This window comes from Acidovorax sp. 106, assembly GCF_003663825.1.
Lineage (GTDB): Bacteria > Pseudomonadota > Gammaproteobacteria > Burkholderiales > Burkholderiaceae_C > Acidovorax.
Genome location: NZ_RCCC01000001.1, coordinates 3,638,388 through 3,753,730, shown reverse-complemented (window position 1 = coordinate 3,753,730; position 115,343 = coordinate 3,638,388). Strand labels below are relative to the sequence as shown.

General features: G+C 64.3%; 98 protein-coding genes and 1 pseudogene (1 of these 99 only partly in view). 60 read left to right on the top strand and 39 right to left on the bottom strand.

The features are described from left to right. The 7 genes from nirB to C8C98_RS16590 all read left to right on the top strand — a co-directional run. Positions 1-1,663: the 3' portion of a nitrite reductase large subunit NirB gene (nirB, locus tag C8C98_RS16620; protein ID WP_121455191.1), read on the top strand. Its footprint begins 782 nt before the window's first position; only the last 1,663 of its 2,445 coding nucleotides appear in the window; its start codon lies beyond the left edge, outside the window; the stop codon is at positions 1,661-1,663. A gap of 52 nt (positions 1,664-1,715) precedes the next feature. Further along, positions 1,716-2,519: a type IV pili methyl-accepting chemotaxis transducer N-terminal domain-containing protein gene (locus tag C8C98_RS16615; RefSeq protein ID WP_370450447.1), complete on the top strand. Its 804-nt coding sequence runs from the start codon at positions 1,716-1,718 to the stop codon at positions 2,517-2,519. Between the two features lie 44 nt (positions 2,520-2,563). Then, positions 2,564-2,947 (top strand): nitrite reductase small subunit NirD, encoded by a 384-nt coding sequence (nirD, locus tag C8C98_RS16610; protein ID WP_121455189.1) that lies wholly within the window; start codon positions 2,564-2,566, stop codon positions 2,945-2,947. Between the two features lie 159 nt (positions 2,948-3,106). Further along, positions 3,107-6,007 (top strand): nitrate reductase, encoded by a 2,901-nt coding sequence (locus C8C98_RS16605; protein WP_121455188.1) that lies wholly within the window; start codon positions 3,107-3,109, stop codon positions 6,005-6,007. 180 nt (positions 6,008-6,187) lie between these two features. After that, positions 6,188-7,111: a DNA-binding protein YbiB gene (ybiB, locus tag C8C98_RS16600; protein ID WP_121455187.1), complete on the top strand. Its 924-nt coding sequence runs from the start codon at positions 6,188-6,190 to the stop codon at positions 7,109-7,111. Then, the gene (gene cobA / locus C8C98_RS16595; RefSeq protein WP_121455186.1) at positions 7,108-7,944 is read left to right on the top strand and encodes a uroporphyrinogen-III C-methyltransferase; all 837 of its coding nucleotides are present in this window, start codon (positions 7,108-7,110) and stop codon (positions 7,942-7,944) included. Before ybiB ends, cobA begins: the two co-directional genes overlap by 4 nt. Before the next feature lie 258 nt (positions 7,945-8,202). Further along, positions 8,203-9,663 (top strand): cellulase family glycosylhydrolase, encoded by a 1,461-nt coding sequence (locus C8C98_RS16590; protein ID WP_121455185.1) that lies wholly within the window; start codon positions 8,203-8,205, stop codon positions 9,661-9,663. A gap of 114 nt (positions 9,664-9,777) precedes the next feature. On the opposite strand, the gene C8C98_RS16585 is transcribed toward C8C98_RS16590, so the two are convergent. Continuing rightward, the gene (locus tag C8C98_RS16585) at positions 9,778-10,266 is read right to left on the bottom strand and encodes an acyl-CoA thioesterase (protein WP_121455184.1); all 489 of its coding nucleotides are present in this window, start codon (positions 10,264-10,266) and stop codon (positions 9,778-9,780) included. A 129-nt stretch (positions 10,267-10,395) separates the two neighbouring features. Between C8C98_RS16585 and C8C98_RS16580 the strand changes: the two genes are divergently transcribed. From C8C98_RS16580 to C8C98_RS16570, 5 genes are all read left to right on the top strand, one after another. Further along, entirely contained in the window at positions 10,396-11,529 is a 1,134-nt protein-coding gene (locus C8C98_RS16580) for a sterol desaturase family protein (protein ID WP_121456329.1), read from the top strand. A gap of 161 nt (positions 11,530-11,690) precedes the next feature. Next, positions 11,691-13,898: a TonB-dependent siderophore receptor gene (locus C8C98_RS16575; protein WP_121455183.1), complete on the top strand. Its 2,208-nt coding sequence runs from the start codon at positions 11,691-11,693 to the stop codon at positions 13,896-13,898. 409 nt (positions 13,899-14,307) lie between these two features. Next, entirely contained in the window at positions 14,308-15,345 is a 1,038-nt protein-coding gene (locus tag C8C98_RS21605) for a hypothetical protein (protein ID WP_147436384.1), read from the top strand. An 80-nt stretch (positions 15,346-15,425) separates the two neighbouring features. Beyond that, complete coding sequence (locus tag C8C98_RS21600) at positions 15,426-16,571, top strand: hypothetical protein (protein WP_147436382.1); 1,146 nt, start codon at positions 15,426-15,428, stop codon at positions 16,569-16,571. A 41-nt stretch (positions 16,572-16,612) separates the two neighbouring features. Beyond that, complete coding sequence (locus C8C98_RS16570) at positions 16,613-17,875, top strand: NAD(P)/FAD-dependent oxidoreductase (RefSeq protein WP_121455182.1); 1,263 nt, start codon at positions 16,613-16,615, stop codon at positions 17,873-17,875. A 63-nt stretch (positions 17,876-17,938) separates the two neighbouring features. Here the strand turns inward: C8C98_RS16570 and C8C98_RS16565 are convergent, their stop codons facing one another. Then, complete coding sequence (locus C8C98_RS16565) at positions 17,939-21,208, bottom strand: EAL domain-containing protein (protein WP_121455181.1); 3,270 nt, start codon at positions 21,206-21,208, stop codon at positions 17,939-17,941. A 281-nt stretch (positions 21,209-21,489) separates the two neighbouring features. Between C8C98_RS16565 and rpsU the strand changes: the two genes are divergently transcribed. Together rpsU and C8C98_RS16555 are read left to right on the top strand one after the other, a co-directional pair. Continuing rightward, complete coding sequence (rpsU, locus tag C8C98_RS16560; RefSeq protein WP_007833691.1) at positions 21,490-21,702, top strand: 30S ribosomal protein S21; 213 nt, start codon at positions 21,490-21,492, stop codon at positions 21,700-21,702. Positions 21,703-21,907: 205 nt separating this feature from the next. Then, positions 21,908-22,354 carry a GatB/YqeY domain-containing protein gene (locus C8C98_RS16555; RefSeq protein ID WP_099655073.1) on the top strand — a complete coding sequence of 149 codons (447 nt, stop codon included), beginning with the start codon at positions 21,908-21,910 and terminating at the stop codon, positions 22,352-22,354. 154 nt (positions 22,355-22,508) lie between these two features. Here the strand turns inward: C8C98_RS16555 and C8C98_RS16550 are convergent, their stop codons facing one another. Beyond that, positions 22,509-23,465 carry a DMT family transporter gene (locus tag C8C98_RS16550; RefSeq protein ID WP_121455180.1) on the bottom strand — a complete coding sequence of 319 codons (957 nt, stop codon included), beginning with the start codon at positions 23,463-23,465 and terminating at the stop codon, positions 22,509-22,511. Continuing rightward, the gene (locus C8C98_RS16545) at positions 23,462-24,397 is read right to left on the bottom strand and encodes a LysR substrate-binding domain-containing protein (protein ID WP_199726606.1); all 936 of its coding nucleotides are present in this window, start codon (positions 24,395-24,397) and stop codon (positions 23,462-23,464) included. Before C8C98_RS16545 ends, C8C98_RS16550 begins: the two co-directional genes overlap by 4 nt. Before the next feature lie 97 nt (positions 24,398-24,494). Here C8C98_RS16545 and C8C98_RS16540 point away from each other — a divergent pair, with 97 nt between their 5' ends. Then, entirely contained in the window at positions 24,495-25,583 is a 1,089-nt protein-coding gene (locus C8C98_RS16540) for a tartrate dehydrogenase (RefSeq protein ID WP_121455179.1), read from the top strand. Between the two features lie 229 nt (positions 25,584-25,812). On the opposite strand, the gene C8C98_RS16535 is transcribed toward C8C98_RS16540, so the two are convergent. Then, positions 25,813-26,433 (bottom strand): TetR/AcrR family transcriptional regulator, encoded by a 621-nt coding sequence (locus C8C98_RS16535; protein ID WP_199726605.1) that lies wholly within the window; start codon positions 26,431-26,433, stop codon positions 25,813-25,815. A gap of 100 nt (positions 26,434-26,533) precedes the next feature. Here C8C98_RS16535 and C8C98_RS16530 point away from each other — a divergent pair, with 100 nt between their 5' ends. The 3 genes from C8C98_RS16530 (at position 26,534) to C8C98_RS16520 (ending at position 29,476) form a co-directional block, all read left to right on the top strand. Beyond that, positions 26,534-27,037 (top strand): HPP family protein, encoded by a 504-nt coding sequence (locus tag C8C98_RS16530; protein WP_121455178.1) that lies wholly within the window; start codon positions 26,534-26,536, stop codon positions 27,035-27,037. 248 nt (positions 27,038-27,285) lie between these two features. Beyond that, positions 27,286-28,074: a MetQ/NlpA family ABC transporter substrate-binding protein gene (locus tag C8C98_RS16525; RefSeq protein ID WP_121455177.1), complete on the top strand. Its 789-nt coding sequence runs from the start codon at positions 27,286-27,288 to the stop codon at positions 28,072-28,074. 520 nt (positions 28,075-28,594) lie between these two features. Next, positions 28,595-29,476, top strand: coding sequence for a LysR family transcriptional regulator (locus C8C98_RS16520; protein WP_121455176.1), 882 nt, complete (start codon positions 28,595-28,597; stop codon positions 29,474-29,476). Here the strand turns inward: C8C98_RS16520 and C8C98_RS16515 are convergent. Continuing rightward, positions 29,473-30,405, bottom strand: coding sequence for a LysR substrate-binding domain-containing protein (locus C8C98_RS16515; RefSeq protein WP_121455175.1), 933 nt, complete (start codon positions 30,403-30,405; stop codon positions 29,473-29,475). The two genes, C8C98_RS16520 and C8C98_RS16515, sit on opposite strands and share 4 nt — an antisense overlap. A 133-nt stretch (positions 30,406-30,538) precedes the next feature. Here C8C98_RS16515 and C8C98_RS16510 point away from each other — a divergent pair, with 133 nt between their 5' ends. The 12 genes from C8C98_RS16510 to C8C98_RS16455 all read left to right on the top strand — a co-directional run bounded on the left by C8C98_RS16510 (position 30,539) and on the right by C8C98_RS16455 (position 42,367). Then, positions 30,539-31,528 (top strand): tripartite tricarboxylate transporter substrate binding protein, encoded by a 990-nt coding sequence (locus C8C98_RS16510; RefSeq protein ID WP_121455174.1) that lies wholly within the window; start codon positions 30,539-30,541, stop codon positions 31,526-31,528. A 63-nt stretch (positions 31,529-31,591) separates the two neighbouring features. Continuing rightward, on the top strand, positions 31,592-33,121 hold the full coding sequence (locus C8C98_RS16505; RefSeq protein WP_199726664.1) for a UxaA family hydrolase: 1,530 nt from the start codon (positions 31,592-31,594) through the stop codon (positions 33,119-33,121). A 110-nt stretch (positions 33,122-33,231) separates the two neighbouring features. Further along, positions 33,232-34,701, top strand: a complete 1,470-nt coding sequence (locus C8C98_RS16500; RefSeq protein WP_121456326.1) for an NAD-dependent succinate-semialdehyde dehydrogenase — start codon at positions 33,232-33,234, stop codon at positions 34,699-34,701. 94 nt (positions 34,702-34,795) lie between these two features. Next, on the top strand, positions 34,796-35,800 hold the full coding sequence (locus tag C8C98_RS16495; RefSeq protein WP_121455172.1) for a tripartite tricarboxylate transporter substrate binding protein: 1,005 nt from the start codon (positions 34,796-34,798) through the stop codon (positions 35,798-35,800). A gap of 89 nt (positions 35,801-35,889) precedes the next feature. After that, positions 35,890-37,056 (top strand): exo-alpha-sialidase, encoded by a 1,167-nt coding sequence (locus C8C98_RS16490; RefSeq protein ID WP_121455171.1) that lies wholly within the window; start codon positions 35,890-35,892, stop codon positions 37,054-37,056. 177 nt (positions 37,057-37,233) lie between these two features. After that, a complete protein-coding gene (locus C8C98_RS16485) occupies positions 37,234-38,193 on the top strand; it encodes a D-isomer specific 2-hydroxyacid dehydrogenase family protein (RefSeq protein WP_121455170.1) in 960 nt (319 codons plus the stop codon). A 136-nt stretch (positions 38,194-38,329) separates the two neighbouring features. Next, positions 38,330-39,136 (top strand): 4-hydroxy-2-oxoheptanedioate aldolase, encoded by an 807-nt coding sequence (hpaI, locus tag C8C98_RS16480; protein WP_121455169.1) that lies wholly within the window; start codon positions 38,330-38,332, stop codon positions 39,134-39,136. A gap of 312 nt (positions 39,137-39,448) precedes the next feature. Continuing rightward, positions 39,449-40,203 (top strand): IS5 family transposase gene (locus tag C8C98_RS16475; RefSeq protein WP_121452668.1). Its coding sequence is split into 2 segments (ribosomal slippage): positions 39,449-39,782 and positions 39,782-40,203, totalling 756 coding nucleotides; the frame shifts between segments, so codons are not numbered across the junction. Between the two features lie 343 nt (positions 40,204-40,546). Beyond that, a complete protein-coding gene (locus tag C8C98_RS16470; RefSeq protein ID WP_147436380.1) occupies positions 40,547-40,999 on the top strand; it encodes a hypothetical protein in 453 nt (150 codons plus the stop codon). 88 nt (positions 41,000-41,087) lie between these two features. Beyond that, positions 41,088-41,369, top strand: coding sequence for a hypothetical protein (locus C8C98_RS16465; RefSeq protein WP_121455167.1), 282 nt, complete (start codon positions 41,088-41,090; stop codon positions 41,367-41,369). Between the two features lie 31 nt (positions 41,370-41,400). Then, on the top strand, positions 41,401-41,736 hold the full coding sequence (locus tag C8C98_RS16460; protein WP_121455166.1) for a hypothetical protein: 336 nt from the start codon (positions 41,401-41,403) through the stop codon (positions 41,734-41,736). Positions 41,737-41,851: 115 nt separating this feature from the next. Continuing rightward, the gene (locus C8C98_RS16455) at positions 41,852-42,367 is read left to right on the top strand and encodes a hypothetical protein (protein ID WP_121455165.1); all 516 of its coding nucleotides are present in this window, start codon (positions 41,852-41,854) and stop codon (positions 42,365-42,367) included. Positions 42,368-42,522: 155 nt separating this feature from the next. Here C8C98_RS16455 and C8C98_RS16450 read toward each other — a convergent pair whose 3' ends face one another. Continuing rightward, complete coding sequence (locus tag C8C98_RS16450) at positions 42,523-43,092, bottom strand: DUF4291 domain-containing protein (protein WP_233574575.1); 570 nt, start codon at positions 43,090-43,092, stop codon at positions 42,523-42,525. Between the two features lie 283 nt (positions 43,093-43,375). Between C8C98_RS16450 and C8C98_RS16445 the strand changes: the two genes are divergently transcribed. After that, a complete protein-coding gene (locus C8C98_RS16445; RefSeq protein WP_121455163.1) occupies positions 43,376-43,699 on the top strand; it encodes a hypothetical protein in 324 nt (107 codons plus the stop codon). A 261-nt stretch (positions 43,700-43,960) separates the two neighbouring features. Here the strand turns inward: C8C98_RS16445 and pmbA are convergent, their stop codons facing one another. Then, on the bottom strand, positions 43,961-45,394 hold the full coding sequence (gene pmbA, locus C8C98_RS16440; protein WP_121455162.1) for a metalloprotease PmbA: 1,434 nt from the start codon (positions 45,392-45,394) through the stop codon (positions 43,961-43,963). Positions 45,395-45,458: 64 nt separating this feature from the next. On the opposite strand from pmbA, the gene yjgA reads away from it, so the two are divergent. From yjgA to C8C98_RS16425, 3 genes are read left to right on the top strand one after another with little or no spacing between them, the layout of a single operon-like run. Beyond that, on the top strand, positions 45,459-46,124 hold the full coding sequence (gene yjgA / locus C8C98_RS16435; protein WP_121455161.1) for a ribosome biogenesis factor YjgA: 666 nt from the start codon (positions 45,459-45,461) through the stop codon (positions 46,122-46,124). Further along, the gene (mog, locus tag C8C98_RS16430; RefSeq protein WP_121455160.1) at positions 46,117-46,734 is read left to right on the top strand and encodes a molybdopterin adenylyltransferase; all 618 of its coding nucleotides are present in this window, start codon (positions 46,117-46,119) and stop codon (positions 46,732-46,734) included. The genes yjgA and mog overlap by 8 nt, the downstream gene beginning before the upstream one ends. Positions 46,735-46,788: 54 nt before the next feature. Beyond that, positions 46,789-47,145, top strand: a complete 357-nt coding sequence (locus C8C98_RS16425) for a PilZ domain-containing protein (protein ID WP_121455159.1) — start codon at positions 46,789-46,791, stop codon at positions 47,143-47,145. A gap of 71 nt (positions 47,146-47,216) precedes the next feature. On the opposite strand, the gene cysE is transcribed toward C8C98_RS16425, so the two are convergent. Together cysE and C8C98_RS16415 are read right to left on the bottom strand one after the other, a co-directional pair. After that, on the bottom strand, positions 47,217-47,996 hold the full coding sequence (gene cysE, locus C8C98_RS16420) for a serine O-acetyltransferase (RefSeq protein ID WP_121455158.1): 780 nt from the start codon (positions 47,994-47,996) through the stop codon (positions 47,217-47,219). Positions 47,997-48,028: 32 nt separating this feature from the next. After that, the gene (locus tag C8C98_RS16415; RefSeq protein ID WP_121455157.1) at positions 48,029-48,850 is read right to left on the bottom strand and encodes an RNA methyltransferase; all 822 of its coding nucleotides are present in this window, start codon (positions 48,848-48,850) and stop codon (positions 48,029-48,031) included. A gap of 151 nt (positions 48,851-49,001) precedes the next feature. Between C8C98_RS16415 and C8C98_RS16410 the strand changes: the two genes are divergently transcribed. Then, positions 49,002-49,931 carry an inositol monophosphatase family protein gene (locus tag C8C98_RS16410; RefSeq protein WP_121455156.1) on the top strand — a complete coding sequence of 310 codons (930 nt, stop codon included), beginning with the start codon at positions 49,002-49,004 and terminating at the stop codon, positions 49,929-49,931. A gap of 92 nt (positions 49,932-50,023) precedes the next feature. Here the strand turns inward: C8C98_RS16410 and C8C98_RS16405 are convergent, their stop codons facing one another. The 4 genes and pseudogenes from C8C98_RS16405 to C8C98_RS22235 all read right to left on the bottom strand — a co-directional run. Further along, entirely contained in the window at positions 50,024-51,154 is a 1,131-nt protein-coding gene (locus C8C98_RS16405) for a two-component system response regulator (RefSeq protein WP_121456325.1), read from the bottom strand. Between the two features lie 24 nt (positions 51,155-51,178). Further along, positions 51,179-56,062, bottom strand: coding sequence for a PAS domain S-box protein (locus C8C98_RS16400; protein ID WP_233574695.1), 4,884 nt, complete (start codon positions 56,060-56,062; stop codon positions 51,179-51,181). Positions 56,063-56,275: 213 nt separating this feature from the next. Then, the gene (locus C8C98_RS22240; RefSeq protein ID WP_370450446.1) at positions 56,276-57,886 is read right to left on the bottom strand and encodes a putative bifunctional diguanylate cyclase/phosphodiesterase; all 1,611 of its coding nucleotides are present in this window, start codon (positions 57,884-57,886) and stop codon (positions 56,276-56,278) included. A gap of 105 nt (positions 57,887-57,991) precedes the next feature. Then, positions 57,992-58,324, bottom strand: a pseudogene (locus C8C98_RS22235) (PAS domain-containing protein); the annotation flags it as partial. A 714-nt stretch (positions 58,325-59,038) separates the two neighbouring features. On the opposite strand from C8C98_RS22235, the gene mutS reads away from it, so the two are divergent. The 5 genes from mutS to C8C98_RS16370 all read left to right on the top strand — a co-directional run bounded on the left by mutS (position 59,039) and on the right by C8C98_RS16370 (position 67,364). Then, positions 59,039-61,666 (top strand): DNA mismatch repair protein MutS, encoded by a 2,628-nt coding sequence (gene mutS, locus C8C98_RS16390; protein ID WP_121455154.1) that lies wholly within the window; start codon positions 59,039-59,041, stop codon positions 61,664-61,666. Between the two features lie 208 nt (positions 61,667-61,874). Then, entirely contained in the window at positions 61,875-62,702 is an 828-nt protein-coding gene (locus C8C98_RS16385) for a proteasome-type protease (protein ID WP_121455153.1), read from the top strand. 30 nt (positions 62,703-62,732) lie between these two features. Continuing rightward, complete coding sequence (locus tag C8C98_RS16380; RefSeq protein ID WP_121455152.1) at positions 62,733-63,638, top strand: alpha/beta fold hydrolase; 906 nt, start codon at positions 62,733-62,735, stop codon at positions 63,636-63,638. Positions 63,639-64,043: 405 nt separating this feature from the next. Then, entirely contained in the window at positions 64,044-65,477 is a 1,434-nt protein-coding gene (locus tag C8C98_RS16375) for an oxygenase MpaB family protein (RefSeq protein WP_121455151.1), read from the top strand. A gap of 135 nt (positions 65,478-65,612) precedes the next feature. Next, positions 65,613-67,364, top strand: coding sequence for a diguanylate cyclase (locus C8C98_RS16370; protein ID WP_121455150.1), 1,752 nt, complete (start codon positions 65,613-65,615; stop codon positions 67,362-67,364). A gap of 186 nt (positions 67,365-67,550) precedes the next feature. On the opposite strand, the gene C8C98_RS16365 is transcribed toward C8C98_RS16370, so the two are convergent. Next, on the bottom strand, positions 67,551-68,375 hold the full coding sequence (locus C8C98_RS16365; protein ID WP_121456323.1) for an undecaprenyl-diphosphate phosphatase: 825 nt from the start codon (positions 68,373-68,375) through the stop codon (positions 67,551-67,553). A gap of 239 nt (positions 68,376-68,614) precedes the next feature. On the opposite strand from C8C98_RS16365, the gene C8C98_RS16360 reads away from it, so the two are divergent. The 7 genes from C8C98_RS16360 to C8C98_RS16330 all read left to right on the top strand — a co-directional run bounded on the left by C8C98_RS16360 (position 68,615) and on the right by C8C98_RS16330 (position 74,443). Next, positions 68,615-69,064: a DUF2306 domain-containing protein gene (locus C8C98_RS16360; protein ID WP_121455149.1), complete on the top strand. Its 450-nt coding sequence runs from the start codon at positions 68,615-68,617 to the stop codon at positions 69,062-69,064. A gap of 106 nt (positions 69,065-69,170) precedes the next feature. Further along, on the top strand, positions 69,171-69,458 hold the full coding sequence (locus C8C98_RS16355) for a 2TM domain-containing protein (RefSeq protein WP_121455148.1): 288 nt from the start codon (positions 69,171-69,173) through the stop codon (positions 69,456-69,458). A 7-nt stretch (positions 69,459-69,465) separates the two neighbouring features. Beyond that, complete coding sequence (locus C8C98_RS16350) at positions 69,466-70,572, top strand: dienelactone hydrolase (RefSeq protein WP_233574573.1); 1,107 nt, start codon at positions 69,466-69,468, stop codon at positions 70,570-70,572. A gap of 103 nt (positions 70,573-70,675) precedes the next feature. Next, complete coding sequence (locus tag C8C98_RS16345; protein WP_121456321.1) at positions 70,676-70,981, top strand: 2TM domain-containing protein; 306 nt, start codon at positions 70,676-70,678, stop codon at positions 70,979-70,981. Then, entirely contained in the window at positions 70,978-72,090 is a 1,113-nt protein-coding gene (locus C8C98_RS16340) for a sensor histidine kinase (protein WP_121455147.1), read from the top strand. Before C8C98_RS16345 ends, C8C98_RS16340 begins: the two co-directional genes overlap by 4 nt. Then, complete coding sequence (locus C8C98_RS16335; RefSeq protein WP_121455146.1) at positions 72,087-73,028, top strand: LytTR family DNA-binding domain-containing protein; 942 nt, start codon at positions 72,087-72,089, stop codon at positions 73,026-73,028. Before C8C98_RS16340 ends, C8C98_RS16335 begins: the two co-directional genes overlap by 4 nt. A gap of 146 nt (positions 73,029-73,174) precedes the next feature. Beyond that, positions 73,175-74,443 (top strand): putative Na+/H+ antiporter, encoded by a 1,269-nt coding sequence (locus C8C98_RS16330; RefSeq protein ID WP_121455145.1) that lies wholly within the window; start codon positions 73,175-73,177, stop codon positions 74,441-74,443. Here the strand turns inward: C8C98_RS16330 and C8C98_RS16325 are convergent, their stop codons facing one another. Then, positions 74,444-75,055, bottom strand: a complete 612-nt coding sequence (locus tag C8C98_RS16325) for a glutathione S-transferase family protein (RefSeq protein WP_121455144.1) — start codon at positions 75,053-75,055, stop codon at positions 74,444-74,446. A 124-nt stretch (positions 75,056-75,179) separates the two neighbouring features. Between C8C98_RS16325 and C8C98_RS16320 the strand changes: the two genes are divergently transcribed. Then, a complete protein-coding gene (locus C8C98_RS16320; protein WP_121455143.1) occupies positions 75,180-76,166 on the top strand; it encodes a YafY family protein in 987 nt (328 codons plus the stop codon). Next, positions 76,163-76,822, top strand: coding sequence for an SMI1/KNR4 family protein (locus tag C8C98_RS16315; RefSeq protein ID WP_121455142.1), 660 nt, complete (start codon positions 76,163-76,165; stop codon positions 76,820-76,822). The genes C8C98_RS16320 and C8C98_RS16315 overlap by 4 nt, the downstream gene beginning before the upstream one ends. A 13-nt stretch (positions 76,823-76,835) precedes the next feature. On the opposite strand, the gene C8C98_RS16310 is transcribed toward C8C98_RS16315, so the two are convergent. The 5 genes from C8C98_RS16310 to C8C98_RS16290 are packed head-to-tail and all read right to left on the bottom strand — an operon-like array spanning position 76,836 to position 81,121. After that, positions 76,836-77,384 carry a TIGR00725 family protein gene (locus C8C98_RS16310; RefSeq protein ID WP_233574572.1) on the bottom strand — a complete coding sequence of 183 codons (549 nt, stop codon included), beginning with the start codon at positions 77,382-77,384 and terminating at the stop codon, positions 76,836-76,838. Continuing rightward, on the bottom strand, positions 77,371-78,183 hold the full coding sequence (locus tag C8C98_RS16305) for an ABC transporter permease (RefSeq protein WP_121455140.1): 813 nt from the start codon (positions 78,181-78,183) through the stop codon (positions 77,371-77,373). Before C8C98_RS16305 ends, C8C98_RS16310 begins: the two co-directional genes overlap by 14 nt. 10 nt (positions 78,184-78,193) lie before the next feature. Continuing rightward, a complete protein-coding gene (locus C8C98_RS16300) occupies positions 78,194-79,285 on the bottom strand; it encodes an extracellular solute-binding protein (protein WP_121455139.1) in 1,092 nt (363 codons plus the stop codon). Positions 79,286-79,328: 43 nt separating this feature from the next. Beyond that, entirely contained in the window at positions 79,329-80,357 is a 1,029-nt protein-coding gene (locus C8C98_RS16295) for an ABC transporter ATP-binding protein (protein WP_121455138.1), read from the bottom strand. Then, entirely contained in the window at positions 80,354-81,121 is a 768-nt protein-coding gene (locus tag C8C98_RS16290; RefSeq protein WP_121455137.1) for an ABC transporter permease, read from the bottom strand. Before C8C98_RS16290 ends, C8C98_RS16295 begins: the two co-directional genes overlap by 4 nt. A 179-nt stretch (positions 81,122-81,300) precedes the next feature. Here C8C98_RS16290 and C8C98_RS16285 point away from each other — a divergent pair, with 179 nt between their 5' ends. Further along, positions 81,301-82,212 (top strand): LysR substrate-binding domain-containing protein, encoded by a 912-nt coding sequence (locus C8C98_RS16285; protein ID WP_121455136.1) that lies wholly within the window; start codon positions 81,301-81,303, stop codon positions 82,210-82,212. A gap of 28 nt (positions 82,213-82,240) precedes the next feature. Here C8C98_RS16285 and C8C98_RS16280 read toward each other — a convergent pair whose 3' ends face one another. From C8C98_RS16280 to C8C98_RS16255, 6 genes are all read right to left on the bottom strand, one after another. Next, positions 82,241-83,794, bottom strand: coding sequence for an efflux transporter outer membrane subunit (locus tag C8C98_RS16280; protein ID WP_121455135.1), 1,554 nt, complete (start codon positions 83,792-83,794; stop codon positions 82,241-82,243). After that, positions 83,794-86,955 (bottom strand): efflux RND transporter permease subunit, encoded by a 3,162-nt coding sequence (locus C8C98_RS16275; protein WP_121455134.1) that lies wholly within the window; start codon positions 86,953-86,955, stop codon positions 83,794-83,796. The genes C8C98_RS16280 and C8C98_RS16275 overlap by 1 nt, the downstream gene beginning before the upstream one ends. 871 nt (positions 86,956-87,826) lie before the next feature. After that, positions 87,827-90,934 carry an MdtB/MuxB family multidrug efflux RND transporter permease subunit gene (locus C8C98_RS16270; protein WP_121455133.1) on the bottom strand — a complete coding sequence of 1,036 codons (3,108 nt, stop codon included), beginning with the start codon at positions 90,932-90,934 and terminating at the stop codon, positions 87,827-87,829. Between the two features lie 72 nt (positions 90,935-91,006). Next, positions 91,007-92,485, bottom strand: coding sequence for an MdtA/MuxA family multidrug efflux RND transporter periplasmic adaptor subunit (locus C8C98_RS16265; RefSeq protein ID WP_121455132.1), 1,479 nt, complete (start codon positions 92,483-92,485; stop codon positions 91,007-91,009). 126 nt (positions 92,486-92,611) lie between these two features. Then, entirely contained in the window at positions 92,612-93,244 is a 633-nt protein-coding gene (locus tag C8C98_RS16260; RefSeq protein ID WP_121456320.1) for a LysE family translocator, read from the bottom strand. A gap of 146 nt (positions 93,245-93,390) precedes the next feature. Next, the gene (locus C8C98_RS16255; RefSeq protein WP_121455131.1) at positions 93,391-94,026 is read right to left on the bottom strand and encodes an ATP-binding cassette domain-containing protein; all 636 of its coding nucleotides are present in this window, start codon (positions 94,024-94,026) and stop codon (positions 93,391-93,393) included. A gap of 128 nt (positions 94,027-94,154) precedes the next feature. Between C8C98_RS16255 and C8C98_RS16250 the strand changes: the two genes are divergently transcribed. The 4 genes from C8C98_RS16250 to C8C98_RS21925 all read left to right on the top strand — a co-directional run bounded on the left by C8C98_RS16250 (position 94,155) and on the right by C8C98_RS21925 (position 96,513). Further along, positions 94,155-94,523 carry a hypothetical protein gene (locus C8C98_RS16250; RefSeq protein ID WP_121455130.1) on the top strand — a complete coding sequence of 123 codons (369 nt, stop codon included), beginning with the start codon at positions 94,155-94,157 and terminating at the stop codon, positions 94,521-94,523. Positions 94,524-94,635: 112 nt separating this feature from the next. Then, the gene (locus tag C8C98_RS16245) at positions 94,636-95,604 is read left to right on the top strand and encodes an MBL fold metallo-hydrolase (protein ID WP_121455129.1); all 969 of its coding nucleotides are present in this window, start codon (positions 94,636-94,638) and stop codon (positions 95,602-95,604) included. 14 nt (positions 95,605-95,618) lie between these two features. After that, a complete protein-coding gene (locus C8C98_RS16240) occupies positions 95,619-96,194 on the top strand; it encodes a histidine phosphatase family protein (protein ID WP_233574571.1) in 576 nt (191 codons plus the stop codon). A gap of 148 nt (positions 96,195-96,342) precedes the next feature. Then, on the top strand, positions 96,343-96,513 hold the full coding sequence (locus C8C98_RS21925; protein ID WP_199726604.1) for a hypothetical protein: 171 nt from the start codon (positions 96,343-96,345) through the stop codon (positions 96,511-96,513). Positions 96,514-96,599: 86 nt separating this feature from the next. Here the strand turns inward: C8C98_RS21925 and C8C98_RS16235 are convergent, their stop codons facing one another. The 3 genes from C8C98_RS16235 to C8C98_RS16225 form a co-directional block, all read right to left on the bottom strand. Further along, positions 96,600-99,134, bottom strand: a complete 2,535-nt coding sequence (locus C8C98_RS16235) for an ATP-binding protein (protein WP_121455127.1) — start codon at positions 99,132-99,134, stop codon at positions 96,600-96,602. 2 nt (positions 99,135-99,136) lie between these two features. After that, entirely contained in the window at positions 99,137-99,931 is a 795-nt protein-coding gene (locus tag C8C98_RS16230; protein WP_121455126.1) for an ABC transporter substrate-binding protein, read from the bottom strand. A gap of 134 nt (positions 99,932-100,065) precedes the next feature. Further along, complete coding sequence (locus tag C8C98_RS16225) at positions 100,066-100,437, bottom strand: response regulator transcription factor (RefSeq protein ID WP_121455125.1); 372 nt, start codon at positions 100,435-100,437, stop codon at positions 100,066-100,068. A gap of 151 nt (positions 100,438-100,588) precedes the next feature. Between C8C98_RS16225 and C8C98_RS16220 the strand changes: the two genes are divergently transcribed. The 3 genes from C8C98_RS16220 to C8C98_RS16210 all read left to right on the top strand — a co-directional run bounded on the left by C8C98_RS16220 (position 100,589) and on the right by C8C98_RS16210 (position 102,983). Then, entirely contained in the window at positions 100,589-101,260 is a 672-nt protein-coding gene (locus C8C98_RS16220; protein WP_121455124.1) for a response regulator, read from the top strand. Further along, on the top strand, positions 101,257-102,042 hold the full coding sequence (locus C8C98_RS16215) for a two-component system response regulator (protein ID WP_121455123.1): 786 nt from the start codon (positions 101,257-101,259) through the stop codon (positions 102,040-102,042). Before C8C98_RS16220 ends, C8C98_RS16215 begins: the two co-directional genes overlap by 4 nt. Before the next feature lie 251 nt (positions 102,043-102,293). Then, on the top strand, positions 102,294-102,983 hold the full coding sequence (locus tag C8C98_RS16210; protein ID WP_121455122.1) for a glutathione S-transferase family protein: 690 nt from the start codon (positions 102,294-102,296) through the stop codon (positions 102,981-102,983). Positions 102,984-103,002: 19 nt separating this feature from the next. On the opposite strand, the gene C8C98_RS16205 is transcribed toward C8C98_RS16210, so the two are convergent. The 7 genes from C8C98_RS16205 to C8C98_RS16170 form a co-directional block, all read right to left on the bottom strand. After that, entirely contained in the window at positions 103,003-104,082 is a 1,080-nt protein-coding gene (locus C8C98_RS16205) for an XdhC family protein (protein WP_121455121.1), read from the bottom strand. Positions 104,083-104,121: 39 nt separating this feature from the next. Next, positions 104,122-104,781 (bottom strand): CoxG family protein, encoded by a 660-nt coding sequence (locus C8C98_RS16200; RefSeq protein WP_121455120.1) that lies wholly within the window; start codon positions 104,779-104,781, stop codon positions 104,122-104,124. A gap of 54 nt (positions 104,782-104,835) precedes the next feature. Beyond that, positions 104,836-106,068, bottom strand: a complete 1,233-nt coding sequence (locus C8C98_RS16195; RefSeq protein ID WP_121455119.1) for a VWA domain-containing protein — start codon at positions 106,066-106,068, stop codon at positions 104,836-104,838. Beyond that, the gene (locus tag C8C98_RS16190) at positions 106,061-106,969 is read right to left on the bottom strand and encodes a MoxR family ATPase (RefSeq protein WP_121455118.1); all 909 of its coding nucleotides are present in this window, start codon (positions 106,967-106,969) and stop codon (positions 106,061-106,063) included. The genes C8C98_RS16195 and C8C98_RS16190 overlap by 8 nt, the downstream gene beginning before the upstream one ends. A 204-nt stretch (positions 106,970-107,173) precedes the next feature. Then, on the bottom strand, positions 107,174-107,971 hold the full coding sequence (locus C8C98_RS16180; protein WP_121455117.1) for a xanthine dehydrogenase family protein subunit M: 798 nt from the start codon (positions 107,969-107,971) through the stop codon (positions 107,174-107,176). An 11-nt stretch (positions 107,972-107,982) separates the two neighbouring features. Then, a complete protein-coding gene (locus C8C98_RS16175) occupies positions 107,983-110,370 on the bottom strand; it encodes a xanthine dehydrogenase family protein molybdopterin-binding subunit (RefSeq protein WP_121455116.1) in 2,388 nt (795 codons plus the stop codon). 21 nt (positions 110,371-110,391) lie between these two features. After that, positions 110,392-110,862: a (2Fe-2S)-binding protein gene (locus tag C8C98_RS16170; protein WP_121455115.1), complete on the bottom strand. Its 471-nt coding sequence runs from the start codon at positions 110,860-110,862 to the stop codon at positions 110,392-110,394. Between the two features lie 226 nt (positions 110,863-111,088). On the opposite strand from C8C98_RS16170, the gene C8C98_RS16165 reads away from it, so the two are divergent. The 3 genes from C8C98_RS16165 to C8C98_RS16160 all read left to right on the top strand — a co-directional run bounded on the left by C8C98_RS16165 (position 111,089) and on the right by C8C98_RS16160 (position 113,723). Further along, positions 111,089-112,162 carry a sigma-54-dependent Fis family transcriptional regulator gene (locus tag C8C98_RS16165; RefSeq protein ID WP_121455114.1) on the top strand — a complete coding sequence of 358 codons (1,074 nt, stop codon included), beginning with the start codon at positions 111,089-111,091 and terminating at the stop codon, positions 112,160-112,162. 494 nt (positions 112,163-112,656) lie between these two features. Further along, positions 112,657-112,848 (top strand): hypothetical protein, encoded by a 192-nt coding sequence (locus tag C8C98_RS21825; protein ID WP_158236308.1) that lies wholly within the window; start codon positions 112,657-112,659, stop codon positions 112,846-112,848. A 17-nt stretch (positions 112,849-112,865) separates the two neighbouring features. Then, positions 112,866-113,723, top strand: coding sequence for an SPFH domain-containing protein (locus C8C98_RS16160; protein ID WP_158600176.1), 858 nt, complete (start codon positions 112,866-112,868; stop codon positions 113,721-113,723). 218 nt (positions 113,724-113,941) lie between these two features. Here C8C98_RS16160 and C8C98_RS16155 read toward each other — a convergent pair whose 3' ends face one another. Together C8C98_RS16155 and C8C98_RS16150 are read right to left on the bottom strand one after the other, a co-directional pair. Then, positions 113,942-114,787, bottom strand: a complete 846-nt coding sequence (locus C8C98_RS16155) for a TOBE domain-containing protein (RefSeq protein WP_121455112.1) — start codon at positions 114,785-114,787, stop codon at positions 113,942-113,944. A 48-nt stretch (positions 114,788-114,835) separates the two neighbouring features. Next, complete coding sequence (locus C8C98_RS16150) at positions 114,836-115,279, bottom strand: helix-turn-helix domain-containing protein (RefSeq protein WP_099655012.1); 444 nt, start codon at positions 115,277-115,279, stop codon at positions 114,836-114,838. Positions 115,280-115,343 lie beyond the last annotated feature (64 nt).

The window sequence follows — 115,343 nt, the reverse complement described above, 5'->3', positions numbered from 1 at the left end:
GAACCGCGGCATTGTGGTGAGCGACACGCTGCAGACCACCACCGACGCCCGCATCTACGCCGTGGGCGAGTGCGCCGCACACCGGGGCATTGCCTATGGCCTGGTGGCCCCGCTGTTTGAGCAGGGCAAGGTGCTGGCCAACCATTTGGCCGAGTTCGGCATAGGCCGCTACCAGGGCTCGCTCACGTCCACCAAGCTCAAAGTCACGGGCATCGATCTGTTCAGCGCGGGCGACTTCCAAGGCGGCGAGAACACCGAAGAGATCGTGATGAGCGACCCCTTTGGCGGTGTTTACAAAAAGCTCGTCATCAAGGACGACAAGCTGGTGGGCGCCTGCCTGTATGGCGACACGGTGGACGGGAGCTGGTACTTCAAGCTGCTGCGCGACGGCCGCAGCGTGAGCGACATTCGCGACAAGCTGATGTTTGGCGAGAGCAACATCGGCGACGTGGGCCACCAGGGACAGAGCAAGGCATCGGCCATGGCCGACAGCGACGAGGTGTGCGGCTGCAACGGGGTGACCAAGGGCGCGATCTGCAAGGCGATCAAGGACAAAGGCCTGTTCACGCTCGATGAAGTGCGCAAGCACACCAAGGCCAGCGCATCGTGCGGCTCGTGCACCGGGCTGGTCGAGCAAATCATCATGTTCACGGCCGGCGGCGACTACAGCGCAACCCCCAAGACCAAGGCCATGTGCGGCTGTACCGACCACGGCCACCAGGCGGTGCGCGAGGCCATTCGCACCAACAAGCTGCTGACCATTGCCGACGTGTTCAAGTTTTTGGACTGGAAGACGCCCAACGGCTGCGCCACCTGCCGCCCCGCCGTCAACTACTACCTGATCAGCACCTGGCCCAAGGACGCCAAGGACGACCCGCAAAGTCGCGCCATCAACGAGCGCAGCCACGCCAACATCCAAAAGGACGGCACCTACAGCGTCATCCCCCGCATGTGGGGGGGAGAGACCACGGCCGACGAGCTGCGCCGCATTGCCGATGCCGCCGACAAGTACAACATCCCCACCATCAAGGTCACGGGCGGCCAGCGCATCGATTTGCTGGGCGTGAAGAAGGAAGACCTGGTCAACGTGTGGAAGGACATTGGCATGCCCAGCGGCCACGCCTATGCCAAGGCGCTGCGCACCGTGAAGACCTGCGTGGGCAGCGAGTGGTGCCGCATGGGCACCCAAGACAGCACGCAGATGGGCAAGGACCTCGAGCGCGCCATGTGGCGCATGTACGCCCCGCACAAGGTCAAGTTTGCCGTCAGCGGCTGCCCGCGCAATTGCGCCGAAGCAGGCATCAAGGACGTGGGCATCATCGGCGTGGACAGCGGCTGGGAGATGTACGTCGCTGGCAACGGCGGCATCAAGACTGAGGTGGCGCACTTCTTCACCAAGCTCAAAACCGCCGAGGAAGTGCTGGAGTACACCGGCGCGTTCTGCGAGCTGTACCGCCAGGAAGGCTGGTACCTGGAGCGCACCGTGCACTACGTGAACCGCGTGGGCCTGGACTATGTGAAAAAGCGCATTCTCGAAGACCACGAAGGCCGCAAGGCGCTGTGGGAGCAACTGCAGTTTGCGCTGGACGGCGAGCCCGACCCGTGGTTCGAGTTTGACAAAGCCGCCGTGGACACGCGCCAGTTTGTGCCCCTGGGCGCCTGACGCTACCGCCTGCTGACCCAGCCCGTCATCTCACCACCAAGGAGCCCCCATGCTGCAACGCCGATGGATTTTGAACGCCAGCGCTGGCGCCCTGCTGGCAGGCGCTGTGGGCGCCCCGGTGGCGGCGTGGGCCCAGGTGCAGGATGTGAACGACGCCATCAACAAGGCGGGTCGCCAACGCATGCTGAGCCAGCGCATGGCCAAGGCCTGGCTCATGCTGGCGCACCAGGCCGATGCCAACCCTGCGCGCCAGGCGCTGGCCCAGTCCATCAAACTGTTTGAGCGGCAGCTGGCCGAACTCAAGGCCTACGCCCCGCAAGCAGACATTCGCACAACCTACACCGAGCTGGAAGCCGCCTGGAGCGCCTACAAAACCGTGCTGACCACGACCCAGCCATCCAAAGACGCGGCCAGCAGCCTGCTGCAGGCCGATGCCAAGGTGCTGGCCCTGGCCCACCAGGGCACCGTGCAGTACGAAGCGGCCTCGGGCAAGCCCGTGGGCCATCTGGTCAACGTGGCCGGGCGCCAGCGCATGCTGAGCCAGCGCATGGCCAAGTTCTGCCTGGCCGCCATGCTGCAGGTGGACGCTGCCACCAGCACCACCGAAATCGACAAGGCGCGCAAAGAGTTTTTGAGCGCCAACGAATTGCTGCGCACGGCGCCGCAAGCCACCGACCGCATTCGCCAGGAACTGCAACTGGCCGACGGGCAATGGGTATTTTTTGACGCCGCGCTGCAGCGCATGCAAACGGGCGCCAACACGTTTCGCCAGGTGTCCGAGGTGTTTGTGACCAGCGAAAACCTGCTGGCCAGCATGGACCGCATCACCGGCATGTATGCCGCCCTGGCCGCCTGACGCAGAGCGCAGAGCCCCCCCAACAACCACAAGGAATCGCCACCATGACTGAATGGACACTGATCTGCCGCATCGAAGACATCCCCGTGCTGGGCGCGCGCCGCGTTGCCCGCCCCCAGGGCCTGGATGTGGCGGTGTTCCGCAACGACGCGGGCGGCGTCTTCGCACTGCTCGACCGCTGCCCGCACAAGGGCGGCCCCTTGTCGCAAGGCATTGTGTTTGGCACCCATGTGGCCTGCCCCATGCACAACTGGACGATTGGCCTGTGCGACGGCCAGGCATCGGCCCCCGATGAGGGCTGCACGCCCAAGTTCACCGTGAAGGTGGAGGACGGTGCCGTGTACCTGGACGCTGCCGAGCTGGCCACCGTGGCCACGGATTTGACGCGGCCCATCGCCGGGCCTGCACGCCGCGCGGTGGGTGCGTAGGCCGTGGCTGAGGGTGCCTAGCGCGCCCGCCCCTTGCCAACAAGCCCAGCCGCCCCAGACCTCTGCACCAGCCCAACGCGTTCAAAAGCTATCAAAACAATAGCTGCTAGCGCTTATAAATAAAGCGCTAGAGCCGTAAAACACTTAAAACCACACGCCATGCAAGAAACCCTGTCCACCTGCCCTTACTGCGGCGTAGGCTGCGGCGTGATCATCGAATCCGAAGGTGCACAAATCACCGGCGTGCGAGGCGACCCGAACCACCCTGCCAACTTCGGCCGCCTGTGCACCAAGGGCTCCACGCTGCACCTCACGGCCAGCAGCCCCATCACGCTGCAGACCCGGCTGCTGCAGCCCTTGCACCGCGTGCAACGCAGCGATGCCCCCCAGCCGTTGTCGTGGGATGCGGCCCTGAGCCTGGCCAACGAAAAATTTGCCAACACCATCCAGCAGCACGGCCCTGACGCCGTGGGCTTTTACGTGAGCGGCCAGTTGCTCACCGAGGACTACTACGTCTTCAACAAACTGGCCAAGGGCCTGATCGGCACCAACAACATCGACACCAACTCGCGCCTGTGCATGAGCAGCGCGGTGGCGGGCTACAAGCAGACCCTGGGCGCCGATGCACCGCCCGCCTGCTACGACGATGTGAACCACGCGCAGTGCCTGTTCATCGTGGGCAGCAATGCGGCCTGGGCGCACCCCATCCTGTTCCGCCGCATTGAAGACGCACGCGCCGCCAACCCGGGCATGAAGGTCATCGTGGCCGACCCGCGCCGCACCGACACGGCCGGCATGGCCGACCTGTTTTTGCCCATCCAGCCGGGCAGCGACGTGATGCTGTTCAACGGCATGCTGCACATCATGCTGTGGGAGGGCTGGATCGACGCCAACTACATCGGCGCGCACACCACGGGCTTTGAACAACTCAAGGCCCTGGTGCGCGAGGCAACGCCCGAGCGCGTGGCCCAGGTGTGTGGCATCTCGGTAGCCGACCTGACCACGGCTGCGAAGTGGTTTGCAGCCTCCAAAGCCACGCTCAGCCTCTACTGCCAGGGCCTGAACCAGAGCAGCAGCGGCACCGCCAAGAACGCCACGCTCATCAACCTGCACCTGGCCACCGGCCAGATCGGCAAACCCGGCGCAGGCCCGTTCAGCCTGACCGGCCAGCCCAACGCCATGGGCGGGCGCGAAGTGGGCGGCTTGGCCAATCTGCTCAGCGCCCACCGCGACCTGGCCAACCCCCAGCACCGTGCCGAGGTGGCCGCGCTGTGGGGCGTGGCCGATGTGCCCAGCAAGCCGGGCAAGACGGCGGTGGAGATGTTCCAGGCCGCCGCCGACGGCGAGATCAAAGCACTGTGGATTGCCTGCACCAACCCCGCGCAAAGCATGCCCGACCAGGCCACCGTGCGCCGCGCACTGCAGCGCGCCGAATTTGTGGTGGTGCAAGAGGCCTTCGCAACGGCCGAGACCGCGCGGTACGCCGACCTGCTGCTGCCTGCCACCACCTGGGGCGAAAAAACCGGCACCGTGACCAACAGCGAGCGCCGCATCTCGCGCGTGCGCTCTGCCGTGCCCGCACCCGGCGCGGCGCGCCACGACTGGGCCATTGCGGTGCAGTTTGCGCACCAGCTGGAGGCGCGCCTGCGGCCGGGCCAGCCCACACTGTTCCCCTACACCACCGAGCATGCTGACCAAGGCTCTGAAACCGTGTGGAACGAGCACCGCGAGAGCACGCGCGGGCGCGATCTAGACATCACCGGCCTGTCGTGGGAGATGCTCGAATCTGCAGGCCCCCAACAGTGGCCGTGTCCTTCAGACCAGGCCTGCGGCGGCAATGTAGACGGCAACGCGACCGCGTTGCCGGCCCGCAGCAGCGACTACGGCAAGGCCCGTCTGTACGAAGACGGCGTGTTCCCCACCACCGACGGCCGCGCCCGTTTTGCCGCGCATGCATGGCAACCTACGGCCGAACAACGCGAATCGCGCTACCCCTTCAGCCTGACCACAGGCCGCCTGCGCGACCAGTGGCACGGCATGACGCGCACCGGCACCCTGGGCCGCCTGTTTGGCCATGTGGCCGAGCCCAGCGTGCAGCTGCACCCGCAGGACATGGAGCGGCGTGGCCTTAAAAACGGCGACCTGGTCTATGTGACGAGCAAGCGCGGCACCATCGTGGTGCCCGCGCAGGCCGACACCACCGTGGGCCTGTCGCAGGCCTTCATGGCCATGCACTGGGGCAGCGAATTTTTGAGCGGCTGCTCGTCCACCGGCGAGCGCTTGGCAGGCGTGAACGCGCTCACCACCTCGGCCTACTGCCCCACGTCCAAGCAGCCCGAACTCAAGCACGCGGCGGTGAAGGTGCTCAAGGCCGAGCTGCCCTGGACGCTGCTGGCCATGGCCTGGCTGCCCGCCGAATCGGCCCAGGCCACGCGCGAGGCGCTGTCTGCGCTGATGGCGCAGCTTCCTCTTTTTAAGTTCACGAGTTGCGTCCCCTTCAGCAACAACACGCCGCTGGGCGAACCCGGGCGCGAGCGCGTGGGCGTGCTGCTGCGCACCGCCGCGCACGAAGCCCCGCCGGACACCACGGTGGAACGCATCGAAGCCCTGATGGGCCTGGCCACGGCCGACACGCTGCGCTACGCCGACAAGAAACGCGGCCAGCGCCGCGCAGCGCGACTGGCACGCCACGGTGACGCCACCACGCTCGAAGGCATCGTGCTGGCGGGCGACACCAGCGCCGAAGGCTGGCTCAAGACCCTGCTGCAAGACGAATTGCCCGCGCAAACCTACGGCCGCCTGCTGCTGGTGCCCGGTGCCAAGGCACCCGTGGCGGTGCAGTCGCGCGGCAAATCGGTGTGCACCTGCTTTAACGTGACGGACGCAGCGATCACCGCCGAGCTGGCGCACTGCCACGGCACCGACGATGACCGCCTGGCCCAGCTGCAAGGTCAACTGCGCTGCGGCACCAATTGCGGCTCGTGCCTGCCCGAACTCAAGCGCATGGTGCGCACCACCGGGCCGCAGGCGCCCAAGCCCGCTGCGCAGGCCGTCATATAACCAAAAGTTGTCTGGGTTGCGCCAAAATAGCGCCCCACCCACCTCACTGCCACAACCACCGCACCAGGACTTGTGCAATAGGGCTCCAGCTAGGCATTTTCGGCGCAGACAGTACGCCTGTACGGCAAGCCGAAATAACGACGCTGGAGCCCTATTTCACAAGTCCCGCCACACAAAACCATGGGCATCAGTCAGTACATCAAGGAAATCGGTCGCGGCCCACGCGGCTCCAAGCCGCTCACGCGTGAGCAAGCGGCCGACCTGTTTGGCCAAGTGCTGGACGGCAGCGTGACCGACCTGGAGATTGGCGCCTTCTGCCTGGCCATGCGCATCAAGGGCGAAACGCCCGAGGAGATGTGCGGCTTTCTGGATGCCACGCACCAGCGGCTGGCCAAGTTGCCCACCACCAGCCGCCCCACCATCGTGCTGCCCAGCTACAACGGCGCCCGCAAGCTGCCGGTGCTGACCCCACTGCTGGCCCTGCTGCTGGCGCGCGAGGGGCTGCCCGTGCTGCTGCACGGCATGCGCACCGAGGCACGCCGCATTTTGGCATCCGATGTGCTTGAAGCGCTGGATATCAAAGCGCTAGAAGCTCCTAAAACAATAGCGAACGGAGAAGTGACACACATCCACACCCAGCTGCTGCACCCCGGCCTGGCACGCCTGCTGGCAGTGCGCCAGGTGGTGGGCCTGCGCAACCCCGGGCACAGCGCCGTCAAGCTGATGAACCCCTGCGCGGGCCCTGCGGTGGTGGTCACGGCCTACACCCACCCCGAGTACCTGGACATGCTGCACGCTACATTCACAGGCATGGGGATGAGCGCACTGCTCTCGCGCGGGCTGGAGGGCGAAGTGGCCACCGATCCGCGCCGCACGCCCCGTTATGACGCCTTTGTCGCGGGCAAGCACCAGTTGCTGGAAGAGCAGCAACCCGGCACCGCCAGCGAGGTGCCCGGCCTGCCCACCGAAATCGACGTGGCCACCACTGCCGAATACACCCGCCAGGTGCTCGCGGGCGCCCTGCCTGTGCCGCCTGCGCTGGCGCGGCAGGTGGAACACATCTTGCGTCTGGCTGAGCAAACCACGAAAGAGACACTGCCATGAGCCGCCCCACACATACCCATCCTTCAGGCACGGCACGCCCCCATCTGGGCACCGGTGGGCAATGCACCCTGGTGGGCGCAGGGCCCGGCGACCCTGAGCTGCTGACGATCAAAGCCCTCAAGGCCATCCAGGCCGCCACCGTGCTGCTGGTGGACGACTTGGTGAGCGACGCCATCGTGGCCCACGCCTCGCCCAGCGCCCGCATCGTGTACGTGGGCAAGCGCGGCGGCTGCAAGAGCACGCCCCAGGCGTTCATCGAAAAGCTGATGCTGATGGCCGTGAACGAGGGCGAGAACGTGGTGCGCCTCAAAGGGGGCGATCCGTTCATCTTTGGGCGCGGCGGCGAAGAGGTGGAGCACCTGCGCGCAGCCGGTGTGCCAGTCACGGTGGTCAATGGCATTACCGCTGGGTTGGCCGGGCTCACCTCACTGGGTGCCCCGCTCACGCACCGCGAGCATGCGCACGGCGTGGTGTTTGTCACCGGCCATGCCAAGCCGGGCGACAGCGGCACCGACTGGGCCGCACTGGCGCGCACCGCCCGCGACGCCAAGCTCACCCTGGTCATCTACATGGGCGTGAGTGGCGCCGCCACCATTGAGCAAGAGCTGCTCCGCGGCGGCCTGCCCGCCAACACCCCCGTGGCCGTCATCCAGCACGCCAGCCTGCCCCAGCAGCGGCATGCAGTGGCCACGCTGGGCACGCTGCACGCCACCCTCGTCCAAGAGGAACTGGGCAGCCCATCGGTGATCGTGGTGGGCGATGTGGTGCGGGGCGTAGCCTTGGCCGCGCAAGAGGCTGCCGACGCAGCCCCCCTGGCCCGCAGCGCAGGCTGACAGCCGCAACGGCTGCCGCCATGACATCGCCCACGTGGGGGCATAAACCACACATTTAACAGAGCCTTACAAGCCCAACGCGCCTTGCGGCGCGCGACGGCTGGGCAGCGCATAGCATTTGAGACGCGTTTGCAATTGGTTTGCAATGCACTCCCTGCTTTGGCGCGCCCACCACAGCCCCTGCAAGCCGCTGGCAGCAGCCCTGCGCGTGGCACCCAAAGCATGTCTTACCCTCATCCTTTGGAAAGATCCCTCTGCATGAAAGCCCACACGCTTTGGAAACAACTCGCCCTGGCTGGGTGCCTGCTGGCCAGCAGCAGCATGGCCTGGAGCTACGAAATCAGCGCAGGCAAGGTGCTCAATGACGCGGGCCAGCCTGTGCAACTGCGCGGTGTGAACTGGTTTGGCTTTGAGACCAACAACAACGTGGTGCACGGCCTGTGGGCCCGCAACTGGAAGGACATGATCACGCAGATGCAAAGCCAGGGCTTCAACGCGGTGCGCCTGCCGTTTTGCCCCACCACCCTGCGCGGCAACGCACCCAACAGCATCGACTACAGCCGCAACGCAGACCTGCAGGGCCTGAGCGCATTGCAGGTGATGGACAAGGTCATCAACGAACTGAGCAACCGCGGCATGTACGTGCTGCTGGACCACCACACGCCCGACTGCCAGAGCATCAGCGAGCTTTGGTACACCCCCAGCTACAGCGAACAACAGTGGATCACCGACCTGACCTTTGTGGCCCAGCGCTATGTGAACGTGCCCGGCGTGATTGGTCTGGACATCAAGAACGAGCCCCACGGCTCCGCCACCTGGGGCACCGGCAATGCCGCCACCGACTGGAACCGCGCTGCAGAGCGCGCCGCAGCCGCCGTGCTGCAGGTGGCCCCCAAGTGGCTGATTGCGGTGGAAGGCATTGGCGAGAACCCCAGCTGCTCCAGCAGCGGCGGTCACTTCTGGGGCGGCAGCCTGGAGCCCCTGGAGTGCACACCGCTGAACATTCCAGCCAACCGGCTGCTGCTGGCACCGCACGTCTATGGACCCGATGTGTACGTGCAGTCGTACTTCAATGCCGCCAACTTCCCAGCCAACATGCCCGCCATCTGGGACCAGCACTTTGGCCGGTTCGTGCAATCGGGCTACGCAGTCATGCTGGGTGAGTTTGGCGGCAAATACGGCCGAGGCGATGCCCGCGATGTGCAGTGGCAAAACGCCCTGGTGGACTACCTGGTGGGCAAAGGCATTCGCAGCGGCTTTTACTGGTCGTGGAACCCCAACAGCGGTGACACCGGTGGCATCTTGAACGACGACTGGACGACAGTGCGCACCGACAAAGTGCAGCTGCTGCAAAAGCTGTGGGGTGATGGAACAACGCCTACGCCAAACCCTAACCCGACACCCGATCCAACACCTGACCCAACGCCAACCCCCACACCCGACCCGACCCCCACGCCTACACCCAGCCCCAACTTCGCCGTGCTGCAGACGGTGGACAGCGACTGGGGCACAGGCTACTGCCAGCGCGTCACGGTCAGCAACCTGGGCAGCGCCAGCGGCAACTGGGCAGTCACGCTACCCATCAGCGGCAAGGTCAACAACCTCTGGAACGCGGTGTGGACCCAGTCTGGCAGCAACCTGAATGCATCAGGAGTGGACTGGAACAAAACCCTGGCCCCAGGCGCGGCGGCAGAGTTTGGTTTCTGCGCGGCGCGTTGATCGCGGCCTGCGCCGAGCCCCCCTCCCAAGCCCCATAAAAAAGGCCCGGACATTGTCCGGGCCTTGCCTTGGAAGTCTGGGCACCAGCGGGGCCGGCTGCGCGCAGTGTGCGCCTCACTGCCCCGCTGTCTGGCGCACCTCGGCAAAACGCTCGGCCAGTTCCTTGCGCAGGGTCTTGCGCATCACGGCGGCGTCCCAACGGCGGCGCTCGTCGGGGGTGGAGGGAGACAGCGGCGGCACGGCCACAGGCTTGCGGTGTTCATCCACGGCCACCATGGTGAAAAAGCAGCTGTTCACATGCCGCACCACCTGCGAGCGAATTTCTTCCGCCACCACCTTCACGCCCACTTCCATCGAAGAGCTGCCGGTGTAGTTCACGCTGGCCAGAAAAGTCACCAACTCGCCCACATGGATGGGCTGCAAGAACATCACCTGGTCCACGCTCAGCGTGACGGTGTAGCAGCCCGAATAGCGGCTGGCGCAAGAGTAGGCCACCTGGTCAAGCAACTTGAGAATGGCGCCGCCGTGCACGTTGCCTGAAAAATTGGCCATGTCGGGCGACATGAGCACGGTCATGCTGAGTTGGTGTGAAGGGATGTTCATGCTGCGATTTTAGAAACCGCGCAGGCGTCTGAGGGCCTTGCTTTGCGCTACATCACACAACCAGCCGCCGCCGTGGCAGCTTCGCTACACTCGCGCAGCGCGGTCCCACCGGCGCACGGAGGAAAACCCATGATTCAACTAGAAAAACTCAACGAATTCACCGAAAGCCACGGCGCCCTGCGCACGGGCAAGGGCTTGGTGTCGGGCGTTATCGCGCTCACGCTCGCCATCCTTTGCCTGCTGGGTGTGCTGGCGTTTCACTTTCCGCAGTACCTCACCACACCCGAGCTGCGCAAGAGCTACGACGTGAACGTGATCCGCACCATCATGCTGGCCGCCATGGCCATCGCCGGGGGCATCTCGCTGGTCAACATCTTGTTCAATCGCGCACGTTGGCTCGCCACGTTCTCTTTCGCCATGGTGGCCCTGGCCGCCTTGCTGGGCGGCCACAAGGTGGAGGTCAACCCGAACTTCCCTGACCACACGCCCTACATCGGGCTGGACTGGTTCATCCTGGACCTGCTGGGCAGCTCGCTCATCTTCATCTTCATCGAAAAGCTGTTTGCCCACCGCAAGGACCAGCCCGTGTTCCGCGCAGAGTGGCAGACCGACTTCCACCATTTCATCGTGAACCACATGGTGGTGGGCTTTGTGCTGCTGGCCACCAACCTCATCGTGCACAAGTTCTTCGGCTGGGCCGCCAGCGACGGCATTCGCGGCTGGGTGCAAGGCCTGAACTTCTGGGTGGCCCTGTTCCTCATCGTGCTGGTGGCCGACCTGGTGCAGTACTGGACGCACCGCGCCTACCACGAGGTGCCGCTGCTGTGGCGCCTGCATGCCGTGCACCACAGCGTCAAAAGCATGGACTGGATGGCCGGCTCGCGCCAACACATCCTGGAGCTGATCATCACCCGCTCGATGGTGCTGGCGCCCATCTACGTGCTGGGCTTCAGCAAGGAAGTGATTGATGCGTACATCGTGATCGTGGGCTTTCAGGCCGTGTTCAACCACGCCAACGTGAGCGTGCGCCTGGGCCCACTGCGCTACGTGCTGGTCACGCCCAACTTCCACCACTGGCACCACAGCCAGGACCAGGAGGCGCTCGACAAGAACTACGCCGCGCACTTCGCGTTTCTGGACTACCTGTTTGGCACCGCCGTCCAAAGCACCAAGCCCTGGCCCGAGCACTACGGCGTGCTGGGCGACTACGTGCCCAACGGGTTCTTCAAGCAGTTGAAGTTTCCGTTTACCTGGAAGGGGTGAGGCCTGGGCTTGGGTTGGTACGTCGCCAAACCACAACGCTTTGAAACAATCAAACGCGAACAATTCTCAATAAATTTACAATACACGCCTTCGTTAGCAAGCCGTGCCCCCTGAAGGAGCAGCGCAGCCAGCCAGTTGTCTGACCTTCTTCAGGATCCCGCATGCGCTCTTTGTGCCTTGCTGGCAGCCACCGTGCCGCCCTCTCTCGCCTTCACCCCATTGCGCTGGCCGCGGCGCTGCTCACCCTGGGCCCAGCGTGGGCACAAGGCCAGCCCGCAGAGCAAGCCACCACGCAAACCGAGGCGGCCTCCACCGCCGACGCCGTGGTAGAGCCCAAGTCGCTGGATCACATCACCATCTCTGGCGCACGCGAAAGTGCCTCCACCCGCCTGCCGCTGACACCGCGCGAGAACCCGCAATCCACCAACACGGTGGACCGTGCGCAGATGGAGCGCCAATCGCTCACCAGCATCGATGCGGTGCTGCGCAATGTGACCGGCATTGCCGTGAGCTTTTACGACACCCAGCGCCCGCTGTACTACGCCCGGGGCTTTCAGATCACCGACTTCAAGGTCGATGGCCTGCCCACCTACAGCGGCGGTACCAACCAGGAATACGACACAGCGCTGTACGAGCGCATCGACGTGGTGCGCGGTGCCAACGGCATCCTCACAGCCATTGGCGTGCCCTCGGCCACGGTGGACATGATCCGCAAACGCCCGCAGCGGGAGTTTGCTGCGTCCGTCGCGCTCACGGCCGGATCATGGAACCTGTGGCGCGGCGAGCTGGACCTGAACACCCCACTGACCAGCGACGGCAGCGTGCGCAGCCGCCTGGTGGTAGCGCCGCAAACCAAGGAGAGCTTTCGCGACCGCTACCAAGAAGACAAAACCGCCCTGCTGGCGGCCATCGAGGCCGACCTGGGCAACGCCACCGTAGCCACCGTGGGCTTTCAGCGCCAGCGCAACGTGCCCGAGGCGCCCATCTGGGGCACCATCCCACGCTTTGCGGCCGATGGCGGCTTGGCCAACCTGCCGGTGTCCACCAGCTTCTCCCCATCGTGGACGCGCTGGGAGCGCTCATCGTCCACGCTCTACGCCAACGTGGACCACCAGATCAACGAAGACTGGAGCGCCAAAGTCAGCCTGAACCACACCGAGGGCGATTCGTTTCGGCTGGCCACGTATGGATCGGGCTACGTCGACCGCAGCACAGGCGCAGGCCTGACACTGCGCGCCGCCGTCAGCGGCGGCACAGAGACACAGGACACCCTCGACGCCTACCTGTCGGGCAAAGTGCAGCTGGGCGGGCACAAGCACGACCTGGTGGTGGGCGTCAGCGCATCGCGCGTGGAAACCCACACCGACAGCTACAGCAGCGTGAACGGCTGGACTTACAACATCCCCAACATCTACACCTGGGACGGCAGCGCGCCCACGCCCACTTACCGTGCGACCGGGGCATTCTCTGAACAGATCACACGCCAGACTGGCTTGTACGCATCGGCCCGCTGGCGCCTGAGCGACCCGCTCTCGCTGCTGACCGGGGCGCGCATCACCGACTGGCACCGACAGACCGACGCTTACAACACCAGCGGCGCCTACACCGGCACCTCGGCCATCCAGGACGTCAATCGCAAGATCACGCCCTTCCTGGGTGTGGTGTACGAGCTGACGCCCAACCTGTCGGCCTACGCCAGCCACAGCCGCATCTTCAACCCGCAAAACTACAAGGACGTGAACAACCAGCCGCTGAGCGCGGTGGTGGGCTCCAACACCGAAGCGGGCCTGAAGGCCGAGCTGCTGGACCGCCGCGTGCAGGCCTCGCTGGCCCTGTTCCAGACCAAGCAAAACGACTATGGTGTGCGCGACAGCAGCGTGCCCGAGGCCAGCCTGCCCGACGGCAGCAGCGCCTACAAAACCGTCAACGGCACCCGCTCGCATGGCTTTGAGATCGATGTGTCGGGCCACATCAACCGCCAGTGGCGTGTGAATGCAGGCTTTACCCGCACCATGGTCACCCGCGCAGCCACCGACCTGATCTGGGCCAACCTGCCCGAGTACCAGTTGCAACTGGGCACTGACTACCAACTGAGCGGCGCCCTTGCGCCCCTCTCGGTCGGCGGCGACGTGCAATGGCAAAGCAAGATCGTGGGCTACAACATCCCCCACCCCACGCTGGGCACGGTCACCGTCACCGAGTCGCCCATGGCCCTGGTCAACCTGCGCGCCACCTGGAAGTTCAACCCCAAGCTCAGTGCCACGCTCGCCATCAACAACCTGACGAGCAAGAAATACTGGGCCAACCTGGACTACCCCAACTACGGCGACCCACGCAACGTGAGCGTGACGCTGCGCGCGGCGTTTTGAGGGCTTACCTTTAGGGCGCAGCACACCGCTCACGCCCAGGAATGAGGGCCGTGGTGGCCGGCCCTGAGCCCCCCAGCTGTACCGCCATGCGCTAGGCGGTACAGCCTCAAGAACTTTCGCCCGCCGAGTCGCCAAGGCACCGGGCACTCGGCATGAGCAAACGCCCTTTCCTTCCAGCTCCAAGAGAGCGAAAAGTCAGCGCATCCAAACACTAGCGGCAGCATGCCAAGCCGGAATGAAAGGCCTGCACAGCCTGAAGACCTCTGCCAAAAGGCGGTTGATAGCAAGGGAGATGCCTGCGCAACATCAATGAGATAAGCGGCGGAGTCCCACACATGCCAAACCAAGGCGATTCATCGCTTTGAGCCCCTTAGAATCCAGCGCTTTACTTTAATTTACAAGCAGAAACATGAAGCTCATTTATGCAGCATTGGCATCCGCAATTCTGACTGCATGCGGAGGGGGTGGGGGCACGGGGGATACGGGCGGAGTACCCACATCGCCCGTTGGCGGAGGCGGAGATGGAAGTGCCTCCAGTGAAATCATTGCATTCACCAATGGGGATTACTACACCTTTAAAAGTGAAGGCACTACCGTAAGGAATGGCGTAGAGACCGGAAAATCAATATCTTATTACACCTACACAATCAAAGATCCTCTACCTGATGGATCACACCAACGATATGAAACGTCATCATCAGGTGAAATGATTTTAGACTCCTACAACCAAAATAATTTTAGAATATCAGAAATTTATAAAAATTTTAGCTGTACATTCACAGACGGCCTAGACAATCCTACATTCCAAATGAAGATTGGACAAAAATGGGATTCAAATTACAGCAGAAAATGCTCAGTAGAGAGCAATACTCTCCCAGCTAATTTTCACTCAACAGGCACCATCACATCCAAGGACTCCATCAAAACAGAAGCCGGAGACTTCATCTCATACAGAGCAGACAGAGTAAAAGAGCACATTGGAACATCCACATTAAAAGGTAGTTGCTGGTACGACGAAAAAACATCAATCATTACTCTATGTGATCAGTCCAGCTTTTACAGCAGCACAGGCACAACAGGCACAACAATCACCACCGAAATCAGGTCAAAAATAACCCTCATTGGCATTAACGCCAAAAACCATCCTATTAAAAAACTAAGTGCAGCCACCTACTATGGAAATTGGCAATTCAAATTCACCGGCGAAGATCCTGGCCAATGCTCGATTGCGATCATCCCCGAAGGCACCTTGAGTGGGCAATGCACCACCAAAACAGAATCATTCTCGGTTTCAGGCAAGATCAACCAAGAGGGTGCATTCGAAGCCAACGGCACAAATGGCATCAAAATTCAAGGCACTTTAAATAGCCCCGTTGAATCTAGCGGCACCTGGTTCAGCACAACATACAACAACATTTCTGGCACCTGGACCGCCACCCACCGTTGAAAATTTGCAGCGCCTCAGCATCAGCCCAGAGGGCTGCATACTACCTATCACGCATTACCCATTTACCCACGGTTTACGCGATGGGTGAATGGGTATCTCGCTCAGCTATCTTCTGCCCCTCGCGCCTGACCGCAAAAAGTCAGCAAACAAACCCAACGACTATGAAGCTCATTTATTGCCTACTGACAGCAACCGTCGCAGCCGTACTTTCCGCTTGTGGAGGCGGGGGCGGAGGGGATACCACCAACACACCGGTAGCGCCTGTTACGCCTGTGGCACCTAACCCAACGCCAGGCGGTGGCAGCACTGGAGACACCGGCAACACACTACCCGTCAAATTCACCGACGGTGATACCTATACCTACAAGGTGGAGCGCACTGACTTTTTCAATGGGATTGCAGCCAGCCCCGAAGTCTCTCATTACACGCATACGATCCGTAATTCAAAATCCAATTTTGAACACGAGCGTATTTACACAGCCTCCTCCCGCGATCAACAAGTAGAAACCTATAACAGCAATAACTTCCAAACCAGCATTGCGTACGCCCAGTATGGCTGTGCCATGACTAGCGGACAAGATGGTCCCGGATTCACGCTGAAAGTGGGCCACCAATGGGACTCACGCTACTCATCCCAATGCACCAAGGATGTCACTTATCCATCAGACTTTCATTCCATTGGCAGCATTACAGCCAAAGAAACTATCAAAACAGAAGCTGGTGATTTCTCGGCATATAAAGCAGAGAAGTCGCGTGAGCAAAAAAATCAGTCATTCACGAGCATCTTGAAATCCATCTGCTGGTACGACGAGAAAACAGCCATGATGGTCACCTGCGACGATACATATCGAACCACAGGGACTGACGGCAAAACTCTGGAGTACAGGGTCAAAACCACTTTGACAGGGATCAACGTCAAAAATCACCCTACCAAAGTGTTGACGCCAACTGTGTACGCGGGTGAATGGCAGGTTTCATTTTCAGGCACACTACAAGGATGGTGCGACGTGAAAATAAGCGCAAATGGCGATATGTCTGGTACATGCAGATCCGAGGGTTCCTACTCCACGGCAACAGGTAAAATTGCGGGTGATGGCACCATGCGTATTCGCAGTGGTAATTATGAATTTTCAGGAAAACTCTCAAACAACTTGAAAGTCAGCGACACTTCGTCTGGAACATCGCCCACCAACTATTCCATTAACTGGACAGCCAAACACAATTAATTCCGAAATTTCTACGGAGTTTCTATAATCTTTGGATTTTTGTGCACTCACATCCATATTTTGACGCCATCATCATCGGCGCTGGCGCCGCTGGCCTGTTTTGCGCGGGCCAGGCGGGCCAGCGGGGTTTGAAGGTGCTGCTCATCGACCACAGTGACAAGGTGGCCGAGAAGATCCGAATCTCAGGCGGCGGGCGGTGCAACTTCACGAACCGCGATCTGGATGTGCGGGCACCGCACAAGCACTTTGTGGGGCAGAACCCGCAGTTTTGCCGATCGGCCCTGTCGCGCTACACCCCGGCCGATTTCATCGCGCTGGTGCAAAAGCACGGCATCCCCTTTCACGAAAAGCACAAGGGCCAGTTGTTTGCCGACCGCTCGGCCGAGGACATCATCCAGATGCTGCTGGCCGAGTGCGAGGCGGGCCAGGTGACGCGGAGGCAGCCTTGCAGTGTCAAAAATATAGCGTTTTTGCCTTCTAGCGCAGATGGATCAAGCGCTGGCAGCTATCAAATTGATACCAGCCAAGGCGCTGTGCTCACGCGCAGTGTGGTGGTGGCGACGGGGGGCTTGTCGATTCCCAAGATCGGCGCGACGGACCTGGGCTACCGGCTGGCGCAGCAGTTCAACATTCCGCTGGTGGAACGGCGCCCCGGGCTGGTGCCGCTGACTTTCGATGGCGCGGATTGGGCGCCCTATGCCCAACTGTCAGGCCTTGCGCTACCGGTGCAAATCAGCACGGGCAGCAAGAAAGAGCGCATGGCGTTTGATGAGGATTTGCTGTTCACCCACCGGGGGCTGTCGGGCCCGGCGGTGCTGCAAATTTCCAGCTACTGGCGCGAGGGCACGCCGCTGGCCGTGAACCTGGCGCCCACGGTGGATTTGCCCGAGGCGCTGCAGCAGGCCAAAGCCCGCTCGCGCAAGCTGATTGCCAACGAGCTGGCCACGCTGGTGCCCAGCCGCCTGGCCGATGCGTGGGCGCAGCGCGAGGCCGACTGGCAGCGCCCCGTGGCCGAAGCGTCGGACAAAGCCCTGGCCAAGCTGGCCGAGCAGTTGGCGCGCTGGGAGCTGACGCCCACGGGCACCGAGGGCTACAAAAAGGCCGAGGTGACGCTGGGCGGCGTGGACACCCAAGCGCTGTCGCAGCAGACCATGGAGTGCAAGGCCCAGCCGGGGCTGTATTTCATTGGCGAGGTGGTGGACATCACCGGCTGGCTGGGCGGCTACAACTTTCAGTGGGCCTGGGCCAGCGGCATGGCCTGCGCGCAGGCGCTGCCAGGTGCGCAGCCCACCGAGGCCGCGTAAACATCCACCAGCGCCGAGTGACACCGCCGCGCTACGGTCCGCTGCGCCGCCACGGTGTTGCGATCACCCCGGTGTGGAGACCTGGGGAGCACTGGCTGCCAGTTGCGGGAGTGGGGGCGCTGAGGACAGAAAGGTCGGGTTCTGCAAGGCCCACACCTCCAGTTGCTGCGGCGGCAGGGGGCGGCTGAAGTAGTAGCCCTGCAGTTCCTCGCAGTCCAGCGCACTGAGCACCTGCGCCGTGACCAGGTCTTTGACACCCTCGGCCACGATCTTGAGTCCCAAGGTGTGCCCCAGCGCAATCACCGCCCGGGTGATGGCCATGTCGGCCGGGTTGGTGAGCATGTCGTGCACAAACGATTTGTCGACCTTGAGCCGATCAATCTCAAACCGCTTGAGATACCCCAGGCTGGAATACCCGGTGCCAAAGTCGTCAATGGCCAACTGCAACCCCAGCGCCTTGAGGGCGGTGAGCTGCTGCGCAGCGGCGTCGGCGTTGTCCATGAGCTGGGATTCGGTGATCTCCAACTCCAGCCGGTGGGCGGGCACGCCCGTGCGCTGCAACAGCGCGGCAATGTCGGGCACCAGGTGGGGGTCGGCCAACTGGGTGGCCGACAGATTGACCGACACGGCCACGCCGCGCAGCGGGTGCGGCACACCATCGGTGGGGGGCAAGGCCTGCCACTGCACCCACTGCAGGCAAGCCTGCTCCAACACCCATGCGCCAATGGCGCGGATCATGCCTGTCTCTTCGGCAATCGGAATGAAGTCCATGGGCGGCACGGACCCCAGCACCGGGTGGCGCCAGCGCAGCAGGGCCTCCACACCCTGCAAGCGCCCGCCCCGGGCGCTGACGCGGGGTTGGTAGTGCACATGGAATTCATCTCGCTCCAGCGCACGGCGCAGGTGCTGCTCCATGGTCTGGCGGGCTTGGGCGCGCTGGTCGGTCTCGACCGAATAGAACATGGCCATGTCCCGGCCAGTGGTCTTGGCTTCGTACATGGCAGCATCGGCGCGGCGCATCAGTTCGTCCAGGTCAGCACCGTCTTCGGGGTACACCGCAATGCCCACGCTGCACGATACGTTCAGCTCATGCCCCTCCACCGGATGGCTTTGGCGGATGAGCGGGATCAGGCGGCGCTCGACCAGTTGCTGTACGTCGTCGCGGCCCGCCACGTCGCGCATCACCACCACAAACTCATCCCCTCCCAGGCGGCTGACCGTGTCGAGCGTGCGCACAGCCTGCACCAGCCGCGTCGCCACCGAACGCAGCAACCCATCGCCAATGTGGTGGCCCAGCGTGTCGTTGATGGTTTTGAAACGGTCCAAATCGATGAACAGCACGGCCACCTGGGTGCCCGCCTCTTTGGCCTGCACCAACGCACGCTGCAGGTGCTGCACGCACAGCGAGCGGTTGGGCAGCTCGGTCAGCACATCGTGGTGCGCCAAAAACTGGATGCGCTCCTCGCTCCGCTTGCGGTCGGTGATGTCGATGGCGATGCCGATGTGGTTAGACACCAGACCGTCCTTGCCCTCGCGCACGGCCGACACCATGAGCCAGGCTGGGTAGGTCTCGCCCGAGCGGCGGCGAAACCGCACCTCACCTTGCCACGACTCCTTGTCGCGCATGGCGTGCGCTATCTGCACCGCCAAGAGCTCACCTGCGCCCTCTTCCAGCAGCATGCCCAGGTTTTCGCCAATCAGCTCGTAGAAGTCGTAGTGGGTGCTGCGGCAAAACGCCTTGTTCACGCTGAGCACCTGATGGTGGGCGTCCATGATGATGATGCCCTCGGACGAGGCCTCAAACACCTTGGCCCACAACTCCAGGCGCTGCTCCATGACCTTGAGCACATTGATGGGGGTGAAGGATGTCAGCACCGCATCACGCCCCTGGTACTGCAAGCGGCGGGCCGACAGCACAGCCCATGAGGGCTCTGCGCCGCCCTTCCAGCGCACCTCAAACTCGTCCACCGAGCCCAGATCGGCCAGGCGCTGAAAGAACCGCGCGCGCACCCCAGGCTCCAGGCCCGCCACCCAGGGGTCCCGCTCCCGGCCGTTGAGCCACGGGCTGGCGGGCGCGTTGGCATGCAGCACTTCGTGCTCAGGGATGGACGTCACCATCAGCGCAATCGGGAAGGCCTCCACCAGCTCACGCTGCGCCTGCGCGGCACGGGCGCTGGCGGCCAGCTCTTGCTGCAGCAGGCGTTCGCGGTCCAGCTGGGCCAGCATGTCGTTGAAGGCGGTGACCAGGCGGCCGATTTCGTCGCGGCTGGCCCACTGCGCGCGCAGGCTGTGGTCCCCGCTGTGGCGTACGTCATCGGCCACCTTGGCCAGCTGCTGCAAGGGCTTGGCGATCTGCCGGGCCACGAGGGTGACCAAGCTCAAGATGCAGCCCAGCAGCACCAGCGCGGTGCCCAGGTGCAGCCACATGCGGGCAAACAGCCCATCGACGCGCTGGGCCAGCAGGCGGTCCAGGTCGGTGATGCCCGAGTCCCACGCCCAGGTCAGCGCCTGAAGCACCTGGGCCTGCTGCTGCGCCACATCGGCCACACTGCGGCGCGACTCCCCCGCCGCCATGGCCTGCAGCAGGCTCTGCAGCTCCATGAGCGATGCTTTCAAAGCCTCGCGCTGACCGCCCAGTGCCCGGTGCATCTCCGGCGTGCCTGCGATAAAAGCCTGGTTGTAGTCCGACTCGATGCCCTGCATGACGGCGTCCAGCCGCCCGGCCAGCGTCAGCAACTCCGACGACCACTGCGGACCCCGCGCAGATTTGCTGGCCTGCAAAAACACCATGGTGTCGTGCACCGCCTGCAGCAACTCGGGAAACCGCAGAACCACCAGCGACATCACGTAGTAGCTGTCGAGTTCGGGGTCCAAAATCAAGTTGGACTGGTTGGCGATGGTCGTGAGCAACTCGCGCCCATCGCGCAGTAACTGACTGCGGGCCGCCGCCAGCGAGACTGCATTGGCCTGCAACCCAGCCTGCGGCAAGGCAAAAACCGCCAATGCATCGGTAAAGCGCTGGCTCGCGGGGGCCGTTTTCAATTTGCCGTCATGGGCATCGCGCATGACCGACAGGCGCTGCAGCACCGCATCCACTGCCGCACCTGCCCCTTGGGCATGCAAAAACTGCCCCATCAACCCGTCGCGCACCACCGAGGCATAGGCCGTGCCCACGGTCTCCTTGCGGGTGAAGTCAATCGCCTCGTTCTTCTCGTGGATCAGGATGCTGGAGACATAGATGACGGCCGTGAGATCGAGCAGGTAGATCAGCATCAGCTTGCGCCCCACACTCAGGCGCCCTAGCCAAACCGACAAGCGGTGCGTGATGGGCATGTTTCCGGGCCTTCACAGAAGATGTAGCCATTTGTAAATACTTTGCAAATTCAAAGCAAAAACCAAGCCACGGCACCTTTGTATCGCCTTGGCAGATTCCGCTGGCCCAGAAACATGCGACAGAGCCGCCACGCTAAAAATAAAAGGCTATAATCCTCGGCTTTGCTGGCATCACCCCGTCGGCCAAATACTAGTTACAGACGGGGAACCCGCCACGCACGGTCTTCAGGCTCGATCTCCTGGAAACCCTCTGCGGGCACACTTTTGGAAAACATTAGCTAATGACTACGATCCGCGTAAAAGAAAACGAACCCTTTGACGTTGCACTGCGCCGCTTCAAGCGCACCATTGAAAAGCTGGGCCTGCTGACCGACCTGCGCGCCCGCGAGTTCTACGAAAAGCCCACAGCAGAACGCAAGCGCAAGAAGGCAGCCGCCGTGAAGCGCCACTACAAGCGCGTTCGCAGCATGCAGCTGCCTAAGAAGCTGTACTGATCGTTGCCGGCCCTGGGCCGACACACAACCCGCGCTAGGGACGCCAAGCGCGGGTTTTTTGTTTTTCGGGTTTGTCAAAAGGCTTTCTGGCGTCGTTGCACTGCCTTGCCGTAGCCTTAGCTACTGTCTGCGGCATTGCGCCTCGCCATAAAGCCTTTTGACAAACCCTCTTCTGCTATCCCCCTGACTGCAAAGGAATGCCGCCATGAGCCTCAAAGCCCAAATCACCGAAGACATGAAAACCGCCATGCGCGCCAAGGACAGTGAGCGCCTGGGCACCATTCGCCTGCTGCAAGCAGCCATGAAGCAAAAGGAAGTGGACGAGCGTGTGGAGCTGGACGATGCAGCCATCGTCGCCATCGTGGACAAGCTCATCAAGCAGCGCAAGGACAGCATTGCCGCCTTTGAAGGTGCCAACCGCCAGGACCTGGCCGACAAGGAAAAGTCTGAAATGGTGGTGCTGCAGGCCTACTTGCCCGAGCGCATGTCAGCCGAAGAAACCCTGGCCGCTGTCAAGGCCATCGTGGCCGAGCTGGGTGCTGCAGGCCCTGGCGACATGGGCAAGGTGATGGGCGTGGTCAAGACCCGCCTGGCAGGCAAGGCCGACATGGGCCAGGTGTCTGCCGCTGTGAAGGCTGCGCTGGCAGGCTGATCGCCCTCGAGCACCTGTACATTCGCTACTAAATTTATAGCTGCTCGCGCTTGTCAATCAGGCGCCAGCAGCTATTTTTATATGCAATGCAGCGTTCCTGGCCTACAGAACCCATCCATGGAAGCACGGGCGGCGCGACCTACACCACCCCAAGTCACCCCAAAAGCAGCGCACACCCCAGCACCGCCATGGCTGCGCCTACCCAGGCACCCCAGGCCGGGCGCTGCCCGGTGCGCCACCACAGCAGGGGCAACAGCAGTACGGGCGACACCGACGACAGCATCCCCACCAGCCCGGCGCTGCCGTGCTGCAGGGCCTTGAGGATCAGCGTCATGCCCACGGCCATGGCCAGGGTGGCACTGGCAAAGGTGTAGGCCAGGTCGCGCCACTGCAGGGGCGACTGCACCCGCGCCATAGGCAAGCCAGCGCACCACAACAGGGCATGGCAGGCAAAGCCCGCCGTCATGCGCACGGCCGATGCGGCCACCGGGTCGAGCCCCGCCGCCATGGCGGGCTTGAGCACCAAGGTGCCCACCGATTGCCCCAAGGCCGATAACACCCCCAGCGCCACACCCACCGCCAGTTGGCCTTGGGTGGATTCGAGCGGGTGCGCCACGCCGCCGCGCTTGCCAAACGCAATGGCGCCCATGACACCGCCCACCAGCAGCACACCGCCCGGCAAGGCACAGCCCTTGAGCGATTCGTCCAGAAACAGCGCCGCCAACACCACCGTGAACAGCGAATGTGTGGCAAACAATAAGCCCGAGCGGCGCGGCCCCAGCCGGTTCATGCAGGCGAACAGCGCCGTGTCGCCCACAAAGATGCCGATCACGCCCGACAGCACCAGCAGGCCCACCGCATCCCAGGCCACCGCGCCAGCCACGCCCGGCCCAGCACCCAAACCGCCCCCCTCCAGACTGCGCCAGCTGCCCGTGGCCAGCGCCATGCCCCACAGCAGCACGGCCGCAAACACCATGCGCCAGCGGGTAAAGGCAAACGCCCCCATGCGTGCCGACGCGGCGGCAGAGAACAAACTGGCCGTGGCCCAAGTGGCCGCCGCCAGCACAGCCAGGCTCTCAGGGGGCAGCCAGCCAGACCAAGTGCTGCTCATGCGCCGCCCTCCCCGGCCACCACGCCCGCAGCCCAGGGCCTGAAGCGAAACTGCTCCTGCAAAAACTCCACACACACCCGCACCTTGGCCGAGCGCTCCAGCCGCGTGGGGTACACGGCCCAGATGTTGGCCTCCTGTTGCCAATCGGGCAGCACCTGCACCAACTGGCCGCGTTGCAGCAGCGGGCCCACGTCCCACAGCGAGCGCAACGCAATTCCACGCCCGTCCACGGCCCACTGCACCACCATCTCGCCATTGTTGGCCGACAAGGGGCCACGCACTTTCACGGCCTGCTCCTGCCCCGCATGGCGCAAGCGCCATACGCCAAAGGGGTGGTCGCGCTCCTTGATCACCAGGCAGTCGTGGCTGGGCAACTCGGCCAACGTGCGGGGCGTGCCGCGCCGCGCCAGATAGGACGGGGCGGCGCACAGCACGCGGTGGTTGTCTGCCAGGCGGCGGGCAATCAGGTGCGGGGCAATTTCATCGCCCACACGCACATCCAGGTCAAACCCCTCGCCCGCCACGTCCACCAGCCGGTCAAACACCTCCAGCCGCACCTGCAGGCTGGGGTGGCGCTCCACCAGCTGCGACAGCACCGGCGCCACCACGCTGCGGCCAAAGCCAAAGCTGCAACTCACCCGCAGCAGGCCACGCGGCTCGGCGCGCGTCACGGCCACCTCCTGCAGCAGTTGGTCCATGTCGTCCAGAATGCGCTGCGCCCAGTGGAACACGCGCTCACCCTCTTCTGTCACGCTCACGCGGCGGGTGGTGCGGTGCAGCAGTTTCACGGCCAGGTCTTCTTCCAGCAGGCGAATGCGCTTGCTGACATAGGCGGGCGAGGCACCCAGCTCTTGCGCAGCCTCGGCAAAGCTGGCTTTGCGCACCACCACGGTGAACACCCGCAGGTCGTCTGGCGAAGGGTTTTTATGCACGATGTGTAAACAATCAGACCACAGAGCGCTGATTGTATTTGCGCGCGTTCTCGCCAAAAATGCAGCCACTGCCCCATTTGATTGCCCAAGGAGACCTATGACCAAAACCTACCAAATCGCCGTATTGCCCGGAGACGGCATCGGCAAAGAAGTGATGCCCGAAGGCCTGCGCGCCATTGAGGCCGCCGCCGCCCGCTTTGGCTTTGAGCTGCAACTGCACACCTTCGAGTGGGCCAGCTGCGACTACTACGCCCAGCACGGAAAAATGATGCCCGACGACTGGAAAGCCCAGCTCTCGGGCATGGACGCCATCTTCTTTGGCGCCGTAGGCTGGCCCGCCACCGTGCCCGACCATGTCTCGCTGTGGGGGTCTCTGCTCAAGTTCCGCCGCGAGTTCGACCAGTACATCAACCTGCGCCCCGTGCGTTTGTTTGAAGGCGTGCCTTGCCCCCTGGCAGGCCGCAAGCCTGGCGACATCGACTACTACGTGGTGCGTGAGAACACCGAAGGCGAATACACGTCGCTCGGCGGCATCATGTACGAGGGCACCGACCGGGAAATCGTCATCCAGGAATCGGTCTACTCCCGCCACGGCGCCAACCGCCTCTTGAAGTTCGCCTTCGACCTGGCCCAAAGCCGCCCCAAAAAGCACGTCACCCTGGCCACCAAGAGCAACGGCATCGCCATCAGCATGCCCTGGTGGGATAAGAGGGCGGACGACGTCGCCAAGGACTACCCCGAGATCACCCTGGACAAGCAGCACATCGACATCCTCACCGCCCGCTTTGTGCTGCAGCCCGGCCGCTTTGATGTGGTGGCGGCGACCAACCTGTTTGGCGACATCCTCAGTGACCTGGGCCCGGCCACCACCGGCACCATTGGTCTGGCCCCATCGGCCAACCTGAACCCCGAGCGCAACTTCCCCAGCCTGTTCGAGCCCGTGCACGGCTCCGCGCCTGACATCTACGGCAAGAACATTGCCAACCCGATTGCGATGATCTGGTCAGGGGCGCTGATGCTGGACTTCCTCACCCAAGGCCAGGGTGCGGGGAGACAGGCCCACGATGCGATCGTGGGTGCGATCGAAGAGACGCTCAAGGGAGGGCCACGCACGCCGGACCTGGGAGGCACGGCCAACACCACGCAAGTGGGTGAGGCGATTGCGGCTTTGATTACCAAGGGTTGAAGCCAAACCCGCCGCAGCCAGCCCACCCGGCGGCTCCGGCTACGGCCAGCGATTGCCGCTGGCCTTGCGCAAACCACTGACCAGCGGGCACTAACCAAGGATCCGGCACGGACCTACTTGAACCGTTCGCGCTGAGCCCTTCGACAGGCTCAGGACAGGCCTGTCGAAGCGCAGCGCAAGGTTTCGACAAGCTCAACCCGAACGGATATTTCAGTTCAAAGATGTCTGCTCAATAATGCGCCTGCTGCGCAGACGCAGCCCCCCAAAGCGCTCGCAAAATGCCCTGCAGCACCGCCAGCGCTGGCGCGGGCTCCTTGGTCATCTGCACGCGGACGATGGCACCGTCCACCGCCATGGCCGCCGCATCCGCCAGGGCGGTGAATGCAGGCCCTGAGGGCAACCGAGCCGCAATCGCATCGGCCATGTCCTGCTTGTGGCGCAGCGAGGCCTCAACGACCCAGGGCCCCAGCCCCTCGGCCTCCGCCACACCATTGATAAAAGCGCAGCCCCGGTATTCAGGCATCTCAAACCAGGCTTGCAGCGCCCGCAGCACGCACTGCAACGGAAAGTCGCTATCAGGTGGAGCATCCGCCAGAGCGCCCTTGAACCACTGCATCCACAAGGCATGCCGATGCTCCAGGTAGGCAGCCACCAGATCATGCTTGCTAGGGAACTGACGGTAGAACGTGACCTTGGTGACATGGGCCTCTCCAATGATCCGGTCAATGCCAGTGGCGCGGATCCCCTCTCGGTAGAAAAGCGCATGCGCAGTGTGCAGGATGCGCTCACGCACGCCCATCGCGGCCAGGTCGGCGTCTTTGCCTTGCAAAGCAATCAACAGATGTGTCATGGACCATATGGTAGACAAATCTGTCTACAACGACTAGCATTCAACCATGTAGACAGATCTGTCTACATGATGGACATACCGTGATAACAAGGAACCCCACATGCTGATCCAAAAACTGAGGGGCCAGGGCGCCGCCTTGCCCACCCGCCCACCGCTGCGGGCCATCGCCCTGGCATGGTTGGGGGGCGCCCTGGCCATCGCCACGGTGGCACTGGCAGGGCAACAATGGGCGCTGTCGCTCATCCTGGGCTCGTTCGGCGCGTCGTGCGTGCTGGTGTTTGGCTTTCCCGACGTGCCTTTTTCTCAGCCCCGCAATGTCGTGGTGGGACACTTTTTAAGCTCGCTCATCGGCCTGGTGTTTCTGCAATGGGCGGGGCCGCATTGGTGGGCCATGGCATTGGCCGTGGGCACCGCCATTGCGGTCATGATGTGGACGCGGACCGTGCACCCACCGGCAGGGTCCAACCCCGTCATCATCTTTTTCGCGCAACCCACATGGGACTTTCTGTGGTTCCCCACGCTCACGGGCGCAGTGGTATTGGTGCTGGTCGCGCTGCTATACAACAACCTGACCCGCCCGGGGCGCTACCCCCAGTACTGGTAAGCCACCGTCCATCGCTTGCCGCCGCGCGACAAAATGCTCCTAATTTCATAGCTTCTAGCGCTTTGGTGATAAGCGCTGAGGCCAATTTTTGCCTCAAATTAACAAAAGCACTTATTAGAATAATGGACCGCTTAGTTATATCGATATGAGAATAAAAACCTGTGATGTACCAAACCAGGGAACTAAACTTTGCAACAGCCCGGCCCCAGCGCCGGAAGTCATCTCCTCTCTTTGAAAGACACATTGCAATGCTGAAGAAAGCCCTTTCCGCACTGGCCATCGCCACCCTGGCGCTGAGCGCTCAGGCCGCTGACGTGGTCCTGAAGGTGGCCGCGTCCTCCGTGCCGCACGCCGAGATCCTGAACTTCGTGAAGCCCCAGCTCAAGGCCGAAGGCATCGACCTGCAGGTGCGTGAATTCAGCGACTACATCCAGCCTAACGCGGCCGTGGAAGACAAGCAGCTCGACGCCAACTACTTCCAGCACCAGCCCTACCTGGACAGCTACAACAAAGACCGCAAGAGCAGCATCGTCGCTGTGCCGAATGGCAAAGTGCACATTGAGCCCTTCGGTGCCTACTCCAAGAGGATCAAGGCCGTGAGCGAGCTCAAGGAGGGCGCCCTCATCGCCATCCCGAACGACCCCTCCAACACCGGCCGCGCGTTGCTGCTGCTGCAGTCCCAGGGCCTGATCGAGCTGAAGGACCCCAAGAACATCACGGCCACGCCGATCGACATCGTCAAGAACCCCAGAAACCTGAAGTTCCGCCAGCTCGAAGCGGCCTTGCTGCCGCGCGCGCTGGACGATGTGGACCTTTCCCTCATCAACACCAACTACGCCATCGAAGCCAAGCTGAACCCCTCGAAGGACGCGCTGTTCCTGGAGTCCGGCGATTCGCACTACGCCAACTTCATCGCCGCCCGCAAGGACCGTGCGAACAATGCCAGCATCCAGAAGCTGGTGAAAGCACTGCACACGCCTGAAGTGAAGAAGTTCATCCAGGACAAGTACAAGGGCGCGATCATCCCCGCATTCTGAGGATCAGGGCAGGTGGCCTTGCGGCCCCCTCCTCCCCCCGCACAAAGCGCTGCCTCGGCAGCGCTTTTTTTTGGCGGCACATCGCTCAAAAACACTTGGCCAGCCGCGTCGCCACCGGCATCGCCCGCTGCCCCTGCAATGTGATGAGACCCACGGGCAGCCAATCCACTGCCGATGCCCGCAGCACGGGTATCGCGGCCACCATGGCAACCTCATCCCCCACCCGGTGGCACCCGAAATTGCGCGGTGACGCGTTGCTCTGCCCGGGCCAAGGTGGCCGCAGCGCATGCCACCCACCCCCGCCATACAGCGCCTGCAAGCCAATGCCTGCGTGGCGCCAGGGCTTGGCCCGAGGAGGTTGCCGACGGCGGGGCCTGTTCGGTGGGATGAACGGGATGGGCGGGATCGGCGGAAGACGTCAAAGGAGGTGGCTTCATGGAGCAGCATGCTCACGCTGCGCCAAACATCTGTAAAGTTGAATTAACTGACAATTCAATTCATAAATACTGATGTCACGCCCATGCGCAACCTGAACCTCGACCAGCTGCAAACCCTGATTGCCATTGCCGACCTCGGCACCTTCGCTGCGGCCGCACAAGCGCTGCACCTGGCGCCACCCACCGTGAGCCTGCACATCAAGGAACTGGAGTCGCGGCTGGAGGCAGAACTGGTGGTGCGTGGCCGCCGCCAGGCCGAGCTGACGCCCGCAGGCGAAGTGCTGGTGCAAGAAGGCCGCCAGTTGCTGCAGGCCGCAGACGACCTGGCAGAGCGGGTGCGCCGCCGCGCATCCGGGCGCGAGGGCGTGGTGCGGGTGGGCGTGTCGGCCGGGGTCAGCACCCGGCTACTGCCGCGCATGCTCGAAGCCCTGGCCCAGCGCAGCCCGGGCGTGGAAATCCGGCTTGAAGCCGTGGGATCGGCCGAGTCGGTGCAGCGGCTCAAGGCGGGCACGCTCGATATAGGCATCGTCGCCAGCCCGCAACCCCCCGTGCCCGAGGTGCGCCAAACGCCTTGGCGCACAGACCCCATGGTGGCCCTGCTGCCCGCCGCATGGGACGCCCCCGAGTTCGTCACGCCCGACTGGCTGGCCACGCGCCGCTGGGCATCGTTTGCCCCTGCTACGCAGATGCACGGGCTCATTGCGAGCTGGTTTGGCCAGGCGGGGCACCACCCTCGCCCCTTCCTCGCATTGAGCTACCCCGGCGCGCTCAAAAGCCTGGCAGCCGCCAGCCAGTGCGCAGCGCTGTTGCCCATGGAAGAAGTGCAAGACCAGCAAGACGCGGCAGACGTGCACGTGCGCCACCTGCGGCCCCAGCTCATGCGCCCGATGGCCATCGCGCACCGCCACCAGGCATCACCCGCCGTGCAGAGCGTGTTGGGCTTGCTGGCGGAGTTTTCGGGTTAAGTGCCTCGCGCCACCTCGCGCAAGCACTCCACCAACTGCGCCGTCACCGGCGTCACCCGCTGGCCACGCAGCGTGATCAGGCCCACGGGCGGCAAATCCACCGGTACAGGCAGCTTGAGCACTGCCACCATGCCCTGCTGTGCAAAGTGCGCCGCCACGCTGCGGGCCATGAAGGCCACGGCGCCGCGCTGCTGCAAGAAGGTGATCTGCGACAGAAAAGACGCTGACTCGACAACATCCGCTGGCGGAAGCAGATCGTGGGCAAAAAACTGCTGCTCCAGCTTGACCCGCAGGGACGCCCAGGGCGGCGGCATCACACAAGGCTGTGCGGCAATGTCGGCCCACTGCACCTTGCGTTTGCCCGCCAGGGGGTGGCTGGGGTGCACCACAGCGGCCATGGGGTCGTCAAACAGGGCTTCAGTCTCCAGGTCGGGTGAGGCGTAGCCAGGCTCCAGCCGACCCACAAACAGGTCCAGCTCACCCAGGCGCAGCTTGGGCAGCAGGCGGGTCAGGTCGCCCTCGTCAATCAACACCGTGGTGCGGCTGGAGCGGGCCTTGAGCCGCTCTACCGCTGGTGCCAGCAGCACGGGCGTGGCGGCCACCATGGCGCCCACGCTGGTGCGGCCAATGGCGCCGCTGGCTTCGGCGGCAATTTCGTCGCGCGTGCGGTCAAACCCTGCCAGCACCGACCGGGCAAAGCGCACCACGCTGTCGCCCGCCGCCGTGGGCTCGGTGCCCCGGGTCGATCGCTCAAACAACGGCAAGCCAAACATGGACTCGATCTCGGCCAGGGTTTTAGAGACCGCAGGCTGCGTGATCGACAGGAATTCGGCCGCCCGGCCCAGGTGCCGAAACTGGTCCAGCGCCACCAGCATTTGCAGGTGGCGCAGCTTGAGGTTGCTGCGCAGTACGCGGTCTATCTGGGCCATGGATGAGGTGCCTTCTTCAGTTTTCTTTTCATAACCTAAATGCAATGAAGAGAGTCCATATTTTCATTGGATTGTTATGCAGCAATTCTCAACAATGCATGCAACAAAGCAAAAAGACCCACGGAGACAAGACATGCAAACACCCCGCATCGGGCGGCGCCAACTTGTGCTGGGCGCATTGAGCGCCAGCGCACTGACCGCCACTTCCAGCCGCCTGTCTGCCCAGACCTGGCCTGAGCGCCCCATCACCTTCATCTGCCCCTGGCCTGCGGGCGGCACGGCCGACCAGTCGATGCGCGCGCTGTGCACGGTGGCCGCTCGCATTCTGGGCCAGAGCATTGCGGTGGAGAACAAGGCGGGTGCCTCGGGAATGATCGGCTCCAAGGCGCTGGCATCGGCCAAGGCCGATGGCTACACCATCGGCCAGATTCCCATCTCGGTCACACGCTTTGCGCAGCTGGGCACATTGCAGGCCGACCCGCGCAAAGACTTCACCTACATCGCGCGCACCTCGGGCCAGACCTTTGGCGTTGCGGTGCCTGCCAACTCGCCGTTCAAGACACTCAAGGACTTTGTGGCGCACGCCAAAGCCAACCCCGGCAAGGTGAGCTACGCCCATGCAGGTGTGGGCGGCGCCACGCATGTGGGCATGGAAGAGTTCGCCAGCGTGGCGGGCATTGCGCTCAACCACGTGCCCTACAAGGGAGGCGCTGAGGCCCTGCAGGGCGTGCTGGGCGGCCATGTGGATGCGCTGGCCGACTCCAGCTCGTGGGCGCCGCATGTCGAAGCCGGCAAGCTGCGCCTGCTAGCCACCTGGGGCGAGCTGCGCACCGCCCGCTTCAAGGACGTGCCCACCCTGCGCGAGCTGGGCTACGACGTGGTGGTGGATGCGCCCAACGGCATTGGCGCCCCCAAGGGCCTGGACCCGGCCATCGCGGCCAAGCTGCGCGATGCCTTCAAGCAAGCGGTGGCCAGCCCCGAGTTCAAGTCGGTGATCGACAAACTCGACGCCCCCCTGCTGTACCTGGACGGCCCCGACTACGAAAAATATGTGAACACCGTCTACCAAAAAGAGACGGTGCTCATCGACAAACTGAAGCTGCGCGAATTGATGAAGAGCTGATGAAGCGCTGACAACGCCCGCCACGCCCACGACCCCGCCTGAAAAGAGCCCCTCCCGATGACCATGCCCTCTGCCAGCCCCGTGCTGCTGCACCTGCACCCCAACGACAACGTGCTGGTGGCCAAAACCGCCTTGGCCCTGGGCCAGGACATTCCAGAGCTGGGCCTGCGCACGCGCGCCCAGGTGCCCGCTGGACACAAGATTGCCGCGCGCCGCATTGCTGCGGGCGAGCAGGTCAAAAAATACGACACGGTGATCGGCGTGGCTACGCGCGACCTGGAGCCCGGTGACTACGTGCACAGCCACAACCTGCAACTGGTGGACTACTACCGCGACCCGGCCTTTGGCGCTGATGTACAGCCCGTTCAGTATGTGCCCGAGGCCGAACGCGCCACCTTCCAGGGCTTTGTGCGGCCGGGCGGCGGCGTGGGCACGCGCAACTTCATCGGCATCCTGTCGTCGGTGAACTGCTCGGCCACCGTCATCAAGCGCATTGCCGCGCACTTCACACCCGAGCGGCTGGCCGCCTACCCCAACGTGGATGGCGTGGCCGCCTTTGCCCAGACCAGCGGCTGCGGCATGTCCTCGCCCAGCGAGCATTTTGATGTGCTGCGCCGCACGTTGGCTGGCTACGCACGCCACCCCAACCTGGCGGGCGTGCTCATAGTGGGCCTGGGGTGTGAGCGCAATCAGGTGGATTCGCTGGTCGATTCGCAGGGTCTGAAAGAAGGCAAGCTCATGCGCACCATGGTGATGCAGGACGTGGGTGGCACCCGCGTGACGATTGAGGCAGGCATCCGCGCCATTGAAGAAATGCTGCCCATCGCCAACGAAGCGCGGCGCACCACCGTGAGCGCCAGCCACCTCAAGATTGGGCTGGAGTGCGGTGGTTCGGATGGCTTCTCGGGCATCACTGCCAACCCCGGCCTGGGCGCGGCCATGGACATCCTGGTGCGCCACGGCGGCACCGCCATCCTGAGCGAGACGCCCGAAATCCACGGCGTGGAGTTCATGCTCACCCGCCGCGCCATCAGCCCCGAAGTGGGCCAGAAGCTGCTGGACCGCCTGGCCTGGTGGGAGAAGTACACCGCAGGCCAAAACGCGCAGTTCAACGGCGTGGTGGGCCACGGCAACCAGGCCGGTGGCCTGGCGAACATCTTTGAAAAATCGCTGGGCAGCGCGATGAAGGGCGGCACCACCCCGCTGCGCGCGGTGTACGAATACGCCGAGCCCATCACTGAAAACGGCTTTGTGTTCATGGACTCTCCCGGCTACGACCCTGTCGCCTCCACCGGCCAGATCGCCAGCGGTGCGCAGCTCATCTGCTTTACCACCGGCCGTGGCTCCATGTTTGGCAGCAAGCCTGCGCCCACCATCAAGCTGGCCAGCAACACGCCCATGTTCACCCGGCTGGAAGAAGACATGGACATCAACTGCGGCGTGGTGATTGACGGCGAATGCACCGTGGCCGAGCTAGGCCAGCGCATTTTTGACCAGATCCTGCGCCATGCCAGCGGTGAGGAAACCAAGAGCGAACTGCTGGGCCTGGGCGACCATGAGTTTGTGCCGTGGCACATGGGGATTGTGAGTTGACTCTAACAACCATCCACTATCAAAACAATAGCTGCCAGCGCTTATTGGATAAGCGCCAGATCCCCATTTCATTCAAACCCATGTCTACTCCGCTTTCTCCTTCCCTGTCTCTGTCCTTGCCCCTGACCCGCCCCGACCTCATCCGCAGCGCCAACTTCATCGCCGGCCAGTGGACTGCCTTCGATGGCCCCCGCCTGGATGTCACCAACCCCGCCACCGGCGCCGTCATCATCTCGGTCCCTGACTCGGGTGCTGCCGAAGCCCTCGCAGCCCTGGAGGCCGCCCATTTGGCTTTTCCCACCTGGCGCAAAGTCCCCGCCAAGCAGCGCGCAGCCATCATCAAGCGCTGGAACGACCTAGTACTGGCCCACCAGGATGATCTGGGCGCCTTGATCTCCATGGAGCAAGGCAAGCCCCTGGCCGAAGGTAAGGGCGAAGTGGCCTATGCCGCCAGCTACATCGAGTGGTTTGGTGAAGAAGCCACGCGCATGAATGGCGAAGTCATTCCTGCCCCCGTTCCAGGCCGCCGCATGTTTGCCCTGAAGGAGCCCGTGGGTGTGGTGGCTGCCATCACGCCCTGGAACTTCCCCGCCGCCATGATTGCCCGCAAGATTGCCCCTGCCCTGGCGGCAGGGTGCACCGTGGTGTGCAAGCCTGCGGAGGACACGCCGCTGACGTCACTGGCTTTGGTGCTGCTGGCGCATGAGGCGGGGGTGCCTGCAGGGGTGCTCAACATCGTCACTGCCTCACGCCAGAACACCCCTGCGGTGGTGGATGTGTGGCTGGACGACAGCCGCGTGCGCAAGATCACGTTTACCGGCTCTACCCCCGTTGGCAAGCATTTGGCGCGGCGCAGTGCCGACACGCTTAAGAAGCTGTCTTTGGAGCTGGGCGGTAATGCACCCTTTATCGTGTTTGACGATGCCGACCTGGACGCAGCAGTGGATGGCCTGATGGCGGCCAAGTTCAGAAACGGTGGCCAGACCTGTGTGTGCCCCAACCGGGTGTTTGTGCACCGCAGCGTGTTTGACACCTTTGCCGCCAAGCTCTCGGCCAAGGTGGCTGCCCTCAAGGTAGGCCCGGCCAGTGACCCGGCCTCGCAGATTGGCCCCATGATCAATGACCGGGCGGTAGAGAAGATTGAGCGGCACGTCAACGACGCTGTGGCCAAGGGCGCCCGGGTGCTCACCGGTGGGCAGCGCCTGGCCCACCTGGGGCCCAACTACTACGCACCCACCGTGCTCAGCGGAGCAGACGCCAGCATGGCCTGTGCGTGCGAAGAAACCTTTGGGCCAGTGGCGCCGCTGACCGTGTTTGACGACGAGGCCGAGGTAGTGGCCCAGGCCAACGACACACCGTTTGGGCTGGCGGGGTACTTCTACAGCCAGAGCATCAAGCGCATCTGGCGGGTGGCCGAAGCCCTGGAAACCGGCATCGTCGGTATCAACGAAGGAGCGATTGCGGCAGAGGCGGCGCCGTTTGGCGGCGTGAAGGAGTCGGGCTATGGCCGCGAGGGATCGACCCATGGGCTGGAGGACTACCTGCACACCAAGTATGTCTGTCAGGGGTTGCTGGACTGAGACGCCACAGCCCCCAAAACAATCCGTCCGACAGCCCACAGGGCAGACGGCAAAAAGGTCACTAGAACCATTCACAACCACAGGAGACAAAACCATGAGCATTCAACAACACGCCCAACACATCACCCGCAGACCCCTGCTGGCCGCCCTGGCGGGCATGGCACTGGCGGGCGCTATGCCCCTGGCGCACGCACAGCCAGCGGCCTTCCCGAGCAAGCCCATCACCATGGTGGTGCCCTACCCTGCCGGGGGTGCCAACGACATGCTGGGCCGCCTGATCGGGCAGAAGATGGGCGATGCCCTGGGCACTGCGACCGTGGTGGACAACAAGCCCGGCGCAGGGGCCCTGCTGGGCGCCGGCATTGTGGCGCGCGCCCCGGCCGACGGCTACACCCTGCTGGTGGGCGGCCTGGCCACCCATGCGGCCAGCCCCAACTTGCTCAAGGCCGACTACGACCCGCTCAAAGACTTCGAGCCCATCGGCATGATCGGCAGCGCGCCCATCATCGTCATCACGGCCACCGACTCGCCCTACAAAACGCTCAAAGACGTGGTGGATGCTGCTCGCAAAGATCCGCAGGCCATCATGTACGGATCGTCGGGCAATGGCTCTCCGCTGCACTTGGCGGGCGAGCTGTTCCTGTCGATCGCCAAGGTCAACATGACCCATATCCCCTACAAGGGCGGCAACGCCCACATCATCGATTTGATTGGCGGCCGGGTGCCGGTGATCTTCGACACCGCCACCAACTCCATGCCCCTGCTGCGTGGCGGCAAGGTGCGTGCGCTGGCCGTAGGCAGTGCCAAGCGCCTGCCCGACCTGCCCGATGTGCCTACCCTGGCTGAGCTGGGCTACCCGCAGTTTGAGTTCTCGGCCTGGTACGCACTGTTTGCCCCGGCCAAGACCCCGGCCGACGTGAGCGCAAAGCTCTCTGCCGCGCTGGCCAAGACACTCAAGCTGCCCGAAGTGGCCAGCAAGCTGAACGACCTGGGCGTGTCGGTGGGCAGCGGCAACGCGGCCGAGCTGCGCGCCTTCTTGCCCGCCGAATACCAGCGCGTGGGCAACCTGATCAAGACCGCCAAGATCAAGGCCGATTGACGACCGCACCCTCCCGGCGCTGCGGCGCCAGGAGGGCCTGGCCTGCTGCAACGCAAGCGCCCCCCTGACCACCTTTTGGAGAGACCCCCATGCCCGACGGCCTGCTGCAACAGCACCCTGATGACCCCGCCCGCGAAGTGGCCGACCTGCCCTCGCCCCGCATTCAAGCCCACGCCGCCAACCTGATGGTGCTGAGCGACGGCGCGCTGGCCTGCGTGTGGTTCGGCGGCTCGATGGAGGGCCGCTCGGATATCTCGGTCTTCATGTCCCGCCTGGCACCAGGGGCCCAGCAGTGGTCCGCGCCCGTGCAGCTGTCGCATGACACAGAGCGGTCTGAGCAAAACCCCATCCTCTTCCCGGCCCCCGACGGCACGCTGTGGCTGCTGCACACGGCCCAGCAGTCGGGCCACCAGAACACCGCCGTGGTGCGCGTGCGCCGCTCTGCCGACAACGGCCAGACCTGGTCGCCCACCGAGACCCTGGCCGACGCCCCCGCAGGCACCTTTGTGCGCCAGCCCATCCATGTGCACCACGATGGCAGCTGGCTGCTGCCCGTGTTTTATTGCCGCGCTGAAGCAGGCCAGCCCTGGGACGGCAGCCACGACGACAGCGGCGTGCTGCGCTCCACCGACCAGGGCCGCACCTGGCAGCGCATCAGCGTGCCCGGCAGCCTGGGCTGTGTGCACATGAGCATCGTGCCTGCGGCCAACGGCCAAAGCCTGCTGGCGTTCTTTCGCAGCCGCTGGGCCGACCACATCTACCGCACCCAAAGCGATGACGGTGGGCTGACCTGGCAACCGCCCCAGCCCACCGCTTTGCCCAACAACAACTCGTCGGTGCAGGCTCTGCGCTTGGCCGATGGCCGCCTGGCCATGGTCTTCAACGCCAGCAGCGCGGCCGATGCCACCGAGCGGCGCGAGTCGCTGTACGACGAGCTGGAGGACACCGTCGGCGGCGCCGCTGGAGCAACCGCTACCGCACCTGCAGCGCGCAAGGCCTTCTGGGGTGCACCCCGCGCCCCCATGACGCTGGCCCTATCTGCCGACGACGGCCTGACCTGGCCGTGGCAGCGCGCCCTGGAAGTGGGCGACGGCTGGTGCCTGAGCAACGATTCCGAGCACGGCCGCAATCGCGAATACTCCTATCCCTCCCTGCGGCAAGAGGCCGATGGCACGCTGCACCTGGCGTACACCGTGTTCCGCCAGCACATTCGCCATGTGCGCCTGCAGCCCGACTGGGTCACGCAACAACCGTGAAACTGTTGCTTTAGTTGCTTTGGCGTGAACTCACTTGAGCCGTTCACGCTGAGCTTGTAGAGGCGCCATGCAAGGCTTCGACAAGCCTGTCCTGAGCCTGTCGAAGGGCTTAGCCCGAGCAGCACTTTCAAGATCAAAGAGACCGCATCGATCGCTTCAACGGAACTCCCAGACCACATGAGCCAAGCCCCCTTTCACGTCCTCGTTACCGCCGCGCACTGGGCGCCTGAAGCCCAAGCGCTGGTGCACGCCGCAGGCGGCCAGATCCACTTCATGGCCGAACCCATCACCGAAGAACACCTGATCGCCCAACTGCAGCAGACCGGCGCCCAGGTGCTGTTGGTGCGCGGCATCAAGCCCGTGAGCGAGCGGGTGCTGCAGGCAGCCCCTGCCCTGCGCCTGGTGGCCAAGAACGGCGCCGGGGTGGACGGCATTGACCTGGACGCCGCCCGCGCACGCGGCGTGGCCGTGGCCGTGGCCCCCGGTGCCAACGCCCGCGCCGTGGCCGAGCATGCGGTGGCGCTGATGCTGGCCCTGACGCGCCAGCTGCCACTGCTGGACCGCATGGTACGCGCGGGCCAGTGGGCCCCCAGCACCTGGCAGGGGCGCGATTTTCGCGATGCCACCGTGGGCATCATTGGCTATGGCGCCATTGGCAAGGGCACGGCGCAACTGGCCGCCGCGCTGGGCGCACGCGTGCTGGTGCTGCGCCCGCAGGGCCAGGCCGACGGCTTTGCGACCGAGCCCGACCTGCACCAACTGCTGCCCCAGGTGAACATCCTGAGCCTGCACTGCCCGCTGACCGAACGCACCCGCGGCCTGATAGGCGCTGCAGAGCTTGCATTGCTGCCCAAGGGCAGCATCCTCATCAACACCGCCCGTGGCCCGGTGGTGGACGAAGCGGCCCTGGTGGAGGCCCTGCGCAGCGGCCACCTCGAAGGCGCGGGGCTGGACACGTTTGATACCGAGCCCCTGCCCGCTGGCCACCCGCTGGCCCAATTGCCCAACGCCTTGCTAACGCCGCATGTGGCCGGCGTAACCCAAGGGGCATCGTTGCGCGTGTCCACCATCACCGCCCAAAACATCGTGGACCACCTCACCGGCCCAGGCGCTCCCGCTCAGCACCGGGTGGCATAACCAGCATCGCCACAGCACCCGTTCGGGCTGAGCCTGTCGAAGCCTGGGCACGATGGCCAGGCACCTCGACAAGCGCTGAACGCAGGGGAACCACTGACCGCCATCCCCCTGAAACTCTTTCAACACCCTTAGCACCATGCCCGCCCACAACTCCTTCAAAACCGCCCTGGCCGAGCGCCGCCCGCAAATTGGCCTGTGGCTGTCGATGGCCGACCCCTACCTGGCCGAAGCCGCTGCCACCACAGGCTACGACTGGCTGCTGATTGACGGCGAGCACGCGCCCAACGACCTGCGCAGCACCATGGGCGCGCTGCAGGCGGTGGCATCGCACCCCTCGCACCCCATCGTGCGGCTGGTGGAAGGCAATACCGCGCTCATCAAGCAAATGCTGGACATTGGCGCCAAGACGCTGCTGGTACCGATGGTGGACACGGCAGAGCAAGCGCGCGGCATTGTGGCCGCCACGCAGTACCCGCCGCTAGGCATTCGCGGCGTGGGCAGCGCCGTGGGACGCTCGTCGATGTGGAGCAGCCGCACTGACTACCTCTCGATTGCCGACGACGAAGTCTGCCTGCTGGTGCAAGCCGAAACCGTGACGGCCCTCGCCAACCTGCAGGCCATTTGCGCGGTGGATGGCGTGCACGGCGTGTTCATCGGCCCGGCCGACCTGGCCGCATCAATGGGCCACCGAGGCAACCCAAGCCACCCCGAAGTGCAGGCCGCCATCGAGGGCGCCATGAAGACCATCATCGCCAGCGGCAAGGCGGCCGGTACCCTCACATCCGACCCGGCTCTGGCCCAGCGCTACCTGGACTTGGGCTGCACCTTTGTGGCCGTGGGGGTGGATGTGCTGATGTTTGCCAACGCAGCGCGCAAGCTGCGGGGGCAGTTTGCCGGTGCCAGCGCGGCGGCGGCACCGGCCAAGGCCAGCGCGGGCTATTGATGCATGAGCGAGCGGCCGGGCGTTGCTGGCTGGTAAACCAATAGCTCTTTAGCGACATAGCTCGGTGAACTCGGCCTCGTTGAACTTGAAATATCCGTTCAGGCTGAGCCTGTCGAAGCCTTGCCCGGCGCTTGTACAGACTCAGCGGAAACGGGCCAGATCGACCCATGCCGATTCACGAACCAAATTGGCCTCTAGCACTTACTCAACTAGCGCAAGCTGCTATCAAAATATGAGTAAAAAAGATGCCTTTCGCTAGGGCCTGTTGAGAATCAAGCACAACGGCTCGAAGGGCTGTGATGCAATAGGCAGATGAGCATTCGATGGGTACTGACAGACGAGCAATGGGCCAAGATGGAGCCGCACTGCCTTGGCAAGCCAAGTGATCCTGGACGCAGCGGCACAGACAACCGCCGCTTCGTTGAGGCAGTGCTGTGGATTGCCCGCACAGGCAGCCCCTGGCGAGACCTGCCTCCAGAGTTCGGCAAGTGGAACACGGTGTTCAAGCGCTTTAGAGACTGGGTCAAGGCCGACGTATTCCAACACCTGTTCGATGCAGTGAGCGAGCAGCCAGACATGGAATATGCGATGGTGGATGCCACGATTGTGAAAGTGCATCGGCACGGCCAGGGGGCAAAAGGGGGACTTCGGGCCAGGCCATAGGCCACTCGCGGGGAGGCATGACCACGAAGATACTGGCGCTGACGGATGCATTGGGCAATCTGGTGAAGTTTGTCTTGATGCCAGGGCAGCGCCATGACACCAAAGGAGTCAAAGAGCTGATCGCCGATGTGCGCTTTGATGCCTTGCTGGCCGACAAGGCCTTCGATGTGAACTGGCTGATCCAGGAGTTGGACAAGCGCGGCGCACAGGTGGTGATCTCACAGATGCCACGTCGGAGATCACCGCTGGAGATTGACCGGGAGGTCTACAAATGGCGTCACTTGATCGAGAACTTCTTTTGCAAGCTCAAGGAGTTCAAACGCATCGCAATGCGCAGCGACAAGACGGATACCAGCTTCGCGGCGATGATCCATCTCGCGGCTGCGGTTATCAACGCTCGCTGATTCTCAACACGCCCTAGTGCGAAAGCGGATCCCTGTTCACGGGCAATAGAGTCTGAGACAGCGCAACATAGTTTGAGACGAAGCAATAGAGTCTGAGACACATGGCCCGGTGGTAGCGATCACTATGCAGCGGTTGCCGTCATCCACGAATCTACGGCGAACGCGTACTATCGGCCAAGAGCAGTCATCCACAACACGAGTTCCAATTCGCTCGATAACAGACATTCGGAGTTACATGCAGGGAAAGGGTTCGAAGGTTTACGCGTGGTTTTGTGAGTACAGGATGCACGCTTGTATCGCGCTTCTCGTCGTAGCGGGCATGCTGCTTTTACAGCGGGCGGAGATGAAGACCGTTCCTGAGTCTGAGTTGAGTGGACGTGATGTGGCCGTTAGATACGTTGGGCCCCTAGACACCGTGGTGAGCCGGAGTGGCATCAACCATGGAAGCACGCGGCTAGACGGTGGCTATGGCATAGGTGTTGCAAATGACATTGATCGCGACGATTTACTCAAGAAGCTTCGGCCGATCATCTACGTCCCATTCGCGTCAGTGCTCGGCGTCGGACGTGAACAGGTCGCGAAATTAGAGGAGGCTGGACCGCAACTACGGATTGGCCTGTATCAAGGGGAGATCGTTACCGCACAGGGCCTAGCCGGACCCGTACTGACCTATCAGGCGTACGCGGAAAAGATGGAGGCCCGTCGAAATATCTGGCTGACAGTCGCGTTGCTGATTGCGGGCACCTCAATTCTGCTTTTCCTCGCAACGCTTGGAAAGCGGCAATCACCCGACTAAATTAGTCACTTGAGATTTCTACGCTTGGCACCTTCACTCCAGGCGACAAAGGCAGGATCCGGCCAAAAGCAGACATTACGAACGACACATGACCTGGAACTTCTTACAACCAAGAAACCTAGCAGTAATCACCACAAATCGCGTGGTGGCTGGCGAAAATGAGGTACTTCACGTATCCCACGATGAGGACGATGGCGGCTGGCAATTCCTTGATGGCGCAGCATTTGCGGAAGCAGATGCACTAGTGGTCGGGCTAGGACGGATGATCGATAGCGATCCTACCCTTGCGGAACTGGCTGACCTACCAGAGGGGTTCGTTGCTAAGCGACGCAGCAAGTCTGATGCGTGGGTGCGGGAACGCCGAGTTTGATGGCTGATTCCATCTAGTTACGGCCGCTTCCATGATGCCGACTTTCGGCCAGAACCTGACGTTCGCCCAAAGGGCAGAATTGGCACAGAAGAGGGAAAATCACATGGGGTTCTGGACCTTCGGGACAAACACGGACTGGTTGCCTGGGCCAGGCGGAAACCTAGACAGGGCGCTCGCGGCCTTCGGCGAGCTCAAGGGCAAGTACGGGGACCGCGTCAACGTGCTCGTTGAGGACCTTCACCAGGAAGGTACAACCAGGGCCGACGGGTCAAAGACCGCCAAGATTCAAATCAAGGTCTTCGTTGCGCCTGCGAGCGACGACATAGAGGGTCAGCTGAAGGCGCTTGGCCTCGTCTTTATTCCCTAGCTCCGAAAGCTCGGCTCTGGGCCACGGCCGGAAGTCGGGAGTAGTGGTCGAGGACCCAAAGATTTGTCCATGGTCAGTCGCAACTCGTGCAACTCACATCGCTCGCGTCCCAAAAATGAATACCGACCAAATCCTTGCTCAGTACCTCTCAGATGAAGGCGAAGTCACTTCGCAACTCGCCCACATACTGCAGCAGCCGAGAGCGCGACAGCTGGTCTACAAGGAACTGCTAGCAAGGCCTCGGCCGCCCTTTCATAGTCTTCTGCGCCAACTCCTGCGGGAGGAAGTGAAGTATCGGAACGCTCGGTGGAAAGGGGAGGTCGAGGACGAAGACAACCACTTCGAGGGAATCTACAGATGTGCATATCTGTTGGGTGGCTGCGCGGACCCCAGTGACACGTTGCTGCTCTGGGACGCGAAGTTCATCAACATGGATGTAGGGACTTCGATGGGTGCGGAGTTCTTCATCGGTGCCGGCTTGCCGGAGACGCTTGCCTACCTGGGTCAGAGCAGCGCCAAAGACGCGGCAGAGATTGGCGAGTATGTTCGCAGCTACTTCTCGGATGCGGATGCTCTTAATTGGCAGAAGGACTGGGTTGAAGAGCGTATCGCTGACATTCGAAGCATCTAGGGCGCCCATGCATGCATCGCGGGTCCGAGGACATTCCGACGATGAAAATCGCACCAGGGTCTAGACCGCACTTCCACATACAGGGTAGTTCGACCCCCAACCTTTGCGGCTGGCCGCCGAGCGAAGATAAGCCTTAGTACGGGAAGGCGCGATGCCTACTGCAGTGGTTGTTCGACGGGCAACTTGCTCTTGGCTTCGACGACGCGACCTTGTTGAACAAGCGCATGAATCTCGCGGGCCAGGGGCGTGACCTCTGAAATCCTGCAAATCCATTCGTTGACGTAGCGCTGCACTGCCTCCTTGCTCAATCCGATTTGAATTGCTCGATGCTCCATTGGCTGCAAGAACAGGTCGCGTTCGGGGTCCCATTGGATACGCACTGGTGAGGCGTCTTTCAACTTAGTCCAATCTTCCCTGCTCATGCCCTCGTCGGGATGACTTGGGCAACTGTGCGATAAGGCCCAGTCAAGACCTTCACGCGTGATGTCAATCGCCAAGATTCGACGTTGCCCGTCGTCCTTCAATCCCCAGCCGGCGCGGTACATCATCCAAAGGAAGGAGGGCTTCACCCATGTCATACGCTCCAGCTTGAATGGTGGGGAGACGAACCTTCCGCTTGCTAGTGCTGAATCGGCAATTTCGTCGGAGAACGCTTGATACAGACGAACAGTGTGGGCGTCGTACATCGCACGAATCTGATGAAGCGGAATGACCTCTGGGTTCACGTGGGGAGCCTATGTTTCTGAGGAAAATCGCTTGAGGCCGTGTGCTCGGGGGAGCATCTCGCCTGCGTCCATATTTTGACTTGCAGTCCAGACCGAGGGACAGCCTAGCAAATCGAGGTTCTATTGTGTCGCCAAGTCAGATGCCGCGAGTGGGCTTCGCTAGCGGAGTCGCTCCAACCGTGTTCGACCGTCTGCTTTCGAGCAGGTCCACTGTCCGCAAAGGGCCCAAAGCCGTCGTTCGACCTGCTCAAGAGCGGACCTTCCTCGGCAAGATAATCGACGAATGAATCCTTGGAAAGAAGTGCTCGTGAAGTTGTCAAAGGCTGGGAATTTTCTGGCTCGATGGCACCTCCAGTCCGGCGTAGAGTTCTACATGTACATCCCCAGAGAGATGGACATGGGCTCGGATGTGGTTAGGCCTGGCTCTGGCGTACGGTACGAGGAAATCCTGAGCTTGGAAATCATGGGTTTTCTGAGCCTTGGGGGCTTGAACGCAGCGAACGACATCAATGCATGCCGACAGGCCTTAGCCTCAATTCATGAAGTTTCCTATCGAGAGATCGAGGGCGGCATTCAACTGAGCTTGCTCGGTACAGAAGTCCGCTAGTGGCCGATAGTACTCACTCGCGGACGCGTCGCGCATGAGCCTGAAGCGGACCTTCGCGCTGTCTCAGACATCGACGCCGCGACTGGTTGTAGGTGAGTCCCCAGGGGGCATCTGTCTCAGACTTTCTCAGCGAAAGATCGCCTGCCGCGCTCGGCCGCGCCCCGTTTGGCTGCCTCAGACTTCGTTGGCAAGGAACACTCCCCCAACAAAAAAGGCTCCTGCGCCCAGGAGCCTTTTTGACATGGAGCGTGAACGCCCGTATCAGCTGCCAGCCACCTTCATGCGGTTGACCAGGATGGAGCCCACGGTCTTGGCACCGTAGTTGTAGGCGTCGGCACCTACGGCCTCAATGCCCTTGAGCATGTCCTTGAGGTTGCCTGCAATGGTGATCTCGTGCACGGGGAAGGCGATCTTGCCGTTCTCCACCCAGAAGCCGCTGGCGCCGCGCGAGTAGTCGCCCGTCACGTAGTTGACGCCCTGGCCCATCAGCTCGACCACAAACAGGCCGGTGCCCAGCTTTTGCAGCATCGCATCCAGGTTGTCGCTGGCTTGCGTGAGGCGCGAGGTCATCACCAGGTTGTGCGAGCCACCGGCATTGCCCGTGGTCTTCATGCCCAGCTTGCGGGCCGAGTAGCTGGACAGGAAATAGCCCTGCACTCGGCCGCCCTGCACCACTTTGCGCGGCGCCACGCGCACGCCTTCTTCGTCAAACGGCGAGCTGCCCTTGCCGCCCATTACAAACGGGTCTTCCAGAATGTCAATGTGCTTGGGGAAGACCATCTTGCCCAACGAATCGAGCAGGAAGCTGCTCTTGCGGTAGAGCGAGCCGCCGCTGACGGCCTGCACAAAACCGCCCAGCAGGCCTGCGGCCAGCGTCGATTCAAACAGCACGGGGCATTGGGTGGTGGGGATCTTGCGGCTGCCCAGGCGGCTTAAGGCACGCTGCGCGGCGTAGCGGCCCACGGCCTCGGGCGAGGCCAGGTCGGCTGCGTTGCGCATGGAGCTGTACCAGGCATCGCGCTGCATCTCGGCGTTTTTGCCGGGCAACGAGGCGATGGGCGCCACCGAGAAGCTGTGGCGCGAGCTGGCATAGCCACCGCGAAAGCCGCGCGTATGGGCGCTGAAGAAATGGCTTTGCTGGGCCGACACGCCCGCGCCTTCACTGTTGGTGATGCGGCGGTGGGTTTTGAGCGCAGCGGCCTCGCAGGCCTTGGCCATCTCGGCCGCCTCTTCGCTAGTGATAGCCCAGGGGTGGAACAAGTCCAGGTCGCGGTGGGTGTCTGGCGGGGCAATGTCGGCCGCGTCGGGCAGGCCGGCCACAGGGTCTTCGGCGGTGAAACGGGCAATGTCATAGGCGGCCTGCACGGTCTGCTCGATCGCCTTGGTCGAAAAATCAGACGTGCTGGCGTTGCCGCGGCGGTGGCCGAGGTAGACGGTCACGCCCAGAGACTTGTCGCGGTTGCGTTCCACGTTCTCCAGCTCGCCCTTGCGCACGCTGACCGAAAGACCGCAGCCTTCAGACGCTTCAGCCCCCGCATCGGTGGCGCCCAGCTTCTTGGCGTGGGCCAGGGCGCGGTCTACCAGCTCTTCAAAAAACGGTCGGCTGTAGCTGAAACCGCTGGCGGGTGCATGGGAGGAGGCGGAAGCCTTGGCAACGGCCGGGGCGCTTTTCGCGCGGGTAGAAGGTTTATTCATAGCGGCGGCTATGATACTTGCCACTGTGGCGCACTCGCTGCCACCTCTCTCTTTGCCCCCACCCATGTCACGCAAACCCAAAAAAGGCTACTTTGTGCGAGGCCAATTCGTTGCCGAAGGCAGCGAAATGGACATTCAGCTCAAGGCCGAACTCAAAGGCACGCCCGATGCCAGCCGCACCGATCTCAAACGCGAAAGCGACGAACTGCAAGACCTGGGCAAAGAACTGCTGAGCCTGCGCTCTGACCTGTTTGATGCTGTGGGCCTGCCCGACAAGCTGGTGGATGCCCTGGCCGAGGCCAAGCGCATCACCAACTTTGAAGGCAAGCGCCGCCAGATGCAGTACGTGGGCAAGCTCATGCGCAAGCTGGAGCCCGAGGTGGTGCAAGCAGCGCGCACAGCGCTGGAAGAACAGCACAAAGGCTCTGCATCTGAAAAGCTGCAACTGCACCTGGCAGAGCAGTGGCGCGACCGCCTGATTGCCGACGACGCCACCCTGCCCCTGTGGATGGACGACCACCCCACCACCGACACCCAGCAGCTGCGCGCCCTGATCCGCCAGGCCCGCAAGGATGCACCGCCCGCTGACAAGGCCGCCGTATCTCAAGGCCTGGCACCGCGCAAAGGCCGCGCCTATCGCGAGCTGTTTCAGCTAGTGCGCGAGCACCTGGGCGGCACCGGGCTGGAGCGTGAAGATGCTGCTGACACCGGGGCTGACGACGATGAGTGAAGCAGCGAGCCCCGGCCACGACGCCGTGAGCGCCGTGAAAATCGGCATCGTCTCCATCAGTGACCGTGCCAGCACCGGTGTGTACGAAGACAAGGGCCTGCCCGCCTTGCAAGACTGGCTGGGCCGCGCTCTGCGCAACCCCATTCACTTCGAGGCCCGCCTCATCCCCGACGAGCAGGACACCATCAGCGCCACGCTGATTGCCTTGGTGGACGCAGGCTGCAGCCTGGTGCTGACCACCGGCGGCACCGGCCCCTCGCTGCGCGATGTGACGCCCGAAGCCACCTTGGCCGTGGCCCACAAGGAGATGCCGGGCTTTGGCGAACAAATGCGCCAGATCAGCCTGAAGTTTGTGCCCACGGCCATCCTCTCACGCCAGGTGGCGGTGGTGCGCGGCCAAAGCCTCATCATCAACCTGCCCGGCCAGCCCAAAGCCATTGCCGAAACGCTGGAAGGCCTGAAGGACGCCGAAGGTACACAGATCATGCCGGGCATTTTTGCCGCGGTGCCGTACTGCATTGACCTGATTGGCGGCCCCTACCTGGAAACGCGGGACGAGGTCTGCAAAGCCTTTCGCCCCAAAAATGCGGTTCGCGCCCAGGCTGCCTAAAGGCAGCAGGGGCCTGCCCAGCGCGCCTGCCCCCAGAAGACCTGTTGACTCAGCATGAACTCGCCACTCCCTCTCCCATCGAACGATGAGCGCCGCAACCATGAGCGGCGCATCCTCAAGGTACAGGCAGAGTTACTCATCACAGGCCGCCCGCCCTTGGCAGTGCGCACCATGGACATCAGCGAGGGCGGTATCAGCGTGCTGTGCCCCACCAACCTGCCAGCGCGCACTGAGTGCACCGTGCGGATGTCACTGCCCGTTCCCCCCACGGGCCGCAAGCTGATCGAGCTGCGCGCCGTGGTGCGTTACAGCATCCTGAGCAGCTCTGGGGGCGGTTTTCAACTGGGGATGAGCGTGCCGGTCACAGACCAGGCCACCAGCGCAGCGATCAAGGTCTACATCAAGAACTGAGCAGCCCCCTGCGTTGCAGGACACGCACAGACCCTGCATTTCAATAGGGCTTGCAGGGGGCTTAGGGCGCGCTACTTGCCCACTAACTCGGTGAGCTTGCTGGCCTCGAATTGCTCCTTGAGGGCGGCATCGCAGGGCACGCAGTCTTGCGTCTTTTGCATGGCCGACAGCTTCTCAATGGCCTGCCAGAGCAAGGCGATCTGGTGCTCTTGTGACGAGGCGTTGTCGATCAGGCCGCGCATGGCCTGCGACAGCGGGTCGTCCTCTTGCGTGATGCCGTAGGCCGTGAACTTGCGCTGCTGCTGGGGTTCGGTCACATCGGCACTTTGCCCCTCTTTGGATGGGATGATGCGCGCCGGAATGCCCACCGCCGTGGCCCCTGCTGGCACGGGCTTGATGACCACGGCGTTGCTGCCGATCTTGGCACCATCGCCCACCTCAAAGCCGCCCAGTACCTTGGCACCCGCGCTCACCACCACATCCTTGCCCAGCGTGGGGTGCCGCTTGGCGCCTTTGTACAGCGAGGTACCGCCCAGCGTCACGCCTTGGTAGATAGTGCAGCCGTCGCCAATCTCGGCCGTCTCGCCCACCACCACGCCCATGGCATGGTCAAAGAACACGCGCTCGCCAAGCTTGGCGCCGGGGTGGATCTCAATGCCTGTGAACCAGCGCGCAAAGTGCGAAATGAACCGCCCCAGCCACTTGAGCCCATGCCCCCAGCACCAGTGCGCAGGCCGGTGCAGCCACACGGCGTGCAGGCCGGGGTAACAGGTGATGACCTCCCAGGTACTGCGCGCTGCAGGGTCACGGTCAAGGATGCACTGGATGTCGGAGCGCAAGCGGGCAAACATGGTGAGATTTTTTTGGAATATGGCAACGCAGTCTAGCGTTTTGCCTGGGCGGTTTCGATCATCGCTTTGGCGACACCACGCAGGATGTGGATTTCTTCGGGGCTGAGTTGCGCGCGGTTGAAAAGCTGGTTCAGGCGGGGCATGAGCTTCTTGGGTGCAGCGGGATCCAGAAAGCCGATGCCGGTCAACGCCTGCTCCCAGTGGGCCAGCATGCCCGCTACCTGCGCCGCATCGGCTTGCACGCGGGTGGGGGTGGCATCTTGCACGGCAAAGCCGCCCAGCGCCTGGCGCCAGTCGTAGGCAATGACCTGGATGGCCGCCCCCAGGTTGAGCGAGCCAAAGCCTGGGTTGGTAGGGATGGAGAGCGCCGCGTGGCAGCGGTACACGTCCTCGTTGGTCATGCCAAAGCGCTCGGAGCCAAACAGGAACGCCACACCGGTGTGCCCGCCCGCTAGGGCTGGGCGGCCGCCGTCGGCCTCACCGGCCACTGCGTTTGAAGCACTTTCAGGCTGCAAGGCTTGTGTATCCAGCGCAAGGCGCTCTTGTTTCAATAGCATCTCAAAGTGCGCACGGGGCTCCACCGTCGGGGGGCCAAAGTCGCGCGGGGTCATGGCGGTGGCGCACAGGTGGCTCATGCCATCGAGCGCCTCGTCCAGCGTCGCCACGATGCGCGCCTTCTCCAGCACATCGAGCGCACCGCTGGCGCGCTGGATGGTTTCTTCCTTGCGCAGCACATTGGGCCAGCGTGGCGCCACCAGCACCAAGTCGTCAAAACCCATGACTTTCATGGCGCGGGCGGCGGCGCCCACATTGCCAGCATGGCTGGTGTTGATCAGGACAAAACGGGTCTTCATGAACGGGCTGCTAGGAAAAAATCCGGCGGTGCAGTTAAAATGGAAGGCTTATTGTCGCTGCCCGCATCGCCCGGCTGCGATCACCGCTCATGATCCGCAAGACATTTGCATCGCGCAACGCGATCTGAAGCCTTGCTCACCACCACAATCTATGTCGTCAAATCTGCACCCCATGCTCAACGTGGCCATCAAGGCTGCACGCGCCGCCGGCGCCATCATCAACCGCGCGGCCCTGGACGTGGAATCCGTGCGTATCTCGCAAAAGCAGATCAACGACTTTGTGACCGAAGTGGATCATGCGTCCGAGAAAATCATCATCGAAACCCTGCTGACAGCCTACCCCGGCCACGGCATCCTGGCCGAAGAGTCGGGCAAAGAATACGGCGCCAAAGACTCGGACTTCGTCTGGGTGATTGACCCACTGGACGGCACCACCAACTTCATCCACGGCTTTCCCGTGTACTGCGTGAGCATTGCACTCACCGTCAAAGGCAAGGTTGAACAAGCCGTGGTGTACGACCCCAGCCGCAACGACCTGTTCACCGCCACCAAGGGCCGAGGTGCCTACCTGAACGAGCGCCGTATCCGCGTGAGCAAGCGCACCCAGCTCAACGACTGCCTGATCTCCACCGGCTTCCCCTTCCGCCCGGGCGACAACTTCAAGAGCTACATGAACATGATGGCCGACGTGATGCAACGCACGGCAGGCCTGCGCCGCCCCGGCGCTGCAGCGCTGGACCTGGCTTACGTGGCTGCGGGCTTTACCGATGGCTTCTTTGAAACCGGTCTGTCGATCTGGGACGTGGCTGCGGGCTCGCTGCTGGTGACGGAAGCCGGTGGCCTGATTGGCAACTTCACGGGCGAAGCCGACTTCATGGAACAGCGCGAATGCATGGCGGGTAACCCACGCATTTACGGCCAGCTCGTTCCCATTCTGGGCAAGTACAGCAAGTTTGCAGGCGCTGGCGACAAGGCAGCTGTGCGCCAGGCCGCAGAGGATGAAACGGTAGACGCTGCAACCCCAGCGAGCGAAACAGCCGCGCAGAGCGATGCATCGGCCACAGGCGACGCACCCTTCTGATCACCGGCCCAGGCTGCTGCGCGGTTGACTCCGTGCAGCAGCTCAAAGGCATCGCAAGACAGCACCACACGGGCCCCTCAAGGGCCCGTTGCTCATTCTGGGTCGGGGTACTTCAGCGCGATGTTGCGGAAGTCTTCCGCAATCTCCACAAACGCATCCACCATATCTGGGTCAAAGTGCGTGCCCTTGCCTTTGACAATGGTGCTGCACGCCTGCTCGTGCGAGAAAGCCACCTTGTACACGCGCTTGTTGATCAACGCGTCGTACACATCGGCCACCGCCATCAGCCGGGCCGACACCGGAATACCCTCGCCCGCCAGCCCCTGCGGATAGCCGCTGCCATCCCACTTTTCCTGGTGGCTGTAGGCAATTTCCTTGGACACGCTCAAAAACGCCACCCGCATGCCCAGCCGCCGCTCGGCGTCTTCGATGGCGTTGCGCCCCAAGGTGGTGTGGGTTTTCATCACTTCAAACTCTTCCACCGTGAGCTTGCCAGGCTTGAGCAGGATGCTGTCAGGGATGCCGATCTTGCCAATGTCGTGCAACGGCGCCGATTTGTAGAGCAGCTCGATCATGCGTTCGGTCAGCAGCGACTCAAAGCGCGGGTGGTTGCGCAAGCGCTCGGCCAGGGTTTTCACATACAGCTGGGTGCGACGGATGTGGTTGCCCGTCTCGTTGTCACGCGTCTCTGCCAGCGACGTCATGGCCATGATGGTCACGTCCTGAATGGCCTGCACCTCCAGGGTACGCAAGGCCACTTCGCGCTCCAGGTACGCGCTTTTATCGCGCAAAAAGTCGGCCGTGGCCTTCAGCGCCAGGTGGGTGTTGACGCGTGCCAGCAAAATCGGCGGGCTGATGGGCTTGGTGATGTAATCCACCGCCCCCAGGGCCAGGCCCATGCGCTCGTCATCGGGGTCTGAGCGGGCCGTCAAAAAGATCACCGGGATGTCGCGGGTGGCTGCATTGGCCTTCAGGCGGCGGCAAACTTCGTAGCCATCCACCTCGGGCATCATGATGTCCAGCAGCACCAAGTCAGGCGGTGTCCCAGACATCGCGATCTTGAGGGCTTTCTCGCCGTTGTTGGCCACCTTGACCATGAAATGGTCGCGCAGCAAAGTGCCCATGAGCGTGAGGTTCTCGGGCGTGTCGTCCACCACCAACACGGTGGCAATGTGTTGATCCACCAGGGTGGATGAGTTCACGACAAAGGGCGCTTGTTCCATGGGCATTCCTGCGAAGTACACCGTTCAGAGATCCTGGCCGCCAACGGGTCGATCCGGAGAATCGCCCTCCCGCCGCTCGGGCATCTGCTCCAGGGCCAACTCGAAATCAAAGTTGCGAACTTGCGCTTGCACCACCGCAAAGCTTTCGCCCAGCACGACCTGAAGCATTGTTGCATTGTGTTGCAAAAACTCGGTGGCCGCCGGGTCATCACGCTCCAGCAGTTGACGCAACTGCGCCAATGCGTCGTCGGGCGATGTCAGGGCCACCTCTGGGGTGGACGCTGGCGCCACAGGCACGGGCGAGACCTGCGCCAGCTCAGACTGACGCACCCACGCTTGCAAGCCTGCCACCAACGGCTGCATGGACGCCGCCAGCGCACCCAGCAGCGGAATCAACTGGGGGGTCGAACGGTCCACTTGCGGGTTGCGCAGGGCCTGCTCCAACGCATGCGCATGCTCTGAGGCCTCCTGCGCCCCGATATTGGCCGCCACCGAGCGCAGCGTGTGTGCCAGCCGTTCGGCCAGCGCGCGGTCCCCGCCCGCAATGGCCGCATCGATCTGGGACACCACCGACGACTGCGCTTGCACAAAGCGGGTCAGCATGTCGGCATATAGCGCAGGCTTGCCCAGCGCACGCTGTAGTCCCAACGTAGTGTTGAGCCCCAGCACCACCGGCGGCCAGCCCACTGGGCGGGGCACAGGCGCGGCAGGCACCGCCAGGGGCTGTGACAGCGCGGGCGCCGGCACAGCCTGCACCCCTAGACCGGGGCGCGGACGGATCCAGCGCGAGAGCGCGGCCCACAACGCGGCAGGCTCAATGGGTTTGGCCACATGGTCGTTCATACCCGCATCAAAGCAGCGTTGCCGGTCTGACTCCATGGCATTGGCCGTCATGGCGATGATGGGCAGATCACGGTAGCGCGAGTCACGGCGCAACTGCCGGGTAGCGGTCTCCCCATCCATCACAGGCATCTGCATGTCCATCAGCACAGCGTCGTAGCTGGTTTGTTCCAGTTGGTCCAGGGCCATCTTGCCGTTGTCCGCCACATCTACCACAAAGCCGGCGTCACGCAGCAACTCCACGGCCACGATCTGGTTGAGTTCGTTGTCCTCCACCAGCAGCACGCGGGCGCCGCGCACCGCCAAGGGCAAGACTTCCACCGCCGGAGCCACGGCAGGCACTCGCAGGTGGCTTGCGCCGTCCAGAGGCTGCATCAAAGTATCGAACAGCACTGAAGCATTGACCGGCTTGATCAGTACCGTCTCAATGCCCTCGGCGCGGGCAGCGCGCATCACATCTTCGCGCCCATAGGCGGTGACCATGAGCATCTGCGGCACCTGGGGCATGCCCAGGCTGCGAATGTGCCGGGCCAGCTCCACGCCATCCATGCCTGGCATGTGCCAGTCCAGCAGCAACAGCCCATAGGGGCGCGGCTTGCCCATGGATTCGCGCAGCGTCTGCAAGGCCTCCAGGCCGGAGTAGACCTGGTCCACCTCAAAGCCCATGGCCATCAGCATTTCTGACAGCACCGTGGCAGCGGTGTGGTTGTCGTCCACCACCAGCACACGCCGCCCGCGCAGGTCGGCCGGCGGCTGCAGCACCCGCGCGGGGGCGCCGCGTTCCAACGGCAACGTGATCCAGAACGTGGAGCCCCGCCCAAACTCGCTGCGCACGCCCACCTCGCCCCCCATCAACTCCGCCAGGCTCTTGCAGATGGCCAGCCCCAGCCCGGTGCCACCATAGCGGCGCGTGGTGGAGGTGTCGGCCTGCTGAAAGCTCTGAAACAAGCGCGCAATCTGCTCTGGCGTCAGCCCGATGCCCGTGTCACGCACCTCAAAGCGCAACATGACGCGTTGGGCACTTTGCTCGAGCAGGCGCACCACAATGCTGATCTCGCCTTTGTCAGTGAACTTGATGGCGTTGTTGGCGTAGTTGATCAAGATCTGCCCCAAGCGCAAAGCATCCCCCACCAGATTCGGGGGCACATCGCTGGCCACATCGCATACCAGCTCCAAGCCCTTGACGCCCGCCTTGTAGCCCACCACATCGGCCACGCTCTCCAGCAGGCGGTCCAGCACAAAGGGCTGCTTTTCCACCGACAGCTTGCCCGCCTCGATCTTTGAAAAATCCAGGATGTCGTTGATGACCCCCAGCAGGTGTTGGCCGGCCTGCTGGATCTTGCTCACGTAGTCGTGCTGGCGCGGGTTCAGGCCCGATTTGAGAGCCAGGTGCGACATCCCGATGATGGCGTTCATCGGGGTGCGGATTTCATGGCTCATGTTGGCCAGAAAATTGGACTTGAGCGCGGTCGACTCCTCAGCCAAGTCTTTGGCGCGCAACAGGCTTTGTTCTGCCAGCTTGCGCTCGGTGATGTCGACAAACGTTCCGATCGCACCGCCCGCAGACCCATCAGGTCTCAAAAAGCCGTGCAGCCAAAACAGGGTGTGGTGCATCTGGCCATCGGCATAAGGCAGGTCCACCTCTTTGTGCACTGCCCGTAAGCCGTCCAAGGCCTGCGCGGCATCCTGGTCAAACTGCGAGCGCAACTCATCGGGCAAAAAGCCCAGGTCGTAAACGGTTTTGCCGATGAATTCGGCGCGCTGCACACCAAACGCCTGCTCATAGGCGCGGTTGAAGCCGATGTAGCGGCCATCGGCTCCTTTGTAGAACAAGGGCACGGGAATGGCATCGATCAATGCCTGCTGAAAGTCCAACTGCGCGGCCACCTGGGCCTCCAGCTGCTTTTGGTCGTGGATATCGACATTCACGCCCACTACACGCACGGCCCTGCCCTGCTCGTCGCGGAAGATGCGCGCGGCCTCCAGGAACCAGCGCACCTCGCCATCGGGCCGCACGATGCGCCAGGAGTCTCGCAAATAGTCTTGCGTGCCATCGATGCTGGCATCAAAGTAGTCGCGGGCGCGGTCACGGTCCTGCGGGTGCAGGCAGGCCAGCCAATCGTCGCGCGACTGGGGCTGCGAATCAGGGGCAAAGCCCATCATCACCGAGAGCTTGGAAGACCACAGAATGCGGCCGCTGAGCAAGTCCACGTCAAAGACGCCAATCTTGCCGGCCTCCTGCGCCAGCTCCAGCCGTTCATGGATTTCTCGCAGCGCCACCTCGGCCTGGCGCGCCTCGGTCACGTCCTCGATCACCCACAGCGAAGCATTGGCAAACGCCTCCATCTGCAGCCTACGCCCCGACAGCCGCGCATGGAAGCTGCTGCCATCGGGGCGGTGCAACAAGGCCGTCTCACGCACGGCCTCATCGGGCTCCAGCCCCGGCATGGCCTTGGCACGGAAGGCCTCAAAGGGCACATCGCCACCAAACAAGAACGCCGCATAGCGCCCCAGCAGTTGCGACGATGTTTCGCCCATCAGGGCCACAAACGCGGGGTTGAACTGGCGCAGCTGCCCATCGCAAATCAGCACGATGGGCGGGGCGTTGTCAAAAATGGCGGTTTGCTGCTCCAGCAGCTCATTGAGCAGGCGCTCGCGGCGCTGCAGTTCGGCCTGCGAGCGCATGCGCTCGGACACTTCTTCGTGCAGGCCCACGATGGCAATGCGCTTGCCCCGCGCATCGAACACAGGCGACAACGTGGCCTCGTCGTGGTAGATGCTGCCGTCGCGGCGCTGGTTCACAAAATTGCCCCGCCACGACTGCCCTGACAGCAACGTGGCCCACATGGACTGGTAGGTTGCGGCAGGCGTCTGGCCGCTGGCCACGATCGAGGGTTTGCCCCCTCGCACTTCCTCCCGCGTGTAGCCGGTGTTGCGCTCGTACTGGGGATTGACCCATTCAATGCGACCATCCCCATCGGTGATCACCACCGCCACAGGGCTGCTCTCCAGCGCAGCCCCCAGCACCCTGAAGCGCTCCAGCGCTGCCACCACCTGCGCGCGGCTGCGCAGCAAATCCAGCAGCAGCCAGCCCAGCAGCGCAAACAGCACAAACGCCACGGCCCCCACCTGCACGCGCTGCGACCAGGGCATCAAGGCACTCACATCGTCCAACAGCACCAGCTGCCACTGCCCGCCCGGGTCGCGCAGGTCGATGCTACGGTGCGCAATGGCATGGGGCACCCCGTTGAGCACGACCTGCGCGGACTCGGGGCTGAAGGGCAATGCCGACGCCACGCCCTTGTCAAAATGCCGCCCAAACTGCCGCGATGCGCGAATGCTGTCGATACGAGCTTGCGTAAGGGGCGGCGCCACGGCAAACAGCCATTCGGGTCGCGTGGACGAAAACGCCACCCCCTGCGGCGACAGCAGCAAAGCGGGCATGCCAATGCGCGCCAGCAGGCTGTCAAACGACTCAAAACCCACCTTGAACATCACCACACCGATGATGGCGCCCGAGGGCGAGTCCATCTCGTACAGCGGGGCGGCGTAATAGAGGCCGCGCTCCTGCGAGTTGGTGCCGATGGCCGGGTAGACGCTCACCCCGCCCTGAATGGCTTGCTGGAAGTAGGGGCGATAAGCCAAATTGATGCCCGTGGAACGCGGCCCGGCAGTCTCGTGGGCCACCACTGTGCCGTCGGCCGACATCACGTACACGCCTTGCACCAAAAACCGCTCGCGGGCCACGCTCAGGCGGGCCAGCGCCTGCGGATAGTCCGGCGCAAGCGCGCCCCGGGCCATGTCTTTGAGCAAAGGCTCGCTCAGCCCCAACAACGACACAGCCCCCGACATGCCGGAGCCCATGGCCTGGGTGTTGAGCAAATCGGCCGCTTGCTGCATTTTGGTCTGGCGGTCCTCGTTGCGGTCCACCCCTCGCCAGTAGGCAAACAGCTCCACCGTGAGCCAGGTCGCCAGCAATGCGGCCACGGCCACGACGGCTACAGCCCTGAAGCCCCCGGCATTGCGGTCCAAAACCTTGTCCACAAACATCCCCACGCCGCCACCCATCTGCTTCACGCCCAGCGCAACGCAGCACTCAGGCTGCGCAACCCATGGTCTGACCCAAATGATTTATCGCGCATCACTCACTCCCTAAAGACTGAACGCACCCACGCGCTATCGATGGAGATATTTCGCCGCTGAATAGGCCCTTCCGCCACGCACCGCAGGAACCGGCTGCGCCAAGTGGCACTGCAGCGTCACGCGCTCGCCACCATGGTGCTACTGGTGCGGGTACAAAAACGCGTCCATCTCTTCCACAGGGACCGGTCTGCCAAACAGATACCCCTGGAACCCCTCGCACCCGTGCAGCCTCAAAAACCCCAGCTGCCCCGCCGTCTCCACCCCCTCGGCCACCACCTCCAAGTCCAAGCTCTTGGCCAGCGCCAAGATCGTCCTCACAATCGCCGCGTCGTTCGGGTCGCTCAGCACGTCCCGCACAAAGCTCTGGTCTATCTTCACCTGGTCCAGCGGTAGCCGCTTGAGGTAGCTCAAACTCGAGTACCCCGTGCCAAAGTCATCCAGCGCAAAGCCCACCCCTTCTTTCTTGAGTTGCTCCATGCGCTCTATCGTGTCTTCTATGTCTCCCAGCAGCAGGCTTTCCGTGAGTTCGAGTTTGAGTCGGCTTGGGTCGGCTTGGCAGTCTTTCAAGGTGCCCAGCACTTGGGCCACGAAGCCTGCTTGTCTGAATTGCCGGGCGCTGACGTTCACGGACAGGGTCAGGTGCGCTGTGGCCGGGTTTTGCGCCCAGGCGGCCAGTTGGCTGCACGCGGTGTGCAGTACGGTTTGCCCCAGCGGCAGGATGAGGCCGGTTTGCTCTGCCAGGGGGATGAAGTCTGCCGGGCTGATCATGCCGCGCTGGGGGTGGCGCCAGCGGGCCAGTGCTTCTGCCCCCACGAGTTTGCCGTCTTGGTCCACCACGGGCTGGTAGTGCACCATGAGTTCGCCCCGCGCCAGGCCTTGGCGCAGGTCGGCTTCCAGGTTGGAGCGGGCGTTGACTGCCGCTTGCATGTCGGGGTCAAAGAAGCGTTGGGTGTTGCGTCCTGCAGCTTTGGCCTGGTACATGGCCAGGTCTGCGCGTTTGAGCAGTTCGTCTACGCTCAGGCGTTGTTCCCCGTACAGGGTGATGCCGATGCTGGGGGTGCTGTAGTGTTGCCCTCCGTCCAGCGCGAAGGGTTCGTTCAGGCTGGCCAGCAGTTTGTCGGCGACGATTTCTGCTTGGCTGGCGGCTTCGTGCAGGTCGGCGCTGAGGTTTTCCAGCATGACGACGAATTCGTCCCCCCCAAAGCGCGCGACGGTGTCGGCTTCGCGCACGCTGCCCACCAATCGGGCGGCCACTTGGGACAAAAGCTGGTCGCCCATGTCGTGGCCCAGGGTGTCGTTCAAGTCTTTGAAGTTATCGAGGTCGATGAACAGCAGCGCCCCTTGGGCTTTGGTGCGTTGGCCTGCGGCGATGGAGCGTTGCAGGCGGTCCAGCAGCAACCTGCGGTTGGGCAGCCCGGTCAATGCGTCGTAGAACGCCAGCCGCTCGATCTCTTGCTCTGCTCGCTTGCGGTCTGTGATGTCCATGGTGAAGCCATGCGACAGCACCGTTCCATCAGGTTCCTTGTGGGGCACGGCGCTGGTCATGTGCCAGCGCACGTCGCCCTCGGGCGTATTGACGCGGTATTCGCACTGCCAGGGCACCATGCGACGCACCGACACCAGAGCCGAGCGGCGCAGCTGTGGCGCATCTTCAGGAACCACATGCTTGAGCAGCAGGCCATGGTCTCGCGCCACCTCGCCCGGCGTGACGCCCAAAAACTGCCGCACGGCATCGCTGATGTACTGCACGCTGGCCGTGGAGCCATCGGCATGCAGGCGGTATTGGTAAATGAAGCCCGGAATGCGGCTGGCAATGCGCTGGATGAACAGTAACTGCTCACGCAACTGCTCGGCAGCGCGGTGCTCTTCCGTCACATCCTGCACCACACCCATTTGCACCGACATGCCGTCCCGCGACAGCGAATGCCGCACGCGCGAACGCATCCAGCGCACCTCGCCATCGGGGCGTTGCCAGCGGTACTCCATGTCAGAGCCATCACCCAATCGGCAGGCCTTGTCGTAAACCACACGGTCTTCGGCAGGGATGCCACTGACTGCACGCTCCGTGCTAAGCCACTCCTGGCGCTCGAACCCAGCAATGTCACACAGGCCGGGCGACCACAGCAACACCGTCTCACCCGGGTCTTCAATGCGGCGCCAGTGGCCTGCGTGGGCCAGACTCTCCATGGTGTTGAAGACCTCGGTCTGCTCGTGCAGGTCGCGGCGCGCATCGTCCAATGCGGCCTCGGCGCTGGCCAATGCCACGCGCAGGTTTTCGGCCTCAGAGGCGTCGCGCACGCTCACCACGATGCAGTGGTCGGCCACGCGCCGGGCCGACAAGTCCCACGCCAGTTGCACCCGTGTGCCCTCGCGCACCACCTGGCGGCAGTCCAGCGGCACGCCCAGGCGGGCCACTGCGCACAGCTGCTCCACCAAAGAGGTGCCTGCGAGCAAATCAAAAACGACCTCGGCCAGCACGCCCTCCTCACGTACTGCGCCCAGGCCCGGCATGCGCCGGGCGGCGGCGTTGGCCGCCCACAGGTAAAGGTGGTCTTCCTCCAGGCGGAACTCCAGCAGCGCGACAGGCACCACGTCCAGCAGGGCTTGCATGCGCCCATGCGCATGCGGGCCCATTAGGCTGTCGCCCTCGGGGTAGAGAAGATCTGTCAGCAGTTCGGAAGAAATCACGATCGCTCTGGAATCTCTGAAAAATGAAAGTCTGGGCCTGGCGATGGGTGACGACAGCCGCCGCAATGATGACAGTATGTCAAAAGGTAACAGCAAACCGGAACAAAAAGGCAGAGATTTCTCAAACGCGCGCCCTTCTGTACCCTGCTACAGTCCACGCCTCATCGCCGCAGCCCCCTGCCAAAACGCCATCTCCAGCCACTTTCAGCCCGCATGTCCGAGACGCTAGAACACCACACACCCATGATGGTCCAGTATTTGGGCCTGAAGGCCGCGTACCCGGACACCCTGCTGTTTTACCGGATGGGCGATTTTTACGAGGTGTTCTGGCAAGACGCAGAGAAGGCAGCCCGCCTGCTCGACATCACCCTCACCCAGCGCGGCCAATCGGGCGGGCAGCCGGTGGTGATGGCGGGGGTGCCCTTTCACGCGCTTGAAAACTACCTGGCCCGCCTCATCAAGATGGGCGAATCGGTAGCCATTGCCGAGCAGGTGGGTGAAGTGGGTGCCACCAAAGGCCCCGTAGAGCGCAAGGTGGTGCGCGTGGTCACCCCCGGCACGCTGACGGACACAGAGCTGCTGTCTGACAAAACCGAATCCATGCTGCTGGCCGTGCACCAGGGCCCGCGCGCGCGCTGCGGCTTGGCGTGGCTGAGCGTGACGCAGGGCCGTGTGCACCTGGCCGAATGCACCCAGGACGAGCTGGCCCACTGGCTGGGCCGCGTGGCCCCGAGCGAAGTGATCTACAGCGCGGGCGTGACCGAGCGCTTTGAGCAGCAACTGCAGGTGATGCGCCAGGGCGGCGCCTTCACCTGCCCCATGAGCCTGCGGCCCGACTGGCAATTTGACAGCGCCCTGGGCGAGCGCAAGCTGCTGGAACACCTGGGCGCAGCCAGCCTGCAGGCCTGGGGCGCGCACGGGCTGGGCGAGGCCCATGCCGCCGCCGCCGGGCTGCTGGCCTACGCGGAGCACACCCAGGGCCGCCAGCTCACCCACGTGCACACGGTGCAGGTGCAGCGCGGCGACGACCTGATCGACCTGCCCGCCACCACGCGGCGCAACCTGGAACTGGTCAAGACCTTGCGCGGCGACGACGCGCCCACGCTGTTCTCGCTGCTCGACACCTGCATGACGGGCATGGGCAGCCGCCTGCTCAAGACCTGGCTGTTGGAGCCCCAGCGCGACCGCACCGAGGCCCGCCGCCGCCTCTCGGCCACCACCACACTGCGCGGCGCCGGGGGTGCGGGCGGTGGATCGGGCCCCTGGGTGCAGCTGCGCGGCGAACTCAAGGGCGTGAGCGATGTGGAACGCATCACCGCCCGAATCGCCCTGCGCCAGGTGCGCCCCCGCGAACTGGTGGGCCTGTGCAAGACGCTACAAAAATCAGAGCTGCTTGCGCACAATGCACAAGTGCCAGAGCCGTATTTGGCCCAGATCTTCAGCCAGCTGCAGCCGCCTGCAGGCTGCACCGACCTGCTGTGCCGCGCCATTGCCGAAGAGCCTGCAGCCTTGGTGCGCGACGGCGGCGTGATCGCCAGCGGCTTTGACACCGAGCTGGACGAACTGCGCGCCATACAGACCAACTGCGACAGCTTTTTGCTGGAGCTGGAAACCCGCGAAAAAGCACGCACCGGCATCCCTAACCTGCGCGTGCAGTTCAACAAGGTGCATGGCTTCTATATTGAAGTGACCGGCAGCTACCTGGACCGCGTGCCCGACGACTACCGCCGCCGCCAGACGCTGAAAAACGCCGAGCGCTTCATCACGCCCGAGCTGAAGACCTTTGAAGACAAAGCGCTGTCGGCCAACGAACGGGCGCTGGCCCGCGAGAAATGGCTGTACGAGCAGATCTTGGACCAGCTGCAGCCCCATGTGCCCGCCCTCACGCAACTGGCGCAGGCCCTGGCCACGCTCGATGTGCTGTGTACGCTGGCCGAGCGCTCGCTCACGCTGAACTGGTGCGCGCCCCAGTTTGCGCCCGAGCCCTGCATCGACATCGAAGGCGGCCGTCACCCGGTGGTGGAGGCGCGGCTGGCCGAGACATCGAACGCCAGCTTCATCGCCAACCACACGCGGCTGACTGCCAACACCCGCATGCAGATCATCACAGGCCCCAACATGGGCGGTAAATCGACCTACATGCGGCAGGTGGCACTCATCACGCTGCTGGCTTGCATGGGCAGCCACGTGCCCGCCACCCACTGCCGCATTGGCCCCATCGACGCCATCCACACCCGCATTGGCGCAGCGGACGACCTGGCCAACGCGCAGTCCACCTTCATGCTGGAGATGACCGAGGCCGCGCAAATATTGCACGCCGCCACGCCCCACAGCCTGGTGCTGATGGACGAAATTGGCCGGGGCACCAGCACCTTTGACGGCCTGGCCCTGGCCAGCGGTATTGCCACGCACCTGCACGACAAGACCCGCGCCTTCACGCTGTTTGCCACGCACTACTTTGAATTGACCGAGCTGCCCACCAAGGCACGCCACGCCGTCAACATGCACGTGAGCGCGGCCGAAGCGGGCAGCGACATCGTCTTCCTGCACGAGATCCAGCCCGGCCCGGCCAGCCGCAGCTACGGTATCCAAGTGGCCAAGCTGGCTGGCATGCCCTCGCCCGTGCTGCACCACGCCCGCCACACCCTGAGCGCGCTGGAAGAGCGCGCGGGCGAGGACGAAGCCCAGGTCGACCTGTTTGCAGCCCCGCCCGAGCCGGAAAACGCAGGCGCGAGCCCCGTGGAGGCCGCCCTGTCGGGCATCAACCCCGATGCGCTCAGCCCGCGCGAAGCGCTGGATGCGCTGTACCAGCTCAAGCGGTTGGCGGGTTCGCACTCCTGAATTGCAGTCAAATGGGGCTCCAGCGCTTGATATCAAAGCGCTAGCAGCTATATATTTAATAGCATCGATGTCTGCACAGAGGGCCTGCAGGTGCCTGCAAACCCACCTGTATCGTCGTCCACAGGCCCCTTGGCGACAACTGGGTGACCGCTGACTTGCTGGGCGGCGCACTACACTCCACGCTTTGTCTTTTTCCCGATTCGATCCAATGACGTACTGCGTCGCCATCAAACTCAATGCCGGACTGGTGTTCCTGTCCGATTCCCGAACCAACGCAGGCCTGGACCAGATCAGCTCGTTTCGCAAGATGATGATCTACGAGAAGACGGGCGACCGCTTCATGGTGCTGCTGTCGGCAGGCAACCTGAGCATCTCCCAGTCGGTGCGTGAGATCTTGCAAACCACCCAGGTCAAAGACCGCGAAGACGGCGAGGCCGTCACCATCTGGAACGCCAAAAGCATGTTCGACGCTGCCCGCGTGCTGGGCGCGGCCGTGCGCCATGTGCACGACCGCGACGGCGCCGCCCTCAAGCGTTCGGGCGTGGATTTCAATGTGTCGATGGTGTTTGGCGGCCAGATCAAGGGCGAAGGCATGCGCCTGTTCCAGGTCTACTCAGCGGGCAACTTCATCGAAGCGACCTCTGAGACGCCTTACTTCCAGGTGGGCGAATCCAAGTACGGCAAGCCCGTGCTCGACCGTGTGCTGACCCCTGAAACGCCTCTGGAAGAGGCCGCCAAGTGCGCGCTGGTGTCCATGGACAGCACGCTCAAATCCAACCTCTCGGTGGGCCTGCCGCTGGACCTGGTGGTGTACGAGGCCGATCGATTCGCCACCGACAAGGTGGTGTGCATTGACGAGAACAACCCCTACTTCCGCATGCTGCACAACAGCTGGGGCCAAAAGCTGCGCGAGGTGTTCGACAGCATTGAAGACCCAGCCTGGAACGGCGGCAGCACCCAAGCGCCGATTCTGTCCCACACCACGCGCGCCAAGCCGCTGCGCAAAATCACCACACCGCAGGACAAGCTGATCTGAGCCACCTGCGCTGAGCCGCTTCACACCACCATGCCACGCACGCCCAGCCAGACCCTCCCGCCCAGCCAATCCGCGCCGCAGGCGCTACCCCTGCCTGTGGTGTTTTCGCACGCCAACAGCTTTCCGGCGGGCACCTACCGGCTGTTGTTCAAGCACCTGCGCGAGCGGAACATGGACGTGAGCGCCGTGGAGCGTTTTGGCCACGAGCCGCAGTACCCGGTCAGCAACAACTGGCCCCATCTGGTGCAGCAGTTGGCCGACTTTGCGCAAACCCAGGTGCAGCGCGTCGGGGGGCCGGTGTATTTGGTGGGGCACTCGCTGGGCGGCTTTCTGAGCGTGATGGCCGCTGCCCGCCACCCCGAGCTGGTGCGCGGCGTGGTGCTGATCGACTCGCCCCTGATTGGTGGCTGGCGCGCCAATGCATTGGGCATGGCCAAAAGCACGCAGGTGGTGGGCTCTATCTCGCCCGGCAAGGTCAGCAGCCGCCGCCGCGAAAGTTGGACCAGCAACGAAGAGGCCCTGGAGCACTTCCGCAAAAAGAAGGCCTTTGCCCGATGGCATCCCCAGGTACTGCAGGATTACATTGAGCATGGCTTGCATGACCACGCGGGCAAACGTGTGCTGGGGTTTGACCGGGCGGTGGAAACCGCCATCTACAACACCCTGCCCCACAACCTGGGCCGCCTGCTCAGCGCCCACCCGCTGCGGTGTCCCGCAGCATTCATCGGCGGGCGCGATTCGGAAGAAATGCGCCAGGTGGGCATGGCCATGACCCAGCGCGTAACCCAGGGCCGCACCATGATGCTGGACGGCAGCCACCTCTTTCCCATGGAGCAGCCCCTGGCCACGGCAGCGGCCATCGAGGCATCGGTGCTGAATCTGCAAAGCCTCGGCGACATGGGCGGTGGCAAGGCAAACCAGCGCCCAGCGGGCTAGCCTGCGGCAGCCGGGTCAGGCAGGGGTCTTCAGGCGCGAGTGTGCCGTGCTCGCCGCAGACAAGCGGCCAGGAGACCGCAGGTTCGCCAACACGGCGCGCAAATAATTGCATGGGGTTGTCGTACGTTTACCCTACACTGAGCAGCTAGTTACAGTGTGATACACGCCCATGCCCTGCCCCTTTGCCCCAGTTGCCGCCCCACGTGCTGCCCGTGTTGCTGCTCCTGTCGCCGCATTGAGCGACTTGCGCTTCCCAGGCGAGGGGGAGCGGCTGTGCGTGCGGACTGCAACCCGGCCTGCGCCTTCGCCTGAGCAGCTGGGGCAACTGCAGCTCAGGGCCCATGCCGCGCGCATAGCCGACCAGGCCACACTGCCCCAGACGAGACGCACCGAAGGAACCCCTCGATGAATCCGCATCTGCGTGCTGCCAATGAGGCAGAGCTGAATGCTATGCAACTGGACACCGATCCGCTGGCCGACGACACCATCGCGCGCATCCTCGGGCCCTGGCCTTCGGGCATGCCCACGCTTGACGCACAGCAGTGGCAGGCCATTGCCACCGTCAACCGCCTGCTGGGGCAATGGAGCAGCAATGCAGCGCTGCAGCATTGGCGCGCCGAAGGCGAAGGGGTGACGCCCGCCATGGCGCAGGCCTTGCAAGACTATGTGGCGCAGGGCCAGGTCCTACCGCCCTGGGCAGACCACCGCAAGATTGAGCGGGCCGAGCAGCTGTTCATGCAGCACGGCGCACTGTCGTGCATCTTGCTGTTTTGCTCCAGCCTGCCCGAGTGTTACGTGATCCCGGACCTCTCCAGCGTGCTGCACACCACGGGCCAGCTGGAGCAACACACCGAATATCGCATTCGCGCAACCGCCGCCATGATTTTTCCGGTCATGCTACTCGGCGGACTCACCCAGCCCAGCGGCTCTGGCGTGGCGCAGGTGCTGAAGGTGCGGCTCATTCATGCCACCGTGCGCAATCTGATTTTGCGCGGCAAGCCGCAAGACGCGCGCAGCCGCATTCGTGACAACGGCGTGCTGCCCCCCCTGCCGCTGACAGGCGCCGCAGCGACCTCCATGCACCAGGTGCTGTACGCCCGGGGCTGGGACTTGGCCCAGGGCGCGCCTTGCAACCAGGAAGAGCTGGCCTACACCCTGCTGACCTTTGGCTATGTGTTCCTGCGCAGCATGCGCAAGCTGGGCATGGGCCTGCGCCCTGCCGATGAGGAAGCCTATCTGCACGCATGGAACGTGGTCGGCTACGTGCTGGGCATTGACCCGGCCCTGATGGTGCAAAACATGCACCAGGGGGAGTCGTTGATGGCCCAGATGCAGGCCCGGGGCCGCGCCCAGCCGGTGCAGCCCGATCCGCGCCCCGCCCTGGGGGCGGCGCTCATGCAGACCATGAGCCAGGCCATCCCCTGGTCCATCGCCAAGCCGTTTCCCCCGCTGATGACACGCTACCTGTGCGGGGCACAGACAGCGAAAGACCTGGGCTTGGACTCAAAGCAGATTCCCTGGCTGTCGCGCTGCGCATTCTGGTGCGTGATGCTGGCAGCGCGGGTGGTGGACGATGTGGTGCAAACGATGCTGCCCCGGTTTTCCATCACCCGGGCACTGGTGCGCATCGTGGGTTACCACTTCATGAGCCGCGTGCTGATGAACCAGACCCGACCGCTGCAGCTGCCCGACCAACTTCTGAACCAGATGGACGACACCATGGCCAGCTGGAGCGACGACCCGCATGCGCCCGACTGGCTCAACCGACTGGAAGACCGCTTCACCACCGCCGGGCAGTGGTCGCTGCGCCGCAAGGCTCCAGCAGGTACCCCGACATGAAGGCCGCCACAACCACCACAGCCGCCAAAGCGGCTGGGCTGCTCTAGGCGCGGCACGGTCGGTGCAGCCTGTCACACCGTGTTTGTACAAGCACTCCTCCCCCTTGTTCACTGGCTGACAGGCCGGGGCAGCCGCATGGGGAGGGTACGCAGCGCCTGGCGCGCCGCAGCGCTGTGCTTGCTGGCCGGGGCATGGGGCGCGAGCGCGCAAGCGGCGGATCCCCTGTTCTTGAGCGATGCCCAAGGCAGAATCCAGGCTTGGCCCGTCGTCACGCTGCTGATCGACCCGCCCGGCACCCTGAGCGTCGAAGAAGTGCGCCAGCAGCCGGACCGCTTTGAGCGCCCGACCCAAAGTGCCACGCTGGGCGTGCGGCCAGACGCCGTGTGGCTGCGCATTCCGCTCAAGGTCGACCCCACCTCCGAAGGCCGCTGGATTCTGGACATCAACCACCCCGACCTCAACCGCATTGAAGTGCTGCTACTGCACAAAGGCGAGGTGATTCAGCGCAGCTTGCTGGGCACCGAGGTGCCCCCCGCCGAACGGCCACTGCGCGGCCGCACGCCGGCGCTGCCCCTGGTGCTGGCACCGGGTGAAGCCTACGAGTTGCTTCTGCGCGTCACAACGCAGGGCGCCATGATTTTGCCCATCACGCTCAACACGCCTTCGGGCATGCTGGGCGCAGCCATTGACGAGCAAATGCTGCAGGGCGTGCTGACAGGATTGGCGCTGTGCCTCATTCTCTACAGCCTGGCACAGTGGGTCAGCCTGCGCGAGCCGTTGTTCGCCCAGTACGCGCTGCTTACCAGCGGCAGCCTGGTGTATTCGCTGCACTTCTTCGGGGTGGGCCAGCAATACCTGTGGGGCCACAGCCCCTGGGTGACCAGCCATGCCGTAGGGCTGTCGTCGTTGTTGGCTCTCACCGGGTGCTTTTTGTTCATGGGCCAGGCGCTGGAGGGACACAACCCCCAAAGCCGATTCCTGCGCATCATGCGCTGGGGCGCGGTGCTCACCACGGCGCTGGCGCTGGCGCATGCGCTAGACCTTCTCACGCTCAAGGCCGTGGCCGTCATCGTGAGCCTGCTGGGGACTGTGCCTTCCCTCCTGAGCGTTCCGCGCGCGTGGCGACGTGCGCGCTCTGGCGACAGCATGGGCACCACCTTGCTCATCGCCTGGCTCGTGTATGGGGTGGGCTCGGCCGTCGCCATTGGCGTGATCAATGGGGGTATCCCCGTCAACTTCTGGAGCCTGCACGCCTTTCAGATATCGGCCACGGTGGACATGCTGCTGTTCATGCGCGTGCTGGGCCTGCGCACCAAGGCGCTGCACATCAAGGCACAACTGGCCAGTGAAGAGCTGGACGCCATGCATTCGCTGGCCCACACCGACCCTCTGACGGGGCTGCCCAATCGGCGCGGGCTGCAAATGGCCCTGTCAGCAGCCCTGTCGCGCGTGGCCCCTGAGAGCCTGCTGGCGGTCTACGTGATGGACCTGGACGGCTTCAAACCCGTGAACGACCAGCACGGCCACGATGTGGGCGACGAACTGCTGGTTGCCGTGACCAAACGACTGCAGGGCCACCTGCGCCAAACGGACGTGATTGCGCGCCTGGGGGGCGATGAATTTGTGGTGATGACAGGGCACCTGCCAAACCCGGCGCAAGCGCACGAGCTGGGCCTGAAGTTACTCGACGCTTTCAACTCTCCGTTCTCGCTGGGCTCGATCCAGGTACAAGTGGGCCTGACCATTGGCTACGCCATTGCCCCCGATGACAGCCAGGACGCCGCTGGGCTGCTCAAGCTGGCAGACGCCGCCATGTACAGCGGCAAGCAAGGTGGCAAGTTCTGCGTACGGCGCAACACCGGAGATTTGGCGCTGTCGTCGGTTTGAGAACCTGATCAGCGCGAGCTTGACCGTGTCAGTGGAAGGGGCTGATGCTGCGACATGGTGTCGGTATCGGGCGCGTCAGCCACTCTGCCAACTGCGCCCACGCCGCAGAGCACTACAGCAAACCGCAGAACACCAAATCCATGACCTGCCTGAACGTGGGGCACTGGCTTGGTTTCGATCAGGGGGTCAGTCAGCCCACTGCACCCAGCCCAGCCAAGCGGTGACCAGCACCACCACACCGAACACAATGCGGTAGTAGGCAAACGCCACGAAACTGTGCGTGCTGATGTAGCGCAGCAGCCAGCGCACACACAGCCAAGCGCTGATGAACGAAAACACCAAGCCGGTCAGGAACATCGGCGCATCGGCCATCGACAGCAGGGCCCGCTCTTTGTACAGGCTGTACACGCCCGCACCAATCAGCGTGGGGATCGCCAGAAAAAACGAGAAGTCCGTCGCAGCCTTGCGCGACAGCCCCAGCAGCATGCCGCCAATGATGGTGGAGCCACTGCGGCTGGTGCCAGGCACCATGGCCAGGCACTGCACCAGGCCCACCTTCAGGGCGTCCATCGGGGTCATGTCGTCCACCGCCTGGATGCGCGTGGCCACGGGCGCACGGCGCTCGGCCCACAAGATGATGAAGCCGCCCACGATGAACGTGGTGGCCACCACAACGGGCGTGAACAGGTGCGCCTTGATGGCCTTACCAAACAGCAGCCCCAGCACCACGGCGGGCAAAAAGCCAATGAACACATTGAGCGCAAACCGTTGCGCCTGCCGCTCGGTGGGCAGCGCCACCAGCGTGGCGCGGATCTTTTGCCAATACACCAGGATCACGGCAAAGATGGCGCCGGTCTGGATGGCGATGTCAAACACCTTGGCTTTGGCATCGTCAAAACCGAGCAGCGAGCCCGCAAGAATCAAATGGCCAGTGGACGAAATGGGAAGAAACTCGGTCAACCCCTCTACCACCCCCATGACAGCGGCCTTGGCCAGCAAAACGATATCCACGCGCAATTCCTTCCAGCCCGGCGGGCCGCCAAAAACGCAAATTATCGTCCCACCATGGCAGGCTTTGGCTCCTGCTGTACGGCCCAAGAGGGCCTGCGACCAGGCAGCGCCCCTGCCACTCGCGCACAGCAGCCTGCATTTCACGCCACGCCCCTGCAGTTCGTCGCAAACCGGTGGTGGCTGTGTGCGGGCATCGGCACAGTCACGTCCATCCCAGCCACACCGCAGAGATAAACGCCATGACCACCGCCCTGTCCACCACCCTGCCCACTACGTTCTCGACCCTCAGCCCCTCCATCGCCATCCACCTCACGGCCGCGCTGCTGGCCACCGCCATGGGCCCTGTCGCGCTGTGGGCGCGCCTAGGCAAAACCCAACGGACACGGCTGCACCGCGCCGCGGGCTACGCCTGGGTCACGCTCATGGTCGTTACGGCCTTGTCCGCACTCTTCATCCATGGCAACAAAGGCCCGCACATCGCTGGCTTCGGCCCCATCCATCTGCTGGTGCCCGTCTCGCTGGGGCTGATTGCACTGTCTTTTCGCTACCTCGTGCGAGGCAACATCCAGGGCCACCGCAAAACCATGCAGGGCGTGTACATCGGCGCCTGCCTGGTGGCAGGGGCCTTCACCCTGCTGCCCCAGCGCCTGCTGGGCCACTGGCTGTGGAGCAGCCTGGGGCTGATCTGAACGCGCTCCCTTCGACCTCCACGCCTTCGCTCACCACAGCCGCAGCAACGGCGGCACCTCTTTTCACTTGAATACCCGCCTTCAAACTTACACCAAGGAGCCTGCAATGCCACATGACCTGAACCCCTGCAACCCCCACGCCTCGCTTGACCCATTGGAGCGCATGGCCCGCCGCCGTGCCTCAGCCAAGCTGGGCTGGTTCATCCACGCTATGGTGTTTGTGGCGATCAACCTGCTGCTGGCCGTGCTATCGGCAGCGTCAGGAAAGTCATGGGCCGTTTTCCCTGCCATGGGTTGGGGACTGGGCTTGGCTATCCATGGCATGGTGGTTTTCGTACGCGCCGGCGGCTGGTACGAGCGCCTGCTGCGGGCTGAACGCGCACGCCTGGGATAAAACCATCATGCACGCCACTCTCAAGCTACACGCGCACTTTGCGCGCCTTGGCCCGCGCCTGCTGACCATGGGCTTCGCCGCCCTGCTCGCCGCCACCAGCTGGGCAGGCACGGGTCTTGCCACTTTGCCGGGGCAGCAAGGCGACGAGCCCGTCACCGTGTTCTACCCCACCCAGGCGCCCAACCAGTCGATCCAGCGCGGCCCGTTTTCCCTGCAGTTGGCACCTGACGCGGCCCCTCAAGCCGGCAACGGGCGGCTCGTCGTGTTCTCTCATGGATCGGGTGGCAACCCCTGGGTGCATGCCGACTTGGCCCAGCGGATGGTGGAAGCCGGCTTCGTGGTGGCCATGCCGCTGCACCGGGGCGACAACTACCGGGACACCTCCACCCCAGGGCCTGAAAGTTGGCGCCGACGGCCTGCAGAAGTGTCCAGAGCCATCGATGCAGTCGCAGCATCGTCCCAGTTCGGCCCCATGCTGCAGCTGGACCGGGTGGGTGTGGCGGGCCAGTCTGCTGGCGGCCATACGGCCCTCAGCCTGGCGGGCGGCGTGTGGTCTGCGGCCCGGTTCGTAGCACATTGCCAAGCACACATGGCAGAGGACTTCAATGCCTGCGTAGGCACCTACACCCGGCTGACAGGGGGCTGGCTGGACGGCCTCAAAAAGGCATCGGCCAGCGGTGTGCTGCGGCAGCGCTTCAATGACCCCGAGCCCGTGAGCGCGCACGACCCTCGCATTGCCGCTGCGGTGGCCGGCGTCCCTGCGGCAGCGGACTTTGATCTGGATTCGCTGCGGCACCCGCGCGTTCCGCTGGGCTTGGTCACTGCGGGGCAGGACCTATGGCTGACACCCCGCTGGCATGGCGAAGCCGTGGCCGCTGCATGCCCCGCTTGTGAACGCATTGCCCACCTGCCCCAAGCAGGGCACAGCGTCATGCTCTCGCCCATGCCGCCGATGGAGCTTTTGGACAGCACAAGCCAGCACCTGCTGGCCGACCCCGAGGGCTTTGATAGATCGGTGCTGCCAGACATGGACGCTCGCATCATCGCGTTCTTGAGGCGGCATCTTCTGTTGCCAGCCCCAGCGCATGCGGTGATGGCAGACGTCGTGCATTGACCGGATCTGCGGGAGCGGCGGAAACAACGGGGCCAGAGAAAAGCCGTCATCCACCCGTGGTTTCTCCCTAGAATCTTCCAACACTTTGATGAACCAGTCCGCCATGCCCCTGCCCCTCCCTCCCGACGCACTGGAGGCCCTGGCCCACCGGCGAGCCCAGGCCAAACTGGGTTGGTATCTGCATGCTGCGGCCTACCTGCTGGTCAACGCCGTGATGTTTGCGCTGTCTGATCGCGCATTTGGCACCCGGCCGTGGTCGGTGTATCCCCTGCTGGGCTGGGGGCTAGGGGTAGTGATGCACGGTATTTCTGTATTTGCCCTGGGCAGTGGAAGCGGGCTGCGCGAACGCATGGTGCAACGCGAGCGCGATGCCCTGCAACGTGAGCACAACCGCACGGACCGCCCATGACCCTCTGGCGCGCCACAGACTGGATCAGCAAGCTGAGGCACTTTCTGCAAGTGCTGGCGTTCACACTGGCCGTTGCCACCATCCAGTACGCCTTCATGCCAGACCGGGCCTACGGCCCGCTGGTCGTGTATTCGGTGCTGATAGGCACCTTCACCTGGGCCATCATCGACCTGGGGCGCGAGTGGATTCCTTCTGCAGCAGAGACCGGCTGGCCCGCAGGCTGGCAAGGGTTCGCCTTGGTGTTTGCAGGCATTGCCGTGGGCTATCTGGCGGGTAGCGCGCTGGCAGATGCGCTGTGTACCCACTACTTTCGGTTTACCTCCAGCGGCGCGCCCAGCCTGCGGTCATCCATCCTCATCACTGCGATGGCGGGGATAGCGGGCTCTTACTACTTCTACAGCACCCACAAATCTGCCTACCTGGAGGGCAAGATGGCCGAGGCGCGGCTGCATGCCAGCGAGGCACGCCTGAAGCTGCTGGAAACCCAGCTTGAGCCGCACATGCTCTTCAACACCCTGGCCAACCTGCGCGTGCTGATTGCCCTGGACCCGGCCCGCGCCCAGGCCATGCTCGACCACCTGATTGCCTACCTGCGCGCCACGCTGGTGGCATCGCGCGCCACCCAGCACCCCCTGGCCGACGAGTTTGACCGCCTGCGCGACTACCTGGAGCTGATGGCCGTGCGCATGGGCCCGCGCCTGCACTACACGCTGGACTTGCCCGACGCCCTACGCCAGGTGCCCGTGCCCCCGCTGCTGCTGCAGCCACTGGTAGAAAACGCCATCCGCCATGGGCTGGAGCCGCAGGTGGCGGGCGGACACATCACCGTGCGGGCCAGCATGCAGCCTAGCCCAACTTCATCGCCGCCATCGCCAGCCACCCCATACCTGGTGCTGGAAGTGGCCGACACCGGCGTGGGCCTGGGCCATGGCGCCCACCCCACGCCCGGCACCACCGACCCCGCCGCCAGCACTCACTTTGGTCTGGCCCAGGTGCGCGAGCGGCTGGCCACCCTGCACGGCAGCGCAGGCACTCTCGATTTAATAGCTGCCAGCGCTGGCGGTACCAGTGCTAGCGTGCGTTTTCCTTTAAAAAGTCAGTACCCATGACACCCGCAGCCCCGCGCGCCCTCATCGCCGAAGACGAACCTTTGCTGGCCGCCGCGCTGCAACAAGAGCTGCACACCGCTTGGCCCGAGCTGCAGATTGCCGCCACCGTGGGCGACGGCCTCTCGGCCGTGCAGCAAGCGCTGGCGCTGCAGCCCGACGTGCTGTTCTTCGACATCCGCATGCCCGGCCAGACGGGGCTGGACGCCGCCGTAGCGCTGGCAGACGCCTGGCCCGCCGACCGGCCCTTTCCGGCGCTGGTGTTTGTCACCGCCTACGACCAGTACGCCGTGCAAGCCTTTGAGGCCCAGGCGGTGGACTACCTGCTCAAGCCCGTGCAAAGCGCCCGGCTGCAAAAAACAGCGCAAAAACTGCGTCTAGCGCTTATAAATAAAGCGCAAGCAGCTACTGATTTAATAGCAATTCCAAGCATTGCCCCCCCGGCCCCGGCACACACCCAGACAGACATGCAGGCACACACGCAGGCGCTGGAGCCCAGCCTGCAACGCACCGTAGACCAGTTGCGCCAACTGCTGGCCCAGCCCAGCCTGTGGCCCGGCGCGACACCTGGCGCCCCGCTCGCACCCACGCCACTGGCAACACCGCAGCAGCCCCCGCGCCTCAACGTCATCCAGGCCAGCCACGGCAGCCAGATCCACATGGTGCCCGTGGGCGACGTGCTGTACTTTGAGGCCGCAGACAAGTACGTGCGCGTGCTCACCGCCAGCGCCGAGTACCTCATCCGCACCCCTCTCAAAGAGCTGACGGACCAACTCGACCCGCAGGAATTCTGGCAAGTGCACCGCAGCACGCTGGTGCGAGCCAGCGCCATCGCCACCGTGGTGCGCGACGAATCCGGCAAGCTGCACCTGAACCTGCGCGGACGCCCCGAACGCGTGGCCGTGAGCCGCCTCTACGCCCACCTGTTCAAGGCGATGTAGCAGCGCCCGTACGCCAGGGCGCCCTTCTCCTACGCAGGTGCACAGCCCCAGCCGTTAAAATCCCCGCTGGGTGTCTGCGCAAACCGGCGCAACAGGTACAGCGAAGGTCGGGCCGCCTCGCGGCTTTTCTACGACCGCTTGCCTGCATGAACACCCCTCTCATCCAATGGATTGCCGCCGCCCTGTTTGGCCTGGCGTTGCTGCACACCTTCTCCGTCAAATTCTTCGAGCGGCTCTCGCACCGCTACCCGCGCCACGCCGGGCTGTTTCACCTGCTCGGCGAGGTCGAGGTGGTCTTTGGCTTCTGGGCTATGGTGCTCATCGTGGCCATGGCGCTGGCTGTAGACGGCCCACAGGCCCTGCAGTACGCCGAATCGCGCAACTACACCGAGCCCCTGTTTGTGTTCGTCGTCATGGTCATCGCCGCATCGCGCCCCGTGCTGCGCACCGTGATGGCGGCCGTGGGCACGCTGGCGCGCATCACCCCCCTGCCCACCCCGCTCGTCACCGCCTGGCTTGGCCTGGCCGCCGTGCCGCTGCTGGGCTCGCTCATCACCGAGCCCGCCGCCATGACCATTGCCGCCCTCATGCTGGCCCCGCAAATCTTCCGCCCCACCGTGCCCGAGCGGCTCAAGTACCTGGCGCTGGGCGTGCTCTTCGTCAACGTGTCCATTGGCGGCACGCTCACCTCGTACGCCGCCCCCCCCGTGCTGATGGTGGCCGCCACCTGGGGCTGGGACAGCGCCTTCATGCTCACCACCTTTGGCTGGAAGGCCGCCCTGGCCGTGCTGGTCAACGCCACCGCCTGCGCCTTTGCGCTGCGCCACCACCTGCCCACGGCCGCAGCCCTGCAGGCCGATGAAGCCGCAGCCGACCAACGCCCCGTGCCCGCATCCGTCGCTGCCGTGCACATCGCCCTGCTGGCAGGTGTGGTGCTGTTTGCGCACCACCCGGTCGTGTTTTTAGGAATTTTTCTGATGTTCCTGGGCTACACCCAAGCCTACGCGCGCCACCAAAGCCCGCTCATCCTCAAAGAGGCGTTGCTGGTGGGCTTCTTCCTGGCCGGGCTGGTGGTGCTGGGCGGCATGCAGCAATGGTGGCTGCAGCCCATCGTCTCCAGCCTGCAGCCGCTGGCCCTGTTTGCCGGGGCCCTGGGCCTGACGGCCATCACCGACAACGCGGCCTTGACCTACCTGGGATCGCTCATCGAGGGCATCTCCGACCCCGCCAAGTACATGCTGGTGGCCGGCGCCGTGGCCGGCGGCGGCCTCACCGTGATCGCCAATGCCCCCAACCCGGCGGGCGTGGCCCTGCTCAAGCGCGGCTTCGCCGATGAGACGATTGGCGCAGGCGGCCTGCTGCTGGGTGCACTGGCGCCCACGGCGGTGGCGGCCGCTGCGTTCCTGCTGCTGTAATCAGTCAGCCTTCAATTGCATGGCCGGGCGCGCCTGCACCCGATCGAGCCAGGCTTGCACATGCGGGTGCGATGCCACCGGCGCACCGACGTAGACGCTGTAGCCGATGACCGCACCCACGATCAGGTCCACCAGAGAATAGTCGGCGCCCAGCATCCAGGGCTGTGCGGCCAGGCGCGCATTGAGCACGGCCAGCAACTGGTCCAGGCCACTGCGCGCAGCGGCCGCATGCACCTCGCTGCGCAACGCCTCCTCCCCCTGCGTGGCCAGGTGCAGGCGCACCAGCACCGCACCGTAGCTCACATAGGCCCAGGCGGACCAGGACAGGGCCTGCATGCGCTCGGCCGTGCCCTCCCTGGGCCACAGGCCGCGCTCCACCCCGTACTGCCCGGCCAGCCAGAAGTGGATGGCCAGGGTCTCGAACATGGGGTTGCCGTCCACCACCATGGTGGGCACCTTGCCATTGGGGTTGAGGGCCAGGAATTCGGACCGATGCTGGTCGCCGGCCTTCAGGTCCAGCGCGATGCGCTCGTGGGGAATGCCCAGTTCGACCAGCGCGCTGGCGATGGGGGTGGCGCTGGACATGGGATGCCAGTAGAGAACGATGGACATGGGAGGCTCCTTGACGTGGTTTGTTGAGGGTTCAATCCGTTTCGGCACTGCGCCGGGAACGTGGATGCAATGTAGGATACATTGCGGACAGATTCAGCCCTCAATTCGACGTACATTCATTTCCATGCTGTCTTCGACTTCCCGCCTGCTGCGCGTGCTCTCCCTGCTGCAGACCCGCAGCCACTGGGCAGGTGCCGAACTGGCCGAGCGACTGGAAATCCACCCGCGCACGCTGCGCCGCGACATCGACCGGTTGCGCGAGCTGGGCTACCCCATCCACGCCAGCAGCGGCGTGGCCGGTGGCTATGCGTTCCGCGCCGGCCAGGCCCTGCCACCGCTGCTGCTCGACGACGAGGAGGCCCTGGCCGTGGCGATCGCCCTGCGCCTGGCCACGGCCGGCACCGTGGGCGGGGTGGAGGAAAGCTCGCTGCGCGCCATGGTCAAGCTCGAACAGGTCATGCCTACGCGCCTGCGCAAGCGCATCGATGCACTGCGCTCGGCCATCCTGCCCACCGAGCATGTGGGCCCCACGGTGCATGCTGCAGTGCTCTCGGTGCTGGCCACGGCCTGCCGCGACCAGTTGCGGGTGGATTTCGCCTACCTGGACGGCAAGGGCCAGGCCAGCCAGCGCAGCGTGGAGCCGCAGGGCCTGGTGCACAGCGGCCAGCGCTGGTACCTGGTGGCCTGGGACCCGGCGCGCAGCGACTGGCGCACCTTCCGCATCGACCGCATGGCCGGGGATGCGACGGCGGGGGCCCACTTCGCGCCCCGGCCCGGCCCGGACGGAGGGAACCTGCGCGCCTATGTCTCGCGCTCGGTGGCGCTGTCGCAGTACCCGCAGCAGGCGCGCGTCGTGCTGCACCAGCCGCACGCCACAATGGCGCGGCGCATACCGCCGTCGGCCGGCGTGCTGGAGGCGCTGGACGACGCAAGCTGCGTCCTGTCCTGCGGCGCCCACCAGCAAAGCACGCTGGTGCACTGGCTGCTGGCACTGGACGTGGAATTCGAGGTATTGGAGCCGCCCAGTCTGCGCGACCTGCTGCAGGCCGCCATCGAGCGCGTGGCGCGTGGCCTGGCGCGCAGGTCTGGCAGCATAAAGCCCTTGCAATGAGCCAGCACAACACCATGCCACCCCTGCCCTACCCCGACCTGTTCCAGATGCTGGGCCGCCCGCTCACACCCACGGATGCGGTGGACCCGCATGCCATTGCACGGGCAGAACAGTCCCTGGACCTCACGGTGCCACAGGCGCTGCGGGCTTTCTACCTGCTGGCCGGCAACGCGCACGACTTCACCACCGTGTACGACCAGTTCCTGCCGCCAGCCGACTGGAGCGTGCAGGACGGCAAACTGGTGTTCCTGGAAGAAAACCAGGATGTGGTGCGCTATGGCGTGGACTGCGGTGCCGCGGCGGGCGACGACCCTTGCGTGTGGATCACCACCACGGGCGATGCCACGCAGTGGCACCTCGTGTGCGAGCAGTGCTCGGAATTCCTCGCCACCATGCTGGTCTGGCAGGCCACCTTTGGCGAAGCGCTGCCGCATGCTGCTTCGGGTCTGGCGGGACCCGCAACCTTGCGCATGCTCGACACCCATTGGCACCATGCAGGCACGGTCAACGAAATGCGCGCCTATGTCCAGCCCGGGCATGCCGCCTGCCTGGTGGAGTGGAGCGATGGCATGCGGGTCTTCGTGGGTGCGCTGGGCGATGAGGCACTGTGGGCCCTGGAGGATGCGCTGGACGTGACCCTGCAAGCAGACGACTGATCGCAGTGCACCACTATGCCAGCAGACAGTCCAGCACCTTGGCCAGCAGGTCGTCCAGGCCGCTGGCGGGCACGGCCCCCGGCAGCGCCACGCCGCCGTACAGCACGAACACGGGCTTGCCCCACTTGAGGCCCATGGCCATCTCCGACAAGGTGCCCATGTTGCTGCCGATGGCCACCAGACAGACGCCTGCGCGCGCGATGATGGCATTGCGCATCTCCCCCATGCCGGTGGGCACAGCCACGCTCAACCACGCATTGGCCTGGGAGTCATCGTCCTCAGGCAGGATGCCGACGGCCATGCCCCCAGCCTCGGTCGCCCCGCGCGATGCGGCGGCCATGACCCCACCACGCCCGCCGCAGATCACCACCATGCCGGCGCCCGCCAGCGCATGCGCCACAGCATAGGCGGCGGCGCACTCGGCCTCGTTGGCATCGCCCGGCCCGATCACGGCCACCGGCTGGCGGTGGCGCCCAGAGCTCTTCTGCTTCGCGGCCAGACGCTGCAGCGCCTGTACCACCGGCGCCGGCCAGGCCGCCATGGGCCGTTCAATGGCCTGCATTGCGCTCGCGCCTTCGCGTAAAGACATCACCCACTCCCATCACCACCACACACACCACCATCAGCACCAGCGACAAGGCCGCTGCCACCGCGAAATCCGACCCGCCATCACTGACCTGCGCCAGCAGCATCAGCGGAAGGATGTTGAGCTGCGTGCCCACTAGCGCCAGCGCCGTGCCGTAGGTGCCCATGGCGATCGCTGCCACCATGCAGGCGTTGGACAGCACCGAGGGCAGCACCTCGGGCACCACCGTGTCCCAGAAGGCCCGCGCGCGCGACGCGCCCAGCGTGCGCGCGGCCTGCACCGGGCGCAGGTCCAGGTTGGCGAACACCGGGTACAGCGACAGCGCCACGCGCGGGATCAGGTAGTAGGCATAGGCCACGCCCAGGCCCGAGACGCTGTAGATCCAGCTGCCGATCACGGCCGGGTCACCACCCAGGCCCGCCAGCAATTGCGTGACGAAGCCCGCGCGCCCGAAGGCCAGGATGAAGCCGTAGGCGATCACCAGGCCCGAGAAGGCCAGTGGCAGGCCCAGCAGGGTCATCATCCACTGGCGCCGCGATGGAACCTGTCGTGCCAGTTCGATGGCGATGCAGGTGCCCACCAGCGCCGACACCGCGCCCGCCGCCAGCCCCAGGGCCAGCGTGTTGCGCAGCGCACCGAGGAACAACGGGTTGCCGAACAACCGCGCGAAGGCACTGCCGCCGTCGCCGAAGGCCTCGGGCAACAGCGCGGCCAGCGGCACCGCGAAAAAAAGCGCCATGAAGGCCCATGCGGGCCAGGCGCCGAAGCGTCGCATGCCGGCGAACCTACTTGCTGCCCAGTGCGGCCAGGGCCCACAGGCGGTCCACCTCGGCCTTGCGTTCAGAGGCCTTGACCACGTCAAGCGGGCGGATCTGCGGTGCAGAGGGCATCTTCGCGGCCACGTCGGCGGACAGCGGCGTGCCCGGCACGGCAGGGCGCACGAAGCCCTGGGCGAACAACGACTGACCGGCCTCGCTCATGATGAAGTTGAGCCAGAGCTTGCCGGCATTGGGGTTGGGGCCATTCTTCACCAGGCTGATTGCATAAGGCGCGGCCACGCTGGCCTCCTTGGGGATCACCACCTCGACCGCATCGCCCATGCCGTCGACATGCTTGGCCTTGAGGCCATCGTTCTCGTAGCTGATCCAGACGGGAATCTCCCCCTTCAAGAACTTGGCGTAGGGCGTGGTGCCCTCCACCCGCAGCACGTTGCCGGCCGCATGCAGCTTGCCCAGGTAGTCGGTGCCGGGCTGCACGTTGTCCACGCTGCCGCCGTTGGCGTAGGCTGCAGCAAAGGTCAGCACCTGGCCGATGCCGGTGGAGCGCGGGTCCAGGTAGACCACCGTGTTCTTGAACTCGGGCTTGAGCAGGTCGGGCCAGCCGCTGGGCACGTTCTTCACCAGCTTCTTGTTGACCAGGAAGGCGATGTTGAGCGTGTGGATGGTGAACCAGCGGCCCTCGGCCTCGCGGAACACCGGCGGCAGCTTGTCGAAGTTGACGGGCTTGAAGGGGGCGACCACGTCCTTCTTCGCCGCGTCGACGGCCGATGCCGCGAAGTAATAGGCGGTGTCGGCCTGGGGGCGGCGTTTGGTCTTTTCGAGCGCCACCACGGTGGCGGCGGAGCCGAGGTCGTTGTAGGTCAGCTCGATCTCGGGGTAGCGCTTCTTGAAGTCACGGAACAGCGACTTCCAGTTGGCCCACTCGGGCCCCGTGTCGAACGATACGCACAGGCCTTCCTTCTGCGCCTCGGCATACAGCGCTTTTTCGCCCACATAGAGTTCGGGGCCGTCGAAGGCAAAGGCGGTGCGGGCGGCAAGCGTTGCGAATGACAGTACAGGCAATGCGCCGGCGGCCTGGATCAGTTGTCTGCGTTGCATGGTGGCTCCTCGGTGAGGTGGGTTGGGAGAGAAACGATCGGGATCAGTGGTCAAGAAGGCGGATGTGCTCGGGCGCGATGGCAATGGCTTGAACCGCCGGTACGGGGGACTCGGCCAGGAAGGGCTTGGCCGCGCCGGGCACCTCGAAGTCGTAGCGCGTGAGCGCGCCCAGGTAGCGCTGGGCACCAGTGCGCCCGGCCAGGCGGTTCACGCTGTCCGGCGATGGGTCAGGCCGGATATGCTCGGGGCGCACCAGCACGTGCACCTGGGCGCCTGCAGCGCGGGTGCCCGTGCCGGCCGCCAGTTGGGCAAACCCCAGGTCGAGGCGTCCGGGCGATAGCACTTTGGCAGACAGGATGGTCGAGAGGCCGACGAACTCGGCCACGGCGCGGCTGGCGGGCTGCTCATAGATATCGCGCGGGGTGGCTATCTGCAGCAGCCGGCCATCCTTGAGCATGGCCACGCGGTCGGCCATCACAAGCGCCTCTTCCTGGTCGTGCGTGACCAGCAGCGTGGTGGCGCCAAAGCGCTGCTGGATGGCGCGGATCTCGTCGCGCAGATGGCCGCGCACGCTGGCATCGAGGGCAGAGAGCGGCTCGTCGAGCAGCAGCGCCAAGGGGTCGATGGCCAGTGCACGGGCCAGTGCCACCCGCTGCTGCTGCCCGCCCGAGAGCTGGGCAATGCCGCGCTGTGCGTACTCCGCCAGCCCCACGATGTCGAGCAGTTCCTGCGCGCGCCGGTGGCGCTCGGCCGTGGCCACCTTGCGCAGCTTCAGACCATAGGCCACGTTGTCGAGCACCGACAGGTGCGGGAACAGCGCATAGCTCTGGAACACCATGCCCATGCGGCGCTCATGCACCGGTGTGCGGGACATGTCCTTGCCATCGAAGGCGATGTGGCCCGTGTGGCCGGTCGTGAGCCCCGACACCAGTTGGAGCAGCGTGGACTTGCCCGAGCCGCTGGGCCCGATCACCGCCACCAGCTCACCAGTGCGTACCTGCAGCGACACCCCGTGCAGGCCGTGCGCACTGCCCGGGTAGTGGTAGCTGACGTTGTCGAGGACGAGGCTCATGGGCGCTGCTTTACCAAAGAGGAGGACAGGAGAGCCGATGCGCCGGCCAGCACCAGCAGGATCACCGTGGCGGCGCAGGCAAAGCCCGTGGCACCGTAGAAGGCCTGCAGCAGCACGACCGGGTAGGTGCGGTTCTGGAAGCTGGTGAGCAGGTTGGACACGCCGAATTCGCCCACCGAGATGGCGGCCACCATGACCAGCCCGCTGATCAGGCTCTGGCGCAGGCTGGGCAGCACGATGCCGGTGAACTGCTGCCAGCGCGAGGCGCCCAGCGTGGCCGCAGCCTGCTCGAGCCGGCCAAGGTCCAGGTGGCGCAGATCGGTCAGCAGAGTGTTGCTAAGGTAGGGCAGCGTGAGGATGGCGTGCGCGGCAATGAGCAACGGCATGGAGCCGAGCCAGGGCGCCAGATCGGTGTTGAACACCACCATGTAGCCAAAGGCCAGGGTGATGGCCGGCACGGCCACCGGCATGGCGCTCACGATGCGCGCCGCCAGCCCACCACCACGCCGTGCGCCGTGGTACAGCGCATAGGCCAGCGGCAGGGCCAGCACGGTGTTGATGGCGCAGGCGGCCATGGCCACCACCAGGCTGCTCATGAAGGCCTTGCGGAACGAGGTGTCCTGCCACAGGTCGAGGTACCACTGGCCCGTGGTGCCCGTGGGCAGCAGCGTGTTGGTCCAGTTGCCGCCCACGCTACCGACCATGAGCAGTGCGATGGGCAGCAGCAGGTAAAGACCGTAGATGAGGGAAATGCCGCGAACCAAAGGTTCTCTCCGATACTCTTGTTGCCCGGAACACTTTCCGGATACGCTACTGTCGGCAAAGGCATGCCGCAATGCCAGCCAAATTCTAGGGAGCAAAGACCCATAGATGGGTGAAACTTGGATGAAGACACTTGAGCAATTGGAAAGCGTTTTTCACACTGCTTTCATCAAACCCGTATATGAAACGCGACTGCCCCACCATCCAGGAACTGCTGGCCTTTGACGCCGTGGCCCGGCACCAGAGCATCACCCTCGCCTCGGGCGCACTGTGCATCACGGCCAGCGCGGTCAGCAAACAGATCGCGGGGCTGGAGGCCTTTCTGGGCCGCCAGTTGCTGCAAAAGAGTGGCCGCGGCGTGGAGCTCACCCCGCAGGGCCGCGTGTACTGGCAGAAGATTTCGGGCGGGCTGCGCGCCATCGAGGCAGCCACCTTCGAGGCCCGCTCGGGCGATGCGGGCGCAGGCCTGCTCACGCTGGCCAGCGTGCCCACCTTCCTCACCAAGTGGCTGATTCCGCGCCTGCCCGCCTTCAGCCAGCAAAGCCGCCACGTGATGCTCAGCTTCAGCCGCCACCTGGAGCCCAGCGACGGCATACCGGCCGGCGTGGACGCCGCCATCCGCTACGGGCCTGACGGCTGGCCGGGCGTGGTGTCTGAATACATCGCAGGGCGCGAGTTCGTGCTCATCGTGGCGCGCAGCCTGGTCGAGGGGCGCCACCGCATCGCCCAGCCGGCCGACATCCTGGGCCACACCCTGCTGCACCACGAGGGCGCCCCCACGGCTTGGCGGCAGTGGGCCGCGCAGCATGGCGTGCCCGAGGTGCAGACCCTGGCGGGCCCGCGCTTTGCCCAGTATTCGGCGCTGATCCAGGCCGCCTTGAATGGCCTGGGCATCGCACTGGTACCTGCACTCCTGGTGCAAAAGGAGTTTGCCGAAGGCTCGCTGCTGAGCCCTTGCGGTAGCGCCATCCACGTGGACCAGGGCCACTACCTGTGCTACCGGCCCGACCGTATGGACCTGCCAGCATTTGCAGCGTTCCGCGAGTGGCTGCTGGCGGAAGGCGCGCGGTCGCGTGGCGCGTCGGCCGTCTGATGGCCGCTACAAGAGCCCAAGGCATGGGTCAGCGCACACGCGGCGCCCAGCTCCCCGCCACGTTCTTAAGCAGCGTGTTCACGGACGCCAGTCGGCGGTTTTTAACGTCTATCAGGCTGCGCTGCGCCGATAGCACCGAAGCCTGGGCGGTAATGACGTTCAGATACCCCACGGTGCCCGCGCGGTACTGATTGCTCACCACATCCAGCGCGCGCTGGGCGGCGGCCAGGGCTTCGGTTTGCAGTTGCTGCTCTTGCGCCAGGGCGGTGGCAGCGGTCAGGTTGTCTTCCACCTCTTGCAGGGCCGTGAGCACCGTTTGGCGGTAGGTGGCGGCGGCTTGTTCGTTGGCGGCGCGGGCAGATTCCACGGCGGCAGTGCGGGCACCGCCATCGAACAGCGACAGCGCCAACTGCGGCCCCAGCGACCAGAACAGGTTGGGGGCGTTGAACAGGTTGGACAGCTCCGAGCCCCGGTACCCCGCCGTGCCCGACAGCGTGAGCGCCGGAAAGAACGCGGCCTGGGCCACGCCGATTTGCGCGTTGGCGGCGGCCACGCGGCGCTCAGCAGCGGCGATGTCGGGGCGGCGCTCTAGCAACTGCGATGGCAACTGGGCGGGCACCACGGGCGGCTGGGGCAGCCCGCCGGTGGCAGGCAGGCTGAAGCTGGCGGGGGCTTGGCCCAGCAGGGCGGCCAGGGCGTGCTCTAGCTGGGTGCGGTTGCTTTCAGATTCGAGCAGTTGCACCTGGGTGGATTTGTATTGCGACTCGGCCTGCGCCACATCGGCCACCGAGGCCACGCCCGCTTGCTGGCGGTTTCGTGTCAGCTCCCAGCTTCGGTCATAGGCTTGCAGCGTCTCGCGCAGGATGTGCGCATTGGCCTCTGCGGCACGCAATGAAAAATAGGTTTGCGCCACGCTGGCCTGCACCGACAGGCGGGCAGCGGCCAGATCGTCGGCGCTGGCCTGGGCGCTGGCGCGGGCCGCATCCACGGTGCCTGCAATGCGGCCCCACAGGTCCAACTCCCAGCTGGCATTGAGGCCGATGGAGTGGCTGGTGCTGATGCGGGCGGTGCTGCTGCCATCGGCCGCCTGGCTGCCGCTGCGCGCACGCGATGTGCTGGCGCTGGTGCCCAGCGTGGGGCCCTGGCTGGCGCGGCTGCTGGCCACGGCGGCCTGGGCAGCGCGCAGGCGGGCCAGCGACAAGGCAATGTTCTGGTTGCCGCTGGCGGCCTGCGCTTGCAGGGTGTTGAGCGTGGCGTCGCCGTACAGCGTCCACCACGCGGCGGGCACTTCTGCGCCGGGCTGCCCGGCTGGGCCAGATGGGCCAGATTGGGCGGGTTGCCACACTCCGCCGGCCGTGGCGGCCAGGGCTTCCTTGTAGTGGGCGGGCACCGTTTGGGTGGGGCGCTCGTACACCGCAGGGGTGCTGCAAGCGGCCAGCACGGCTGCGGCCAGCAGGGTGGGTACGCAACGCCAGGCAGCAGGCGATAAGGCAAAGGCCAAGGCAAAGACCAAGGACGGAGATGCGGTAGAGGGAAGCTCCGCAGAGGGTTGTGCGGCAGACGAGGTGGACAAGGCAGGCATCAATCGTTTCCTTCAAGCGCAGGGGCCGCAGAGGTGGGCACGGCGGGTACGGCGGCCTGGGGCGAGCGCCCCCGCAGGCGGCGCACGGTGCGCAGCACGCGCTGGCGCAAGCGGTCAAGCGCGACATACACCACGGGCGTGGTGTACAGCGTGAGCCACTGGCTGACCAGCAAGCCGCCCACCACGGCAATGCCCAGGGGCTGGCGCAGCTCGGCCCCATCAGCGCGGTTGATGGCCAGGGGCAGCGCACCAAAAATGGCGGCCAGGGTGGTCATAAGGATGGGGCGCAGGCGCAGGCTGCAGGCGCGGTAGATGGACTGCGCGGCAGTGATGTGCCCCGTGCGCTGCCGCACCAGCGCAAAGTCAATCATCATGATCGCGTTCTTCTTGACGATGCCAATGAGCAAGATGACGCCGATGAGCGCGATGAGCGAGAACTCGGTTTTGAACCACATCAGCGCCAGCAACGCCCCCACCCCGGCCGAGGGCAGCGTGGACAGGATGGTGATGGGGTGCACCAGGTTTTCATACAAGATGCCCAGCACCAGGTAGATGGTGATGATGGCCGCCAGAATGAGCAGCGGCTGCCCGGCCAGTGCCGACTGGAACGCGCCCGCCGTGCCGCTAAAGCTGCCCCGAATGCCCACGGGCACGCCCAGCTCGGCCACGGCGTTGTTCACCGCGTCGGCCGCCTGCGACAGCGACACGCCCGGCGCCAGGCTAAAGCTGATGGTGCTGGCAGGCGTGCCCCGCTCGTGGTTGACGGACAGCGGTGTGTTGGTGGTGGTGATGCGTGCAAACGCGGTGAGCGGCACCTGCTGCCCTGCACTGTTCACAAAGAAGAAGCCGCGCAGCGTCTCGGGGCTTTGCAAATATTGCGGCGCGGCTTCCATCACCACGCGGTACTGGTTCAGGGGGTTGTAGATGACGCCCACTTGACGCTGGCCAAAGGCGTCGTTCAAGGTGGCGTCAATCTGCGCCATGGTCAGCCCCGCGCGCGTGGCGGCGTCGCGGTCGATGACCAGCGTGGTTTGCAGGCCGTAGTCGGCCACGTCGCTGTTCACGTCTTCCAGCTCGGGCAGTTGCGACAAGGCCTGGCGGATGCGTGGCTCCCAGGTGCGCAGCTCGGCAATGTCGTCAGCCTGCAGCGTGTAGTCAAACGACGCGCTGCTTTGCCGCCCGCCAATGCGAATATCGCGCTGCGGCGACATGAACAGGCGGGCGCCGGGCTCGTTCTTGAGCTGCTCGCGCAGCCGCGCAATGACGGCCTCTGAGGACTCTTGCCCCGGCCCGCGCTTGAGCGTCATGAACATCATCGCTGCATTGCGCTGCCAGCCCCCGGTGGAGCCTGTGACGTATTCCACCGCCGGGTCGGCCTGCACAATCGACAAAAAGCGCTGCAGCCGCTGCTCCATGGCTTGGTACGACGTGGCTTGGTCGGCCCGGATAAAGCCAGAGATGCGGCCCGTGTCCTGCTCGGGCATGAAGCCTTTGTCGATGGCGGTGTAGAGGTACACGTTCAAACCCACCACGCCCGCCAGCACCAGCAGCACCACCGGCTGGTGGCGCAGGCACCAGGCCAGGCTGTGGCGGTAGCCCCGCAGGCCACGGGCCTGCAAGCCATCGACCCACCGCGAAAAGCGCGCCCACCACCCCGTGCGCGGCGCAGCCTGTGCAGGCGCGGGGTGCTTGAGCAAGGCCGCGCACATCATGGGCGTGGTGGTGAGCGACACCAGCAGCGACACCAAAATGGCCGCCGACATGACGATGGCGAATTCACGAAAGAACCGGCCCACGATGCCGCCCATGAACAGGATGGGCACAAACACGGCGATGAGCGAGATGCTCATGGACACGACGGTGAAGCCGATCTCGCGCGCGCCGTCGAGCGACGCCTGCAGCGCAGACTTGCCCCGCTCCATGTGGCGCATGATGTTTTCGAGCACCACGATGGCGTCGTCCACCACAAAACCGGTGGCAATGGTCAGCGCCATGAGCGAGAGGTTGTCGAGCGTGTAACCCGCCAGGTACATCACACCAAACGTGCCCGCCAGCGACACCGGCACGGCCACCGCCGGGATAAGCGTGGCGCGCCCATTGCGCAAGAACAGAAACACCACCAGGATGACCAGCGCCACGGCGATGAGCAGCGCGCGCTCCACCTCTTTGACCGAGGCGCGCAGCGTGGGCGTGCGGTCGGAGACGATCTCAATGTCGATGGCCGCCGGGATGGACGCCTTTAGCTGCGGCAGCATGGCGCGCACGCGGTCTACCGCCTCCAGGATATTGGCGCCGGGCTGCTTGAACACCTGCAGCAAGATGGCAGGCTTGCCGTTGGCCACGCCAAAGTTGCGCACGTCCTGCACCGAGTCCGTGACATCGGCCACGTCGGACAGGCGAATGGCGTTGCCGTCCTTCCAGCGCAGCACCAGCGGCGCATAGTCAGCCGCCACGCGGGCTTGGTCGTTGGCGGCGATTTGCCAGTAGTGGTCTTCGCGCTCCACCGCGCCCAGGGGGCGGTTGGCGTTGGTGGTGCTGATGGCACTGCGCACCTGCTCCAGCGACACGCCGTTGGCCGCCAGCCGCACCGGGTCGAGCGACACGCGCACCGCAGGCAGCGCCCCGCCGCTCACGCTGGCCTGCCCTACCCCTTCGACCTGCGAGAGCTTTTGCGCCAGCACCGTGGAAGCCGCGTCGTACATCTGCCCGCGCGTGAGCGAGCCGGACGTGAGCGCCAGGATCATGATGGGCGAATCGGCCGGGTTGACCTTGCGGTAGGTCGGGTTGCTGGGCATGCCCGTGGGCAGCAGCGTGCGCGCGGCGTTGATGGCGGCTTGCACGTCGCGCGCGGCGCTGTCCACGTCGCGGTTCAGGTCAAACTGCAGGGTGATGCTAGTGCTGCCCAGGATGGAGCGCGAGGTGATTTCGTTGACCCCGGCGATGGAGCCCAGCGCCCGCTCTAGCGGTGTGGCTACGGTGGCGGCGACGGTGTCGGGGCTGGCACCTGGCAGGCTGGCGCTGACGGAGATGGTGGGGTAGTCGACCTGCGGCAGTGGAGCGACGGGCAGGAGAAAGTACGACACCGCGCCCACCAGGGCCAGGCCCAGGGTGAGGAGCATGGTGGCGATGGGGCGGTGGATGAAGGGGGTGGAGAGGCTCATGGGGTGGGCCTCTGGGTTTTAGAATGTTTTTGGGCTCTAGCACTTATGAAATAAGCGCAGGAAGCTATTAAATTAATAGCACCCGCATGCAATGCCACCGCCCGTTGGGGCTGAGCCTGTCGAAGCCGGGGCTTGCTCGCTGATCTTGCGGCGTGCCTGATTTGAGGGCGGGTGCCGGGATGTGCCCCCGGCGGGGCACCTTCTTTTCTTGCGTCGCCAAGAAAAGAAGGCAAAAGAAGGCGACCCCACTGTCTGCGTCCCCAGCGCTGCGCACTGGGGCAACCTGCGGTGCTCCCGTCCAGCGGGGTCTCGCTCAAACTCGCTGCGCTCAGACAGTCGCGAGCCCTGATCCGCTGGCCGCTGCGCTCCTCGGCGCATACAGAGGGGCGGGGAAGCGAACATCCATTCGGGCCATTGCTCCGCTCGGCCCAGCCTGCGCAGCGCGTGGCGCTTGCGCCCGCGAGGCTGGGCCGAGCCACGCGATGGCCCGTGTGGATGTTCGGCTGTTCGGCTGTCCACCCCCTGTGGCTGCGCCTGCGTCGGGGCAGTTGCGGGGTGGCATGGGCGCAAGTGCGCCCATGCTTCGTCATCTGACTCGCTGCTGCTGTCTGAACGAAGCGCAAAAGGCGCGCAGTGAGTTCCGCAGCGCACCCCGCAACTGCCCCGACGCAGGTCTGCCCCTTCGCAAAGCGAAGGGGTCGCAGACTTGGGGTCGCCTTTTCTTTGCTTACTTTCTTTTGGCGAAGCAAAAGAAAGTGAGTCGCCCGCCGGGGCGACAACCCGGCTCCCGCGCCATGCAAAAGCACAAAGAAAAAAAGACCTCCAGCGCAGAAAAAACAAGCGCAACCAGCTACAAAAACAGGAGCACCCATCACACAGCCCCCCGCCGCGCCCGCCACCTCTCAGCCCACCCCTCAAACGTCAAATAAATCACCGGCGTAGTAAACAGCGTGAGCAACTGACTCACGATCAGCCCGCCCACCATCGTCACCCCCAGCGGATGCCGCAACTCACTGCCCACACCCCCACCCAACATCAACGGCAACGCCCCGAGCAAAGCGGCCAACGTCGTCATCAAAATCGGCCGAAACCGCAGCAAACAGGCTTGGTAAATGGCTTCCCGAGCAGGCAACCCCTGATCCCGCTGCGCCTCCAGCGCAAAGTCGATCATCATGATCGCGTTCTTCTTGACGATGCCAATCAAAAGCACGATGCCAATCACCGCAACGATGTCCACATCCAGCCCCGCCATCCACAACGCCAGCAACGCGCCCACGCCCGCTGAAGGCAAGGTCGACAGAATCGTGACCGGATGGATCGTGCTTTCGTACAGGACGCCCAGCACGATGTACATGGTGATGACCGCCGCCAGAATCAGCAGCAGCGTGTTCGACAACGACGCCTGAAACGCCAGCGCCGCGCCCTGGAAGTTCGTGTCCACCGACAACGGCAGCAAGCCCGCCGCACGCGCCGCCGCTTGCTCGGCCTCGATGGCCTTGACCGCATCGCCCAGCGCCACGCCCGGCGCGGTGTTGAACGAAATGGTGGCCGCAGGCAACTGGCCCACATGGTTCACCGCCAGGGGCATGGGGCGCTCCTCGATGCGGGCTACGGACGACAGCGCCACGGGCTTGCCCGCGCTCGACGTGACGTAGATGCTGTTCAAAGCTTCGGGCCCCAGCTTGAATTGCGGTGCCACCTCCAGCACCACGCGGTACTGGTTGGACTGGGTGAAGATGGTGGAGATGAGCCGCTGGCCAAAGGCGTTGTACAGCGCGGTGTCGATGCCCGCCACCGTCACGCCCAAGCGGCTGGCCTGGGCGCGGTCAATCTGCACAAAGGCTTGCAGGCCCTGGTTTTGCAAGTCGCTGGCCACGTCGGCCAGCTGCGGCAAGGCGCGCATGCGCGCCACCAGGTCGGCGGTGCTGGTCTGCAGTTGGGCCATGTCGGGCGACGAGATTAACAACTGGTACTGCGTGCGCGCCACGCGGTCCTCAATGGTGAGGTCTTGCACCGGCTGGGCATACAGGCGAATGCCCACAATGTCCCGCGTGTCGTCGGCCAGGCGGCGCAGCACCACGGGGGCCCGGTCGCGCTCGTCGTGGGGCTTCAAGTCGATGAGCAGGCGGCCCGTGTTGAGCGTGGTGTTGGCACCGTCCACGCCAATGAAGGACGACACGCTTTTCACCGCCGGGTCTTTCAGGATGCGCTCTGCCAGCTGCTGCTGGCGCTCGGCCATGGCGACGAACGAGATGGATTGGTCGGCCTCCGTCGTAGCCTGCAGCGTGCCGGTGTCTTGCACCGGAAAGAACCCCTTGGGCACCACCAGGTACAGCACCACCGTCAGCACCAGCGTGGCGCCAAACACCAGCCAGGTCAGGCCCCGGCGGTTCAGCACCCACTGCAGCGCACGGCCATAGTGGGCAATGGTGCGGTCAAAAAACCGACCAGTGGCACGGTACAGGCGGCCATGGCTTTCTTCAGGCGTGTGGCGCAGCAGGCGCGCGCACAGCATGGGCGTGAGCGTGAGCGACACCACCGCCGACAGCAGAATGGCCACCGCCATGGTGATGGCGAATTCGTGAAACAGCCGCCCCACCACATCGCCCATGAACAGCAGCGGAATCAGCACTGCAATCAGCGAAATGGTGAGCGAGATGATGGTGAAGCCAATTTGCTTGGCGCCCTTGAGTGCGGCCTGTAGCGGTGGCTCGCCCTCTTCCACATAGCGGGCGATGTTCTCGATCATCACGATGGCGTCGTCCACCACAAAGCCCGTGGAAATCGTCAGCGCCATCAGCGTGAGATTGTTGATGGAAAAGCCCGCCAAGTACATCACGCCGAACGTACCCACCAGCGACAACGGCACCGCGAAGCTGGGGATGAGCGTAGCCGAGGCGCTGCGCAAAAACACAAAAATCACCGCCACCACCAGGCCAATGGCCAGGGCCAGTTCGACCTGCATGTCCTTGACCGAGGCGCGGATGGTGGTGGTTCGGTCGGTGAGCACCTGCACGTCCATCGACGCGGGCAGCGTGCTTTGCAACTGGGGCAGCAGAGCCTTGATGCGATCGACCGTCTCAATGACGTTGGCACCGGGCTGGCGGCGGATGTTGAGAATGACGCCCGACTTCGAACCCGTCTCGGGCGTGCCCGCCCAGGCAGCCAGGCGGGTGTTTTCAGCATCGTCCACCGTCTGGGCAACATCGCGCAGGCGGATGGGGTTGCCGTTTTTGAACGCGAGGATCAGGTCACGGTATTCCTGCGCGGACTGCAGTTGGTCATTGGCATCGATGGTGGAAGCGCGCGCGGGCCCATCGAAGCCGCCCTTGGCCTGCTTGACGTTGGCCGCTGCGATGGCGCTGCGCACGTCTTCGAGCGTGAGGCCCAGGTTGGCCAGCGCGGTGGGGTTGGCCTGGATGCGCACCGCCGGGCGGCGCCCGCCAGCAATAGCCACCAGCCCCACACCATTGACCTGCGAGAGCTTGGGCGCAAGGCGGTTTTCCACCAGGTCGTTCAAGCGAATGACCGGCAGCGAGGGCGAGGTGATGGCCAGCGTAAGCACGGGCGCATCGGCCGGGTTGACCTTGCTGTACAGCGGCGGCATGGGCAGGTCGCTGGGCAGCAGGTTGCTGCCCGCGTTGATGGCCGCCTGCACTTGCTGCTCGGCCACGTCCATCGACATATCGAGTGCAAAACGCAGCGTGATGACAGACGCCCCGCCCGAGCTGGTGGACGACATTTGCGACAGACCCGGCATCTGGCCAAACTGGCGCTCCAACGGCGCGGTGACGTTGGACGTCATCACATCGGGGCTGGCGCCAGGGTACAGCGTGGTGACCTGGATGGTGGGGTAGTCCACCTCGGGCAAGGCCGAGATGGGCAGCAGCCGGTAAGCCAGCAAGCCCGCGATGAGCAGCGCCACCATCAACAGCGAAGTGGCGATGGGGCGCAGGATGAAGAGGCGGGACAGGTTCATGGCGACAAGGGCAATGGTGGCAGCGGCAACAACTGGGCCTGCGCAGCGCGGTGAGGGAAGGCGCGCGACCGGTCAGCGCGAGGCAGCCGAGGCCGGGGCCGTAGCCGCCGAGGCCGGAGCACTGGCGCGGGATGCCCCGGTAGCCGGCGCAGCCGGTGCAGGGGCCGCAGCTCCGCTGGCCGCCCCTTGCGGGCCCGCTGGGGCCTGTGCACGCCGGTTACGGAAGAAGGCGCGGCGTTCTTCCTGCGACATCTTCGCAACCTGCTCACGCTCCTGCGGGGTCAGGCTGGCCATCAGCGCGGCGCGCCGGGCGCCCGCGTCCTGCGCAGCGGCGTCGGCACGGGTGGCCACGGCGGCATCAATCACGGCCACCTTGGCGCCTTCGCGCAGGCGGTCAATGCCATCGGTCACCACCTGCTCACCGTCTTGCAGCTCGCCCTCTACGCTCACGCGGTCGCCATCGGCCACACCCACGCGGATACGCCGCTGCGTCACGGTGCCGTCGGGGCGCACCAGGTACACGTAGTTGTTTTGCACCGCCGTGCTGGGCACCGTAAGCACGTCTTTGAGCAGGTTGACCTGCAGCTTCACGTTGACGAACTGGTTGGGGAAGAGCAGGCCCTCTTCGTTGTCAAAAGCCGCCTTGGCCTTGATGGTGCCGGTGGTGGCGTCGATGGCGTTGTCTACCGCGCCCAGGCGGCCACGCGCCAGGCGTTGCTTTTGGTCACGGTCCCACAGCTCCACCGGCAGGCTGGCGCCGCTGGCCAAGCGTTGGTTGATGGCGACCAGTTGGGCCTCGGGCACCGAAAACACCGCATCAATCGGACGCACCTGGGTGATGGTGACGATGCCCGTAGCGTCTGACGGGCCGACCACGTTGCCCCGGTCGGCCTGGCGCAGGCCCAACCGCCCACCGATGGGCGCGGTGATGCGGGTGTAGCTCAGCTGCAGCTTGGCCGCATCCACCTGGGCCTGGTCGGCCGCGACGGTGCCTTCGAGCTGGCGCACCAGGGCTTTTTGGGTGTCTACCTGCTGGCTGGCGATCGAGTCTTTGGCCAGCAGGTCCTGGTAGCGCTGCAAATCGAGTTGTGCGTTCTTGAGCTGGGCCTGGTCGCGTTGCAAGTTGCCCTGCACCTGGGTCAGCGTGGCCTGGTAGCTGCGGGGGTCGATCTCGGCCATCAGTTGCCCGGCTTTGACCTCGTCACCTTCCTTGAACTTGATGGACAGCAGCTCGCCACTGGCCTTGGCGCGCACCACAGCGGTGGCGCGGGCGCTCAGGGTACCAATAGCGCTGACCATGACGCGCACATCCTGGCGCTGCACCACGCCCACCGACACGGGCTGCGCCCCCCCTGCCCCGCTGAACCGCCCCGGTGCCCGTGCCGCGCCTGCAGCGGGGGTACCAGCGGCAGCAGGGGCTTGCTGCTGCTTCCACCACCAGCCGCCCGCACCGGCCAGTGCGAGCAAGACCAGCAACACAAACCACCACAGGGCGCGACCGGTTTGGAGCGCAGCAGAAGGGAAACGGCGAAGGAATGATTGGGCAGGCATGAAGGCGCAGCAAAGTGAAAACCGGAGCCGTATGGTAGCCACGCACTCCAATTTGCCCCCGGCAGGGGGCTGGATTTACCAAGGCTTTACGAAGGCCCCGCATACAAGCGCTGAAGCATGCAGGCTTCAGCGCTGAGAGGCCAGCAGCAGGCCACCCGCCCCCATGAAGAAGCCGCCTGTGGCCTTGTTCAAACGCACCACCCCACGCGAGGTGCGGATGAAGCGGCGAATCTGGCGCCCGCCGGTGGCATACACCGCCGTCGAGACAAATTCAGACATCAGATAGATGGAGCCCAGTACCAGAAACTGGGACGCTGCGGGCCGCGATGGGTCGATGAATTGCGGGAAGATGGCCGCAAACAGCACGATGGCCTTGGGGTTGGTGATGCCCAGCAAAAACTCCTGGGAGATCAGCGCCTTGATCTGCACCGGGGCCTGGGCTGGCGCCACCTCACCGTTGTCCAGCATTCGCAAGCCGCCAAATTCGCGACTGCGCCAGGCGCGCCAACCCAGCCAGAACAGGTAACAAGCGCCCACCCATTTCACGACCGAGAAGGCGGTTTCAGATGCCAGCAGCATGGCGCCCAGGCCCACCGCAGACACGGTCAGAAAAATCGCAAATGCGGCCACACGCCCCAGCGTCGCAATCAACGCAGCGCCCACCCCGGCGCGGATGCCGTTGTTCAAGCCGCAAAAGTTGTTGGGGCCGGGCGTGAGAGAGATGGCGATCGCCACCGGGACAAAAAGCAGGGCATCCATGCTGTGCATCTCCAGGAAGGGTCTGCCCACGATCTCCCAGGGGCCGCGCACCGGTCTTTGCGGGATCGTAAACAGGCTCAGAGTGTAGGCCCGCGCACCCGGCCCTGCAGTGCGGGGGCATTGCGGGCGGCGACGTGACCTACAGATCATTGGCGCGGGGGCAGCTCCAGCAACTGTGTCCACCGCACCCCAGGCAAAGGCGCGTAGTGGGCCACCACCACGGCGCGCTCGGCGCCCTGGCAACTGCGGCCCAGGGCCTGGGCCAAATAGGCCACCGAGGGCTTGTCCAACCCGGCAATAGGCTCGTCGATCAGGGTCAGCAGCGCCTGGCTGGCCAGGGCTGCGGCCATGCAGACCTTGCGGCGGGTGCCGGTGGACAGGGCGTAAAAGGTTTTGTCCAGGTGCTCTGCCAGCGCAAAGCCCTGGATGTGCAGCGCCAGGGCTTCAGCATCCCAGCCAGGGTAGCGCCGGGCCTGGGCGTCCAGCCAGGCCTGTGCGGTCTGGGGGTCGAGGGCCTCTGAACGTGGGTCGGCATGGAACACCTGGGCGCGATACGCCTCAGGGGACGGCCCTGCGCTGATGCCATGCAGCGTAAGGAGCCCTTGCTGGGGCGTCAGCTCTCCCGCCAGCAAGCGCAGCAAGGTGGTCTTGCCCGTGCTTTCGTCCCCGCACACCAGCACCAGACCGGCCCCAATCCGGGCTTGGAAGCCTGAAAAAACAGGGGCATTGGGATGACTGAAATACAGATCGTCGATGGACAACAAAGGGCTGGCGGATGGCATGGTGACAAGCAGATGAAGGTGGCGAGAGCCGGGGCTTGGGTGGCGCATTGTGCTACGCCACCGCCGCGACAAGCCGCACAATGCCTGCCCTAAGCGCCCGTTCCAGCCACCATTGCACCCCACCGACCATGACACTCAGCTACCTTGATTTTGACTACAGCGAAGACTATGAAGGCGCCGGCACCTTCGACGCGATGGCCAGTGTCAGTCCCCAGCAATGGCCGGCATTGCAATCCGAGGTGGCCCAGGTGCTGACGTGGTGCCAACAGCAGTTCCCGCAAGGCCCGGCTCCCTTGGAAGACGGAGGCGACTGGGACTACGACCTGCAAGGCAGCGAGGAAACCGTTGCACCGTTGGCGCTGCAATTCAACGCCGCTACAGGCGCCATTGAACGCAGGGCCGGAGCCCCAGGTGCGCCCCGCATCACCCTCACCCTGTCCGTCAGCGGCAGCCCATCGTTTTGCCAAGCCCTGCGCAGCGCGTTTGACCTGTCGTAATCCCCCCCGCAAACCCCCTTGAGGGCAAGGGACAAAGCATCGGCGCAGCAGGCCCTGCGGCCCAAAGCTACAGTTCGAAACTTAACGGTTTTTAAATGACTGGAGAGTATCGATGCTGAAACGCCGCCAATTTCTGGGTGCTGGCCTGGGCGCATGCGCCTACGCCGCTGGCTCGTTTGTGCCTGTGTGGGCCCAAAACGCGCCGAACTTGGGTACCCCCGCACTGCCCTCGCCGGGCTTTCGCCGCACCAAACTGGGCGATGCCGAAGTGATTGCCGTAATCGACGGCATTGCACGGCGCCCGCTGGGTGAAGAGTTTGTCAAAAATGCCCCCTTGGCCGAAGTGCGCGCCCTGCTGTCGGCACAGGGCCTGCCCACCGACTACATCGACGTGCCCTTCACGCCTTTTGTGGTGATCGTGGGGGGTCACAAAGTGCTGATCGACACCGGGCTGGGCGATTTTGGCGGCCCTAACGCAGGCAAGTTGCTGGAGAACCTGCGCGCAGCGGGCGTACCGGCCTCTGACATCGACACGGTGCTGATCAGTCACTTCCATGGTGACCATATCAACGGTCTGCGCAACAAGGCAGGTGAGCTGGCGTTTCCCAAGGCCAAGGTGATGGTGCCTGCGGCTGAATACGCGTTCTGGATGGACGACGCCCGCATGGCCGCGGCCCCCGCTGGGCAAAAAGGGGCTTTCGAAAATGCACGCCGCACATTCAACGGCATGGCGCCGGACATGCTGGTGCAGTTCGCTGCGGGCAGCGAGGTGCTGCCGGGAGTCCGTTCTGTGGCGGCCTACGGTCACACCCCTGGGCACACGTTGTTTGAAGTGGCATCTGCCGGCCAGAACTTCTTTTACCTGGCCGACCTGACCAACGTGCCTGCCCTCTTCGCCCGCAACCCCGATTGGGCAGTGACCTTTGACATGGATGCCGAAGCGGCCCGCAAGGTACGCCGCGAAGTTTTTGCGCGGGTGACCGCGAGCAAGGCACTGGTGGGCGGATTCCACTTCCCGTTCCCGGCTTTTGGCAAGGTGGCCGCTTCGGGCAATGGGTTTGCCTTTGAGCCTGGCATGTGATGATCCTGAGTCCCATGCTCCATCGGCCCTCCCGGCGTACTTTGCTGGCGGCAGGCCTGGGCATGGGAGTCCTCCCCGCTTGGGCCGACGGCGATGTGCAGGCCCTGTTGCGGGCAGGCGGCGTGGTGATGGCATTTCGGCACGCCACTGCGCCTGGCACCTTCGATCCACCGCAGTTCCGCCTGGACGACTGCGGCACCCAGCGCAACCTGAGCGAGGCGGGGCGATCGCAGGCCCGGCGCATGGGTGACTGGTTTACGCAGCGCCAGTTGCAGCCAGCGCAAGTCAAATCCAGCCCTTGGTGCCGGTGCATCGACACTGCTGCACTGGCCTTCAGGCCACCCGAGATCTGGAGCGCCTTGGGCTCGCCCCATGGGGCGCCGGAAACCACCGGTGCCAGCCACTTGCGCGAACTGCGCGATGCACTGCATTTGGCTTCGCAGCGCACTGGACGGTTCGAGGTGTGGGTGACCCATATGTTCGTCCTGCAGGATTTGGTTCAGGCCAATACCCAGTCGGGCGAAGGGCTGGTGCTGCAAGCGCAGGCATCTGGTGCGGCGCGCGTACTTGCTCGGCTGCAGATTGCATAGCACAGCGCGTCTATCCGAACCACTCACCGAAGACTTCAAATAGCGCTACTCAAAGGCACTGAAGCACGCGTGCGACAACCTTTTTTTGGTGGTGGCCCGCGACCTATGGCCTAATATCTGTTTTCCACCATTTTTCCAGAGACCTTCCATGGGCAACAAGATCGTTACCGAAGCAGACCGTAAGCGCACCCCTCGCCCCACGCCCGTGCCCGGCTACTCGCTGGCCACCCCCGGCCGTGGCCAACGCGTGAGCCTGGAGCGCGGTGTTGCAACCCGCAGCAAGAAGAACCCTGGCAAGCGCTCCAAAAAGGGCGGCTAAAGCCTGCGGCGACGCCCTCTCAGGGCGTCAGAATAAAAAAGCCAACCGCTCGGTTGGCTTTTTTCATGGCCGATGCGCAACCACCGTCACAGTGGGGCTGGCTGCGTCTCGGAGAACCCGCGAGCTGGCAAGACGATATGGAATGAAGCACCTTTGGGTGACAAATTACGGGCAAATATCTGCCCACCCATAGCTTCGATGATTTTTCGGCAAATGGCCAGGCCCAAGCCCGTACCGCCCGAGCCATCCTTGGTTTTGCTGGACTGAACGAAGGCCTCAAAAATCGTCTCCAGCTCTGCCTCGGGCACCCCGGGGCCTTCGTCACGCACTTCCAGGTGCACCTGCCCCTGAGAGTCGACCTGCCCAAGGAGCGTAATCGCAGAGCCTTGCGGCGAAAACTTAATGGCGTTGGCCACCACGTTGCGGATGACCTGCTGCAACCGCAAAGGGTCCACCTTGGCCACCAAGGGCAGATCGGACATTTTCACATGCATAGCCTGCTGGTTGCGGGTGAGCAAAGGCTCTAACTCCTGCACCACCGGACGCACCAGCCCCCGCAGGTCAATGCGTTCCAAATGGAAGGTTCCCACCGTGCTTTCAAGCTTGGAGACTTCCAGCAAATCATTGACCAAGGCCAGCATGCGCTGCCCGGCCGAGTGAATGTCTTCAAACATGCCCGCCAGGCGCGGCTCTGCACGGCCCCTCAGAGCCCCCAGTTCGGCAAACCCCAGGATCGATTGCAATGGGGTGCGCAATTCATGGCTCATGTTGGCGACGAACTCAGACTTGGCCCGCGACGCCTCTTCGGCCGCGTGCCGCGCTTCCTCGGTGGCCCGTTCAGCTTGGCGAAATTCGCTCACATCCACAAAAATGGTGAGAACTCCCGACGCTTTGCTCTGCACGTCAGGGACTGCTGCCTTGATGACCCGTGTTTCACGCCGCGCGCCATTGCCATGCAGCACCTTGGTTTCGTAGAACGTTTTCCCCCCTGAAGCCAAAAGCTGCTGGTTGTACTGCAGCTCCACCTGGGCCTCGTCTGCAGGCAAAAAGCCCGTGAGACGCCGCCCCACCACCATGGCCCGCTCCAGCCCTTTGTACTCTTCCCAGGCACGATTGACCTGTACTACCACGCCGTCGGCCTGGGTGACCGCAATGGGCAAGGGGTTGGTGTCCAGCAGCACGTTCTGAAAAGCAATCTGCTCCTGTAAGCGTCGCTGGGCGGCCCATCGCTCGGTGACATTGACAGCGCTTCCTGCAAAACCGACAAAACGCCCATCGGCCTGCAAGGCCACCAGGGCCACGTCGAACTGCAACTCACGCCCGTCACCCAGGCGGACCATGGCTTGGCAGTTTCGCACCCCCGCAGCGGCCAGCGGGTCCAAGGCGGCCGTGACGGCACTGCGACTGGCGGGGTCTACGATGTCCTGCAAGCGCTTGCCAATGGCCTGCTCGGCAGGGCTGCCACTGAAAGCAAGCCAATGGGCATTGACGTAGGTGATGACCCCATGCACGTCAGTGCGGAAGATCAGCTCTTGCACGCTGCGCATCAGCACGCTCAGTTCACGCTCGCTCTGGGCAATGCGCTGCTGCGCACGGTCTGCGGCCAGGCGGGCAGACTCACGCAGCCGCACCGTTCGCCAAATAGCAAAAGTAAGCCCCACCACCAGCAGCACCAGTACGCCGCCCACCCCCAGCAATGCACTGGCACTGTGAAACCAATTCCAGGCGGCATGCCTGTACGACTCCTCCACAATCACCACCAGCGGCTTGGTAACCGAGGTGCGAAACGCCAGGATTTGCCGCTCGCCCAAGGCGCCCTTGCCGATGTAGGAAGCATGCTCGCGCGCAGGCAGAAAATGGGTAAACACCGGGATGCTGCCCACGCTGGAACCCACCAGGCGTGCACCTTCCCGAGACCCTGCCAGCACGCTGCCCCGGTAAGTGGTGATGACGGAGTCATAGCTTTCGGTCTCCAGCGTCAGGTACTGGAAGTTGGAGAACGCATCCGGATTGGCCAAACCCACCAGCACCAGGGGCCGGCCAGCCTCGGTCACAAAAGACTGCAGCAGTGGAATGAAGGCCAAGCCTTTGGGCACCTCTTGCGCGGCCCCTGTGGCACGTATGGCAGCCAACCCACGGCCCATGATCAACGGCCCAATGCTGCTGCTCCCCACGGGGCCTCGCGGCCCGAGCTGGTCCATATTGATGCGGATGCCCGCTTCGCTGCCATTGGTGCTGGTCACTACATTGCCATGCACGTCCGTCACGGCAATCGCCCGCAAAAAGGGCAAACCCAACAGCGCCTGGTTCAGCGCAGCCTGCATGCGCTCAGCGTCCGGTGCAGAGGCTCGCAAGCCAGGGGATGCCGACAAAGCACCCAGCGCCATCTCACCCGACTCCAGCGTGCGCGTGGCTTGGTCTTCCAGCACCCGGGCCAGCAATGCCGCGTGGGCTTGGTTTGCGGCAATCGTGCTGCGAAAGTCATTCACCGCCAGCAAGACCACTGCCAGCAACGCGCCGAGCGCAGCCAAGGCACCACCCACCAGCACCAAGGTACTGGCCTTTGACCAACGCCCCTGCGCGGTGGCAGAAGTGCTGGCAGGTGCGGGTGTGCGGGCCATGCTTATCGCACCACGATCGGCCCCAGGCCATGGTTACCCGCCGCACGCTCCAGCCGCCCATCGCGTTTGATGCGGGCCACAAAATCGTCGACCGAGGCGAGCCACTTGGCGTCACCCGGCTTGACCGCGTAGGCATAGGGAATCACCGAAAAGGGGGTGGGCGAGGTGATCAGGCGGGCCCAGTCTGCGTTGTCCAGCAAACGCCGACTGTACGGATAGTCCGTCATGAACACATCCACCCGGCCAGCCACCAGCTCGCGCTCGCGGGTCGCTGGCAGCTTCACCCGCACCAGCTGCGCGTGCTTGAGGCGCTGCTCCATGACGGGCTCCATGAAAGTGCCTGCCTGCACTGCCACCAGCACCCCGGGTTTGTCAATGTCAGCCCACTGCCGAATGACTTGGTTGCTCTTGGTGGTGATGCCGTAGATGTCACTGCGCAAGTACGGCTGGGTGAAGCGCAGCTTCTCGGCGCGCTGCTCAGTCACCCCAATTGCAAACATGGCCACGTCGCAGCGATCTGCAGTGAGGTCCGCCACCAGCGTGGGAAAAGATGAATCCACGTACTCCACGCGCACTTTCAGGTCGGACGCAAGCTGGGCAGCCAACTCAATGTCCACGCCCCCCAACTCCTGCGTGCGCGCATGGCGGTAGGTAACGCCGTAGTACTCAGGCCAGATGCACACCCGCACCACGCCACTTGCACTCACCCTCTCAAGTACCGTCTGCGCGTGGACTGCCACAGCCGCCAACAAGCCACCAGCAACCGCTGTGCAACGAAGCAACGATAAAAACCGCATGGCAATCGCTCTCAAAAGAGAAAGGAAATGATGAGGAGCAAACGGCACTCAGCCCCGATCGACAGGGACCCGGCGAAGCCGGGCGCGCAACCAGGCCACGCTGGTTGCACTTAACACGCAGGCAGTGATCCAAATCATGCTGCGGCCTCTATGCGGTAGATGGTTTCCAGCACCTGCAAGGTGCTAAAAGGCTTCATCAGGTAGTCATCCGCGCCGGCCTCCATGCCCGCCTCGCGGTCACCGGCCTGCACACGCGCTGTCAACAAAATCACTTTGGTGAAGCGGGTGGCTTGGTCGGCTTTGATTTGGCGGCATACATCCAGCCCATTCAAGGTGCCGGGCATCATGATGTCCAGCAGCACGATGTCAGGACAGATCTCCCGACTCAAGGCCAAACCCGCATCACCGGTCGATGCTTCATGGATTTCGAAATCATCGAATTCCAGCGTCATCTTCAACAGTTTGCGAATGTCGGCATGGTCTTCAACGATCAGAATTTTTTTCATGGCATGCTCTTGCGAATGTTTTAACAATCTGCTCCACAGCGAAGCCGGTTGCCGCCAGGGTTTAATCCTAACGTGAAGCAATCATATCAATCATTTGTATCAAATGCAAATCCTTTTAAAGCGATAAAAAAAAGAGGAAAATGCGCAACTCATGAAATCTGAAAAAACTCCACCACCTTCGTTGGTACAGGATCACTACACCACCCTGGAAGTCGCCAGCATGCTGGGCTTGGCGGTGCGCTCGGTGCAGCTGATGGTGGACCGCAATGAACTGGAAGCCTGGAAGACCCCAGGCGGTCACCGGCGCATTTCGCGGGCCTCGGTTGAACAGTGGATCAATGCCCGTACAGGCGCTAGTGGCAAAGCTGCTGCTGCAACGCAAGCAACGGCACACGCGGCCAATGGAAGCAGTCCCAGTGCCCTACCCGCCCGAACACGCGGCAGTGCCCAAATTCTGCTGATCGAGGACTCCATCCACTTCCAGAACCTGGTGACGCTGCTCGTCAACCAGCACTTTCCTGGCGCCGTGCTGCACACGGCCAACGATGGCATCACGGGGCTGGCCATGTACGGCCAGATTCAACCCGATGTGCTGATCGTGGACATCCTGTTGCCCGGCATTGACGGCGCCACCCTGATCACCACCCTGCGCTCGCACCCTCAATTTGCACGCAGCCGCCTGATCGTGGTGACCTCGCTGGACGAGCAACAGCGAGAGCCTTACGCCTTTGCCTTGCAAGGCGTGACCGTCATCCACAAGCCGCAACTGGTCGCAGAGTTGCCGGCAGCCTTGGCGCAAACCCTGCCAGCCAAAGCCGCATGAGCCACCCCGCCGCCCCCTGCGTTTTGCTGGTGGAGGACGACTCCTCCATCACTCGCTTTGTTGAGATGGCACTGGACCAGTTGCCCATTGAGTTACTGACCTGCACCACCGTGCCTGCCGCTGTCACGCTGCTGCAGCAACGCGATGTAAAGCTGGTCATCACCGACTTGATGCTCCCAGGCGAATCTGGCATTTCGCTGGTGAAGCGCATGGCGGCAGACCCACTGCTGGGGCGTGATACGCGGGTGGCGGTGTTCAGCGCAGGCCTGACGCCTGCCGTTAAGGACCAGCTGGAGGACTTGAACCTCTGGCGCGTGTTGTCGAAACCCATTGCGGTGCAAGAGCTGGAAAACTGCGTGCTCGATGCGCTGGCAACCCAGGCTGCTGCAGACGCCTTGGCCTCAGAATCCGCTCCAGCGACCTTTCCCCCAGCGCCAGCACCCATCGATGCAGAGGGGTCCAGCGCGCCTTGCACGCCAGCAGAAAAGCTGGCCATCACCACCCACTTTGGGGGCGATGCCCAGCTGTTCACCACCTACCGTGCCGCCTGCCTCAAGCAATTTGCCGCCGATGTGCACACGGGGGACGCGGCTGCACAAGCGCAGGACTGGCCTGCCTTGCGCAGGCTGGCCCACAGCCTGGCCACCGTGCTGCTGACCTTGGGCCGTCCCGAAGACAGCCTGACCGCCCGCGCCCTGGAAGACGCTGCAGCGGCCAATGCAGCACCCGCCTGCCTCACAGGCTGGGGCCAACTGCGCACCCGCCTTGGCGCAAGCGCCTGAAACACAGCGAAGGGATGTCCTGCATCACCCTCGCGAGTCGGTGGTAGTGCGGATCGGGATAGGCCGCAAGGCGTCTTTTGGCAGCCAATAGCCGGGCTATTGGCAAGAAAAGCAACGCAGTGGACTGCCCGAGGCCGCGCTATCACAGACCACAGGGAGTTATGCGGGACATCCCTAGCGCCAACCCGCTGTCACCCACAGGATCAAGGGCGCGTGGACAAAGCGGGCAAAGCTGTTCCAATACGCGCACCATGATCACCGTTCACCACCTCGAAACCTCGCGCTCGCAGCGCATCTTGTGGCTTTTGGAGGAGCTGGGGCTCCCCTACGAACTAAAGGTGTACCAGCGTGACCCGCACACCAAGCTGGCGCCCCCGGAACTCAAGAAAATCCACCCCTTGGGCAAGTCCCCGGTGATCACCGATGGGGATACGGTGGTGGCAGAGTCCGGGGCCATCATTGAATATTTGGTGGAGACCTACGCAGCCCAGGCTCCACACGCCATACCCACCCTGCAACCGGCACTGGGTACGCCCGAGTACCGCCAGTGCCGCTTTTGGATGCACTACGCAGAAGGGTCACTGATGAACTGGCTGGTGATGAAGCTGGTGTTCATGAGCATTCCCAAACAGCCCATGCCCTTTTTTGTACGCCCCATCGCCAAAGCGCTGTGCGGCACCGTGCAACAAAAACTGGTGGACCCGAATGTGGACACAGCCCTCGACTTCATGGAGGACCATCTGGCACAGCACCCCTGGTTTGCAGGCCAGCACCTCACCATGGCTGATTTTCAGATGAGCTTTGCGGTCGAGGCAGCCCTTTCACGGGCCAAGCCGGGCAAACCCCGCCCGCACCTGCTGGCCTACCAGCAGCGCATGCAAGCCCGCCCAGCCTACCAGCGTGCCATCGCCAAGGGCGGGCCCGTGGTGATGTCCAGCTGAGCACGACAGCAGGCAAGCGTTACAGCGTCCGCACCCCGCACACCAGCGCGCCTGCATCGCTCTGCAGCACTTCGCGCTCGTTCTTGGCCTGAGCCACGGCCATGTCGCGGGGCAAGGCCACCCCGTTCTTGACGGCCAAAATTTCGGCCATTACGCTCACTGCGATCTCGGGCGGCGTCTTGCTGCCGATGTACACCCCGATAGGGCCCCGCAAGCGCTGCAGTGACGCCTCTGTCTGCCCAAAGTGCTCCATCATGCGGGCGCGGCGCGCCTCGTTGTTGCGCCGCGAGCCAATGCCGCCGATGTAAAACGCCTCAGAGGCCAAGGCCTCCAGCAAGGCCAGGTCGTCCAACTTGGGGTCGTGCGTGAGGGCCACCACGCAACTGCGCCGATCGGGCTTGAAAGCCGTCACCACGTCGTCGGGCATGTCGTTCACCACCTTGGCGCCCGGCACATTCCAGCTGCCCCGGTATTCCTCACGCGGGTCGCACACCGTCACGGCAAAACCGTTGAACAGCGCCATGGTGGCCAGGTACTCCGCCAATTGCCCTGCACCGATGAGCAGCATGCGGTACTCAGGGCCAAAGGTGTTGGTGAGCTGCTGCGCGTCCACCGTCAGCTCGGCGGGAGCAGCGGCAGGCTGCAGGCTCACCGCCCCATCGGCCAGCTGCACAGTGCGCTGCACCAGCTGGCCCTGCTCCAGCTGTGCCACCAGCTGGGCCAGGCTTTGGGGCTGGGGGTCGTATTCCAGCAGCAGCTCCAGCGTGCCCCCACAGGGCAGGCCAAAGCGGTGCGCTTCGTCGGCGGTGATGCCGTATTTGACGAACGTGGGCGGGCCGCTGGGGATGGTGTGGGGCAAGCCCCGGTCGGCCCCGGCGGGCTGCGCATAGGCGCGGGTGTGGCGGTCGATCAGGTCGTCCTCAATGCACCCGCCAGACACGGAACCCACCACCGCCCCGGTCTCGCACAACGCCATGATGGAACCCACCGGCCTGGGGGAAGAACCCCAAGTGCGCACCACCGTGGCCAGCATGGCGCGCTGCCCGGCCACGCGCCAGCCCAGCAAAGTGCGCAGCACCATCACATCCAGGTTTTCCATACGGCCTCCGTCATCCACGCACTTGGCAACACCGATCGCTCACTTGGTCAGCCAGACAAGTGCCGCCATCCCCCCCGCGCCAATGGCCACCCACACCCAAGGGGGGAAAACACTGGGGTTGTTGGAGGCTGCCGCTGCAGGCAGGGCCTGCAGCGCATCGGGCTGGGTGGGGGCTTCCAGCATCACGGTGTCTTGCAACAGGGTGTCCTGGATCTGGGTGTCGGCGGCGTCTCGGGGGTAGCGGCGTTGCATTTCGTTGTCGAACCGTTTGAAAAAATCTTCCGCCATGGTCTTGGCGGCACCATCGATCAGCCGCTGACCCAGCTGGGCAATCTTGCCGCCCACCGTGGCATGCACGGTGTAGTGCAGCTCACAGCTGGACTGCCCAGCGGCATCTGCAGGCAAGGACACCAGCTTGACCTGCGCTTGGCCTTTGCCAAATCCGGCCACGCCGCCCGAGCCATCGAAGGCAATGGTGTAGCTCTCGGGTGGCACGATGTCTGCCAGGGTGATCTTGCCTGCGAACTTGGCAGACACGGGCCCAATCTTGAGCGCCATGGCCACGGCGTACTGATTCTCGCCGCTGGCCTCTACCTTGTCGCAACCGGGGATGCATAGTTTGAGAACCTCAGGGTCATTGAGGGCATCCCAAGCCTGCTGCTGGCTGACGGCAAGGGTGCGGCTGGCTTGCATTTCCATGGTGGTTTCCTCTTGGCTTTTGGGCGGGTTGTTCTGAAATCGGTCATTGATCGGTTATTGCCGCAGCGCAGCAGCCAGGCTCGCCGCAAGGTCCTGCAGACGGCCCAGGTTGTGCACCGCCACCATGCCATGGGCCTGGCGATGCAGCTCGCTGGCACCCCGCGCCGTGGGGGCATAGCCCTCGAAGCGCAGCAGGGGGTTGAGCCAAAGCAGGCGGCCACCGTGGCGACGCAACCAGCCCAGCTCCTGCGCCAGCACCTCGGGCTCGCCAGTGTCCAGCCCATCGCTGATCAGCAGCACCAGCGTGCGCCGCCCCACGAGGCGTCGGGCGTGCTGCTGCCGCAACTGCGCCAGGCTGTCGCCCATGCGCGTGCCGCCTGCAAAGTCGGTGATGGCATGGCTGGCCACCTGCAGCATGGCGTCCGTATCGGCCAGGCGGAACGCAGGCGTGAGGTCCGTCAGCCCCGTGCCGAATGCGAACACATCGCGTCGAACACTTGGGCCCAAGTTGCGCGGCGCGGTAGCGGCATGCAAGAAGGCCAGCAGCAGCCGCGCATAGCGCTCCATGGAACCCGACACATCCACCAGCACCAGCAGCGGCAGGGGTTGCTGGCGCCGCTGCAGCAGGGGCACACGCAGCACCTCGCCACCGCTGCGCGCCGCGAGGTGCATGGCCCCCGGCCAGTGCGGGCGGTGGCCCCGTGCACCGGGCCGGGTGCGGCGGGCCGCGTAGTGCGGCAGGGGCAAAGGCACCTCGCGGGCCAGGCGCTCCACCAGCAAGTATTCGCTGGCGGAGAGCTGGTTGAAATCGGCCTGCCGCAGGCGCTGCAGGTCGCTGGCCGTCATGGCGGCGTCGAAGTCCACCTTGTCTTCTTCGCGAGGCGGCGATGCATTGCGGGCAGCACGCACCGGGGCCAGCGCCTCGCTCACGCGCGGGCGGCGCTTGGCGGGCTCGGCCTTGGACTCGGCGCTGGGCAGCATCTGCGCCAACAGTTTCTGCGCAATGTCGGGGTTTCGAAAGTAGGCGTCGAACAGCTCGCGGAAGACCAGACGGTCCTGCTCGCGGCTGAGCAGCACGGCCTCCAGCGCGGCGCAAAAATCCTCGCGCTGCAGCCCCACCAGCATCACGGCCTGCTGGGCCAGCGCCATGCGGGCGGCGTCCACCCGCACACCGGCGCGGCGCAGGGTGCGGCCAAAACCGCTCAGGTTGTCGGCGAGCTTGCCCGTGCGGGCATCGCCCAGCTGGGAGATCGTCTTGCCCTCTGCCACGGCTGCGCCTTCATGCATCAGTGTCGGCAGGCTGCAGCAGTTGCGCCGCCATGTCTCGTGTGAGCGCCGCCACGTCCTCGCGCTGCTTGAACAAGATGCCTGCGGTGTCGGACACCACCTCCGGGTCCACCACGATGGTGTCGAGCGCCACCAGCGCCTTGGCCCACTCCACGCTCTCGGCAATGCCGGGCGCGCGCTGGAAGGCGTTGGCAAACGGCTGGCTGCGCAGGCGGCCCACAAAATCGGCCACCTGCTGGGCCAGCGCCGCGCTGGCGCCCGGCACCTGCGCACGCACGATGGCCAGTTCGCGCTCGCGCTCGGGGTAGTCCAGCCAGTGGTACAGGCAGCGGCGCTTGACGGCGTCGTGCAGGTCGCGCGTGCGATTGCTGGTGAGAATGGTCACCGGCGTGGCCGTGGCGCGCACGGTACCGATCTCGGGGATGCTGATCTGGTACTCGCCCAAGTATTCGAGCAGGAAGGCTTCGAAGGGCTCGTCGGCACGATCCACCTCGTCGATCAACAGCACGGCGCCCGGCGCGGGCGCCTGCAGCGCTTGCAGCAAGGGGCGGCGAATCAGGTAGCGGTCTTGATAGACCTCGCGCTCCACCTGCGCCATGTCGGCACTGCCTTTGCCTTCGGCGGCACGCATGTGTAGCAATTGGGCGGCGTAGTTCCATTCGTACAGCGCCTCGCGCTGCTCCAAGCCGTCGTAGCACTGCAGGCGGATCAGGCTGCGCGCCAGCACTTCCGAGAGGGCTTTGGCCAGCGCGGTCTTGCCCACACCGGGTTCACCCTCCAGCAGCAGCGGGCGCTGCAGCTTGAGCGCAAGAAACACGGCCGTGGCCAGCCGCCGGTCGGCAAAGTAGCCCACGCTTTGCAGGGCTTGTACCAGGGCATCAACAGAGGCTGGTGAACTCATTGCTTCTCTTTTGATAGCTGCTTGCGCTTGATAGATAAGCGCTAGAGGCCAATTTCACTCAAACTTTAATAGAGCAAGCAGGCCGTAGAAACTGGCGCGGACCAAATCAGTGACCGCCGCGCAAGAGCCGCCCCGCCGCGCTGGCGGTGTCCCCCTTCCCGAATGGCATCGCCATTCGAGAGAAGGGGGAAGGCGCGAAGCGACTCAGGGGGTTGCCATCAATTTCTCCACCGCCCGCTGGGTTTGCACGCTGATGAGGTTGGCGCGGTAGGCGGCACTCGCGTGGATGTCGCTGTTCAGATCGCTGGCGTCAATCTGAACGGCAGCGGCGGCTTGTGGGGTGAAGCTCTGGCTGAGCGCGGCCTCCAGCCCGGCGTGGCGAAACACGCTGGTGGCCGCACCGGTGATGGCCAACCGCACGCCGCCGTCGGTCTGCGCCACAAACACCCCCACCAGCGAGAAGCGCGATGCTGCCTGCTTGAACTTGAGGTAGGCCGCACGCTTCGGGATCGGGAAGCGGATGGCGGTGATGATCTCGCCCTCTTCCAGCGCCGTGGTGTACATGCCCACAAAGAAATCATCGGCCGCAATCTCGCGCTGATTGGTGATGACCGTGGCGCCCAAGCCCAGCACCGCGCTGGGGTAGCAGGCGGCAGGGTCGTTGTTGGCCACCGATCCACCCAGCGTGCCGCGTGCCCGCACCTGGCGGTCGCCAATGTGCGCGGCCAGATCGGCCAATGCGGGAATCGCAGCCTTCACATCAGCGCTGTTGGCCACGTCCATGTGGCGCGTCATGGCGCCAATGACCAGCGCATTGCCCTCGCGGCGGATGCCCGCCAGCTCGGGGATGCTGTTGAGGTCAACGATCTTCTCTGGATTGGCCAGGCGCAGGCGCATCGACGGAAGCAGGCTTTGGCCACCGGCCAGCAGCTTGCCGCCCTGGGCGATGAGCTGTGCAGCGGCTGCGGTGGAGGAGGGATTTTCAAAGGTGAATGCGTACATGCTGGTTCTCCTCAAGCCTTGGCGTTCTGAATCGCTTCCCACACGCGGTGTGGCGATGCGGGCATGTCGAACTCTTTGACACCCAGCGGGTGCAGCGCATCGAGCACCGCGTTGATCACCGCCGGTGGGGAGCCAATGGCCCCCGCCTCGCCGCAGCCCTTGGTGCCCAGCGGGTTGTGCGTGCACGGCGTGCACACATGGCCCAGCTTGAACTCGGGGAAGTCGTCGGCGCGCGGCATGGCGTAGTCCATGAAGCTGCCGGTGAGCAACTGGCCCGTCTCGCGGTCGTACACGCAGTTCTCCATCAGCGCCTGGCCGATGCCCTGCACCAGGCCGCCGTGCACCTGGCCCTCCACGATCATGGGGTTGATGATGGTGCCGAAGTCGTCCACGGCGGTGAACTTGTCCACCCGCGTGGCGCCCGTGGCCGGGTCCACCTCCACCTCGCAGATGTAGGTGCCTGCGGGGAAGGTGAAGTTGGTCGGGTCGTAGAACGCGGTTTCGTTCAGCCCCGGCTCCAGCTTGTCGAGCGGGTAGTTGTGCGGCACATAGGCCGTGAGCGCCACCTGACCGAACGGGATCTTCTTGTCCGTGCCGCGCACGGTGAACTCGCCGCCGCTGAAGTCGATGTCGGCGTCGCTGGCCTCCATCAAATGCGCGGCGATTTTCTTGGCCTTGGCCTCGATCTTGTCCAGCGCCTTCATGATGGCCGCGCCACCCACGCTGATGGAGCGCGAGCCGTAGGTGCCCATGCCAAACGGCACGCGGCCCGTGTCGCCGTGCACGATGTCCACGTTCTCCACCGGGATGCCCAGGCGCGCGGCCACCACCTGCGCAAAGGTGGTCTCGTGCCCCTGGCCGTGGCTGTGCGAGCCGGTGAACACCGTCACGCTGCCGGTGGGGTGCACGCGCACCTCGCCGCACTCGAACAGGCCCGCCCGCGCACCCAGCGCCCCGGCGATGTTGGATGGCGCAATGCCGCAGGCTTCGATGTAGCTGCTGTAGCCGATGCCACGCTTCAAACCTTTGGCCTCGCTGGCCGCCTTGCGCGCCGCAAAGCCCGCCACGTCGGCCAGTTGCTGCGCCTGCGTCATGCAGGCGTGGTAGTCGCCCACGTCGTACTGCAGCGCCACAGGCGTCTGGTAGGGCCAGCTGGTGATGAAGTTGCGCTTGCGGATTTCGTCTTGCGGAAGGTTCATCTCCCAGCCGCAGCGCGACACCAGCCGCTCCAGCAGGTAGGTGGCCTCGGGCCGCCCAGCGCCGCGGTAGGCATCGACCGGCGCGGTGTTGGTGAACCAGGCATCGACCTCCACGTAGATCTGCGGCGTGGTGTATTGCCCGGCCAGCAGCGTGGCGTACAGGATGGTGGGCACGGCGCTGGCAAAGGTGCTGAGGTAGGCGCCCATGTTGGCGTCGGTGTGCACGCGCATGGCCAAAAATTTGCCGTCTTTGTCCATCGCCATTTCGGCATGGCTTACATGGTCGCGGCCATGCGCGTCCGACACGAACGACTCGCTGCGGTCGGCCACCCACTTGATGTTGCGGTTGAGCTTCTTGGCCGCCCAGGTCAGGCACACGTCCTCGGCATACAGAAATATCTTGGAGCCAAAGCCGCCGCCCACGTCGGGCGCAATCACGCGCACCTTGTGCTCGGGCAGCCCCATCACGAAGGCCGTCATCAAGAGCCGCTCGACGTGTGGGTTTTGGTTGCTGACGTACAGCGTGTATTCGTCGTTAGCGCGGCTGTACGAGCCAATGGCGGCACGCGGTTCCATCGCGTTAGGGATGAGGCGGTTATTGACCAGGTCGAGCTTGGTCACATGGGCGGCGTTGGCAAATGCAGCGTCCACCGCGCCCTTGTCGCCAATGGCCCACTTGTAGCAGTGGTTGTCGGGCGCGGCATCGTGCAAGCCTGCGCCCGCCACGGTGCCTGCTGCCGCGTCGGCCACGCTGACCACGGCGGGCAGCATGTCGTAGTCCACCTCCACCAGCTCGGCGGCATCGCGCGCCTGCTGCTGCGTGAGGGCCACGACGATGGCCACGTGGTCGCCCACGTAGCGCACCTTGCCCTGGGCCAGGATGGGGTGTGGCGGCTCCTTCATGGGCTGGCCATCGGTGCTGGTGATGAGCCAGCCGCAAGGCAGGCCGTTGATGTTGTCGGCCGCCACGTCGGCACCAGTGAACACGCCCAGCACGCCGGGCGCGGCCTTGGCAGCGTCCACATTGATGCTGTTGATCCTGGCGTGTGCGTGCGGCGAGCGCACAAACACGGCGTGGCTTTGTGCGGCCAGCACCACGTCGTCGGTGTACTGGCCCGCGCCGGTCAGGAAGCGGTAGTCTTCCTTGCGCTTGAGCGATTCGCCGATGTGCGGCAGCTTGGAAAAGTCGGATGCACCCATGGTCGTTCTCCTTTTTCCTGGTTAAGCAGATGCCATGGCCTTTTGGCCGACTTGCACCGCGCGAACGATGTTCTGGTAGCCCGTGCAGCGGCAAATGTTGCCTTCGAGCAGCTCGCGGATCTCGCCCTCGCTGGCGTTGGGGTGGCTCTTGCACAGGTCCACCGCGCTCATCACCATGCCGGGGGTGCAGAAGCCGCACTGCAGTCCGTGGCACTCCTTGAACGCGGCCTGCATGGGGTGCATCGTGCCGTCGGGGGCGGCCATGCCTTCGATGGTGGTCACCTCGGCCCCCTGAGCCTGCACCGCCAGCATGGCGCAGGATTTGACGGCTTGGCCATTGACGTGCACGGTGCACGCACCGCACTGGCTGGTGTCGCAACCTACATGGGTGCCAGTGAGCAGCAGGTGCTCTCGCAGCGCATGGACCAGCAGGGTGTTGGGAGGCACATCTACGCTGGCCGCACGGCCATTGACGGTGAACTGCACTTGCATCTGGCTGTCTCCTGGAGGGGTGTTGGCTGGATTCGCACACAGCATCTTGAAACGCACCTGCCCCCGCCTCCCTAGGGACAACCCTAGAAGCGCCCAGCGCCGCACGGGATATTCTCAAAATGAAACATGCTGCACTGCACACCAGCCCAGCATGGAACGCCCTTGCCACCCAGCCTCGCACGCCCCCGCCTCCCGGCGCGCCGCAGGCCCTGCTCCGGGGACTTCGATGCTTGCTGCTTCCGATCCACCATCCCATCGCCAGGCCCTGATCCAGAGGGCTCGGCAAAGCATGCTGCTGGGCGCGGGCGGCGAGGCACCGCTGGAGCCGTCGATCACCCGCTCGTGGCAGCGCTGCCTGGCGGCCGGTCTCAGCCCTGGCCAGCGCGTGGTGTTCGAGCCCATTACCGGCCCCACGCTGCGCCACCTGGCCGATGAGAGCCATGCGCTGGTGCATGCAGCGCGCCCGGTGCTGGAGCAGCTCACCCGCGCCATCGCAGGCATGCGCTACTTCGCCATACTCACCAACGCGCGCGGCGTGGTGATCGATGTGCAAGGTGCCGTAGACCGCCAAGACCCACGCACCCGGCTGATCGGCCGGGTGGGGGTCAACCTGTCCGAAGCCGCCGTGGGCACCACCGCCATCGGCACAGCATTGAACGAGCTGGCCCCCGTCTGGCTGCACCGGGGCGAACACTTTTGCGAAGACAACGGAGCCTATAGCTGCGCAGGAGCCCCACTTTTTGACCCGGAAGGGCACTGCGTGGGCATGCTGGACTTGACGGGAGTGGACGTGCCCGAGCGACCTGAACTGCGGCACCTGGTGGCGCGATCCGCCCGAGCGATGGAGGACGCCCTGCTGCTGCAGCGCCCCCACAGCCTGCGCCTGCGCTTGAATTGGCCCGGCAGCCCGCTGGGAGGAGACAACGACGGCCTGGTGCTGCTGGATGCGGACGGCTACCTGCTCGGCAGCAACAGCACCGCCCGCCAGCTGATTCCCACGCCTTTGCAGCCGCCAGGCACGCGCATGCACTGCTCTGATGTGCTGGCTCTGCCCTGGGCCCAGCTGTTTGATGCAGCAGCGCGCCACCACCCTGCGCCGCTGGATTTGCCGCTGTGGTCAGGGCTGCGCTTGCATGCCCTGGCGCAGCGCCCCAGCGCCGCCGCACCCACACCGCTGCGCGCCACGGAAGCCGCCCTGATCCACCAAGCGGTGCAAGACGCCCGTGGCAACGTGGCGCAGGCCGCACGCGCCCTGGGCATCAGCCGCGCCACGGTGTACCGCAAGCTGGGCAGGCACTAGGAGGCCTCTGCACATATCACCGCACCGCGTGCGTCTGCGTCTGCAGCCTTGGGCGGCGCGCATTGCAGCCAAGCCTCGCCGCCCCTGCCGATCTGCGGCGCTCACTTGCCGCCGTGGTGCGCAAAGCCCCCTGGGGCACCAAATTTCAAAACAAAAACGACCGCTAGCGCTTATTTAACAAGCGCAAGCAGCTATCAAATAAATAGCAAATCCAAGGCCCATCACCCCGCCACGGGTCCCCTCTTTGCAGCCCTGCGGGACCTTGCCTGATTGCCCTAAACCCGCCGCGTGCCCGCAGTGTGCCCGCAGCGCGTGGCGCCATAGTGGATGCCTTTTGCGCCCAAGGGGCACTGGCACCGCGCCGCCTTGGCTGGGGTATCTTTGGCACCCAAAGATATCCAAAACAACAGGAAAGGGAGAACCATGCCACACCCTCTGGACCGCACCCACTGGCCGTGGTGCCAGCAGGCCAACACCGCCCACCCAGGCCGACCATGAAGCACCTGCTGCTTTTGCTGGCCATCGCCCTGGGGCTGTATGGCGCATGGCAACTGGCTGGTGCCTCTGCCCGCCAACGCACGCAGCGGCTGCTGCACACCCATGCGCGCCGCGTTGCGGCCATCGTTGCACTGCTGCTGGCCTTGCTGGCACTGGCTTACTACCTGCCCGCCCTCCCCATTCTGTGAAGACCACCATGCCATCCATGAAAACCATCACCCGCCACCTGCGCACCCCTTTGCTGCTGGTTGCAGCCGCCTGGCTGAGTGCCTGCAGCCAGATCGACACCGGCAACGTCGGCGTCGAGCGCACGCTGGGCAAAGTCAGCCCCGAGGCGCTGCCCCCGGGCATCTACTTCACCCTGTTCAAAACGGTGGACGAGTTCACCGCCAAAGAGGTCAGTTTTTCGCTAGAAAACCTGACCCCGAAAAGCCGCGACAACCTCACCATGAAGGACGTGGACATCGACATCTATTACAAGACCACCCCAAGCGCGGTGCCCGGCCTGTTCACCAAGTACCAAGGCGACATGGTGCAGCACCGGCAGGTGGTGCGCGAGGGCACCGCAGACTACGTAATTGCCTACAGCCGCGTATCCCGCGAAGCCCGCGAGGCGATCTACAAGGCAATCGCCCAGTTGGACGCCACCACCATGCACACCAAGCGCACGGAGCTGGCCGAAATGGTGCGCGACGGTCTGCAAAAAGAGCTGGAAGCCAACGACAAAGGCGCCTTCACCGTGACGGCCGTGAACGTGCGCAACCTGCTGACGGACCCCGCCATTGAAGCGGCCATACGCCAACGTGCCGAGACCGACCAGGCCATCGAGCGCAAGCGCAAAGAGGTGGAGCTGGCCAAGGCCGAAGCCGAGCGCCTGGTGGTGGAGGCCAAGGGCCAGGCCGAGGCCAACGAGATCATCAGCCGCTCGCTCACCCCGGCCCTCAAGGAGATCAAGCTGGCCGAGTTGCAGCGCGATGCCGCCATCGCCATCGCAGGCAAGGCGGGCAACACGGTGCTGCTCAATGGCGGCACGCCGTTGGTCAGTGTGGGCGGTAGCAAGTAACGAGGCGTGGCTTGCGGCGGGTGACGGCAGGCCGCGCACTTGCCCCGGGCCCGCAGTGAAGATCCCCCGGCGCAAAAACTTCGACGGGCTCAGCTCAAAAAAATGGAGCCTGGGCAGCCTGAGACAGGCCAAAAATCAGAGGAATTGGCCTCTAGCACTTATGAATAAAGCGCTAAAAGCTATCAAATAAATAGCAAATCCATGACATGGCCTGCGTTTCACAGGCCCGACAGGGCCAGCACCACGGCCGTGTCTTCCACCACAAGCGCCACCCGGCTGCCCACGCGCAAGCCACTGCCCGGTGCCGCAAAGCCAACCATCTGCACGCCCGTGGAGCGCGCGCCCAGCATCAGCTCAGCGGACACCTCGTCGCCTAAGGCACCGCGCACCACCCGCACCACCTTGGCGGGCAGGCGGTAGGTGCTGGCGGGGGCCTGCGGCACGGGGGCGTACGGTGCCGCCCGCTCGACCCGCACGGCCGTCGCCTTGCACAGCGCTTGCACCGCAAGGCCGGGTTGCAGACCCAGCAACTCGGCGCTCTCGCGCGTGATGCGGGCGGCCAAAAAATCAGCCCCGCCGCTCCTGTCACCCTCAGGCAGCTCACCTGCGGCCCCGCCCGCCGCAGCCAGGGCCAAGCCCAGGTGAACCAGCACAATTTGCCCATGCACTTGCACGCCCTGCACCACGCAAGGCCACTGGTTGCGCATGCTGGTGCGCACCGCCAAGCGGGCCACGGCACGGCCTGCATGGGGGTCAGTCTGCCAACGTGCCAGCACTGCGCCGCGCGCCTGGGCCATGGCGTCGGCTGCAGTCAACAGCTGCTGGCCCGCCTCGGTCAGCACCGCACCACCGCCACCGGCGCCGCCCACAGCGCGCTTGACCAGCGGGGTGCCCGCCAGATTGGTGAGGGTGTCCACCGCCTGCCACGCGGCCTTGTAGCTCACGCCCACCGCACGGGCCGCTTGCGAGATGGAGCCGCCCTGGCCAATCTGGCGCAGGATGTCGATGCGTTTGTCAGACAGCGCATGGCCCAGCGCGTCAGAGAGAGAAAGAGAAGCAGGCATGGGTCGATGATGCCTGAGCGGTGATTGCGCGCACGTCTCTCCCGCAACTCATAAAGGCTTGCGCCGCGCCCCAGCCACGGGCTTCAAAGACTTCTGTTTGCGCTCCAGCGCCCCCGCCGCAGCGGCCTTGAGCAGCCGCTGGAACGACGGGCATTGCGCGTGACTCTCGGCCGGGCAAGCCGCTGCGTGCCGCAAACCATGGCTCATGGCCTTGAGGCGTTTGACCATCACATCGATTTCATCGGCCTTGGCCGAGAGCAGCTGCCGGTCGATGCTGGGCTGGCCGCTGGGCAGGAACATGGAGCGGATCTCGTCCAGCGAGAACCCGGCCGACTGCCCCAAGGCAATCAGCGCCAACTGCTCCAGCACGCCGGGGGCAAACCGGCGGCGCTCGCCCGGCTGGCCCACCGAACTCACCAACCCCTTTTCCTCGTAGTAGCGCAGCGTCGATGCGCGCAGGCCGGAGCGTTTGGCCACTTCCGAAATGTCCATGAAAAAACCTCTTAGAAATCTGTTGACTTCAAGTTGACTTGAACTTCTATAGTGAATTCATACC

Excerpts from the sequence above, each read along its gene's own strand:
- C8C98_RS16305 (WP_121455140.1), bottom strand. The coding sequence starts at position 78,183 with ATGCGACGCTTCGGCGCCTGGCCCGCATGGGCCTTCATGGCGCTTTTT.
- C8C98_RS16190 (WP_121455118.1), bottom strand. The coding sequence starts at position 106,969 with ATGAGTTCACCAGCCTCTGTTGATGCCCTGGTACAAGCCCTGCAAAGC.
- yjgA (WP_121455161.1), top strand. The coding sequence starts at position 45,459 with ATGTCACGCAAACCCAAAAAAGGCTACTTTGTGCGAGGCCAATTCGTT.
- ybiB (WP_121455187.1), top strand. The coding sequence starts at position 6,188 with ATGGGCATCAGTCAGTACATCAAGGAAATCGGTCGCGGCCCACGCGGC.
- nirD (WP_121455189.1), top strand. The coding sequence starts at position 2,564 with ATGACTGAATGGACACTGATCTGCCGCATCGAAGACATCCCCGTGCTG.
- C8C98_RS16385 (WP_121455153.1), top strand. The coding sequence starts at position 61,875 with ATGACGTACTGCGTCGCCATCAAACTCAATGCCGGACTGGTGTTCCTG.
- C8C98_RS16280 (WP_121455135.1), bottom strand. The coding sequence starts at position 83,794 with ATGCCTGCCTTGTCCACCTCGTCTGCCGCACAACCCTCTGCGGAGCTT.
- C8C98_RS21925 (WP_199726604.1), top strand. The coding sequence starts at position 96,343 with ATGGGCAACAAGATCGTTACCGAAGCAGACCGTAAGCGCACCCCTCGC.
- C8C98_RS16235 (WP_121455127.1), bottom strand. The coding sequence starts at position 99,134 with ATGGCCCGCACACCCGCACCTGCCAGCACTTCTGCCACCGCGCAGGGG.
- C8C98_RS16565 (WP_121455181.1), bottom strand. The coding sequence starts at position 21,208 with ATGCCCATCACGCACCGCTTGTCGGTTTGGCTAGGGCGCCTGAGTGTG.
- C8C98_RS16405 (WP_121456325.1), bottom strand. The coding sequence starts at position 51,154 with ATGGAACAAGCGCCCTTTGTCGTGAACTCATCCACCCTGGTGGATCAA.
- C8C98_RS16470 (WP_147436380.1), top strand. The coding sequence starts at position 40,547 with ATGAAGACCGTTCCTGAGTCTGAGTTGAGTGGACGTGATGTGGCCGTT.
- C8C98_RS16345 (WP_121456321.1), top strand. The coding sequence starts at position 70,676 with ATGCCCCTGCCCCTCCCTCCCGACGCACTGGAGGCCCTGGCCCACCGG.
- C8C98_RS16260 (WP_121456320.1), bottom strand. The coding sequence starts at position 93,244 with ATGGATGCCCTGCTTTTTGTCCCGGTGGCGATCGCCATCTCTCTCACG.
- C8C98_RS16285 (WP_121455136.1), top strand. The coding sequence starts at position 81,301 with ATGAAACGCGACTGCCCCACCATCCAGGAACTGCTGGCCTTTGACGCC.
- C8C98_RS16350 (WP_233574573.1), top strand. The coding sequence starts at position 69,466 with ATGCACGCCACTCTCAAGCTACACGCGCACTTTGCGCGCCTTGGCCCG.
- hpaI (WP_121455169.1), top strand. The coding sequence starts at position 38,330 with ATGCCCGCCCACAACTCCTTCAAAACCGCCCTGGCCGAGCGCCGCCCG.
- C8C98_RS16445 (WP_121455163.1), top strand. The coding sequence starts at position 43,376 with ATGAATCCTTGGAAAGAAGTGCTCGTGAAGTTGTCAAAGGCTGGGAAT.
- C8C98_RS16300 (WP_121455139.1), bottom strand. The coding sequence starts at position 79,285 with ATGCAACGCAGACAACTGATCCAGGCCGCCGGCGCATTGCCTGTACTG.
- C8C98_RS16460 (WP_121455166.1), top strand. The coding sequence starts at position 41,401 with ATGATGCCGACTTTCGGCCAGAACCTGACGTTCGCCCAAAGGGCAGAA.
- C8C98_RS16540 (WP_121455179.1), top strand. The coding sequence starts at position 24,495 with ATGACCAAAACCTACCAAATCGCCGTATTGCCCGGAGACGGCATCGGC.
- C8C98_RS16240 (WP_233574571.1), top strand. The coding sequence starts at position 95,619 with ATGCTCCATCGGCCCTCCCGGCGTACTTTGCTGGCGGCAGGCCTGGGC.
- C8C98_RS16315 (WP_121455142.1), top strand. The coding sequence starts at position 76,163 with ATGAGCCAGCACAACACCATGCCACCCCTGCCCTACCCCGACCTGTTC.
- mutS (WP_121455154.1), top strand. The coding sequence starts at position 59,039 with ATGTCCGAGACGCTAGAACACCACACACCCATGATGGTCCAGTATTTG.
- C8C98_RS16265 (WP_121455132.1), bottom strand. The coding sequence starts at position 92,485 with ATGCCTGCCCAATCATTCCTTCGCCGTTTCCCTTCTGCTGCGCTCCAA.
- C8C98_RS16495 (WP_121455172.1), top strand. The coding sequence starts at position 34,796 with ATGAGCATTCAACAACACGCCCAACACATCACCCGCAGACCCCTGCTG.
- C8C98_RS16525 (WP_121455177.1), top strand. The coding sequence starts at position 27,286 with ATGCTGAAGAAAGCCCTTTCCGCACTGGCCATCGCCACCCTGGCGCTG.
- C8C98_RS16220 (WP_121455124.1), top strand. The coding sequence starts at position 100,589 with ATGAAATCTGAAAAAACTCCACCACCTTCGTTGGTACAGGATCACTAC.
- C8C98_RS16215 (WP_121455123.1), top strand. The coding sequence starts at position 101,257 with ATGAGCCACCCCGCCGCCCCCTGCGTTTTGCTGGTGGAGGACGACTCC.
- mog (WP_121455160.1), top strand. The coding sequence starts at position 46,117 with ATGAGTGAAGCAGCGAGCCCCGGCCACGACGCCGTGAGCGCCGTGAAA.
- C8C98_RS21605 (WP_147436384.1), top strand. The coding sequence starts at position 14,308 with ATGAAGCTCATTTATGCAGCATTGGCATCCGCAATTCTGACTGCATGC.
- C8C98_RS16490 (WP_121455171.1), top strand. The coding sequence starts at position 35,890 with ATGCCCGACGGCCTGCTGCAACAGCACCCTGATGACCCCGCCCGCGAA.
- C8C98_RS16360 (WP_121455149.1), top strand. The coding sequence starts at position 68,615 with ATGACCACCGCCCTGTCCACCACCCTGCCCACTACGTTCTCGACCCTC.
- C8C98_RS16380 (WP_121455152.1), top strand. The coding sequence starts at position 62,733 with ATGCCACGCACGCCCAGCCAGACCCTCCCGCCCAGCCAATCCGCGCCG.
- C8C98_RS16255 (WP_121455131.1), bottom strand. The coding sequence starts at position 94,026 with ATGCCATCCGCCAGCCCTTTGTTGTCCATCGACGATCTGTATTTCAGT.
- C8C98_RS16200 (WP_121455120.1), bottom strand. The coding sequence starts at position 104,781 with ATGGAAATGCAAGCCAGCCGCACCCTTGCCGTCAGCCAGCAGCAGGCT.
- C8C98_RS21600 (WP_147436382.1), top strand. The coding sequence starts at position 15,426 with ATGGGTGAATGGGTATCTCGCTCAGCTATCTTCTGCCCCTCGCGCCTG.
- C8C98_RS16465 (WP_121455167.1), top strand. The coding sequence starts at position 41,088 with ATGACCTGGAACTTCTTACAACCAAGAAACCTAGCAGTAATCACCACA.
- C8C98_RS16155 (WP_121455112.1), bottom strand. The coding sequence starts at position 114,787 with ATGCCTGCTTCTCTTTCTCTCTCTGACGCGCTGGGCCATGCGCTGTCT.
- C8C98_RS16320 (WP_121455143.1), top strand. The coding sequence starts at position 75,180 with ATGCTGTCTTCGACTTCCCGCCTGCTGCGCGTGCTCTCCCTGCTGCAG.
- C8C98_RS16160 (WP_158600176.1), top strand. The coding sequence starts at position 112,866 with ATGAAAACCATCACCCGCCACCTGCGCACCCCTTTGCTGCTGGTTGCA.
- C8C98_RS16335 (WP_121455146.1), top strand. The coding sequence starts at position 72,087 with ATGACACCCGCAGCCCCGCGCGCCCTCATCGCCGAAGACGAACCTTTG.
- C8C98_RS16230 (WP_121455126.1), bottom strand. The coding sequence starts at position 99,931 with ATGCGGTTTTTATCGTTGCTTCGTTGCACAGCGGTTGCTGGTGGCTTG.
- C8C98_RS16340 (WP_121455147.1), top strand. The coding sequence starts at position 70,978 with ATGACCCTCTGGCGCGCCACAGACTGGATCAGCAAGCTGAGGCACTTT.
- C8C98_RS16270 (WP_121455133.1), bottom strand. The coding sequence starts at position 90,934 with ATGAACCTGTCCCGCCTCTTCATCCTGCGCCCCATCGCCACTTCGCTG.
- C8C98_RS16425 (WP_121455159.1), top strand. The coding sequence starts at position 46,789 with ATGAACTCGCCACTCCCTCTCCCATCGAACGATGAGCGCCGCAACCAT.
- C8C98_RS16165 (WP_121455114.1), top strand. The coding sequence starts at position 111,089 with ATGCTTGCTGCTTCCGATCCACCATCCCATCGCCAGGCCCTGATCCAG.
- C8C98_RS16515 (WP_121455175.1), bottom strand. The coding sequence starts at position 30,405 with ATGGCCCAGATAGACCGCGTACTGCGCAGCAACCTCAAGCTGCGCCAC.
- C8C98_RS16310 (WP_233574572.1), bottom strand. The coding sequence starts at position 77,384 with ATGCAGGCCATTGAACGGCCCATGGCGGCCTGGCCGGCGCCGGTGGTA.
- C8C98_RS16375 (WP_121455151.1), top strand. The coding sequence starts at position 64,044 with ATGAATCCGCATCTGCGTGCTGCCAATGAGGCAGAGCTGAATGCTATG.
- C8C98_RS16575 (WP_121455183.1), top strand. The coding sequence starts at position 11,691 with ATGCGCTCTTTGTGCCTTGCTGGCAGCCACCGTGCCGCCCTCTCTCGC.
- C8C98_RS16355 (WP_121455148.1), top strand. The coding sequence starts at position 69,171 with ATGCCACATGACCTGAACCCCTGCAACCCCCACGCCTCGCTTGACCCA.
- C8C98_RS16455 (WP_121455165.1), top strand. The coding sequence starts at position 41,852 with ATGAATACCGACCAAATCCTTGCTCAGTACCTCTCAGATGAAGGCGAA.
- C8C98_RS16245 (WP_121455129.1), top strand. The coding sequence starts at position 94,636 with ATGCTGAAACGCCGCCAATTTCTGGGTGCTGGCCTGGGCGCATGCGCC.
- C8C98_RS16180 (WP_121455117.1), bottom strand. The coding sequence starts at position 107,971 with ATGTACGCATTCACCTTTGAAAATCCCTCCTCCACCGCAGCCGCTGCA.
- C8C98_RS16370 (WP_121455150.1), top strand. The coding sequence starts at position 65,613 with ATGGGGAGGGTACGCAGCGCCTGGCGCGCCGCAGCGCTGTGCTTGCTG.
- C8C98_RS16535 (WP_199726605.1), bottom strand. The coding sequence starts at position 26,433 with ATGACACATCTGTTGATTGCTTTGCAAGGCAAAGACGCCGACCTGGCC.
- C8C98_RS16505 (WP_199726664.1), top strand. The coding sequence starts at position 31,592 with ATGCCCTCTGCCAGCCCCGTGCTGCTGCACCTGCACCCCAACGACAAC.
- C8C98_RS16295 (WP_121455138.1), bottom strand. The coding sequence starts at position 80,357 with ATGAGCCTCGTCCTCGACAACGTCAGCTACCACTACCCGGGCAGTGCG.
- C8C98_RS16275 (WP_121455134.1), bottom strand. The coding sequence starts at position 86,955 with ATGAGCCTCTCCACCCCCTTCATCCACCGCCCCATCGCCACCATGCTC.
- C8C98_RS16400 (WP_233574695.1), bottom strand. The coding sequence starts at position 56,062 with ATGGGTGGCGGCGTGGGGATGTTTGTGGACAAGGTTTTGGACCGCAAT.
- C8C98_RS16225 (WP_121455125.1), bottom strand. The coding sequence starts at position 100,437 with ATGAAAAAAATTCTGATCGTTGAAGACCATGCCGACATTCGCAAACTG.
- C8C98_RS16510 (WP_121455174.1), top strand. The coding sequence starts at position 30,539 with ATGCAAACACCCCGCATCGGGCGGCGCCAACTTGTGCTGGGCGCATTG.
- pmbA (WP_121455162.1), bottom strand. The coding sequence starts at position 45,394 with ATGAATAAACCTTCTACCCGCGCGAAAAGCGCCCCGGCCGTTGCCAAG.
- rpsU (WP_007833691.1), top strand. The coding sequence starts at position 21,490 with ATGACTACGATCCGCGTAAAAGAAAACGAACCCTTTGACGTTGCACTG.
- C8C98_RS16605 (WP_121455188.1), top strand. The coding sequence starts at position 3,107 with ATGCAAGAAACCCTGTCCACCTGCCCTTACTGCGGCGTAGGCTGCGGC.
- C8C98_RS16175 (WP_121455116.1), bottom strand. The coding sequence starts at position 110,370 with ATGGGTGCATCCGACTTTTCCAAGCTGCCGCACATCGGCGAATCGCTC.
- C8C98_RS16415 (WP_121455157.1), bottom strand. The coding sequence starts at position 48,850 with ATGAAGACCCGTTTTGTCCTGATCAACACCAGCCATGCTGGCAATGTG.
- C8C98_RS16205 (WP_121455121.1), bottom strand. The coding sequence starts at position 104,082 with ATGGAAAACCTGGATGTGATGGTGCTGCGCACTTTGCTGGGCTGGCGC.
- C8C98_RS16550 (WP_121455180.1), bottom strand. The coding sequence starts at position 23,465 with ATGAGCAGCACTTGGTCTGGCTGGCTGCCCCCTGAGAGCCTGGCTGTG.
- C8C98_RS16585 (WP_121455184.1), bottom strand. The coding sequence starts at position 10,266 with ATGAACATCCCTTCACACCAACTCAGCATGACCGTGCTCATGTCGCCC.
- C8C98_RS16520 (WP_121455176.1), top strand. The coding sequence starts at position 28,595 with ATGCGCAACCTGAACCTCGACCAGCTGCAAACCCTGATTGCCATTGCC.
- cobA (WP_121455186.1), top strand. The coding sequence starts at position 7,108 with ATGAGCCGCCCCACACATACCCATCCTTCAGGCACGGCACGCCCCCAT.
- C8C98_RS16170 (WP_121455115.1), bottom strand. The coding sequence starts at position 110,862 with ATGCAAGTGCAGTTCACCGTCAATGGCCGTGCGGCCAGCGTAGATGTG.
- C8C98_RS16150 (WP_099655012.1), bottom strand. The coding sequence starts at position 115,279 with ATGGACATTTCGGAAGTGGCCAAACGCTCCGGCCTGCGCGCATCGACG.
- cysE (WP_121455158.1), bottom strand. The coding sequence starts at position 47,996 with ATGTTTGCCCGCTTGCGCTCCGACATCCAGTGCATCCTTGACCGTGAC.
- C8C98_RS16580 (WP_121456329.1), top strand. The coding sequence starts at position 10,396 with ATGATTCAACTAGAAAAACTCAACGAATTCACCGAAAGCCACGGCGCC.
- C8C98_RS16530 (WP_121455178.1), top strand. The coding sequence starts at position 26,534 with ATGCTGATCCAAAAACTGAGGGGCCAGGGCGCCGCCTTGCCCACCCGC.
- C8C98_RS16555 (WP_099655073.1), top strand. The coding sequence starts at position 21,908 with ATGAGCCTCAAAGCCCAAATCACCGAAGACATGAAAACCGCCATGCGC.
- C8C98_RS16485 (WP_121455170.1), top strand. The coding sequence starts at position 37,234 with ATGAGCCAAGCCCCCTTTCACGTCCTCGTTACCGCCGCGCACTGGGCG.
- C8C98_RS16325 (WP_121455144.1), bottom strand. The coding sequence starts at position 75,055 with ATGTCCATCGTTCTCTACTGGCATCCCATGTCCAGCGCCACCCCCATC.
- C8C98_RS16330 (WP_121455145.1), top strand. The coding sequence starts at position 73,175 with ATGAACACCCCTCTCATCCAATGGATTGCCGCCGCCCTGTTTGGCCTG.
- C8C98_RS16195 (WP_121455119.1), bottom strand. The coding sequence starts at position 106,068 with ATGCATGAAGGCGCAGCCGTGGCAGAGGGCAAGACGATCTCCCAGCTG.
- C8C98_RS21825 (WP_158236308.1), top strand. The coding sequence starts at position 112,657 with ATGAAGCACCTGCTGCTTTTGCTGGCCATCGCCCTGGGGCTGTATGGC.
- C8C98_RS16410 (WP_121455156.1), top strand. The coding sequence starts at position 49,002 with ATGTCGTCAAATCTGCACCCCATGCTCAACGTGGCCATCAAGGCTGCA.
- C8C98_RS16250 (WP_121455130.1), top strand. The coding sequence starts at position 94,155 with ATGACACTCAGCTACCTTGATTTTGACTACAGCGAAGACTATGAAGGC.
- C8C98_RS16590 (WP_121455185.1), top strand. The coding sequence starts at position 8,203 with ATGAAAGCCCACACGCTTTGGAAACAACTCGCCCTGGCTGGGTGCCTG.
- C8C98_RS16210 (WP_121455122.1), top strand. The coding sequence starts at position 102,294 with ATGATCACCGTTCACCACCTCGAAACCTCGCGCTCGCAGCGCATCTTG.